The following is a 113,427-nucleotide window of genomic DNA, read 5'->3' as shown; positions in this document are numbered from 1 at the left end:
GCAGACCCTCGGCATCACGCGTGAAGAGATGATGGACCAGCTCATCGAGGGCCGTGCGCGCTACTCGTCGATCTTCAACTACACGACGCCGACGTGGGCCGACATGGGCGCGATCGGATGGCTCGTCGACGGCGCCGCGATCTGCAACCAGGTGCCGCTCTGCCGCGCGTCGTACGGCCCCTACGGCCGGGCGATGGTGCGCATCTGCAAGGAGGAGTCGTTCCACCAGCGGCAGGGCTTCGAGATCCTGCTCGAACTCATGCAGGGCACCGAGGCGCAGCGCGAGATGGCGCAGGACGCCGTGAACCGCTGGTACTGGCCCGCGCTGCAGATGTTCGGTCCGCCCGACGACCAGTCGCCGAACTCCGCCCAGTCGATGGCGTGGAACATCAAGCGCTTCTCGAACGACGAGCTGCGCCAGCGCTTCGTCGGCATGCTCGTGCCGCAGGCCGAGGTCATGGGCGTGACGCTGCCCGACCCGAACCTGCGCTTCAACGAGGAGACCGGCGAGTACGACATGAGCGAGATCGACTGGACCGAGTTCAACGAGGTGCTCGCGGGGCGCGGTCCCGCGAACGCGGAGCGCATCCGCCGACGCCGCGAGGCCCACGAAGACGGCGCCTGGGTGCGCGAGGCGGCCCACGAGTACGCCCGCAAGCAGTCCGAGCGCGCGCTCGCCGCCGCAGGGGCGGTGGCCTGATGTCGACACCCGGCGAGATCGGCACCGAGGCGTGGCCCCTCTGGGAGGTCTTCGTGCGCGCCAACCGCGGCCTCTCGCACGTGCACGTGGGTTCGCTGCACGCGCCCGACGCCGACATGGCCGTGCGCAATGCGCGCGATCTCTACACGCGTCGCAACGAGGGCGTGTCGATCTGGGTGGTGCCCGCCGACGCGATCACCACGAGCGATCCCGACGCGAAGGGCGCCTTCTTCGAGAGCCCCGCAGGCAAGAACTACCGCCACGCCGTCTACTACACGAAGAGCGAAGGGGTGAAGCACCTGTGAGCGGCGCAGACCTCGACCCGCACGGCGACCTCCACGGCGACGTCTCCGTCGATCGGCTCGCACTCGCCGAGGAGCTCGCGGGCACCGCGGCCGACGGCAGCACGGTCGTCGCCTCGGCGGATGCCGCGGAGTACGCGCTGCGGCTCGGCGACGACGCCCTCGTGCTCGCCCAGCAGCTCGGCATGTGGATCGCCCGCGCGCCCGAGCTCGAGGAGGACGTGGCGCTCGGCAACATCGCCCTCGATCTCATCGGTCACGCCCGATCGCTGCTGCACTACGCCGGCACTGCGAGCGGTCGCAGCGAAGACGACCTCGCCTACTGGCGCGGTGAGTCCGAGTTCCGTAACGCCTGGCTCTTCGAGCAGCCGAACGGCGACTTCGCCCACACGATCGCGCGGCAGCTCGCGGCATCCGTCTACCTGTACGAGCTGTACTCGCAGCTGGTCGACTCGACCGATCCGACGCTCGCGGCGATCGCCGCGAAGTCGGTGAAGGAGGTCGACTACCACCGCGACCACGCGACCCAATGGGTACTGCGGCTCGCGGACGGCACCGAGGAGTCGCGCCGGCGCATGCTCGTCGCGATCGCCGACACCTGGCCCTACGCCGACGAGCTCTTCGTCGACGACGCCCTCGTCGAGCGACTCGCCGCGACGGGGGTCGCGGTGCTGCCGTCGACCCTGCGACCGGCATTCGACGCCGTCATCGACGAGGTGTTCGCCGAGGCCGTGCTCGAGCGCCCGGCCGGCCGCACCGCGTTCACCGCTTCGGGCGGCGGCCGCGACGGCCGTCACACCGAGCACCTCGGGCCGCTCCTCGCCGAGATGCAGGTGCTCGCCCGCGCGCACCCCGGAGCATCATGGTGACCGCGGTGGCGCAGCGCGCCGCGGCATCCGTCGCCCGGCCGGTGCCGAGCGATCCGGCGTCCGCGCGCGCGTGGGCGGTCGCCGCGACCGTGACCGACCCCGAGATCCCCGTGCTCACGATCGAAGACCTCGGCGTGCTCCGCTCGGTCCAGGTCGGCGACGACGGCGCCGTGCGCGTGCAGCTGACACCCACCTACAGCGGATGCCCCGCGCTCGACGCCATGCGCGACGACGTGCTGCTCGCCCTCACGCACGCCGGCTACGGCGACGTGCGGGTCGATCTCGTGCTCGCACCGGCGTGGACCACCGACTGGATGAGCGACGCCGGCAAGGAGAAGCTGCGCCGGTACGGCATCCAGGCGCCGAGCGGCACCGCGGCCGCTCGCCCGGCCGGCCCCGTGCGCGTGCAGCTCGCCGTGAAGTGCCCGCGCTGCGACTCCCTGAACACCCGTGAACTCGCCCGCTTCGGCTCGACATCGTGCAAGGCCCTCTACGAGTGCCGCGACTGCCTCGAGCCCTTCGATTACTTCAAGGTGCTCTGATGGCCGCCCGCAACCTGGGGTCGACGGCGACTCCGCCGAGCGACGCTGCGGTCGCCGAGTCGTTCCTCGCCTCGACGGTCGGCGGCGAGTCTCTGTCGAAGAACGAGGCGGCCAAGCGCCATCGCGCGCGCTTCCACTCGCTCGAGGTCGCCGAGGTGCGCCCGCTCACGGCCGACGCCGTCGAGGTCACCTTCGCGGTGCCCGACGACCTCGCCGACGACTACACGTACCTGCCCGGCCAGTACGTGGCGCTCCGCAAGGACTTCGACGGCCACGAGCTGCGCCGCAGCTACTCGATCTGCCGGCCGCCCGTGCGGGGCAGCGTCTCGGTCGCCATCAAGCGCGACCTCGGCGGGCTGTTCTCGACGTGGGCGAACACCGAACTCGTCGCGGGCGACACCCTCGACGTGATGAGCCCGCAGGGCACGTTCACCTCGAGCCTCGACGCCCTCGACGGCAAGCACATCGTCGGCATCGCCGCGGGGTCGGGCATCACCCCGCTCATGGCGCTCGCCCACACGGTGCTGTCGCGCTCGGAGACATCCGAGTTCGAGCTCGTCTACACGAACCGCTCGACGCTCGACGTGATGTTCCTCGAGGAGCTCGCCGAGCTGAAGGACCGCTACCCGTCTCGCCTCGCCCTGCACCACGTGCTCTCGCGCGAGCAGCGCACCGCGCCGCTCCTGTCGGGGCGCATCGACGGCGAGAAGCTCGATCGCATGCTCGACGTGCTGATCCGCCCCGAGACGGTCGACGAGTGGTTCCTCTGCGGGCCGTTCGAGCTCGTGCAGCTCGCCCGCGACACCCTCGAGGCGCGCGGCGTGCCCGTGAAGCACGTGCGCTACGAGCTCTTCACGACCGATGCCGACCGGGTCGAGCCGCGCCATGGCCGCCCCGTCGTGGTCGAGCGCGGCGAGCCGACCGTTGCGATCGAGTTCACGCTCGACGGCCAGTCGACGAGCGTCGACAGCCCGGTGAGCGCGAACGAGTCGATCCTGAACGCGGCGCTTCGGGTACGGCCCGACGTGCCGTTCGCGTGCGCCGGGGGAGTGTGCGGCACCTGCCGTGCACGCCTCATCGAGGGCAGCGTCACGATGACCGAGAACTACGCCCTCGAACCCGACGAGCTCGAACGCGGCTACGTGCTCACGTGCCAGTCCCACCCCAAGTCCGAACGGGTCGTCGTCGACTACGACGTCTGACACCGAGAGCCTGCGAACGGGTCGACGGAGACCCGGGGAACGGAGCATCATGATCGAACTCACCGTGGCCGACGGCGTCGCCGAGGTCGTGCTGAACGCCCCCGAGAAGCTCAACGCGCTCGACGAAGCTGCGATCGGCGAGCTGGCCGCGGCCTACCTCGAGGCCGAACGGCTGGCGCAGACCGGCGACATCCGCGCGCTCGTGCTGCGCGGCGAGGGCCGGGCCTTCTGCGCCGGACGTGACATCTCGGGCGTCGACCCGCGCGAAGACGACGTGCTCGGCTACCTCGGCGGACTCGTCGAGCCGCTCCTGCAGCGCATGGCCGGCATCCCCGTGCCGACGTTCGCGGTCGCGCACGGCGCATGCCTCGGCGTGGGCCTCGGCCTGCTCATCGCCTCCGACATCGTCTACGTCGCCGACACCGCGAAGATCGGCTCCCCGTTCGCGAACCTCGGGGCGACGCTCGACTCGGGCGGACACGCCCTCTTCGTCGAGCGTCTCGGCGCGCACCGCACGATGGACCTCATCGTCACCGGCCGGCTCATGTCGGGTGCCGAAGCCGTCGCCGCGGGTCTGTTCTCCCAGGTCTTCGCCGCCGATGAGGTGACGGATGCCACCCGCGCTGCGGCCCGCGCCGCGGCATCCGGAGCGACCCAGGCGTTCGTCGCCTCGAAGCGGCTCGTCGCGGCCCTTCGCGATGACCGGCTCGGGCTCTGGGCGTCGATGTCCGAGGAGAACCGCGCGCAGGCCGCCCTCTGCGACACCGCCGACTACCGCGAGGGCTTCGCCGCGTTCCAGGAGAAGCGGAAGCCGGAGTTCACCGGCCGCGGCTGAGAGGGCGTGCCCGCCGCGTGCGTTCGGTGGAGTCCTGCTTGTCTCCCCCCGCATCTCCGACCGCCTTCCCGAAGCAGGGCGCCTTCCGTGAAGCGGCATCGCTTCCTTGAGGCGGGCCGCGCTTCCCTGACTCGGGTATGCCAGTTCCGCCTCATCGATGGGGCGGGCCGCTGTCCCGATTCGAGTGTGCCAGTTCCCCCTCATTGGTGAAGTGGGTCCGGCCCGGCTTACGGATGACTTGGCTCGGCCTTCCTGATTCGGGTGTGCCAGTTCCCCCTCATCGATGAGGCGGAACTGGCACACCCTGGATGGAACGGTCAGAGCCGGAGAGACGGCCCGAACTCGTCGATGAGAGTGCCGACGCGAGCTCAGGCCCGACGGGTTGAGAGCTCTGGCCCGACGGGTTCAGCGGAGCGGACGCGGCCCCGCCCAACTGAGCGACGCGAACTCCTGCGCCGCCCTCGATCGTCAGTGCTGGTCGTGCTCGGCGATGTCGCGATCGAGGTCGTCTTCGATGAGCAGATCGCGTCGCACGTGGTCGCTGCGGTAGGCCGACCGGCCGAGCATGTGCGCGGTCATCGGCTGGGTCAGCAGCTGGAACGTCATCACGAGCACGACCGTCGTCAGCACGCCCCACGTCGGCACCTGCACGACGATCGCGACGAGCACGGTCGCAAGCCCCAGCACCTGCGGCTTCGTCGCGGCGTGCAACCGCGTGAGCACGTCGGGGAACCGCACGATGCCGATGCCCGCGGCCATCGACAGGAACGCGCTCACGAGGATGAGGAGTCCGACGGCGATCTCGGCGGCGCTCACGATGCGTCCTGCTTCGCCATGAACCGTGCGATCGAGATGGAGCCCACGACAGCGAACATCGCGAGCACGAGCATGACCACGAGGGTGTCGGTGTGCTTGTTGATCGCCATCTCGGCGCCGAGCGCGCAGATCGCGATGGCGAGCAGCACGTCGGTCGCGAGTGCGCGGTCGAGGATCGACGGACCGCGGATGATGCGGTACACGGCGGCGAGCGCGCCGATGCCGAACATGACGCCTGCGAGCAGACTGACGATCTGGATGAAGGTCATGAGCCGGATCCCTTCGTCTGAGGGCGGAGCGCCCGGCGTTCGCGGCGGGCCTGGCGAACGGAGACCGCCTGGGCGTGCGTGCCGATCGCGAGCACGATGCGCTCTTCGGTGCCGAGCACGGCGCTGCGCACCCGATCGATGTCGGCCGGCGTGCGCGTGCCGAGGGCGTGCAGGTAGAGCAGACCCCGTTCGCGATCGATGTCGACGACGACGGTGCCGGGCACGACCGAGATCGCCTCGGCGGTCAGCGTCGTCACGAGGTCGGAGCGGGTGAGCAGCTGCACGGCGATGATCGAGTTCATCGGCTTCCACCGCGGGTCGATCGCGAGCACCGCGACCTGCAACGAGGCGACCGTGACGTCGAACATCATGCGCAGGCCGAGCAGCAGGCCCCGCCATGGGTTGAACCGGCCGCTGAGCAGCACGGGCGGCAGGTACAGCACGCGGGTCACGCCGATCGCGAGCAGGATGCCGGTCACCACCGTGAGCACGGTGACCTGGTCCCAGAGGAACACCCACAGGAAGACGAGGGCGACGAGCAGCGGCAACTGCCGCCAGACCGAGCGCCAGCGCGAGACATTCGCTGCGGCGTGCGTCATCGGATGCCTCCCGGGAAGACGAGGGACACGTACGCCCCGGCATCGAGGAGGTCCGCGGCGGCGCGCCCGGTGAGCTCGAAGAGGGGCCCGGCGAACACCGTGAGGCAGATCGTCACCATGACCAGTGCGCTCGTCGCGACGACCATGAGCACCGGAGTGGTGCGGGTCGCGGTGACCGTGGCGCCCTCGGGTGCCTCCAGCACCGACCCGAGCAGCACCGACTCGTAGCCCTCGAGTTCGCGCCGGCCGCGCCAGAACGCCATATTCCAGAAGCGCGTGAGCGCATAGAGCGTGATGAGCGAGGTGATGGCACCGGCGGCGATGACGATCCAGACGAGCCAGGCGTTGGCGGGGTCGGCCGCGGCCTCCTCGCCGCCCGCGAGGAAGAGCCCGGTCTTGCCGAGGAATCCCGAGAACGGCGGGATGCCGCCGAGGTTCAGGGCGGGGATGAAGAACAGCACGCCGAGCAGCGGCGATGCCTTCAGGAGGCCCGCGAGCCGATTGATGGAGGTCGCGCCACCGAAGCGCTCGATGAGGCCGGTGGTGAGGAACAGTGTCGTCTGCACGGTGATGTGGTGCACGACGTAGTAGATGGTTGCCGCGTAGCCGAGCTGCGAGCCGAGCGCGATGCCGAAGATCATGTAGCCGATGTGGCTCACGAGCGTGAACGAGAGCAATCGCTTGATGTCGGCCTGGGTCAGGGCGCCGAGGATGCCGATCAGCATGGTGAGCCCGCCGATCACCATGAGCAGCACCGTGACGTCGCTCTCGGTGAAGATCACGGTCTCGGTGCGGATGATCGCGTACACGCCGACCTTCGTCAGCAAGCCCGCGAACACCGCGGTGACCGGTGCCGGCGCCGTCGGATACGAGTCGGGCAGCCAGAACGACAGCGGGAAGACCGCGGCCTTGATACCGAAGGCGATGAGCAGCAGCAGGTGCAGCATGAGCTGCACTTCGCCGGGCAGCTCGGCGAGGCGCACCGAGAGCTGCGCGATGTTCACGGTGCCGGTCGCCCCGTAGATGAGGGCGATGGCGCTCAGGAAGAAGAGCGAGGAGACGAGGCTCACGATGATGTACGTGACGCCCGCGCGGATGCGCTCGCCCGTGCCGCCGAGGGTGAGCAGCACGTAGCTCGCTGACAGCAGGATCTCGAAGCCGACGTAGAGGTTGAACAGGTCGCCGGCGATGAACGCGTTGAAGACGCCCGCCGACAGGATCAGGTAACTCGGGTGGAAGATCGACACCGGCGTCTCGCGATGTTGATCGGCGATGCCCTGCCCGACCGAGTACACGAGCACGACGAGCAGCATGATCGCCGAGATGACGAGCATGATCGCCGACAGCCGGTCGACGACGAGGGTGATGCCCCACGGGGCATCCCACCCGCCGATGTAGACGACGGCCGGGCCGTTCGCGTCGACCGAGACGAGCAGCACCGCGGCGATCACGGTGACCGCGGCGAGCACGCCGAGGCTGACGGCCATCTGGGCGCGGCGGTGACGGCCGAGGATCAGCGCGCTGGCCGCGCCGAGCAGGGGCAGCAGCACGACGAGGGGAACGAGCACGGCGGTCATGGCTTGCCTCCCTCGTCTCGGTCGCGAGCGGATGCCTCGAGCTCGAGTTCCTCGATGAGGTCTTCGTCGGGCTCCTCATCGCTCGCGTCGATGAGGTCTTGGATGGCCTGGTCGTCGGCCGCCGAGCTGCGGATGAGGTCGGCCGCCTCCTCGGCGTCTTCGGCGATGTCCTCCTCGTCGTCGACGAGGTCGCCTTTCGCACCGAGCTGCGCGAGCCACCATGAACGGTAGATCAGGGCGAGCATGAAGGCCGTGATGCCGAGGTTGATGACGATGGCCGTGAGCACGAACGCCTGGGGGAGCGGGTCGGAGATCGCGTCGGAGTCGACGCCCTCGCCGAGGATCGGCGCGAGACCCGGCGCCCCGCTCATGAGGTAGATGAGGATGTTCACGGCGTTGCCCACGAGCAGGAACCCGATGAGCACCCGGGTGAGGCTGCGTTCGAGCATGATCGAGACGCCCGCGCCGAAGAGCACGGCCATGAGCACGACGAGGGTCAGTGAGGCGGTCATGGGCGGGCCTCCTCGGGTTCGGGCAGGCGGGCGCCGCCGCTGTACTCGGCGCCGTCGGCGTGCTCTGCACCTTCGCGGTGCTCTGCCGAGCCCTCGCCGTCACCGGTCGTGAAGTCGCCGTCGCCGTCGTCGGCCGTCTGGCGTTCCTCTTGACGGTCGACCTCGCCGCCGAGCGAACGCAGGATGTCGAGCACGAGGCCGACGACCACGAGGTAGACGCCGATGTCGAAGAGCGTCGAGGTGCCGATCGAGATCGTGCCGAGCAGCGGCACCTCGGTCTCGAACCAGGCGGACTCGAAGACCGGCCCGCCGAAGAGCAGCGAGCCCGCGGCGGTGCCGGCGGCGAGCAGCAGGCCCGTGCCGAGCAGTCGCCCCGCGTCGACGGGCGCCGCCTCGCCGAGTTCGTACCGGCCGCCGGCGAGATAGCGGGCGACGAGGGCGAGCCCCGCGAGCAGGCCGCCGGCGAAGCCGCCGCCTGGCGCGTTGTGCCCGACGAAGAGGAGGAACACCGACACGATGATCGCTGGGTGGAAGAGCAGGCGCACGAGCACCTCGATGAGGATCGAGCGGTTGCGCGGCGAGATCGTGCGGCCGGCGAGGAGCCACGTCTGCCGGGTCTCCGCGGCCTCGCCCGCGGCATCCGTCTCGCCCTCGGTGTCGGCGAGGCTCGTGCGGGGCGCGCGGATCGACCACGCGGGCTCGGGCACCGGTCGCAGCCGGTCGCGGCGGTTCACGAGCCCCTCGACGTGGTCGAGGCGCGGGGCGCCGCCCGTGCGGCCCGAGACGAAGATGAGGCTCGCGACGCCCGTGGCGACCGCGACGAGTACCGAGATCTCGCCGAGTGTGTCCCACGCGCGGATGTCGACGAGCATGACGTTCACGATGTTCTTGCCGTGCGCCTCGAGGGCGAGGGCGGGCAGGCCCTCTGCGATCGTCGGTTCGATGCGAGCGCCGAGCGCGACGAGGCCGAGCACGCCCATGACGATGCCGGCGAGGGCGCCGATGATGCCGCGCGCGAGCTTGTGCACCGGCGGGTTGCGCTGGGCGATCTGCTTCGGCAGGCGCCGCAGCACGAGCACGAAGACGACGAGCACGATCGTCTCGACGAGCGCCTGGGTGAGGGCGAGGTCGGGGGCGCCCGACATGCCGAAGAGCAGCACGAGCCCGTAGCCCGTGACGCTCACGAGCAGCACCGCGGTCATGCGCTGGCGCACCGTCGCGGCGGCGATCGCCGCGACCGCCATGACGAAGGCGAGGAACGGCTGGGCGGGGTAGTCCCACAGCCGGATCTCGCTCGGCCACGAGGTGTTCAGGATCGAGAGCGTGCCGAGGCCGCCGATGAAGACCGCGATGATGATCGCGAGATAGCCGGGCAGGCCCCGCGACTGGATGGTGGTCGTGACCGTCGCGGCGAGCCGGTCGACGACCGACACGATGCCGAGGTACCCCCGGGCCGAGTCGAGCACGGGTGCCACGGCGGCCTGGAGGCGGGCGACCCGCTGGCGGCCCCAGACGAGCAGGGCGCCGAGGGCGAACACGACCGCCGAGATCGCGAGGGCTGGCTCGAGACCGTGCCAGAGGGCGAGGTGGTAGTCGTGGCCGCCTGGCAGCTCGTCGGCGTAGGCCGTGAGGAGCGGCTCGATGAACGGGATCATGAACGCCGCGACGAAGCTGGCGGCGGCGAGGATGCCGGGTGCCACCGCGATCGCTGGGCTCGGGGCGTGAAGGGGGCAGTCCGCGACATCCTGCTTCGAGAAGAAGGCACCCCAGACGAAGCGCACCGAGTACGCGACCGTCAGCACCGAGCCGGCGAACGCCGCGATGAGCGAGAGCCACGCCCACCCGTCGCCCGCCGCGACCGCGTCGAGGAAGGCCGTGAACACCGCCTCCTTCGCGACGAAGCCGAGCAGCGGCGGCACACCGGCCATGGATGCCGCGGCGACGAAGCCGATCGTCGCGATCACGGGCATGCGCCGCCCGACCCCCGAGAGCTTGCGCCAGTCGCGCGTGCCGGCGGCGTGGTCGACGATGCCGACGACGAGGAAGAGGGTCGCCTTGAAGAGCGCGTGGGCGAGCAGTAGCGCGACGCCCGCGAGCGCTGCGTCGCGGGTGCCGAAGCCCGTGACCATGACGAGGAAGCCGAGCTGGCTGACGGTGCCGTAGGCGAGCAGCAGCTTGAGGTCGTACTGGCGCAGGGCGCGCCAGCCGCCGACGAGCATCGTGAGCGCGCCGAGCCCGATGACGATCGGGTGCCACACCTCGAGGTCGGCGTAGCCGGGAGCGAGACGGGCGACGAGGTACACGCCCGCCTTCACCATCGCGGCGGCGTGCAGGTAGGCGCTGACGGGGGTCGGCGCGGCCATCGCGGCCGGGAGCCAGAAGTGGAACGGTACGAGGGCACTCTTCGAGATCGCGCCGAGCAGCACGAGGGCGATCGCCCACTCGCCGGCTGCGCCCGTGACCGGGTGCGCGATGAGCTCGGAGAGCGAGGTGGTGCCGCCGTCGACGGCGAGGATCACGAGCCCGACGAGCATCGCGAGCCCGCCGAAGGTCGTGACGGTCAGCGCCTGCAGTGCGGCACCGCGGCTCTCTTTGCGACCCGTGTAGTGGCCGATGAGGAGGTACGAGAGCACGCTCGTCGCCTCCCAGAACGTGAACAGGATGAACACGTCGTCGGCGGTGACGAGACCGAACATGACGCCCGCGAAGGCGAGGAGGAGTGCCGCGAATCGGCCGAGGGCCGGCTCGTCGTCGGCGAAGTAGTGCATGCAGTAGAGCAGCACGAGGGCGCCGACGCCCGTGACGATGAGGGCGAGGAGCAGCGCGAGCGCGTCGAGGCGGAAGCTCAGGGCGATGTCGAGGGTCGGGATCCACGGGACGATCTCGACGACGGGGGTGCCGGCGAGCACGCCGGGCATCCAGGTGAGGAGCAGTACGAAGACGGCGGCGGGCAGCAACGCGATGACGGCGAACACCCGACGCCCGAGCCACTTCGTGAGCAGCGGCGTGACCAGGGCGAGCGCACCGAACAGGGCGAGGCTGAAGATCATTCACCCTCCTCGCGCTCGCACCGTCCACTCAGTCTATCTGCACGTCAAGTGTCTTTAGTCGATTTTATTGAACCTCGATAAAGTTTGGTAAAGGTTCTAAGATCGCCTGCATGGACAGCATCAGCAACCCCTACACGCCGAACGCCGGTGCTGCTCCCGAGATCGTCGTCGGCAGAGACGACCAACTCGATGCGTTCCGGGTGCTCCTGCGTCGGCTGGAACGCGGACGGACCGAGCAGTCCATGATCATCACGGGTCTGCGCGGCGTCGGCAAGACCGTGCTGCTCGGCCAGTTCATGGACATCGCGAGCGCGGCGCACTGGGAAGTCGTCGAGATCGAGGCCAGCAAGCACGACGACGCCCGGTTCCGGCAGTCGATGTTCTCGCAGCTGAAGGGTGCGCTCCTCCGACTCTCGCCGCGAGCCCGGTGGACTGAGCGGAGCCGGCGCGCCGCCGAGGTGCTGAGCGCGTTCGCGGTCTCGGTCGACCAGCAGGGCGCCTTCAGCGTGTCGTGGGATGTGCCGCCCGCAGAGGGGTCGGGCGACCACGGCGACCTCTCGATGGATCTCACCGACGTCTTCGTGGCGCTCGGCGAGGCCGCCGCCGAGCAGGGGCGCGGCGTCGCGCTGCTCATCGACGAGGTGCAGTTCCTCGGGCGTTCGCAGCTGGAGGCGCTCATCCAGGCCGTGCACAAGACGGTGCAGCGCAAACTCCCGATCACGTTCGTCGGTGCGGGCCTGCCGCAGATCGCCGAGCTCGCGGGCGATGCGAAGTCGTACGCTGAGCGCCTGTTCAAGTTTCCGCGCATCGGGTCGCTCACCGGTGACGATGCACGCAAGGCGCTCATCGAGCCCGCCCTCGTCGAGGGGGTCGTCTTCGACGACGACGCCGTCGATCTCGCCATCGAGATCACGCAGGGCTATCCGTACTTCATCCAGGAACTCGGCTACCAGGTCTGGGGTGTGGCCTCCGACGACCGGGTTCGTCGCGACGACGTGGATATCGCGAGGGAAGCATACGAAGCCAAGCTCGACGGATCCTTCTTCCGTGTGCGGCTCGATCGCACCACGCCGCTGCAGACCGCTTATCTGCGCGCGATGGCCGAGCTGGGTTCGGCTCCGCAGAAGGCATCGGATGTCGCGCGGGTAATGGGGCGCGAATCGACGCAGGTCGGCCCGACCCGCGCGGAGCTGATCGACATGGGGCTGCTCTATACGCCCGAGCACGGCTACGCCGCCTTCACCGTGCCCGACTTCGACCGGTTCATGCTCCGTGCGGTGCCCGAGCTGACCGTGCCCGAGGTGCAGAAGCGCAAGCCCCGTGACGCCTGATGAGTCGAAGCACAACAGCGATCAGCATTGGAAGAGCCGGCGTGGCGTCAGAGGCGTTGGTGCAGCGGATCGGGATACCTGTGCTGGTGGTCGGATGTGCGCTCCTCATCCTCCCGGTCGTCTACCGCCGTTCCCGTGTTCAACGGCGCGTTCTGCGACAGCGCGGCCTCGATGTTCTGTCTGAGGTCCAAGTCACCGCGAATGTGACCCGCACCCTCGCGCTCGTGCGCGATGAAAGCGGAGCTCCAAGCTATGCAGCAGGGCAACTGGCGCTGTGGCGACTTTCATTGGTGCGAACCGTGTCAGGTGTGACCTTGTACGACGGTTCTGCCGACCCGTATCCGGTCCTGGAGATCGATTGGTCGCAGATTGCGGACATCCGAGACTCACTGGTCTCCGACGGCCATGGATCGACTTGGTTCCATGGGTTCGTGATCGAGTTCATCGCTCAGGATCGCGTCTGCGTTCTGGATGTCCTTCCAGTCGGGCGTGGCCCTGGCGGCGCCTTCCCGCGAGGACGGCATCAGTCGCGAGGGCTCGCAGCACTCCTTCGAGACGCTGCGAAGCATCGTTTCGCAGAGGGCGTCGACGGAGTCGGCGACGAGGGGTAGTCGCGACCTTCGTCTATGGTCAGCGGCGGATGATGCGCCGCTCGATCGCGGCGGCGACGGCGCCGGCCCGGGTGTCGACGCCGAGCTTCGTGTAGATGTGCGAGAGGTGCGACTTCACCGTCGCCTCGGAGACGAACAGCTCCTTCGCCATCTCGCGGTTGCCGAGGCCGTGCGCCAGGAGCCCGAGCACGGCGACCTCGCGTTCGGTGACGACGGGGCCGGGCGACGCCGCGCGGCGCACGAGCGTGGCCGCGACGGAGGGCGCGAGCACCGTCTCGCCACGGGCGGTCGCCCGGATCCCGGCGAACAGCTCGGGCGCCGGGGCATCCTTCAGCAGGTAGCCGCTCGCCCCGGCATCGAGGGCGCGCAGGATGTCGGCCTCGGTGGCGTAGGTCGTGAGCACGAGCACGCGTGGCGGTTCGTCGAGCGTTCGCACCTCGGCGGTGACGGCGGCGCCGCCCGGGCCGTCGCCGAGGTCGAGATCCATCAGCACGACGTCGGGCCGGGTCGCAGCGACGACCGAGCGCGCCGTCGCGAGGTCGCGCGCCTCGCCGACGACTTCGAGATCGTCGGTGCCCGAGATGAGGGCGGAGAGTCCCGCGCGGACGACGGGATGGTCGTCGACGAGCACGACGCGCACGCTCATTCGCCCTCCAACGGCAGCTCGACCGACACGGTGGTGCCGTCGCCGGGGGAGCTCTCGATGAAGGCCCGCCCGCCGAGCCCGGCAGCACGGTCGAGGACGCCCTGCAGGCCGCGACCCCGCCCTGCGCGAGCCGGTTGCGGGGAGTTCGACGCCTCGGCGACCGAGTCGGCGTCGAAGCCCCGGCCGTCGTCGCGCACGTCGAGCCGCACTTCGTCGGGGAGGAAGGTCAGCGTGATCGCCACCCGATGGGCTCCGGAGTGCTCGAGTGCGTTCGCGAGCGCACCGCGGGCCGAGCGCAGCAGGGCGCCCGCGACGTCGGCGGCGAGCGGCACGGGGTCGCCGTGCACGTACAGGCCGATGTCGGGCCCCGCGCCCGGCCCTCCGGCCTCGTCGACGAGGCGCCGCAACGCCGTCGGCAGCGCCCCGCTCGAGGCGTCGTCGGCGAGTTCGACGGGCGGGAGCCCGTGCACCACCCGACGCACCTCCGCGAGTCCGTCTCGAGCCGTCGCGGCCGCCACGCCGACATGGGCGCGCGCGAGATCGGGTCGCCGATCCCAGTCCTGCTCGGTCGCCGCGAGCAGCAGCGTGATGCTCGCCAGCCGCTGCCCGACGGAGTCGTGGATCTCGCGCGAGAGCCGCTGGCGTTCCGCGAGCGCGCCGGCTCGGTGCTGCGCCTGCAGCAGCTCGCGCTGCGCATCGGTCAGCTCGTCGAGCAGCGCCTGCCGCGCGGCCGACTCGCGCTGCAGCGCGCGGTAGACGAGCACGGTCACGAGCGCGATGCCGATCGGACCGGCGATCACGGTGGGGTCCACGCCTTCGGCGATGCGCAGTTCTGCGGCGGTGACGAGCGCCGTCATGAGCACGACGACGGTCAGCGCGCCGCGGAACGGCAGCACTTGCAGCACGGCGAACCCGAGCGGCACGGCGCACCAGGCGAACGAGGGGGCCGCGAGCGTCAGGAGCGCCCAGAGCACGGTGACCGTGACGACCCATGCGGTGGGCCACCACGAGCGCGTGGGCAGGAGCGGCCGAAGCGAGTACGCGACCGTGAGCAGCGCCGCGCCCGTGAGCACGAGCACGCCGTCGGCGCCGAGGCCGTGGCGTTCGAGATACCGCACCGCCGAGGTGACGACGAGCACGATGAACACGAGCGCCAGCCAGCGGTCGAGTCGGGCCACGGGCGCGAGGATGCCGCGGACCCCGGTCTGGTCGGAAACGGACATGATCGCCCAGCCTAGGCACGGCTCCACTCGACCGGCATCATCCGATCGGCTATCCGATGGCAGCCGATCTCCCGACGCCGGCCACCATCGTGCCGGCGGAGGCTGAAGGGGCACGCCGAGACACGGCGCACCAGAGATGGGGAGATCCATGAAGCGCATCATCGCAACCGCGCTCGCCGCAGCGAGCCTCGCCGTCGGAATCACGACGGCGACCGTCACCACGGGAGCCGACCAGGCGTCCGCCGCCGAACGCGGCGGCCAGGGCCACGGCCACGGTCAGAGCCAGGGCCGCCCCGACCGGTACGTCCTCCCGGGAGACGCGGCGGGCTCCCGTTTCGAGGGCATCGGCGTCGACGAACGCCGGAGCCTGTTCTACGTGAGCGAGGTCACCGGAGGCGAGATCCACCGCGGGAGTGCGCGCGACGCGCAGGCCGAGGAGTGGCTCGCGGGCGACGGCACCGACGGCAGGTACACCGCCCGCGGCGTCACCGTCGACCCGGCCGGAAACGTCTACATCGCCGGCGGTCCGAACGGCATCGGCAACCCCGACCGCCCCGACCTGTGGGTGTACTCGCACGACGGCGAGCTCCTCGCCGCGCTGCGCGTCCCCGGCACTCCCGACGCCTTCCTCAACGACGTCGCGATCGGGCACGACGGCGCCGCCTACTTCACCAATTCGAACGACCCGCAGATCTTCCGTGTCGCCCCGGCGGGCGACAGCTGGTCGGCAGAACTGTGGGCGGATGCCTCCGGCACGATCGATCGCGTCGCGGGCTTCAACCTCGGCGGCATCGTGCTCTCGGCCGACCGCAGCGCGTTCATCGTCGCGCAGGGCAACACGGGAGCGCTGTGGCGCTTCGCCACGGCCGATGGCTCGGTCTCCGCGATCGACACGCAGGGCGCCGACCTCGTGAACGCCGACGGCCTCGTGCGACAGGGCAACGAACTCACCGTCATCCGCAACTTCTCGAAGATGGTCGCGACGATGCGGGTCTCGGCCGATGGCGACAGCGTGCGCCGGATCACGCAGCGGGCGAGCGACCCCGACCGCGTCTACACGACGGCGAAGATGCTGAACGGTCGCCTGCTCGCGGTCGACAGCAAGTTCGACGAGCAGCCGGCGCCCTCCGGTCCGTACGACGTCGTCGGGTCGCCGTGGGGCTGACCCGTCGTCGACGTGCCGCCGCCGTCACGATCGCGGTCGCGACGGCGCTGCTGGTCGCCGCGTGCACGGCGCAGACCGACGCGCGCACCGGCCCGACGACCCCACCCGCACCGTCACGAGAGGATGTACGGATGACCGAGACCCAGACCCCCCAGTTGCCGGACCCCGACGGCACACTGCTCGCTGCCGCGGCCACCGGCGACACCGCGACGATCGACCTCGCGATCAGCGCGGGCGCCGACCTCGAAGCGCGCGACGAGCGGCAGCGCACGGCGCTGCTGCTCGCCGTCACCGGCGACCACGTCGAGGCCGCGAAGTCGCTCGTCACCGCGGGTGCCGACCCCGACGCGCTCGACGACCGTCACGACACCCCGTGGCTCGTGACGGGTGTCACGGGTAGCGTCGCAATGGCCGAGGTGCTGCTGCCCGCGAGCCCCGACTTCACGATCGTCAACCGCTACGGCGGCATCTCGGTCATCCCCGCGGGCGAGCGCGCCCACGTCGAGTACCTGCAGCGCGTGCTGCAGACCGACATCGACGTGAACCACGTGAACAACCTGGGCTGGACGTCGCTGCTCGAGGCCGTGATCCTCGGCGACGGCGGGCCGCGCCATCAGGAGACCGTGCGGGTGCTGCTCGAGGGCGGCGCGGACCGCACGATCGCCGACCGCGACGGCGTCACCCCGCTCGAGCACGCCCGCGCGAAGGGCTACGACGAGATCGTCGCCCTGCTCGACTGAGAACGCGGAACGGCGGATGCCCCGCGTGTGCGAGGCATCCGCCGTTTCGTCAACCGGCTCGAAGCCGTCAGGCCGCAGCTCCGCCCAGGTAGGCGTTGCGCACCTCGGGCAGCTCGACGAGCTCGGCCGGCGTGCCCTCGAGCACGACCCGGCCGCGCTGCATGACGACCGCGCGATCGGCGATGCCGAACGAGGCGCGCACGTTCTGCTCGACGAGCAGCACCGCCATGCCGCGACCGCGCAGCTCGGTGAGCACCTTCATGATCTCGGCCACGACCTTCGGCGCGAGCCCGATCGAGGGCTCGTCGAGCATGATCGCCTTCGGCGAGGCCATGAGGCCCCGGCCGATCGCGACCATCTGCTGCTCGCCGCCCGAGAGCGTGCCAGCCGCCTGGCCGAGCCTCGGCTGAAGGCGCGGGAACAGCTCGAGCACGGCGGCGAGGTCGCCCTTGCCGCCGCGGCTCCATGCGCCGAGCATGAGGTTGTCGCGCACCGAGAGCGTCGGGAAGCACAGGCGGTTCTCGGGCACATGGGTGAGCCCGAGCGACGCCATCTTCTCGGTCGGCTTGCCGGTGATGTCGACTCCGTCGATCGTGACGGTGCCCGCGGTCGGGCGGATGAGGCCGTTGAGCGCACGCAACAGCGTCGTCTTGCCGGCGCCGTTGGACCCGACGACGGTGACGATCTCGCCCGGCGCCACCGAGAGGCTCACCTCGTGGAGGATCGCGAGCTTGCCGTAGCCCGCATCGAGGCGGTCGACTGCGAGGGTCATGACTCCAGCTCCTTCAGCTCGGCCTCGGCCTCTTCGGCATCGGTGCCGAGGTAGGCCACGATGACCGCCGGATCGTTTCGCACGGACTCGGGGTCGCCGTGCGCGATGAGCACGCCGTCGTCGAGCACCGCGACCGAGTCGGCGAGCGCCATCACCTGGGCGACGTCGTGCTCGACGAGCACGATCGTGAGCCCGGCGTCGCGCAGCGCCCGCAGGAGCTGCGCGAGCAGCTCGCGCTCGCTGCCCGAGAGCCCGGCCATGGGCTCGTCGAGCAGCAGCAGGGCAGGCTCGGCGGCGAGCGCCCGGCACACCTCCATCATGCGCTGACGGCCGAACGGCAGGTCGCCGGCGGCGAGGCCCGCGACGTCGCCGAGGCGCATCGAATCGAGGATGTCGCGGGCGATCTCCTCGTGGGCGTACTGCTCGCGACCCTGGAGTCCGAACATGCCGCGGAGGATGCCGGCCCGGCCCTTGCGGTACCGGCCCATGTACACGTTGCCGACGACGTCGGTCGACGAGAACACCTGCAGGTTCTGGAACGTGCGGGTGAGCCCGGCTTCCGCGCCGACGTGCGGCTTGCGTCCCTGGATCTCCTCGCCGAGGAAGCGCACCGTGCCCGAGGTCGGCGCGATCGCGCCCGTGATCATGTTGAAGCACGTCGTCTTGCCCGCGCCGTTCGGCCCGATGAGGCCCATGATCTGCCCGGCGGGCACCGTGAGCGTCACGTCGTCGACGGCGACCACCCCGCCGTAGCGCTTCGTGAGGCCAGACACCACGAGGATCGGCTCGCCCGCGGCGACCGGCGTCGAGACGGTCGGGATCCGGGCGTCGGATGCCGCGGCATCCGATGACTCGACTGCGGCTGCACCGGCCGGAGCCTCGCCCGGAAGCCCGCCGAAGGCGCGCGTGGGCACGTCGCCCGACCCGCCGTCGGCGGAGGCCGAGGGGGAGGGTTTCGCCGGGGCATCCGCTCGCCGTCTCGTGATCGCAGCCCATGCCGACTTGACCACCTGGTAGAGACCGCCCGGCAGCAGGATGATCACGAGGATCAGCACGAGGCCGTAGCCGATGAGCTGCACCTCGCCCGTCGCGCCCGGGATGATCGCGGGGATCAGGTCGCGGAGGCCCTCGGAGAGCAGCTCCACGAGGAACGCGCCGGCGACCGCGCCCCAGACCGACCCGAGTCCGCCGAGGACGACCATCAGCAGCAGCTCGACCGAGACGTGGAACTCGGCGACCTGCGGCGAGACGATCTGCACCTGGTAGGCGTAGAAGACGCCGCCGAGGCCGGCGAAGCCCGCCGAAAGCGTGAAGACCTTCACGCGGAGGGCGTAGGTGTTCACGCCGAGCGACTCGGCGGCGAGCTCGGAGTCGTTGACCGCCGAGAGTGCTCGGCCCGCCCGCGAGCGGGTGAGGTTCAGCGCGAGCACGAGGCCGATGAGCACGAACGGCGCGACGAACCAGAAGAACAGTCCGTTGTTGTCGATCGGCACGCCGAAGACCTCGGGCCTGCCGTAGCCGTAGATGCCCGTCGTGCGCCCGGTGAACTCCCACTCGCGCACCGCGATCATGACGATGAAGCCGAGCCCGAGCGTCGCGAGCGCGAGGTAGTGACCGCGCAAGCGCAGCATCGGCAGGCCGATGAGGAGCGCCGCGAGCATGGCCGCTGCCACGCCGCCGGCCGCGGCGACGGGGCCGGGCAGCTCGAACTTCTGCAGCAGGATCGCGTGGGTGTACGCGCCGATCGCGAAGAACGCCGCCTGGCCGAGGCTCACTTGGCCGGCGAGGCCCATGAGCAGCGACAGACCGATCGCGGGCAGCGCGAAGATCATCGAGAAGACGGCGATATTCATCATCGACGAGCTCGCCGTGAACGGAATGATCGCGATGACCACCGCGAACGCCGCGACGCCGAGGATCGTGCCGCGATTGTTGGGCCAGAAGCCGGTCTTCGACCGCATCGCGGCCTTGTTCAGGTAGGACATCTCAGACCCTCACGGCGTTCGGGCGCAGCACGAGGCCGGCCGGTCGGATGATCAGCACGATGATGAGGATGAAGAACGCGACCGCATCCTTCCAACCGGATGCCACGTAGCCGGCGACGTACGACTCGATGATGCCGAGCAGCAGCGCGCCGACGATCGCGGCCCGGAACGAGACGAGCCCGCCGAGCACGGCGGCCACGAAGCCCTTGAGCCCGAGCAGCAGGCCGCCCGACCAGATCGAGAGGTAGATCGGCGAGCTGACCACGCCCGCAGTCGCGCCCACGAATCCGGCGATCGCGAAGGCGATGACCGAGGCCACCGCCGGCGAGATGCCGACGATGCGCGCCGCGACCGGCTGCTCGGCGCTCGCGCGCAGCGCCTTGCCCCATCGGGTCTTCTCGTAGAAGAGCAGCACGCCGCCGCCGACGACCACGAGGGCGCCCAGCATCCAGAGCTCCTGCGAGCGGATGCTGACGCCGCCGAGGGTGAGGTCGCTGCCGGGGAAGGCCGGCAGGCGCTTCGCCTCCGCGCCCCAGATGAGGAGCATGATCGCCTGGAGCAGCGTCGAGACGCCGAGGGTCAGGATGATCGAGACGAGCGTCGTGAGGTTCTTCACGCGCGCGATGACGAGGCGCTCGATGAGCACCGAGGCGAGCGTCACCGAGATGAGCGCGATGAGGATGGCGACGGGCAGCGGCAGGCCGGCCGTGACGAGCGAGATGCTGCCGAGGCCGGCCAGCGTCGCGTAGTCGCCCTGGGCGATGTTCACGACGTGGCGCACGGTGTAGGTGGCGATGAGGCCGACGGCGAGCAGGGCGTACACGGACCCCTGTGAGAGCCCTGCCACCGTCAGCTGGAGGAAGTCGATCAACGGATGCCGCTCACTCTTCGTAGAGGGTCCAGCGGCCGCCCTCGGCGAGCGCCATGATGAGCGCGTCCGCGGTGAGGCCCGAGTGGTTCTCCGGGGTCATCGTGAAGATGCCCGAGATGCCGACGAGGTCGGTCGTCGACTCGATCGCGTCGCGGAGTGCCTGCGGCTCGGTGCCTGCGGCCTCGAGCGCCTTGGTGCCGACGAGCCACGCGTCGTAGGCGTGACCCGCGAAGCTCGACGGCGCGCTGCCGAACGCTTCGGTGTAGTCGGCGATGAACTGGTCGATGACCGGCTTCTGGGGGTCGTCGTCGCTGAGCTCGTCGGCGACCAGCAGGCGGCCCATCGGCGCGATGACGCCGTCGGCTGCGGGGCCTGCGGCCTCGAAGAACGCGTCGTTGGCGACGCCGTGCGACTGGTAGACCGGCTTGTTCACGCCGAGCTGCACGTAGGCGGCCTGGGCGAGGCCGGCCGACGGGGTGATGCCCCAGATGATGACGGCGTCGGCGTCGGCGGCGCGGATGTTCGTCATCTGCGCGGTGAAGTCGGTCGCGCTCGGCTCGAAGGCCTCGGTCGCGGTGAGGGTGATGCCGCGCTCCTCGCCGAGCTCGGTGATGATGTCGGCGATGCCCTCGCCGAAGCCCGTGGCGTCGCGCACGAGGGCGACCTTGGTGTAGCCCTTCGATTCGGCGTCGTCGAGGATGCGCTCGAGCACGACGAGGTCGTTCTGCGCGGTCTTGAAGACCCATTCGGAGCCGTCGACGATCGCGGCGTTCGCGGCGACTGAGATCGTCGGCACCTGTGCCGCCTCGACGAGCGGGCGCATCGCGAGCGAGGGGCCGGTGCGCGAGGAGCCGATGATGAGATCGACGTCGTCGTTCTCGATGAGCTGGGTGGTGGCCTTGGCCGCGCCGTCTTCGGTGGACTGGTTGTCCTTGATGATCAGCTCGACCTCGCGGCCGTCGATGCCGCCGTCGGCGTTCAGCTGCTCGGCCAGCATGTTGAGGGTGTTCTGCTCGGGAACGCCGAGGTTCGCGCCGACGCCCGTGATGTCGAGCACGGCGCCGATCTTGATGGGCCCGTCTTCGGAGGCGGCGTCACCGCCGGAATCGCCGCCGAAGTTCGAGGCGCCGCACCCGGTCAGGGCGAGTGCGATGGATGCCGCGACCGCGGCGGGGAGGAGCGGACGGCGCTGTGCACGGTGCATTGGGTGAACTCTCCTTTGAGCCCTCACGGGTTCTCGTCATTGAGTAGGGATTCATGACCGACCATTCGGTCACTATTTCAACTCCCTCGAAGATACGGTGCGTAACCTTGCATCCGCAAGGCGGCGTTCTGCATCGGAGACACGGATGTTGCGCGCAGAACGACCGCACGGGCCGCATTCGTGTCAGACGGGGTGAGCATTTCGCCCGTCAGCGGGCCCGGCCGGGCGAGGCAGGATGGAGGCATGCCGATTCTCATCACCGCCGAAGAGCTCGCCGCCCGCCTCGCCTCGGGGGAGCGCACGGTCGTGCTCGATGTGCGCTGGTCGCTCGCCGAGCCCGACGGCACCGACGCGTACCGCGCGGGCCACATCCCGGGCGCCGTGTACGTCGACCTCGACCACGAGCTCGCCGACCACGGAGTGACCGGGCAGGGGCGGCATCCGCTGCCGACCGAGGCGGCCTTCACCCGGGCGATGCGGCGCTGGGGGCTGCGCGACGGCGATGTCGTCGTCGTGATGGACGACCTCGGCAACCAGTCCTCAGCGCGGGCGTGGTGGTTGCTCCGGCATGCCGGCGTCCCCGACGTGCGCATGCTCGACGGCGGCCTCGCAGCATGGCGGGCGGCGGGGCATCCGCTCGAGACCGGCGACGTCACGCCCGAGACCGGCGACGCGACCGCCCGATTCGGCGGGATGCCCGTGATCGGCATCGACGAGGCCGCCGTGTTCCCGGGCGCCGGCGTGCTGCTCGACGCCCGCGCTGCGCCCCGCTACCGCGGGGAGGTCGAGCCGATCGATCCCCGGGCCGGTCACATCCCCGGAGCGCGGTCCGCGCCGAGCGGCGAGAACCTCGACGCCGACGGCCGCTTCAAGTCGGCCGAGGCGCTGCGCGAGCACTTCGCGAGCGTGGGTGCCGTCGGAGGAGCGTCCGTCGCCGCCTTCTGCGGATCCGGCGTCACCGCCGCGCACGAGGTCGCCGCGCTCGCGATCGCCGGCATCGATGCGGCGCTCTACCCCGGCTCGTGGAGTCAGTGGTCGAACGACGAGACCCGCCCGGTCGCCACTGGGGTCTCGCCGGCCGAGTAGCGGGTCACTCGCGCGGCACTGGCACGCCCGCGGCCCGGAGCCTGGCCTCGGTGAGCGCAGTCAGCCTGGTCGAGATCGGCGCCTGAACCTCGCCGTGGTTGTTGATCAGCGCGTACTTGGTCGACGCGTCGATCCAGGCGCGCATGATGTCGGGATCCCCCATCAGGGCCGGGTTGGCGAGGTAGAGGTCGGCGGTGGCGATCGCGAGTTCCTCGATGCGCGGGTCGTTCTGATCCCATCCCTCCGCCTCCCAGCCGCGCTTCGTCAGTTCGACGTAGTCGGCGTCGTCGAGCCGGAGCTCGAGCTGGGTCAGGAAGCCGTCGAAGCCGCCCGGCAGCAGTGCCCGGGCCAGCACCAGTCCCTCGCGTTGGCCGGCGACGTACTCGGTGTCGAACCCGAGATCGCGCATCCTGTCGAGCACCGCGCAGGCGCGGTCGGGCAGCAACGCGCGGTCGCCGTCGGCGAGCCGATGCAGCGTGTCGCGGCGGGTGATCAGATCCGCGATCCGATCGTTCAACCGTCGCTCGACGTCGGCGATGGCGGCCGCGAACTGCCCGGCGTCCGCGTCGAGCAGTGCACCGATCTCAGCGAGCGGCACACCGGCGGTCGCAAGGGTCCGAACCTGGACCAGCCGCAGCAGTTCCTCCGATCCGTAGCGCCGGTATCCCGAGCTGTCTCGTCGTGGTTCGTCGACCAGCCCGAGCCGGTGGTAGTGCCGCACGGTCTTCACCGTGACCTCGGCGTATGCCGCCGCCTGCCCGATCGCGAGTCCGCCCATCATGCGTTCAGCGACCCTGCCGCTCGAGGGCGGCGACCTCGCGCACGGCCGCCGCGACGGCGGGGGAGTCCTTTCGAAGGATGCTGCCGTGGTTGCTGGAGACCTTCGCGCTCACCTTCAGATTCGGGTTGCTGGCCAGCAGCGGGTCGAGGGCCTTGCGCATCTGCTCCTGCAGGTCATCGCGACTGCCGACCGCCTCGCCCGAGGCGACGACATAGCGTACGGGGACGGTCAGGCCGTCGAGGGTCGGCCCGAGGGCTGCGTGCAGCAGGTGGGACTCGATGGCGAGCTCCGCATGCGTCTCGGCGGAGAATCGCGCCGCCAGACCCAGCGGCCGAGCCAACGGCATCATCGGCTTCATCCGGCGGAACACCGCCCTGATCTCCTCGTGGCCGGCCTCGTCGGTCCAGCCGACGGGGTAGGGGCCGTCCACGCCCACCACGCCCAACGCGCGGTCCGGGTTCCGGCTCGCCCAGTGCACGCCCAGCAGGGCCCCGTAGGACCAGCCCACCAGCAGGGGCCGGTCGACGCCTCTCGCTTCGAGGACGGCGTCGATGTCGCGCACGCACGCCTCGAACGAGTAGTCGGCGGAGCGCTCCGACCCGCCGCGGGCCCGCTCGTCGAAGGTGATGTGGCGCAGGTTCGGACCGAGGTCGGCGATGACGCGTCGCCAGTGCCGCTTCGACGCGTAGGAGCCGTTCAGGTAGACCACGGGGATGCCGGGTCCACCCGTGTCGGTGACCGCCAGGGCGGTGTCGTCGACCGGCACCATGCCGGTCCAGGTCGTGTCGGCCGACTTCTTGGAATCAGTGGAATTCGTCGTGTTCATGTCGTCAGCGTGCACCCTGACCTCGGGTCAAGGTCAACACGCGATTTCGACATGTTCGAGATCGACACGCCTATGCCGGACGCTGACCGATCGCGATGAGCGTCGTCACGTCGATGGAGGGCACGCCGCGCGCTTCGATCGCCGCGAGGAATCGCTTCCGCACCTTCGCGACCGCTGGAGCGCCGAGGCCGCCGAGCATGAAGCGCAGCGCGGTGCCCTCGACGAGCGTCCACGACAGCTCGGGCGTCAGGTCGAGGTGGCGCTGCACCGTGTGCGCCCGCACTCCCGCGAGACCGAGACCTGTAAGCCACTGCGCGAGGCTGCCGGCCGTGTCGATCGATTCGAGGCCGGCTGCGCGCGGCACGGCCTCGTCGAGGGACGCGCCGCCATCGGGCAGCGCCTCGGCGAGCAGTTCGGGCAGCGGCTCGAACGCACCCCGCGCCCACACCGTGATCGCGAACCTCCCGCCGGGACGGGCGCGTTCGATCAGGTGGCGGGTGCCGGCGTCGAGATCGGCGAAGTGGAAGACGCCGAGCACGCACTGCACGAGGTCGTACCCAGTGGGTTCCCACGTCGTGACGTCGGCGACGTGCAGCCGGAGCTGCGGCATCCGCTCGCCCGCTCGCTCTCGCGCCACGTCGACGAGCGGCTCGGCGAAATCGACCGCATCGACGACGCCGCCCGGGCCCACGAGTTCAGCGGTCGGCAGGGCGGATGCCCCGTCGCCGCAGCACGCGTCGAGCACGAGCTCATCGAACCGCGGGTGCGCCCTCGCCACCGCAGCCGTCGAGATCGGATTCCACAATGCGTCGTCGAGCTCGATGGATGCCGCGGCCGCAGCCGCGAATCCTCCAGCGAGATCAGGTTCCCCCAACTTGTCCCCCATCCGCCCATTGTGGCCCTGATCGGCCCCCAAGGCGCGGATCCCGGGCGGCTCGCCCGGGATGTGGCGCTGTGCGGTGAGGCCCCCAAGGCGCGGATCCCGGGCGGCTCGCCCGGGATGTGGCGCTGTGCGGTGAGGCCCCCAAGGCGCGGATCCCGGGCGGCTCGCCCGGAGAAGGGCCACCGCGCAGGCGGCGCAGATCGTGCGGAATCCGTGACCATGGACTCAGGCAATCGAAAGCCGAACGGTGCAGACTGGAGGAATTCCACCCCTGATCGAAACGAGTCGTCCTCCCATGAACCGTGCCATGCGCCGTGCCGCGCCCCTCGCGCTCGCCTCCGCGACCGCCCTGCTCCTCGCCGGTTGCGCCGGCGGCTCGGAGCCCGAAGCGACGAAGACGCCCGAAGCCGCCGCGTGCATGGACGTCAAGGCCGGCGAGCTCAGCGACGGCGTGAAGGTCGAAGGCGAGTTCGCCGGAACGCCGACCGCCACGTTCACCACCCCGCTCGAGGCCGACGAGCTCGAGCGCACGATCGCCATCGAGGGCGACGGCGATGAGACCGCGGCCGGCGACCCCATGAACGTCGTCGTGACGGCGTTCTCGGGCACGAGCGGTGAGACGCTCTTCTCGCAGCCGACCACGATCTCGGTCGGCGACGAGCAGGTCTTCGAGTCGTTCCTGGCCGGCATCGACTGCGTGCCCGTGGGCTCGCGTACCGTGACGATCGCCCCGGCCTCGACGCTCTACGGCGATACCGGCAACGAGACCATCGGCGTCGCGGCGGGTGAGACCGTCGTCATCGTCGTCGACATCGTCGAGGTGCAGGAGCCGTTGACGCCCGGCAAGTGGACTGAGAACGTGCCCGACGTGAAGTTCGGCGCCGAGGGCGAAGCCCCGACCGTCACCCTGCCCGACACCGAGCCGTCGACCGAGCTGCAGATGAAGGTGCTCGAAGAGGGCGACGGCGCCGAGGTGCAGGCCGGCGACAGCGTCACCGTGCAGTACCAGGGCACGAGCTGGACCACCGGCGAGATCTTCGACCAGAGCTACGGCGGCAACGCCGCGACCTTCACGACCGACGGCGTCATCCAGGGCTTCGGCGCCGCGCTCGTCGGCCAGAAGGTCGGCACCAAGCTCATCGTGACCATCCCGCCGGAGTACGCGTACGGCACGGATGCCGCGGCGCACGAGCTCGGCGGGCAGACCCTCGTCTTCCTCGTGGAGATCGAGGGCACCGAAGCCGCGAGCTAGCAGGTGACACGAAGGGCCGGACGGGAGACCGTCCGGCCCTTCGTCGTTCGTCGGAGCGCTCAGCGGCCCCAGGTCAGCACGGCGATGACGATGCTCACCGCGAGGAAGCACGCCACGAACACCGTGTCGCGCACTCGCCACGGCGAGAAGTGCCGCTCGGTGCGCGTGCGGTGCGCGCCGAAGGCACGGGCGTCCATCGCGAGGGCGACGCGTTCGGCGTGCCGGATCGCGGAGGCGAGCAGCGGCACGATGTAGCCGAGCGCCCGTCGCAAGGCGGCGATCGGCCCGCGCCCGACATCCGTGCCTCGCACGCGGTGGGCGGCTCGGATGATCTCGAGTTCGTGGCCGAAGCGCGGCACGAAGCGCAGCGCGGCGAGTGCGGTGTAGCCGAGGCGGTACGGAACGCGCAGGTTCTGCACCATCGAACGCACGAACTCGGTGCCGGTCGAGGTGACGCCCGCGATGAGCGAGAGCAGCAGGATCGCGAGGATCCGGAGTCCGGTCGCGAAGCCCACGATGTAGGCGGCGAGGGTGAAGTCCCAGTCGCCGATCGAGACGAGGGTGACGGATGCCGCGGGGTGATCGGCGACGCTCGACGGATCGATCCACACGCCGAACGTGACGCCGAGCACGAGCGCCGCGATCGGGATGCCGACGAGCAGCGCCGCGATCGCGCGGCCGGGCAGTCGAGCGCCGATGAGCAGCACGGCCGCCGCGAACACGATGAAGGCGAGCGGCAGCGCGATGCCGCGGCTGAACATGACGACGACCATCACCGGCAGGGGCGCGGCGAGCTTCGCGAGCGGGTTCAGGGCGTACAAGAACCGGTTGGGACGCTGCGTACGGTGCTCGGCGAAGGGGTCGAGGGCAGCGGATGCCGCGTGCTCGCGATCTTCCGAAGTCGCCGCACCGAGCTCGGGGGAGAGCGCGCCGCCCTCGTGCGCCGCGCTCACGATGCCGCCGCCTTCGAGGAGACGGGGAGCTGCGACATCCGTGTCACCGCATGCCAGGCGGTGTGCCGCGCGAGACCGCGGGTGGCCCGGGCGAGCGGCGGGTGGCGCAGGCCGGCCTGCTCGACGAGCGGGCCGGAGAGCACCTCGACGGTGGGGCCGACGCCGAGGAGGCGCCCGCTGTCCATGACGGCGATGTGACTCGCGTAGTCGGCGACGAGCTGCAGGTCGTGGGTGACGACGAGCACGGTGGTGCCGTCGTCGTTCAGCGCGCGGAGCATGTCCAGCAGCTCGGAGGCGCGGGCCCGATCCTGCCCGAACGTCGGCTCGTCGAGGGCGAGCACCGGAGCACCGGCGATGAGCGCGGTCCCGACCGAGAGGCGCCGCTTCTGCCCGCCCGAGAGGAGGAACGGGTGCTGATCGCGGAGCGCCTCGAGGCCGAAGCGCGCCAGCATGGCCTCGACGCGCGGCGCAGCGTCGGCCTCGGAGACGCCCTGCAGGTGCAGGCCCTGAGCGAGCTCCTCGGCCACCGTCGGCGCGATGAACTGGTGCTCGGGATTCTGGAAGACGAAGCCGATGCGCCGGGCGCGTTCGCGGGCGGCGCAGCGCGCCGGGTCGACGCCGAGCACGTCGACGGTGCCGCGGGGCGCGGGGATCACGCCGGCGAGCGCCTGCAGCAGCGAGGTCTTGCCCGCGCCGTTCGTGCCGACGATCGCGACGAAGTCGCCCGCCGACACGTCGAGGTCGACGCCCTCGACGACGATCGGCCCGCGGCGACCACCGCGACGCACCGAGAGGTCGCGGGCACGGATCGCGGTCTCGCCGATGACGGCGATCGCGCCGGTCGACCCGGTCGCCGGGCCGATCGAGAGCGTCGGCCGCGGTGACAGGGCGGTCGAGCGCACCGGCGACGACTCGCTGAGCGGTGCGGGGAGCGAGGGCAGCGCATCGAGCGCCGCCGCCAGCTCGGCGGGCGTGAGGGGGAGCGGTTCGAGCACGATGCCCGCGTCGCGCAGCCGCATCGCCGCGAGCGTCGAGACGGGCAGCCAGACCCCGAGGGCGACGAGTTCGTCGGCGCGCTCCCGCAGCACCTCGCGAGCCGGGCCGTCGATCACGAGGCGCCCGCTCGCATCGAGCACGATCACCCGGTCGACGAGGTCGACGGCGGCGTCGAGGTTGTGCTCGACGAGCACGACCGCGTGGTCGCGCTCGCTCGCGAGTTCGCGGAGCACCGCGTAGACCTCGTCGATGCCGGCGGGGTCGAGGTTCGCCGTCGGTTCGTCGAGCACGAGCACCGGGGCGGCCATCGCGAGCGCGCAGGCGATCGCGAGGCGCTGGCGCCCGCCGCCCGAGAGCGTGTCGGGGTTCTCGCTGCGGCGGTCCCAGAGGCCGACGAGCTTCAGCGCGCGCTCGGCGCGTTCGAGCACCTCGGATGCCTCGACGAGCTGGTTCTCGGGCGCGAAGCACACCTCGTCGAGCACCGTGCCGGTGACGATCTGCGCGTCGGGGTCCTGGAAGACCATCGCGACGTGCTCGCTCAGCACGCCGACCGGGTGCTCGCTCGTGTCGAGGCCCGCGACGCGCACCGTGCCCTCGAGGGCGGCCGGCACCGCATGCGGCACGAGCCCGTCGAGCGCGAGGGTCAGCGTCGACTTGCCGCACCCGCTCGGGCCGAGCAGCAGCACGACCTCGCCGCGGGCGACCTCGAACGAGACGTCGACAGGGGTCGCGACCTCGGCGCCCTCGTGGCGGATGCTCACGCGGTCGAGTGCGAGGAGTGGTGCTGGGGGCATGGCTGGGCCTGGGCGAGGTGGAGTGGTCGGACGGCCCGCGACGCGGCATCCGCAGTGCTTAGGAAAGCCTAACCTCGCACCGTGCATGTTCCGGTTCGACGCTCGCGGCGACCTCGACGGCCCGCCGGCCGCCGAGGTCGGGAATTCCCCGGTCAGCGCGGGTGTTGTACCAGTGTTCGGGTGCGGAGTCACCGCACCGGAAGGAGGAGAACGTGGGCATCAGTTACGTCGAGTTCGAGGACGAAGCCGGGATCCTGCGTCGCTACCGCAAGCACGTGAACGGCCGAGGCCTCGTGGCCACGACCGCCAAGGTCGACCCGACCGCGTTCGTCGACCCGACGGCCTATGTCGACTCGGGTGCCGAAGTGCAACGCGGCGCCCAGATCGGCCCGGGCGGCTGGGTCGAGGGCGACGCCATCGTCGCCGAGCGCGCCGTCGTGGGCGTCAATGCGCACGTCGGCCGCCGAGCGGTCGTCGGCCGCAACGCCGTCGTCGGTCCGTATGCGAGCATCGGTCGCGATGCGAAGGTGCAGAACGGAGCGCGCGTGCCGCGCGAACTCACGATCGCCGACGGCGACGAGTATCGCGCCTCCGGCGACGACCTGCGCCGGCTCGGCCTCGCCGCCTGAGCGGCGCGGCAGTCCGAACGCCCGACCGGCGACCCCGGCCGGGCGTCCCGGATCGGTCTACTGGCGCGCCATCGCGATGCGCAGGCGCTCGTCGGGATCCACGAGATGGTCGTGGTCGTCGTCTCCGAGGTCGATCTGCACCCAGTTGATCGTGCCGGTGAACCGGCTCGTCTGCGGGGTGTAGTCGGGACTGACCGCGGTTCCCGACTCGTAGCCGACGTCGGTCGTCTCGTCGGCTGAGAACACCATCGCCTGCGTGGCTCCCACTCGACCCGTTCCGACCGCCTCTCCGTCGTAGTAGAGGGTGACGCCCCCGCCTTTGGCGAGACCCCCGCCGTCGTAGGCGAACTCCATCCGCACCTGGTGCTTCCCTGCAGGGATCGCGGAATCGGCCACCGTCGCGAACTCCTGGATGCCGAGCACGTTGTAGACGAACTTCGCCTTCCCGTCGACGACGTAGACGCTCCAGCCGCCGAAGCGACCGCCCTGTGCGATGATCACGCCGTTCGCGCCGCCATCCGGGATCTCGACCTCGGCGGTCACCGAGAACGACTTGTTCTTGATGCTCACGACGCTGTTCTCCGAGAGTCGGCCCATGCCCGAGAACAACAACTGCGAGTTCCCCTGCACGAGGGTCGGGCGACCGGCCAGATCGGGATTCAGTCGCTCCCCGGTGCGGTCGTCGAGCGGCAGCACGTTGTACTTCACCGCTTCGATCAGCCAGAGCCGTTGCAGCTCGTGCAGCTTGTCGGGATGCTCCTTGGAGAGATCACGGGCCTGGCTGTAGTCGACACTGCCGTCGTAGAGCTCCCAGACGTCGTCGTCGAACGGAATGGTGTCGGCGATGAGCTCCCAGGGGGTGCGGTGCTTCGTGACCGCGCTCCAGCCCTTGAAGTAGACGCCGCGGTTGCCGAACATCTCGAAGTACTGCAGGTCGTGCCGCTCGGGCTCGTCGGGCCCGTTGAACGTGTAGAGCATGCTCGTGCCCTCCATGGGCGACTGCTGCACTCCGTTGACCATCGTCGGCTCGGGCAGGCCGGCCGCTTCGAGGATCGTTGGCGCCACGTCGATGACATGGGTGAACTGGGAGCGCTGCCCACCCTGCTCCGTGATGCCCTTCGGCCACGAGACGATCGTGCCGTTGCGGGTGCCGCCCCAGTGCGAGGCGACCTGCTTCGTCCACTGGAACGGGGCGTCCATCGCCCACGCCCAGCCGACCGCGTAGTGGTTGTAGGAGGTCGGCGAGCCGAACTCGTCCATCTTCGAGAGCATGAACTCGGGCGTCTCGAGTGCGGCCATGCCGTTGAAGTTCGCCATCTCGTTGAAGGCGCCGTTGACGGTGCCCTCCGCCGACGCGCCGTTGTCGCCGATGATGTAGTAGATGAGGGTGTTCTCGAGCACCCCGAGGTCTTCGATCGCGTCGATGACCCGGCCGACGTGGTGGTCGGTGTGCTCGAGGAAGCCCGCGTACACCTCCATCTCGCGTTCCAGCACCGGCTTGAGCTCGGCCGGCATGTCGTCCCACGCGGGGATCTCGTCGTGTCGCACGGTGAGTTCGGCATCGGCGGGGATGATGCCGAGCTCCTTCTGCCTCGCGAACGTCTTCTCGCGCTGGGCGTCCCAGCCGTCGGCGAACTGCCCCTTGTACTTGTCGGCCCACTCCTTCGGCACGTGGTGCGGAGCGTGCGTGGCGCCGGGAGCGAAGTAGACGAAGAACGGCTTGTCGGGCATCAGCGCCTTCTGGGTGCGGATCCAGCTCACGGCGTGGTCGGCCAGGTCTTCCGTGAGGTGATAGCCCTCCTCGGGCGTCGCCGGCGGTTCGACCGGCGTGGTGCCGTCGTACAGGGCTGGGTCCCACTGATTGTTCTCGCCGCCGATGAACCCGTAGAACGTCTCGAATCCGCCGCCGCCCGACGGCCAGGCATCGAACGGTCCCATGGGCGAGGACTGCCACACCGGCACCTCGTGGCATTTGCCGAACTGCGCGGTCGAGTAGCCGTTGAGCTTCAACGTCATCGCCACCGGGGCCTTCGTGTTCGGCTTCAGCGAGCTGTTGCCGGGCGCCGACGTGGCGGTCTCGGTGATGCTGCCCATGCCGACCGAGTGGTGGTTCCGGCCGCTGAGCATCGCGGCGCGGGTCGGCGCGCACAGCGCGGTCGTGTGGAATCGGTTGTACATCAGGCCGCGGGCGGCAAGCTTCTCGGCATTCGGAGTCTGACACGGGCCCCCGAAGGCGCTCGACGCGCCGAAGCCGGTGTCGTCGATCAGCACGATCAACACGTTCGGCGCGCCTTCAGGCGGAAGCAGCGGCTCGATGGGGGGATACGCCGTGTTCGGATCCTTCGCGTCGTAGGTCGTCAATCCCGGCGCGGGCCGGTCGGGAATCGGCAGCATCGTGCGCGCGTGGCGATCTGGCTTCATGGTGTTTCCCCCGTGGTGTGCGGTGCGGCATCCGTCGACATCGCGGCCGCAGTTCGAGGCGGTGACGACCGGGTCACCGTACCGAGACCCGTGCGATGCCGAATCACCCACATCGCGTGATGCGGGCGGCGACACATGCGGTGAACCTGAGGCTGGCGCAAGCGCGACAGCCGGTCGCCGGCCACGGATCGGAGCGCGAACATGACGGATCAGGCACTGGATGAACTCGGACCGGTCGACTACCTGGTCATCGAGTTTCCGGCCGGGCAGGCGGACTTCACGGGCGAGATCGCCGAGGAGCTCGTGCGGCTCGTCGGGGCGGGCACGATCCGGCTCATCGACGCGATCGTGCTGACGAAAGACGTCGACGGCACGGTCGACGCGGTGGAGTTCGAGGACCTCGAAGACCTGGGCCCCCTCGTCGAACTCGAGGCCGAGCTCGCCGAGCTGCTCGCGGCGGAGGACGTCGAGCAGCTCGCGAACGCGATGGAACCGGGCAGCGTCGCCGGCGTGATCGTCTACGAGAACCTCTGGGCAGCCCCCTTCGCCGCAGCTGCTCGCCGAGCCGGCGGCCAGCTGATCGCGAGCGGGCGCATCCCGATCCAGGCGATCATCGCATCGCTCGAGGCCGATGAGGCCGACGAAGAGACAGGAGCATGACATGCCGCTGAGAGCTGCACGAATCGGACGCGTCGGCGTGGTCGGTGCCCCGGTCGCGAGGACGGCGGTGGTCGCCGCTGCCGTGACCCCAGGGCCCTCCCCGATCGCGAAGGCCGCCGTGATCGGCGCCGCGGTGACTCCTGGTCGACGACGGCGCCGCATCTGACGTCGGAGGGACATGAGCTTCCGGGCGGTTCCCGCCGCCGAACCTCGAGAAAGGGAACGGCCATGTCGTTCTGGGACTACCTGACCGTGTTCTTCTGGGTCTATGTCGGAGTCGCGTGCCTGTGCATCTTCGTCTTCCTGATCGTCGACATCTTCCGAGACGAGACGCTGACCGGGTGGGCGAAGGCGGTCTGGATCCTCTTCCTCGTCGTGCTGCCGTTCGTCGGCTCGATCGTCTACCTGATCACGCGCGGCGGCGGCATGTCGTCCCGCCGAGGCGGAGATCAGGCGATGCTCGCCTGAGGGGAACCAGGCGGGTGCGGAGCGGTGCGTTCGCGCCGCTCCGCTCGTCGCGGTTCAGCCAGCGGTGAGCAGTTCGCCGGCGAGCAGCTCGAGCGTCTGCTCGCGGCCGGGGGTCGCGTCGAGCGGTTCGCCCTCGTAGCTGCCGCCGATGGGGGCGAGCATGATCTCGTCGATTCCGTGGCGGGTCGCGAGGGTGCGCAGCTCGGAGGCCGCGGTCGCCGCGTCTCCGATGATCCAGCGCTGCTCCATGGCGGCGACGAGCTCGTCGCCGATCGAGTCGGCGGGGGCGGCGAGCGCCTCCTCGACCGTCTCGAGCGGCCGCATGGGCCGGTTGGTGCGCAACCGCGCCATCGAGTGCATCTGGGGCAGAGCCCGGGCGCGCGCCTCTTCGCGGGTCGGAGCCACCGAGGCGTTCGCGGTGAGGAAGGTCTCGGGCACGGGGTGCGCCTCGCTCGGCTGGTACTCGGTGCGGTAGAGCTCGAGCGCCCGCTCGAGGCCGTCGCCCGAGAAGTGGTTGGCGAAGACGTAGGGCAGGCCGAGCGACGCGGCGAGCTTCGCCGAGTAGTCGCTCGATCCGAGCAGCCAGAGCGTCGGGACATCCGTCGCCGCCGGAGTCGCCGTGATCGCGTACTCGCGGCCGCTCGTCAGCCGGAGCGTCGCTCCGTCGGGGGAGAGCAGCGAGAGGATGTCGGCGATGTGGTCGGGGAACCGGTCGACATCGGCCGTGGGCCCCGAAATGCGCAGCAGCTGCGTGATGACGGGGTCGCTGCCCGGCGCGCGTCCGATGCCGAGGTCGATGCGCCCCGGCGCGAACGCCTCGAGCGCTGCGAACTGCTCGGCGACGACGAGCGGGGCGTGGTTCGGCAGCATGACGCCGCCAGAGCCGACCCTGATGCGCTCGGTCTTCGCCGCGATCGCCGCGATCAGGACCGGCGGCGTCGTCGAGGCGACGGCCGGCATGTTGTGGTGCTCGGCGAACCAGTACCGGGTGAAGTCCAGGCGGTCGGCGAGTTGCGCGAGGCGAACGGATGCCGCGAGCGCACCGGCACTCGTCTGGCCGGTGCGCACCGGGATGAGGTCGAGCACAGAGAGTCGGGGTGAAGGAGTCATCCCTCACGGCAACCGGCCTGCGGCGCGGGGTATTCCGCGGTGTCGGGGACCGGCGACCTGGGTCCATGGGCGGGCGGGGCTGCCACTGAGACGATCGGAGGGAGCTCCCTGACGCGGGGGAGACCGCGCCGACGTTGTATGGGTTCTCGTTGCGAGCGCCGCCTGAGACCAGTGCGGCCGTCGGAGCGCCGCCCCGAGGTGCGCGCACAGGCCCGCGACGATCCCCGAAAGGAAGCATCCGTGAACACCCCCGTGCCGTCGGTCGCAACGACCGACCTCGCCACGCTCTCGCTCCGCGAGGCGCTCGCGCTCCTCGACGACCGCATCGCCGGTCGCGTGCTCATTCCCGGCGACCCCCGATGGGACGCCGCCCGCTCCGCATGGAACCTCGCCGTCGACCAGCACCCCGCCGCGATCGTCGTCGCGACCACCGCCGACGACGTCGCGCACACCGTGCGCGCGGCGAAGGAGCTCGGCCTCGCCGTCGCCCCGCAGGCGACCGGTCACAACGCCGGCCCGCTCGCGGCGGCCGACGGCCTCGCCGACGCGATCCTCCTGCGCACGCACGAGATGCGAGGCGTCGAGATCGACGCCGAGTCGCGCATCGCGCGGGTCGAGGCCGGCGCCCAGTGGGGCGACGTCGTCGCCGCGGCCGCGCCGCTCGGCCTCACCGCGCTCGCCGGCACCGCGCACGACGTCGGCGTCGTCGGCTACACCCTCGGCGGCGGGGTGAGCTGGCTCGCCCGATCGCACGGACTCGCCGCGAACCACGTCGTCGCGATCGAGCTCGTCACGGCCGACGGTGCCGCGCACCGGGTCGACGCCGAGAACGAGCCCGAGCTGTTCTGGGCGCTCCGCGGCGGCGGCGGCGACCTCGGCGTCGTCACCGCGCTCGAGTTCGGCCTCTTCGACGTGCCCGCGCTGAGCGCCGGCATGCTGCTCTGGCCGATCGAGCGCACGGCCGAGGTGTTCACGGCCTGGTCGGAATGGACCGACGGCCTCCCGACCTCGGTCACCTCGGTCGCCCGCGTGCTGCGCCTGCCGCCGATGCCGGAACTGCCGCCCTTCCTCTCGGGCCGTGCGCTCGTCGTCGTCGAGGTCGCGATGCAGGAGGACCCGGCCCGCGTCGACGAACTGCTCGCGCCGCTCCGCGCCCTCGTGCCCGAGATCGACACCGTGCACCCGCAGTCATCGGCCGAACTCCTGCAGCTGCACATGGACCCGCCGCAGCCGGTGCCCGGCCTCGGCGACGGCATGCTGCTCGCCGAACTGACGCCGGCCGCGATCCGCGCCTTCGTCGACGCGGTGGGCCCGGACGCCTCGTCGGCACTGCTCTCGGCCGAGGTCCGCCACCTCGGCGGCATGATGGATCCGGGCGTCGCGCGCGCTGCGGCATCCGTTCAGGGCACGCCGCAGCCCGGCGTCACCGCGGGCTTCGATGCCGGCTTCCTGATGTTCGGGGTCGGCATCGTGATGCCCGACAACGGAGAGGCGCTCGCCGAGTCGCTCGGCCGACTGCTGTCGGCCGTCGAGCCGTGGGGCGCCGGCATCGACTACCTGAACTTCGCTGAGCGCGCCCGCCCCGCCGAGCGGTTCTTCGGCGATGATCTCGAGCGGCTGCGCGCGGTCAAGGCGGCGGTCGACCCGACACGGGTGATCCGTTCGAACCACCCGATCGGCTGAGTTGGGGACTGTCGCTCGCGCCTCGGCCTTCATAGGCTGGGGTGCGAGCGACATCGCCGTCGCCACGACCTTGGGGGAGGAACGATGACCGTACATTACGCATTGCCTACTGCAGCCGACTTCACCGCGCTCGCTGGGCTTCATCATCCGTCGATCACGATCTACACGTCCACCTCGCCCGTCGTGAGCGAGCGCGAGCGCGCCGAGGTGGCCGTGAAGAGCTCCTTCGACGAGGCGATCGAACGGGTGAAGGCGTCGGGCGCCGCGAACGCCGAACTCGAGGCGCTCCGCCGCGAGCGCGATGCCGTCATCGGCGACCAGCAGATCTGGGCGGGACTCGCCCGGTCGATCGCGATCTTCGTCGCACCGGGGTTCAGCGAGGTCTTCGTGCTGCCGAATCGGCTCGACGACGCCGTGCACGTGGGCTCGCACTTCACCCTCGGCCAGCTGCTGCGCGCGCCGAGTCAGGACCAGGAGGCGTTCGCGGTCACGCTGTCGGCCAACGAGTGGTCGCTGTGGCACGCGACCCCGACCGATCGGGCCGTGCGCCTCGACATCGACGAGTCGCATGACAAGAGCCTCGACGACGCCATCAACCGCGACCCCGAGAACGACGACAAGCCGCGCGGGGGCAAGCACGGCGACCGCGGCGTGAGCGGCGACGAGCGCCGCAAGGCCTTCTTCGAGCTCTACGCGAAGCGCGTCGCCGACGCCGCGCGTCAGGAGCTCATGCAGCGCGACCCCGACGACCGCGTGCCGCTCTTCGTCTTCGCCGCAGAGCCCTTGATGAGCCTCTTCGTCGACCGCATCCGCAACGGCCGCCGTGTCGTCGCCGTCCCGGGTGCACCCGACCGGCTCGGCGCAGCCGAGATCGACGAGGCGCTGCGCGTGCAACTCGGGCGGCTGAATGTCGCCGAGGCCGATGGTGCGCTGCGCCAGCTGACCGAGGGCACGGCGGGCCGGGTCGAGCGCGACCTCGCAGCGATCGCGCGTGAGGCGGCGGATGGCGCGGTCGAGGTGTTCTGGTTCGACTTCACGACCTCGGTGAACGGCACGCTCGACCGCGAGTCGGGTGCGATCGAGTTCGCGAGCGGGCACGGGGCCGATGAGCAGCTCAGCGACGGCACCCATGCCGGCGACCTGCTGCCGCAGCTCGCGCTGCTCGTGATGTCGAAGGGCGGCAAGGTCGTCACGGTGCGCAGCGACGACCTCGACGGCACGGTGTGGTCGGGGCCGGCGATGGCCGAGTTGAGGTTCGCGCTGGCCTAGGGATCAGCCGGTGGGGAGCCGTCGGCGTCAGCGCCGCGCGGCGGCGACCCGCTCGCGCAGCGGGAGCACGAATCCCTCGCGCCAGCGGAAGCGGATGACGACCTGCTGCGCGTGCGCGTCCTCGATCATCGCCTCGACGTTCGTCTCGGTGAGCACATGGGGCCGGTCGCCGGTGGGCGGAGTCTCGCGGAGTTCGAGCCAGAGGCTCTCGGGGTGGGGCACGACGCCGGGATTCGCGGCGACGAGTTCGATGGTCCACCCCGGGCTCGAGCACAGCCCGTAGCCGGAGACGAGGATGAGCCGGGTGTCGGTGGTCTCGATGACGGTCGCCTCGAAGTCGGCGGCAGAGTATTCGCAGTGCTGCTGTCCGTTCATTCCGCTGAACCTAACGGTCTGAAACTGAGGCGACCTCAGTGCTGGCGCTGAGATCGAGGAGCGGGGCGGCACCGAGGTTCGCGCGGGCGCGAACGGCCGAGCCCGTCGGCGACCATATGGTGGAACCCATGCGATTCGGAATGTTCGTTCCCCAGGGTTGGCGTCACGACCTCGTCGGCATCGAGCCGGCCGAGCACTGGCAGACGATGCGCTCGCTCGCCGAGTACGCCGATGCCCCCGACTCGGCATGGGAGTCGATCTGGGTCTACGACCACTTCCACACCGTGCCGCGCGCCTCGGAGACCGAGGCGACCCACGAGGCGTGGAGCCTCATGGCCGCCTACGCCGCATCGACCTCGCGCGTGCGGCTCGGCCAGATGTGCACATGCATGAGCTACCGCAACCCCGCCTACCTCGCGAAGGTCGCCTCGACGGTCGACCACGTCTCGGGCGGGCGCCTCGAGATGGGCATCGGCGGCGGCTGGTACGAGCACGAGTGGCGCGCGTACGGGTACGGCTTCCCCGCGATCCCCGAGCGACTCGGCCGCCTTCGCGAGGGTGTCGAGATCATGCACCAGGCGTGGTCGACCGGCAGCGCGACGCTCGACGGAACCTACTACCAGGTCGACGGCGCCGTCGTGCAGCCGCAGCCGGTGCAGCCGGGCGGCATCCCCTTCTGGATCGCCGGCGGCGGCGAGAAGGTGACCCTCCGCATCGCGGCGAAGTACGCCTCATACACGAACTTCACCGGCACGCCCGAGGAGTTCGCGCACAAGAGCGAGGTGCTGCGTGCGCACTGCGAGCGCCTCGGCACCGACTTCGAGGCGATCACCAGGTCGTCGAACTTCAACACGGTCGTCGGTGTCGACGAAGCGGATGTCGCGCGGCGCCTCGCCGTCATCGAAGCGAGGGTCGCTCCGTTCCTCGGACCCGAGAAGACCGCCGCCTACATCGCGGACTTCCATTCCCCGAACGCCGCCGTCGGCACCCCGACCCAGGTGGCGGCGAAGCTCGCCGAGCGGCGCGAACTCGGCCTCGGGTACGCGATCCACTACTTCCCCGAAGCGGCCTACGATCGTTCCGGGCTCGAGCTCTTCACGGCAGAGGTCGTGCCCGCCCTGCGGTAGCCCACGTGACGGTGGAGCCGTCGTCGCTCACGTGCCATCCGCTCGCCGGCCGGGCGACGCCCGCGTCGTCGGTGACCGCTGCGTAGGGCAGCGCCAGCAGGTCGCCGGCCTCGAGGTCGCCCGGCAACGCGATCGGCGCAGGGGCGGAGCATCCGCTCGGTGCCGAACTGAGCGTCGTCGGCACCGCGCGTGCGACCGAGGCGCGCCCGATGAGCCGCGCCTCGGCCCACGCCGGGTCGAGCTCCGAGAGGTCGCCGTCGATCACGACCCTGCGGCCGCCGCGAGCGGATGCCTCGAGCACTCGCACCACGACGACGCCCGTGTGCATCGTGGTCGAGGGGACCCGGCCGCCGGTGCCGGGCTCGACCGCGCGGCCCAGGTGCACGGCGGGAGTGCCGCACAGCTCGGCGAGGCGCAGGAGCGACACCCCGCCCACGGCGACGTCGGTGGTCGAGACGCTGGTCGCCTCCGGCCACCGATCCATCGAGATGGGGTCGGGGATCGAACGCCGAAGCGTCGGCAGTATGCGCGTGAGCGTCATCTGCCGTCCGCCGTCGCGGAAGCGCAGTCTCGGTGTCCGAGACCCGCACTCGGGTCGGTGATCGGAGGCATTCCTCAGTTCTACGCCCGGGGCGGGCATCGAGCCCGTTTGTTACGCGATCCGAACGCAGAACGCCGGTTCGCTCACGCGCTGCTTACGCGGCGACGGCCTCGTCGAGCTTCGCGGAGAGCTCGGCGTCGGTCGGCTCGGTGAAGTGCGTGCCGTCGGGGAAGACGACCACCGGGATCTGCGTGCGGCCGCTGATCGCCTTGGCACGGTCGGCGCCGTCGGCGACGGTCTCGAGGTCGACGTATTCGTAGTCGACGCCACGCGCGTCGAGGAGGCGCTTCGAGCGGCGGCAGTCGCTGCACCACTCGGCGCCGTACATCGTGACGCGGGCGGGGTTCAGGTCGGTGGCAGGGGAAGTCATACCAATAACCTACGTGGGTACCCTGTCAGTTTCTTCCCAGGAGCCGCTGGCGGTGGCAGACTCGGGCGCATGCGATTCGAGACGAGGATGTCCCAGGTCGGCAACAACACGGGCATCGAGGTGCCGCCCGACGTGATCGAGGCGCTCGGGGCGGGTAAGAAGCCGCCGGTCGTCGTGGTCGTGAACGGCTACGAGTACCGCAGCACGGTCGCGGTCATGGGCGGCCGGTTCATGATCTCGTTCAGCTCCGACAAGCGAGCGGCGACGGGCATCGGCGGCGGCGACCCGATCGTCGTCGACGTCGAGGTCGACACGGCCCCGCGCACGGTCGAGCTGCCGACCGACCTGGCGGCAGCGCTCGACGGTGCGGGGGCGCGTGCGGCCTTCGACGCGCTCTCGCCGAGCGCGAGGAAGGCACATGTCACGGCGGTCGAGGGCGCGAAGGCCGCCGAGACCCGGCAGCGCCGCATCGACGGCATCGTGGCGAAGCTCGCCGGGTGACGCGCGTCGTCAGCCGCGCACGGGCGTCAGCGACGGGTCGCCGACGAGCTTCACGAACGCGCTGAGCTGCGCCACGCCATCGGGTGTGTAGGGCAGGGCATCGAGCAGGCCCGGCGAGTAGAGCAGGTACGCAGCCCACTTCGCCCGGGAGATCGCCACGTTCAGTCGGTTCTTCAGGAGGAGGAACTCGACGCCGCGCGGCGCCGCCGCTGCCGAGGACGCGGCGAGCGAGACGATCGCGACGGCGGCCTCTTGACCCTGGAACTTGTCGACCGTGCCGACCGGCACCTCGGTGAGCCCGGCCGCGTCGAGCGCGGCACGCACCTCGGTGAGCTGGGCGTTGTAGGGCGTCACGACGATGAGGTCGCGTTGCGCGAGCGGCCGAGCGGATGCCGCACCCGGCGCCGTGGCGTTCGGCACCCCGTCTTCGACCCAGTCGCGCCCGAGCAGGGAGCGCGCCAGGTCGACGACCGCGAGCGCCTCTTCGGGCGATGAGGTCGTGTTGCCGGAGTGCTCGATGGGCAGGGCCGTGAGGCCGGGGGCGACGCCGTCGAGCGAGCGGTGCGAGGCCACGGGGTGCGAGTGCAGCTCGCCCTCGTATGAGAGGCGCGACACGGGCTCGGCGACAGCGGGGTGCATGCGCCGGCTCTCGGCGAGGAAGTAGCCGAACTCGGCCGGCAGCACGTCGTGGCCGTCGGTGATCCAGCCGAGCGCCGAGGTGTCGATGGGCTCTGGGTGGTTTCCCTGGCTCACCTGCGGCAGCTGCTGCGGGTCGCCGAGCAGCAGCAGGTTGCGGGCGCCGACCGCGGAGGCGATGGTCGAGGCGAGCGAGAACTGGCCGGCCTCGTCGATGACGAGCAGGTCGAGCGAGCGGCGCGGCACGCGGTTGTCGTTCGAGAAGTCCCACGCGGTGCCGCCGATGACGTATCCCGAGGTCTCGTGCGCTGCCGTGTACTCGGCGACGCCGTTCTTCGGGATGAAGGTGTACCCGTGGTCGCCGGGCTCCTTCGGGTCTTTCGGGGCCTTCGCGACGAGCTCGGGATCGAGGCCGGCGCGCACGACGGCATCGAGCACGTTCTCGACCACGGCGTGCGACTGGGCGACGACGCCGATCTTCCACGCGTGGCGCCCCACGAGCTCGGTGATCACATGGGAGGCGAGGTAGGTCTTGCCAGTGCCGGGCGGGCCCTGCACGGCGAGGTACGAGTCGTCGAGGTCGCGGAGGGAGGCCGTGACGGCCGCGACGTAGTCGTGATCGGCGCCGAGGGGCACGAGACCGGAACCGCTGCGCGTGCGCGGCGGGATACGTCGCAGCACGTCGACCGAGGGGTTCGCCGGCCAGTTCGGGAAGGCGCGGTCGAGCTGCTGCGCCCACTCGAGGATCGCGCCCTGCTGGCGGCCGGCCTGCGGGGGCGTTCCGGGCGCGAGGGCGAACGGCAGCTCGTGCCAGAGGACTCCGGCCACCGCGGTCTCCTCGATGAGCACGCCGTCGTCGAACACCTCGAGGACGCGCACCGAGTGCCACGCCCGCGACCCGGGCCGCAGCGAATGGCTCGGGAACGGCGCCGGCGGTTCGTAGAGCGCGATCGGTTCGCCGCCGACGCTGAACTTCGACCCCGGTGCGATGCGGCCGCGCAGGCGTACGTGCCGCCGATCGACGCGATGGTGGTCTTCGCGATACCAGCGCTGCACCACGCCGGAGGTCGCGGGGTCGACGACGAGCACGTCGCGGTGATCCTCCCAGGCCTCGAGCGGCTGCTCGACGCGGAAGTAGTGCGACCACCAGAAGCTCTTCGCCTCGCGGTCGTGGTAGTCGATCGCGGCCGCTGCCAGGGCGAGCGCGGTGTGGTCGGCGTCGCGATCGGGGTCGTCGGGCGGCCCGGCGACGGACTGCAGGTGCACGGCGAGGGGCGTGGGTTCGTAGACCTTGCCCGCGGCCTTGGCCGCCTCGACGATGAGCGATTCGGGCACGGGGTCGACGCCGGCGTCGCGCGCGAGCCCGAGCAGCCAGTCGCGCAGGCGCAACGTCGAGACGCAGTCGTAGCGGTTGTAGTCGGCGAGGTCGTCGAGCACGTACTGGGCGGCCGCAACCCCGGAGAGGCCCGTGATCGGGTCGGTCTCGCCCGTCGCCGCGAGCTCGCGCGCCCGCACGTACTCGAGGATCGAGTCGCCGCCCGACTTCACGTCGGCCTCGCGCAACTCGGTGCCCATGTAGAGCGGCTCGAGCTTCTTGATCGAGTACGAGCGACTGCCCACGCGCACCGCGCGCTTGACGATGGGGTAGAGGTCGACGAAGACGCCGTCGGCGAGCAGCTGGTCGACGGCCGCCTCGCCGACGCCGTGACGAGCGGCCATCGAGAGCAGGTGCGTGCGTTCGTAGCTCGCGTAGTGGTAGATGTGCATGTGCGGGTGGGCGGCCCTGCGGAGCGCCACGAGCTCGAGGAACTGCACGAGCGCGACCCGCTCCTCGGCGAAGGAGTGCGCCCAGAGCGGCGTGAACTGCTCGGCGTTGTCGACCATGCCGAAGAGGTAGTCGAGGCCCCAGTCGTCGGCCGCGCCCTCGGTGTAGAGCGGGTCGCCCTCGAAGTCGAAGAACAGGTCGCCCGCGTCGGGCTCGGGGATCGCGGCGAGCGACGCGGCGTCGCGCACGACGACGGGCGGCGGCAGTGGCGGGTCGTCGGGGGAGCGGAGCCCCGAAGCATCTGCTGCGAGCTCTGCCGACTCGGCCTCGAGCTGCAGGCGCGCCTGTACCCGCAGGTTCTCGATCGTCGCGTCGAGCACGCCGGGCACGGGCCCGAACGATGCCGCGAGCTCGTCGATCGTCGTGATGCCCGCGTCGTGCAGGGCGGCCCGTTGCGTGACCCGGAGGCCGGCGACGAGCAGCACGTCGCGGTGCGCCTGCACTTCGAGATCGCACGTGGCGCAGCGGCCGTCGAGGGCGTACCGCGGGTCGCCCCACTCGACCGGCCCGTCTTCGATGAGTCGGTCGGCGACGATCTGCTCGAGCCGCTCGCGGCGCAGCCGGTAGACGGGGGCGATGTCGTCGAGGCGGTGCACGCTCGTGGTGCCGTCGCCGAGCAGCAGTTCGACGGTGTCGGCGCAAGGAACGCCGGTGCGCTCGAGCTGTTCGGCATAGGCGGCGAGCTGGAGCAGCGCGGTCACCCTGGCCCGGCGGGCGAGCTTGGAGTCCTGCACGAGGTACCGGCCGTCGGGCTGGCGCACGATGAAGTCGGCGAAGCCGATGAAGCCCTCGTCGGCGAACGTCGCCTGGAAGACGACGGGGGCTCCGGCCGCGAACGCCGCCTGCGTGGCCTCGACGGCCGCGGCGACCGCTGCGGGGTCGCGCACATCGGGCCGCTCGATCTCGACGACGCCGTCGCCGAGGGCGGCGCGGTAGTCGTCGAGCACCCGCAGCTCGTGCTGGTCGCCGAGGCGGCCCGAGCGCTCGAGCATCGCGTCTTCGGGGTCGGGCACCTTCTCGATGCGGCCGAGCTTCGCGTCGAGCGCGCGGAGGAACGCGAACTCGCACTCGGAGGCCTTCTTCAGGTCGCTCGCGCTCGTGACGACCGAACCGTCAACCAGGTACATCGGGCTCCTTCGGGTCGTCGTGATCCCACGCTATCCGGGCCCGCCGACATCAACGGGGGGCGAGCGCGCCGGGTCGGAGTCCCAGCAGTCCCTCGACGCTCCGGGTCGTCAGGGCGTCGCGTTCGCCCGCGCCGTCCCACCGCACGAGCGCCTGCGCATTGAGGCCGTCGATCATGCCGAGCAGCTGCCATGCGGCGGCCGCCGCATCGACGGGGCCGAAGTCGCCGGACTCGACGCCGCCGTCGATGACGCCCACGATGACCGACTGCCACGCGTCCATGCGGTGCCGCACGCTCGCGGCGAGCGACTCGTTGCGCCGGCCGAGCGCCCAGGCCTCGACCCAGACCACGGTGACGTCTTCGCGTGACCCGTCGAGCAGGGTGCCGATGAGGGCGGACAGGCGTTCCGGCGGAGTCCGCCGCTCGGCGACGAGCGCGCCGACCTCCTCGATCTCGGCGGCGACGATCGCATCGAACGTCTCGGCGATGAGGGCGTCCATGCTCGGCTGGTAATGCGCCACGAGGGCGGGCGTCACCCCTGCGCGGGCGGCGACGGCGCGCAGCGTCACGGCGGCGAGTCCCTCTTCGAGCGCCAGCGCCCTGGCTGCGACCGCGATCTCGGTGCGTCGCTCGGCCGGGGGCTTGCGCGCGGCTCGCGCGCGGGGCGTGCTTGACATGGTGCGCTCAGTCTATGTACGGTCGGGTCAGTTATTGATCATTTGATCAATATAAATCGACGGATGCCGCTCGGCACGGCCGACGCACCGACGCGACGCACGGAGGAACCGATGAGCTGGCGCATGCCGTCCGAGACCGCACCCCATGAGCGCACCTGGATGGCGTTCCCGGTCGAGGTCAACGTCGCCGACGAGACATCCGGAGGCGCCGAGCGCACCTTCGCCGCCTGGGCCGCGGTCGCGAACGCGATCGTCGGGTTCGAGCCCGTCACGATCCTCGTCGACCCGAGCGAGCTCGACCGTGCCCGAGCCCTGCTCGACCCCGCCGTCGAGATCGTCGAATGCCCCGTCGACGAGTTCTGGATGCGCGACCACGGCCCCACCTTCGTCGTCGACGACGAGCGCCCCGGCGTGCTCGGTGCGGTCGACTGGACCTTCAACGGCTGGGGCGCCCCGGCATGGGCGCGCTGGGAGAAGTCGGCCGAGCACGCCCGCTTCGTCGCCGAGCGCGTCGGCGCCGAGCTCGTCTCGAGCGCACTCGTGAACGAGGGCGGCGGCATCCACGTCGACGGCGAGGGCACGGTGCTGCTCACCGAGACCGTGCAGCTCGACCCGCGCCGCAACCCCTATGCCGACAAGCGCCGCGTCGAGGCCGAGATGGCCCGCACGATCGGGGCGACGACGGCCATCTGGCTGCCGCGCGGCCTCACTCGCGACTACGACGAGTTCGGCACCAACGGCCACGTCGACATCGTCGCGACCCTCACCTCGCCGGGCCAGGTGCTCGTGCACTCGCAGCGCGACCCCGAGCACCCCGACTTCGAGGTCAGCCGCGAGATCGTCGCGTTGCTCGCCGAGTCGACGGATGCCGCGGGCCGAACCCTCGAGGTCACCGAGATCCCCGCGCCCTCGGTCATCCGCGACGACGAGGGCTTCGTCGACTACAGCTATGTCAACCACCTGGTCGTGAACGGCGGCATCATCGCGTGCGGCTTCGGCGACGACGAGGCGGATGCCGCGGCGCGCGCGATCCTCGAGGCCGCCTACCCCGGCCGGCGAGCGGTGACGGTCGACGCACGCGAGATCTTCGCCGGCGGCGGCGGCATCCACTGCATCACCCAGCAGCAGCCGGTGGTCGCCCGATGAGCGGATTCGACGTCGTCGAGGCCTCGATCGCGGAGCTCCGTGCCGCACTCGAGTCGGGTCGCATCACGGCGGTCGAGCTGCTCGAGGCCTACCTCGCCCGCATCGCCGCCTTCGACGGGCCCGAGACGCCGACCGCCCTCAATGCGCTCGTCGTGATGAACTCCGGCGCCCGCGCCGACGCCGAGGCATCCGATGCCCGCCGTACGCGCGGCGAGACCTTCGGGCCGCTCGACGGCATCCCGTACACGGCGAAGGACAGCTACCTCGCCGAGGGCCTGACCGCGGCGGCGGGCTCGCCCGCGTTCGAGCACCTCGTCGCCCAGCGAGATGCCTTCACGATCGAGCGCCTGCGCGGCGCGGGCGCCGTGCTGATCGGCCTCACGAACATGCCGCCGATGGCGAACGGCGGCATGCAGCGCGGCGTCTACGGCCGCGCCGAGAGCCCGTACAACGCCGAGTACCTCACCGCCGCCTTCGGCTCGGGGTCGTCGAACGGCTCGGGCACGGCGACCGCGGCGTGCTTCGCGGCGTTCGGGCTGGGTGAGGAGACATGGTCGTCGGGCCGCGCTCCCGCCTCGAACAACGGCCTCTGCGCGTACACGCCCTCTCGCGGCGTCATCTCGGTGCGCGGCAACTGGCCGCTCGTCCCCACGATGGACGTCGTCGTGCCGCACACCCGCACGATGGCCGACCTCTTCGAGGTGCTCGACGTGATCGTCGCCGACGACGCCGAGACCCGCGGCGACTTCTGGCGGGTGCAGCCGTGGATCGAGATCCCCGCGGCATCCGCGGTTCGGCCCGTCTCGTATCAAGAGCTGGCGACGAACCCTGCACCGGATGCCGCGGCCGCGCGCCCCCTCGCGGGCACCCGCATCGGCGTGCCGCGCATGTACGTGAACGCCGACCCCGAGGCCGGCACCGCCGAGCCCGGCCGCACGCCCGGCATCGGCGGCGCGACGGGGCAGCGAATCGAGACCCGCGCCTCGGTGATCGAGCTCTGGGAGGCGGCCCGCCGTGATCTCGAGGCCGCCGGCGCCGAGGTCGTGCTCGTCGACTTCCCCGTCGTGTCGAACTACGAGGGCGACCGCCCCGGCGCACCCACGATCGCCACCCGCGGGCTCGTGAGTCCCGCGTACCTGCACCGCGAGATCGTCGACCTCTCGGCCTGGTCGTGGAACGACTTCCTCGACGCCAACGGCGACCCAGCGCTGAACTCGCTCGCGCAGGTCGACGGCGAGCGCATCTTCCCGCAGCCCGATGGCGCCCTGCCCGACCGGTACGACGGGTTCGACGACGACATCGTCGAGTACCCCGGGTGGGTGCGTGCGCACCCCGGCGCGACGTTCGCGGACATGCCCGAGCTCGAGGCCGGGCTCCGCGGACTCGAGGAGACGCGGCGCGTCGACCTGGAGCAGTGGATGGACGGGCTCGGCCTCGCTGCCGTGGCGTTCCCGGCGGTCGCCGACGTCGGACCCGCCGACATGGACGTGAACGAGGCATCCGCCGATCTCGGCTGGCGCAACGGCGTGTGGGTCGCGAACGGAAACATCGTGCCGCGCCACCTCGGCATCCCGACCGTCACGGTGCCGATGGGCGTCATGCGCGACATCCGGATGCCGGTGGGCCTCACCTTCGCCGGACGCGCCTACGACGACTCGGCGCTGCTCGCACTCGCCGCGGCGTTCGAGGCGCTGCCGACCCCGAGCGCGCGCCGCGTTGCGCCGCCGCGCACGCCGTCGGTCTGAGCGGGGCGCGGCGGCCGGTCGGCCGGCGCCGCCCGGGCTAGTCTGACGCCATGACGGTCAGTCGGAGCCGTACGGCGGTCTACGCGCGTCGGCGCAAGCGTCGCATGGCGCAGCACACGCACGACCTCAGCGACGAGCAGTGGGCCGCGCTCACAGCGGAGTGGCAGAGCTGCGCGTACTGCGGCGCGAGCGACCGGCCGCTGCAGCGCGACTGCGTGCAGCCCATCTCGCGCGGTGGCCGGTACACGCTCGGCAACGTCGTGCCGGCGTGCGGGTCGTGCAACGCGAGCAAGTCCAACGACGAGGTCACCTCGTGGATGCGGCGCAAGAAGCTCGACGAGCGCGCCTTCCTGCTGCGGCACTACGAGGTCGGCCTGCTGATGGCGGCACGATTCCCGGTTCCGGATGCTTCGCGCGAGTGAGTCGCGCGTTCAGCTCGTGCGAGCGCACGCTCAGCTGCTGAGGATCGGGGCGCGGGTCGGCGTCAGCCGGCGGACGTGGAGCACGATGTCGAACACGAATACCAGCATGATGCCGATGAGGCAGACGCGCGTGACTTCTTCGGCGGCGGGCGAGATGAAGATCGGGCCTGCCGCGAGGCTCCACGTCACGAGGGCGAGGAAGGCGACGTCGTTCGCGATCGAGATCAGGCGGGTCGTGCGGGTGTAGCGGCCGGCGATGAGCAACGCGAACCCGACGGCGAAGGCCACGGCCCAGAGCACCACGAACCAGGGTGCGCGCCACGCGAGGAACTCGGGGTCGAACACGAAGGCCTCGATGACCGGCTGCGGCAACCCGGGTGCAATCACCGCCAGCCAGGGCAGCGCGATCAGCACCGAAGCACCGAGCGCGCCGAACGAGATCGCGAGCACGAGACCCGCACGGTTGACTCGGTCGCGGTCGAGCACCTGGGGTGGGATCTGCGGCGCCACCCGGGGCTCGGCCTGCGGTGCGCTGTCAGTCGCAGCGTCGATGCCATCCCGCCGATGCCTGATGATCGCGGCGATGAGCGTCAGCGTGATCATGAATCCCGGCCACCAGAACGCGCCGAGACCCCCGCTGAGCCACCAGGCCGGCAACGGCGCCCACCAGGCGCCTGCGACGCCCGCCGACTCCGCCCACTCGGCGACTCCCGGGTCGGCGTACGCGATCGGGAGGGTGACCGCCCACTGCAGGGCGACGCCGCCGAGGGCGAACCAGGTGAAACCCGGTGCGTCCGCCGGGCGAATCACGGTGAACCCGGCGGGGCGGTAGCGATCGGCCACGTCCTGCGGCCGGCCGAAGGACGCGAGCATCTCCATGACCATCGGCTCGTCGGCGGGTCGGCCGGCCTCCTCGGCGCGACCCGCGAGCTCCTCACGCAGCAGCGACCGGAGCTCGAAGCCGACGTCGGCTCGTTGTCGCCGAGGAATGCGCCCGACGACGTCGCCGACGTAGCTCTCGATGATGACGTTCGGGTCCATCTCAGCTCTCCTCGTTCAGCAGTCGACCGACGACGGAGGTCAGCGAACCCCATGCCTCGGTCAGATCCCGGTAGCTCTCGGCCCCAGCGGGGCTCAGCGTGTAGTAGCGGCGGGGCGGCCCGTCGTCGATGCGCCACTCGGAGGCGAGCAGCCCTTGCCCCTCGAGCCGGCGCAGCAGCGGATACAGCGTGCCCTCCTCGATCGGCATGCCGCGCTCGGCGAGTGCCTGGCGCAGCGAGTAGCCGTACTGCGCGGTGCGCAACTGCGAGAGCACCGCGAGCACGAGCACGCCCTTGCGCAGATCCTGCTCGAGCTTGCCCGACTGCTCGGGGCGACCCTCTACCATGCGGGCCACACTACATAGAGCCACACAGTACGTCAAGCCCACCGAACGGATGCCTCACAGCGGTCGAGATTCCTCGATCGCGCGGCGAAGACCGTCGGGGCTGAACAGTCGGAGCGCCGTCGAGGACACGACTGTCGCTGGTGCGCCGAGGAGCCGGGCCGCGATCATCTGCAATTCGGGGGCCGACTCGCCCCCGCGCAGCAGATCCGTCTCCGCGAGCAGTTCGAACTCATCGGCGTGCTGCCCGAACGCCAGTGGGCCGAGCACGCGGATATTCGAGGCGCCCTGCTCGGCGAACGCGCGGATGAGTTCGCTGCGCCGGAACGCGAGTCGCTCGATTAGTGGCAGCTGATCGAATCGCTCGTGGCCTGCGCCGTCCGCGTTTTCCGGCCGCGAGCTGCGGCGAAGTCCTCAACAGCTACTCGTACGACGGACTTCTTCGTGCTGCCGAGGAAGTAGGCCAGCTCCGAGACGAGACGGTCGGTCTCCGCATCGACTTTGATCGGCTTCTCGGCGACCATCCGTCTCCTCCTGTTGCCCGCCGTATTCGCCGAAGACGGAAGGTCGCCCGTCGGGAGTCGGTACCGAAGTACCGCAGGTGCACACTCCATCACGATCGCTCGACGGCATCTGGCATTCGGGACCTCGATGAGGGGACTCGCGGCGCTGCCACGGGTGTGCAGGGCGGGTGTCGGCGGGTCAGCGCACCTCGACCGTGACCTCGTCGAGACCCGTGGCGCCGTCGGGCACGACGCCCTGTCGCTTCGCCGTCTGCACCTCGCCGTCGGCGCCGAGGGCGCGCACCCGGACGGCGTGCGAGCCGGGCGAGGCATCCGGCCACTCGTACTTCCACTGCACCCACGTGTCGTCGCTGATCGCCGTCGCGAGCTCGGCGGCCTGCCAGTCGCCGTCGTCGATCTGCACCTCGACCCCGGCGATGCCGACGTGCTGGTGCCAGGCGACGCCGGCGAGCACCGCCGAGTCGGGGGAGACCGACTGGCCCTGGCGCGGCACGTCGATGCGGGAGGAGATCTTGATCGGACCGCGCTCGCCCCAGCCGCGATCGGTCCAGTAGGCGGATGCCGCGTCGAACCGGGTCACCTCGAGGTCGACGACCCACTTCGTCGCCGAGACGTAGCCGTAGAGCCCGGGCACGACCATCCGCACCGGGAAGCCGTGCTCGGTGGGCAGCGGCTCGCCGTTCATGCCGACGGCGAGGATCGCGTTGCGGTCGTCCTGCAGCACCTCGAGCGGGGTCGACGCCGTGAATCCGTCGATGCTGCGCGAGAGCACCATGTCGGCGTCGGCCGACGGGCCGGCTCGCGCGAGCAGCTCGCGGATCGGGTAGCCGAGCCAGACGGCGTTGCCGATGAGGCCGCCGCCGACCTCGTTCGACACGCACGCGAGGGTCGTGATGCTCTCCTCGAGGGGGAGGGCGAGCAGTTCGTCCCAGGTCAGGGTGACCTCGCGATCGACGAGCCCGTGGATGCGCAGGCTCCAGTCGGCGGGGTCGATCGCCGGCACGGCCAGGGCGGTGTCGATGCGGTAGAACTCGGCGTTGGGCGTGACGATCGGGGCGAGTCCGTCGATGCCGAGCTCGGCGCCCGCAGGCACCGTCGCCGTGGTCGCAGGGGCCGGCAGGCGAATGGCGTCGCGCACGGCGGTCACCGCGCGTGCACCCGCCTGCAGGGCGTAGCCGCCGAGAGCGGCGAGCGCCCCGAGTGCGACCGCGCCGCCCGCCCAGCCGAGGAAGCGGCGCCGGTCGACGGATGCAGGGGCCGGCGGGACTTCTGGGGCTTCCGGGGCTCCGGGTGTCGCCGAGTCGGAGGACGAATCGTGCGACGCGCCGGCATCCGCCCCGCGTGTCGCATGGATGCTCCTGCGACTCGGCGAGTCGTCCGGCGACGAGGCCGGCGACGAGGCCGAGGCCGGGGCGAGCTTCTTCAGCAGGAAGGTCAGCGCGAGCATCGCCGTGATCGCGGCCACGGCCGAGGGCACGATCGCGAGCATGGAGGCGTTCGCCCGGCTCGCCGCGGCGACCGCGCCGACGACCCCGACGGCAGCGACGACGACCATGCCCCACGGCGAGCGCCGTGCCTCGAGCACTCCCGCCGCGCCGGCCACGGCGAGCAGCACGAGGCCGATGCCCACGAGCAGCGCGGCCTTGTCACCCGTGCCGAAGAGGGCGATCGCGGTGTCCTTCGCCCAGGGCGGCGCGAGATCGATGAGCAGGGAGCCGACCACCACGACCGGACTCGACGCGGGCGCCACGACGGCTGCGACCAGCTGGCCGACGCCGAGTCCGAGGGCGACGGATGCCACGCCCGCCGCAGCGGGCAGCACCCATCCCCGGGCGGAGCCGCGCGTCTCGGGCATGCGCACAGCGTACGCCCGGCGGGCTCCGGCGAGCTGAGCGGCATCCGCACTGCACCTGATCATCCGCCCTGCCGGATGTCGCCGCCTCGTGTCAGAATCGTGAGTCGCGGGCGGGCGCCCGCACCGAGGGGAGCAGCCGAATGACCGCGACCGACCAGACCATCAGCGAGCGCAGCACCGACCAGCGCGGCACCGAGCGCCACATCGCCGACGCGCACGACGTCATCGAAGTGCGCGGGGCGCACGAGAACAACCTGCAGGGCATCTCGCTCGACATCCCGAAGCGACGGCTCAGCGTCTTCACCGGGGTCTCGGGCTCCGGCAAGTCGAGCCTCGTGTTCGGCACGATCGCCGCTGAGTCGCAGCGGCTCATCAACGAGACGTACTCCACGTTCATCCAGTCGTTCATGACGACGCAGCCCCGGCCCGAGGTCGACAGCCTGCGCAACGTCTCCGCCGCGATCATCGTCGACCAGGAGCGCATGGGCGCGAACTCCCGCTCGACCGTCGGCACCGCGACCGACGCCTATGCGCTGCTCCGCATCCTCTTCTCCCGGCTCGGGCAGCCCTACGTCGGCCCGAGCTTCCACTTCAGCTTCAACGTTCCGGCGGGCATGTGCCCGCGATGCGAGGGCACGGGCGAAGTCAACGACCTCGACCTCGACGAGCTCTTCGACCGCGACAAGTCGCTCGCCGAGGGCGCCCTCACGATCCCCGGCTACACGGCCGACGGCTGGATGGTGCGCATCTTCACCGAGTCGGGATTCCTCGACCCCGACAAGAAGATCCGCGACTACACCGAGGCCGAGCTGCACGACTTCCTCCACAAGGAGTCGACCAAGGTCAAGGTGCAGGGCATCAACATGACCTACGAGGGGCTCGTGCCGAAGCTCCAGAAGAGCCTCCTCTCCAAAGACCGCGACGCCATGCAGCCGCACATCCGCGCCTTCGTCGACCGCGCGGTGACCTTCACGGCCTGTCCCGAGTGCGGCGGAGCGCGCCTCAACCAAGAGGCCCTCTCGTCGAAGATCAAGGGCATCAACATCGCGGATGCCTCGTCGATGCAGATCTCCGACCTCGCGAGCTGGATCGCCGACATCGACGACCCGAGCGTCGGCCCGCTCATCGCGAACCTGCGGCAGAACGTCGACTCCTTCGTCGAGATCGGCCTCGGCTACCTCAGCCTCGACCGTCCGTCGGGCACCCTCTCGGGCGGCGAGGCCCAGCGCGTCAAGATGATCCGCCACATCGGGTCGGCGCTCACCGACGTCACCTACGTCTTCGACGAGCCGACGGTGGGCCTCCACCCGCACGACATCCAGCGAATGAACCGGCTGCTCCTGCAACTGCGCGACAAGGGCAACACCGTGCTCGTCGTCGAGCACAAGCCCGAGGTCATCGAGATCGCCGATCACATCGTCGACCTCGGCCCCGGCGCGGGTTCGCGCGGCGGGCAGATCTGCTTCGAAGGCGATCTGCCGGGGCTGCGCGCCTCCGACACGCTCACCGGCCGCCACCTCGATCACCGGGCGAAGCTCCGCGACGAGGTGCGCACGGCTTCGAGCGCCCTCGAGATCAGGGGCGCCACGCAGCACAACCTCACCGGGGTCGACGTCGACATCCCGCTCGGAGTGCTCACGGTCGTCACGGGCGTCGCCGGTTCTGGCAAGTCCTCGCTCATCCACGGCAACGTGCCGAAGCACGACCAGGTCGTCGTCGTCGACCAGTCGCCGATCCGCGGCTCGATCCGTTCGAACCCGGCCACGTACACGGGGCTCCTCGATACGATCCGCAAGGCGTTCGCCAAGGAGAACGGCGTGAAGCCGGCGCTCTTCAGCGCGAACTCCGCGGGTGCCTGCCCCAACTGCAAGGGCATCGGCCTCGTCTTCGTCGAGCTCGGACCGATGTCGACGGTCTCGAGCGTGTGCGAGGAGTGCGGCGGCAAGCGGTTCACGGCCGAGGTGCTCGAGTACCGCCTCAACGGGCTGAACATCGCCGAGGTGCTCGCCCTCTCGGTCGACGCAGCGCTCGAGTACCTCACCGAGAAGCCGGCCAGGGCGATCCTCCAGCGGCTCTCCGACGTGGGCCTCGGCTACCTCGGCCTCGGCCAGGCGCTCAACACGCTCTCGGGCGGCGAGCGCCAGCGCCTGAAGCTCGCGATCAGCATGGCGAAGACGGGCTCGGTCTACGTGCTCGACGAGCCGACCACCGGCCTCCACCTCGCCGACGTCGACCGGCTGCTGGCGCTCCTCGACCGACTCGTCGACGACGGCAACTCCGTCATCGTGATCGAGCACCACCAGGCCGTCATGGCGCACGCCGACTGGATCATCGACCTCGGCCCCGGCGCCGGGCGCGACGGCGGTCGCATCGTGTTCGAGGGCACGCCCCACGCCCTCGTCGACGCCGCAGCCACCGACGAGGCGACCCTCACGGGCACGCACCTCCGGGAGTACGTCGGCGCCTGAGCACGGGCATCCGCTCGCGGATTCACAGCGCAGAATCAGGTCGATCTGCTCTTCGAGCGGGCCTGCCGCCGACAGGCGTAGCGTCGATGGCATGAGCAGAACCTATGTCATCACCGGAGCAGGATCAGGCATCGGAGCAGCCGCCGCGGCGCTCCTCGCGGAGCGCGGCGACCGCGTCATCGGCGTCGACCTGAAGGGCGCCGACATCACGGCCGACCTCTCGAAGCCCGAGGGTCGAGCGGATGCCGCGGCGGCCGTCGTCGAGGCATCCGGGGGTCGTGTCGACGCCGTGATCGCGGCGGCCGGCATCTCCGCACCGATCCCGCTGACCGTGGCCGTCAACTACTTCGGCGTGACCGAGTTCCTCGACGCCCTCGCACCGACGCTCGCGAAGGCGGATGCCCCGCGCATCGCCGTCGTCAGCTCGATGGCGAGTCTGCAGCCGAACTCACCCGAACTCGTCGAGGCGCTGCTCTCGGGCGACGAGGCGAAGGCACTCGAGATCGGCGGGACGCTCGCCGATCAGGGTCCCGAGGTCGGCTACCTCAACTACCCGTCGTCGAAGCGCGCGCTCAGCCGCTGGGTGCGCCGCGAGTCGATCGCACCCCGCTACGCCGGCGCCGGCATCCCGGTGAACGCCGTCGCGCCCGGCACCGTCGTCACGCCGATGACCGCGCCGCTCCTCGCCACCGAGGAGGGGCGCGCGATGGTCGACGCGGCCGTGCCGATGCCGCTGAACGGCCACTCCGACGCGGTCGTGATCGCGAAGCTGCTGGCATGGCTCACGAGCGAGGAGAACACGCACGTGACCGGCCAGACGATCTACATCGACGGCGGCGCGGATGCGACACTGCGCGGCGACGACATCTGGAGCCGGGCCGACCCGAGCTGAGTGCGTTCTCGGCACCACACGGGATGAGTCTCCCTGCCTGGGCCCGACGACCCGCGATCCTCGCCTCGCTCGTGCAGCGCTAGAGCGAGGGTCGGGTCGTCGGGTCGTCGGGAAGGATCACGGGCTGACGTACGTCTGCCGCTGGATCGTCGGCTGCGGCGGCACCGCAGGGATCCAATCCGGTTCCTCGTCGGGGACCTCGTCGTCGGCTACCGCATGCACCGCCGACTCGGCCACCTCGGCCGCATCGGGCAGTGGCAGCGTTCCCAGGCGATCGACCTGCTCGGTGAGAGCATCGAGCACCGAGCGCAACTGGATCTGGGCGACCTGCGCGTAGGTGCGCACGTACTCGATCTCGGGCATCAACGGCAGCGGGATGCTCGCCGTCGTCGTCGCCGGCTCGGTCGGCGCGGCAGCTGCGGCCGCGGCGGTGCGCTCCTGCGCCTCGCGGTACTGCGTGCGGGCGGAGAGCACGAGATCGCGGGCGTACTCCTCGGCGTCGGCGACCGCCTTGTCGGCGATCACCTGGGCCTGCGAGAGCAGACCGACGGCACCCAGCGTGACCTCGCGCTCGAGTTCGGCGGAGTCGGAGCTGTTGAGCCTCGTGTTCTCGGCGCGGAGTTCGGCGAGTTCGCGGCGGTCCTCGGCGAGTGCCGCCCGGACCTCGCCGATCGTGCGTGCGAGATCTGCCACGTAGGCGTCCACTTCGGCGCGGTCGTACCCGCCGAGCGGGCGTGAGGCGAATTTCACGGTAGCCGACTCGGGCAGACGCGAGACGGCGGCGACGAGGCCGCCTTCGGGTACCGGCGGTTGAGTGATCGGGAGTTCGGCTTCGTCGTCCCAAGTGGTCATCGGGCACTTCCCATCGGTTCTTCCACGAGCGGCGACGGCTGCGGGTCGCGCAGCCCGTCCTCATCGAGCGTGGCGAACAGTTCGAAACGGATGTCGGGCGACGGCACACCGAGCTCGCGCAGCCGGGAGGCGGTGCGGCGCACCATGGACGGCGACCCGCAGACCATCGCGAGGGCCCCGTGGGAGACGTCGGCCTCGACGACCGCGTTGCTCACGAGCCCCGTGCGACCGGGGTAGCTCGGGTCGTCGGACACGACGGGCGTGTAGCTGAACCACGGCCGACCGGCGAGGCTCTGCATCAGGCGGTTCTCGTACAGGTTCCACGGAACCCGAGCGCCGTGGAACAGGTGCACGCGCGGAGCGTCTCCGGTCGCCTGCCACTGCAGGTCGATGCGTTCCAGGTGCGCACGGAGCGGGGCCAGGCCGGTTCCGCCGGCGACCATGACGAGGTCTCGACCGCGGTCGGCATCGCCGAGAGTCAGCTCCTGCCCGACCGCCGAGCCCAGCCGCAGCACGTCACCGGCCTTCAGCCGCCGCACCACGGCGCCCGAGACCTGCCCGCCCGGCACCAGCTGCACGTGGAACTCGATCGTGCCGTCCTGCCGCGGCGCGTTGGCAGCGCTGAAGTAGCGCCACAGACGCGGGGCGTACGGCGTCTCGACGGCGAACGACTGCCCCGGCTCGAACGTGAGCTCGGGTTCGGGGCGCACGTGCACGATCGCGACGTCCATGCTGCGGCGCTCGACCCCGATGACGTGTCCGGCCCACGACGCCGGACTGCTCAGCTCCGACTCCTCGGCGGCCTGGACCATCGCGGTCGCGATGACGCCGTACGCGGCCGCCCAGTCCGCGGCGAGCTCAGGGGTCCAGAGCTCGCCGAGGAAGTGCTTCAACGTGGTGAGCAGCGAGAGCCCGACCGCGTCGTAGTGCTCGGCGATGACCTCGAACCGGCGGTGATCGCGGCCGAGCTGCTGGATGAACGCGGTCACCTCCTCGAGCTGGTCGACATTGGAGACGATGCGCCCGAGCGCGCCGACGAGCCGGTCGCGCTGGGTGGCCATCGAGACCGGGAACATCGCCCGGACCTCGGGGTGCGTGTAGAAGAGGTGCGAGTAGAAGAAGAGCGGCACCTCGTCGCCGAGCGTCTCGGCCAGCGACCAGGTGTGCTTCAGCGCAGCGGTGTCCACGCCGTCAGTCTTGCGTCGCGCTGACCTCGACGATGTCGGGTTGGGTCGCTGCGACGGCGGTCACGGTGCGGTCGACGATCTCGGAGGGAACACCGGCCTCGGTCAGCGCGGCGATCAGGTGCTCGGCGACGGCGCCGAACTCCTCGGCTGTGATGCCCATGTTCGCGTGGGCCGCACGCAGGTCGCGGCCCTCGTAGGCGACGGGCCCGCCCATGACCTGGGAGACGAGCGCGACCTGGTGTCGCTTGAGCCGGGCCATCTCGATGCCCTCGAAATGCTTCAGCAGTCGGTCGTCGCCGAGCACCAGCTCGTAGAACCGGTTGACGACGGCGGTGACGGCGGGTGCACCTCCGACGGCTGCGTAGTCGCTCTGGGCTTCGGGCTGGGTCTGCAGATCGAGGGAGTTCATTCGGGTGTCCGTTCGGTAGGGGGGTGTGAGGACTTCCCTTTCCTAGCAGAACGCACACCCTCAGATCAAAGGTTTCGGGCATGTCGCGTCGGTTCGGAGGGTGCGTTCAGCCCCGTCTGGCACCCTCCGCTCCGCGGCTTCGGCCGCCGCGGATAGGCTGACAGGATGGAACTCGGTCTGGCCTTCGCCCTCGCATGGGCTGTGCTCGCGCTCGTCGCGGGCGCCGTGCTCATCGTCAAGCGCCGCTGGCTCTCCGAGACGATCACGGCGGAGCGTCAGTCGACCGTTGCTCGCGCGGGAGCCCGTGGCCCGAGCTCCAACGTCTTCCTGATCGTGGGCCTGGCCTTCGTCGCGATGGGCCTGTTCATCATCGTCTGGTGGGCCTCGGCCGCCATCTGAACCGCGCCGACCGCGACCTCGCTACTCGACCGCCGGTGCGCGACCGCGCACGAATGCGGCGACCGGTGCGGCGAGCCCCGCCCCGATCTCGGCGGCGGGTCGCTTGGCGCCCTTCACCTCGAACGAGTGGTTGGCGCCCTCGAGCCACTCCAGCACCGCGTTCGACCCGACCCGGGTGACGACATCGTCGAGTTGCCCGTTCGGCGTCGCGAACGGATCGTTCCGCCCCTGCAGGAAGAGCATGGGCACCGTGATGCCGGGCAGGTGTTCGTCACGTGGCTTCTCGGGCTTGCCCGGTGCGTGCAACGGGTAGCCGAGGAAGACGAGGCCGGCCGCCGGCATGCCCTCGGCGACGGCCATCGATGCCATCCGCCCGCCGAACGACTTGCCCGAGGCCCAGATCGGCTCGTCGGGCCGGCCCGCGTCGGCGGCTCGTGCTGCCGCGGCATCCATGACCGCTCGCCAGGTCGCGATCGCGAGCGGCGGTCGATCGGGGAACTTCCGTCCGGCCTCGCGGTACGGGAAGTTGAAGCGCAGGGTCGCGATTCCGTCGTCGTTCAGCGCGCGCGTGAAGCCCGTCATGAACGGATGCTCCATGCCGGCGCCCGCGCCATGGGCGACGACGATCGTGGTCGTCGCGGCCGGGGGGCGCGCGTACACGGCGGAGACCGGCACGCCGTCGATGTCGACCGTGATGAGCTGCTCTTCGGTGGTCATGGGCGACTACAGGTTGAACAGTTCGAAGACGCCGCTGATGGCGTTGCCCGCGCCGTCGGCGAGATCGCCGACGGCCGAGGTGAGCTCGACGACGCTGCCGGCCGCGTCGATGGCCATGGCGATGTCCGCGGTGACGTCGACGAGGTCGCCGAGGGTGTCGAGGTTCGTCCTGCCGAGCTCGGTGTGCTCGAGCTTCAGCTTCGCGATCCACTCGCGTTCGAGTCCGAAGATGACGGCGTAGGGCAGCAGCCGCTCGTGCAGGTGGAACCGGGTGAGCGGGTCGGACTGCTCCGGCGACGGTGACTGGCCGGGAGCCGTGGCCCCCGTCGTCCGCAGCTCCGCGCCACTCGGCGACTGCAGTACCCGCAGCCGGTCGGCCTCTGCGAGCTCGATGTACTGCTTGAGCCCTGCGAGGTGCTCGCGGCGGGCGTCGGCGGCGGGCAGGAACTTGCGCCACGACGACGGCGTGACGAAGATCGTCGCGATCGTCGCGGCGATCGCGATGAGCGTCGCGATGAGGGCGCCCCACTCGCCGCTCACGATCGTGAAGACGAGGAACAGTGCCTCGACGAGCATGCCGAGGTAGGCGAAGACGGTCAGGGTGACGCCGGGCCACGTCACGCGGCGTTCGGCCACCAGGCCGTCGCGTGCGAGGGCGTGCTCGGTGTTCAGCAGCAGGCTCTTCAACCGCCCGGCGAGTGCCCGGCGATCGGCCGAGAAGCGGCGCACGCGCGTGCTCGTGTGCTCGGGGCCGAAGAGCGCCTCGAGCAGGGCCGTCTCCTCTGTGGTGAGCACGGCGCCCGAGACGAGCTCGACGCCGATGGGCTCGCGTTTGCCCGTGCCGGCGACCAGGCGGACCTTGCGCTTCACCGCGAGGTCGATGAGGGCAGCGGATGCCGCGCGCCGATCGGCATCGACGAGCAGCGCGTCGCGCAGCACCGTCGAATCGCGTTCGGGGGAGTACTGCACCACGCGCGGCTTCAGGCGCTGGGCGGCCACCGCGCGCGCGACCAGACCGAGCCCCAGGAGGAGGAACGCGGGCAGGATCGCGAAGACGAGAACGGCGGTCAGCACGCGCTCAGTCTAGGGATTCGGGGAGCCGGGACGCGGGAAGTGCGGAACGCGTGGTCGCCCGACGACGCGCACGCGGGGCTCACGCGACGCGCGTGCGCGCTGCCGCGGATGTCGGAGGCCGGGCGTACCGTGACAGCCATGACGAAGCAGATGCAGCACTCAGCACCCCACCTGGTGATCGATGAGCCGTGTCCCCGCTGCGATTCCCTCGCGGTGCGCGCGATCGTCTACGGACCCCTCGACTTCGAGGTCGAGGCCGGTGACGCGTCCGGCGCGGTCGCGCTCGACGATGCACCCATCTTCGACTGCCGCGAGTGCGGGTTCCAGTGGGGTGCGGCGGTGCGCGACCGACTCAGCTGACGGCCGGGTCACTCCTCCTCGACGAGTTCGGCGCGGATGCGCCGAAGGTCTTCCATGAGCGAGCCGATGAGGATCCAGTGTCCGGATTTCGGCGGGGTGATCACGAGCGGCGACGTCAGGGCCGGGATCGCCGAGGTGAGCGGCTCGGGGTCGACGTCGGCCAGGTGCACGGCGAGCCGAACGTCGTGTGCGGCTCGCCGCAGCTGCTCGGCGATCGCCTGCACGGTGGGCTCGTCGGCGAGCGCCGCGTCGTAGTGGTCGAAGAAGGCGCGGGTCATGCCGATCACCTGCGTGACGATCGGGCTCAAACGCTCGAGCAGCGTGCGCATCTCGATGAGCTCGGTGCGATGCGCGGAGCGACGGGGGTTCAGCGTCAGCGATTCCTCACCCGTGGCGATCGAGGCATCCGCTGCATCGCGCATCGGCCGCATGAGGCGGGCCTCGACCATGAGCCGCTGCAGGTCGGCCGGCGTCTGCGTGCTCTCGAGCGCGCTCGCGAGACGGTCGAGGGACGCCGCGAGCTCGCCGCCGAGCAATGACAGGTCGCGGCGTGCGGGCGAGACGGCGACCGGCGGCACGATGAGCGCGTTGACGATGATGCCGATCGCCGCGCCGATGAGGGTCTCGAGGATGCGGTCGACGGCGTACGCGGGTGACGACGAGCCCAGGGCGAGCACGAGCATCGCGCTGATCGCGACCTGGTTCGAGGTGCCGGGCGTCATCTTGAGCGCCCATGCGACGAGCATGGCGATCACGATCGTGACGAGGATGATCCAGCTGTCGGTTCCGAAGACGAGCGACGCCGCGGTGGCGACGATCACCCCGAGGATCACGCCGATCGATCGCTCGATGGCCTTGCCGAACGACTGGTTCACGCTCGGCTGCACCACGAGCAGCGCCGCGATCGCGGCGAACACGGGCAGCGGCCCCGGGATCAGCCAGCCCGCGACGAGCCACGCGGCGATCGTCGCGGCCGACGCCTTCGCGATCTGCAGGATGGGCACCCGCCTCGAGGCGCGCAACGTGTCGGTCATGCCCATGGGTCCAACGCTACTGCGGGCGGCCCGCCCCGGGCCGCGCTATTGCGGGATGCCGCGGGGCTCGTCTTCGCCGTGCTCGGGGATGTCGGGGTCGTCGGTGTCGGCGAGCGGGTCGTGGTCGACGATCGCGTCGACGTCGGCGGTCGGCACCGAGTCGGGCAGGGCGTTCTCCTCGGCGAGCGTCGCGGGGGAGGCACGGCGCGGCGGCGCGGCATCCGTGCCCAGGCGTAGCCGCCTGCGCAGCCCGCGCACCCAGTTCGGCTGCCCGGCGACGAGGCCGCGCTCGAGCGGCTCCTCGACCTCGAGTCCGTAGTGCTCGCCGATGTGGTCGATGAACTGCGCGCGTTCGGCCTTCGCGTAGGCGCGTCGCTCACGCGTGAACGCGATGATCGTCGACCAGCAGATCATGAGCATCACGATGCTGAACGGCAGCGCGATGATGATCGCGGCGGTCTGCAGCGCCTTGAGGCCGCCGCTGAGTAGGAGCGCGATCGCGAGCAGCGCCGTGATCCCCGTGAAGAAGGTGCGGATCCAGCGCTTCGGGTTCAGCTGCCCGCCGGTGGCGATCATGCCCATCACCAGGGCGCCCGAGTCGGCCGACGTGACGAAGAAGATCGTGATGAGCAGGATCACGCCGATCGTCAGCACCGGCGTGCCGGGGATGTAGGTGAGCAGCTCGAACAGCGCGGCCTCGACGTTGACGCTGCCGTCGGGCTGGGTGAGCGCGCCGGGATCGGCGAGCTCGATCGCGAGCGCCGACCCGCCGAGCACGGCGAACCAGAGGATGCCGATGAGGGTGGGCACGAGGATGACGCCGGTGACGAACTGGCGCACGGTGCGCCCCTTCGACACCCGTGCGATGAAGATGCCGACGAACGGCGCCCACGAGATCCACCAGCCCCAGTAGAAGGAGGTCCACGAGGCCTGCCACTCCTCGCCCTCGGTGCCCTGGAAGGCGCTCACGTTGAAGGAGAGGCCGACGAAGTTCTGGATGTAGTTGCCGATCGACTGCACGAACTCGCGCAGCAGGAACTCGGTCGGCCCCATCGCGAGCACGTACAGCACGAGGATGCCGGCGAACACGAGGTTCGCGGTCGAGAGCCACTTCATGCCCTTCGTGACGCCCGAGAGCACCGACCACAGCACGAAGACCGAGATCACGAGGATGATGATCACCTCGCTGATCGCGCTCGGCTCCAGGATGCCGGCGTAGTCGAGGCCCGCGCTGATCTGCAGCACGCCGAGGCCGAGCGACGTCGCGACGCCGAAGAGCGTGCCGACGAGCGCGATGACGTCGATCGTGTGACCCCAGCCGCCCTCGACGCGCTTGCCGAGCAGCGGCTCGAGGGTCCAGCGGATCGAGATCGGGCGGCGACGCCGGTGGATCGCGTAGGCGAGCCCGAGGCCGACGACGACGTAGATCGACCACGCCTGCACGCCCCAGTGCAGGTAGGTCTGGCTGAGGGCCTGTTGCGCGAGCGCCTCGGGCGTGCCGGTGACACCCGGTCGCGGTGAGACGAAGTGGCTGAGCGGCTCGCTCACCCCGTAGAAGACGAGGCCGATGCCCATGCCCGCCGCGAAGAGCAGCGAGAACCACGAGAGCAGCGAGAACTCGGGCTCGTCGTCGTCGCGCCCGAGCTTGATGTCGCCGAACCGGCTGAACCCGACGAATAGGCAGAACGCCACGAAGAACGCGGCGATGAGCACGTAGTACCAGTTGAAGGTGTTGACGATGCCCGCCTGGATCGCGCCGAACATCGACTCGGCCGCCTTCGGGGCGATGAGCGCGAACGCCACGAAGAGGGCCACGACGCCGGCGGCCGGCCAGAACACCCACCGCTGCACGGGCGGGAGCGACCGGTGCGGCGTCGTGCCCGCGGCATCCGCTGCCCGTGCCGGGGGGCTGCCCGGATCGGAGTGCTCGGTCGGCTCGTTCGGCGTACCGCTCATGCGCTCCACGCTAGCGAGGCCCGCGCTGCGCCGCACCGCCCCGCGCCGGGGCCGCCGGTGCCTGCGCACGCGATCGCGGTGTCGGCGCACGGGACTAACGTGGCCGGCATGGCTCAGATCGATGCAGACCTCGCACGCCTCGGCACCGAGTTCTGGCAGTGGCGCGCCGCGAACTCGTTCCGCACCTCCGACGACATCCCGCGCATCGAGCGCCCGGCCGGCTGGGTGCCGCGGTTCGACCCAGCAGCGATCGAACTGCAGCGAGGCGAGCTCGCCGGGTTCGTCGAGCGATGGCGGGCGACGGATGCCGCGGCGCTGCCGGTGCCCGACCAGGTCGACCACCGCCTGCTGGGGTCGGCGCTCGCGCGCGTGCGCTGGGAGCTCGACGTGCTCCGCAACTGGGAGCGCGACGCCGTCTTCCTCACGAGCCAGGTCATCGGTCCGTGGTTCGACCTGCTGCTCGCGCCGCCGCCCTTCGATGCGGCGCGGCAGGCTGATCTCGTGGCCGTGCTCGAGTCCGTTCCGCAGGCCGTCGTGCAGGCGATCGCGAACCTCGAGCGAGCCGGAGTCGCCGCGCTCGCGCGGGTGGCGGCGGCCGAGCTCGCCGATGTCGGCCCGCGTCTCGCCGCCTCGGTGGCGGCGCTCACCGCGCACGTCGATGCCGCGACGGCTGCCGCGCTCGCCGGGGCGCAGCCCGCAGCGAGCACGGCGCTCACCGGCTACGCGCAGTGGCTCGAGGCATCCGCCGACCGTCTCGGACCCGAGGTCGTCGTGGGCCGCGCCGCCTTCGTCTGGTACCTGCGGCACGTCGCGCTCGTCGCGGCGGAGCCCGAAGAGCTCGTGCGCGGTGCCCTGCAGGAGTACCGGCGCGCGGTCGCGGCCGAGACGATCTCGCGCAACCGGCACCGCGACGTGGCCGAGGCGCCGCTCGCGGTGGACGTCGCGGCCGAGGTCGCCGCCCAGGCCGAGGCGGAGGTCGAGGTTCGGAGCCTGTACGAGCGCGAGGGCCTGCTGAGCCAGCCCGAGTCGCTGCGCGCCTATCGCTTCTCGGAGTACCCCGGCTACCTCGAACCCGTCGCCTTCCTCGGCGTCACCGACGATCTCACGAACGAGCGGTCGCGCGAGCGCGATGCCGTCTCCTACGTGCCGGCACCGGCGGCCGAGCTCCCGTACTTCGACGCCGCGAACGTACGCGACCCGAGACTCGGCATCATCCACGAGGGGGCGCACAGCCAGCAGCTCGCGCTCTCGTGGGGGCACCCGCGAGCCATGCGGCGGCACTACGTCGACTCGGTCGCCAACGAGGGCATCGCCCACTACAACGAAGAGCTCATGCTCGACGCCGGGCTCTTCGACGATGCGCCGCACTCGCAGACGATCGTGCACAACTTCATGCGGCTGCGCGCGCTGCGCGTGGTCGTCGACGTGAATCTCGCGACCGGCGCCTTCGGCCTCGACGAGGCGATCGACCACTTCGTCCGCCTCGTGCCGATGGATGCCCCGACGGCCACTGAAGAGACCTCCTACTACGTGGCGACGCCGGGGCTCGCGATGGCGTACCTCGTCGGAAAGCTCGAGGTGCAGCGACTGCTCGCCGACGCCGTCGTCGCGCAGGGCGACGACTTCTCGCTCCGGGAGTTCCACGACTCCCTGTGGCTGAACGGCAACGTGCCGGTGTCGCTGCAGCGGTGGGAGCTGCTCGGCGACCGCGGCGACGTCGACGTGCTCGACGCCGCAGGCGACTGGGCCGAGACGTTCCCGGGGTAGGAGCGCGGGCGAGGCCGTGCCATGATCGGCCTGTGGCCGACCGACTGATGCTCCTCGACACCGCTTCGCTCTACTTCCGCGCGTTCTACGGCGTGCCCGACTCGATCACGGCGCCCGACGGCACCCCCGTGAACGCCGTGCGCGGGCTGCTCGACATGATCGCGCGCCTCGTCACCGACTTCGAGGCGACGCACCTCGTGGCCTGCTGGGACGACGACTGGCGCCCGGCGTGGCGGGTCGACCTCATCCCCAGCTACAAGGCGCATCGCGTCGAACGCGCCGTGCCCGACGGCGTCGACGTCGAGGAGACCCCGGCGGGGCTCATCGTGCAGATCCCGCGCATCCGCGAGGTGCTCGGCCTCCTCGGCATCGCCGTCGTGGGCGCCCCCGAGCACGAGGCCGACGACGTCATCGGCACGCTCGCGACCGGTGCCGACCTGCCCGTCGACGTCGTGACGGGCGACCGCGACCTCTTCCAGCTCGTCGACGACGAGGCATCCGTTCGCGTGATCTACACGGCGCGCGGCATGAGCAGGCTCGAGGTGCTGACCGACGCCTCGGTGGTCGGCAAGTACGGGGTGCTGCCGCAGCAGTACGTGGACTTCTCGGTCATGCGCGGCGACACGTCCGACGGACTGCCCGGAGTCGCCGGCGTCGGCGAGAAGACCGCCGCGTCGCTGCTGCAGCAGTTCGTCGACCTCGACGGCATCCGAGCTGCTGCAGCGGATGCCTCGGTGCCGATGTCGGCGAGCGTGCGCGCGAAGTTCGCGGCCGCCGCCGACTACCTCGACGTCGCCCCGACCGTCGTCGAGGTCGTGCGCGACCTCGATCTCGGCGAGTTCGACTCGCGACTGCGGCCCGTCACCGGTGCTCGCCGCGAGGCGTTCGAGGCGCTCGCGACGGAGTGGAACCTCGGCGGCGCCGTGGGCCGGGTGCTCGCCGCGCTCGACGCGCTGCCACCGGTCGAGTGACCCCCCGCCGCCGTGTCGGGCGCCGTCGCCGTGGCCGTGTCGGGCGCCGTCGGTGGCGGGATGTCGCGGTGATTCGGCAGCGGATGCGTCGCGGGTCTCCGGCCTGAGGATCAGAATGAGCCGGTGACTCGTCGAGGGCTGATCCTGTTCGCCGCGCTCGGCATCGCCTGGGGCATCCCGTACCTGTTCATCAAGGTGGCGGTGAGCGAGCTCGACCCCGCGATGGTGGTGCTGGGCCGTGCCGGGCTGGCGGCGATCCTGCTGCTGCCGCTCGCATTCTTCCGCCGCGAGGTGGCGCCGGTGGTGCGTCGCTGGAAGCCGATGCTCGCCTACACGATCGTCGAGATCATCCTCCCGTGGTACTTCCTGAGTTCGGCGGAGCAGCGCCTGCCCAGCTCGACCGCGGGCCTCCTGCTCGCCACCGTTCCCCTCGCCGGCGTGGCGATCGCGTTCGTGATGGGTCGCCCCGAGCGGCTCTCGGGCCTGAACTGGCTCGGCCTCTCGCTCGGCATGCTCGGCGTCGCGGCGCTCGTCGGCCTCGACATCGCGGGCTCGGACCTGATCGCGGTCGCGCAGATGCTGGTCGTGGTGGTGGGCTACGCGCTCGGCCCGGCGATCCTCGCTCGGTGGATGTCGGACCTGCCCGGTGTCGGCGTCGTCGCCGTGTCGCTCGCGGCGACCGCCGTCGTCTACGTGCCGTTCGTGCTCGTCACGGGCGGTTGGCCGACGGCGTGGCCGTCGCAGGCGGTCATCGTGTCGATCGTCGTGCTCGCCGTCGTCTGCAGCGCGCTCGCGTTCCTCTTGATGGTGGGCCTGGTCGCCGAGATCGGCCCGGTGAAGGCCACCGCGATCACGTACGTCAACCCCGCGGTGGCGATCATCGCCGGTGCGCTCGTGCTCGGCGAGCGGGTGACGGTGTGGACGGTCGTCGGGTTCGCGCTCGTGCTCGCCGGCTCGTATCTCGTGACACGTCGACGGCAGGCGCTCCTCCCGGCCGAGGGGCCGGAGGAGGCGGCCGCCGAGCAACGGCGCGCCTGAGCCGCGACTGGCCGATTCCTTTCGGCCCATGAGTTGTGGCAGCTCTGGTGGCCGAATTCTTTCGGCACGTGAGTTGTGGCAGCTCTGGTGGCCGAATTCTTTCGGCACATGGCATTCTGGCCGGATGACCCGTCGCAACCATCGCGTCGCCGTGCTCGTGCTGCCGGGCGCGAAGCCGCTCGACGTCGGCATCCCCGCCCAGGTGTTCTCGACCCGCGCGAGCATGCCCTACGAGGTGCGGGTGTGCGGCGCGGCACCCGGGCTCGTGACGGGCGGCGACGGGCTCTCGTACCACGTGGCCGACGGGCTCGACGCGCTCGAGTGGGCCGAGACCGTGTTCATCCCGGGCTATCGGCACCCCGATCGGGACGAGCCGCCCGCAGCGGTCGTCGATGCGCTCCTGGCCGCGCACGCGCGCGGGGCGAGGCTCGCCGCGATCTCGACCGGTGCCTTCGCGCTCGCGGCGACGGGCCTGCTCGACGGTCGCCGTGCCACGACGCACTGGCACTACACGCGAGCGCTCGCCACGAGGCATCCGCTCATCAGGGTCGACACCAACGTGCTGTTCGTCGACGAGGGCGCAGTGCTGACCTCGGCCGGGGCCGCTTCGGGCATCGATCTCTGCCTGCACCTCGTGCGCCGGGATCACGGCGTGGCCGTCGCGAACCACGCCGCGCGGCGCCTCGTGGCCGCCCCGTACCGCAGCGGCGGGCAGGCGCAGTACATTCCGCGGAGCCTGCCGCCCGAGCTCGGTCCCGTGTTCGCGGCGACGCGGGAGTGGGCGCTGCGCCGGCTCGACGAACCCCTCACACTCGACGCGCTCGCGCGCAACGCCAACGTCTCGCCGCGCACCTTCTCGCGCCGCTTCGTGGAGGACACCGGGTACACGCCGATGCAGTGGGTGCTGCGGGCGCGGGTCGACATGGCGCGCGAACTGCTCGAGCGCAGCGACCTCGGGGTCGAGCAGATCGCCGCGCGCGCCGGCCTCGGCACCGGGGCGAACCTGCGGCTGCACTTCCAGCGCATCCTCGGGGTCTCGCCGAGCGACTACCGGCACACCTTCGCCGCGGGGGAGTAGGAGATCTGGCGGGATCCTTGCGGATGCTGACCTGCACGCCACTGCCGCCCGGCAGTCGAACGGACGAGAGTAGGAGGCGTCCGCATCGAAAGGAATCACCCCGCCATGACCACCCGCATCGCCATCAACGGCTTCGGACGCATCGGCCGCAACGTCGTGCGCGCACTCGTCGAGCGCGGCGCCGACCTCGAACTCGTCGCCGTCAACGACCTCACCGACCCCGCCGGCCTCGCCCGCCTGCTGAAGTACGACAGCACTGCCGGCCGCTTCGGATACTCCGTCGAGGTCGACGGCGATGTGCTCGTCATCGACGGCCGCCGCGTCAAGGTGCTCGCCGAGCGCGACCCCGCACAGCTGCCCTGGGGCGAGCTCGGCGTCGACGTCGTGCTCGAGTCGACCGGTCGCTTCACCGACGCCGAGGCCGCCAAGGCCCACCTCGCCGCCGGCGCCAGGAAGGTGCTCGTCTCGGCTCCGTCGAAGGGCGCCGACGTCACCCTCGCCTACGGCGTGAACACCGAGGCCTACGACGCCGCTTCGCACGTCATCGTCTCGAACGCGTCGTGCACCACGAACGCGCTCGCCCCGCTCGCGAAGGTGCTCGACGACCTCGCCGGCATCGAGCACGGCTTCATGACGACGATCCACGCCTACACGCAGGACCAGAACCTGCAGGACGCGCCCCACTCCGACCCGCGTCGCGCCCGCGCCGCCGCCGTCAACATCGTGCCGTCGTCGACCGGTGCCGCGAAGGCCATCGGCCTCGTGCTGCCGAAGCTCGACGGCAAGCTCAACGGCGACTCGATGCGCGTGCCCGTGCCGGTCGGCTCGATCGTCGAGCTCAACACGACGGTCTCGAAGGACGTCACCCTCGACGAGGTGCTCGCCGCCTACAAGGCCGCTGCAGAGGGCCCGCTCGAGGGTGTGCTCGAGTACTCCGACGAGGCGCTCGTCTCGAGCGACATCGTCGGCAACCCGCACTCGTCGATCTTCGACGCCGAGCTCACGCGTGTCGACGGCCGCCACATCAAGGTCGTCGCCTGGTACGACAACGAGTGGGGCTTCTCGAACCGCGTCATCGACTCGCTGACGCTGCTCGGCGCGTAGTCCTCGCCGCAGTACACCGAACGGGCCCGCCTCCGATCGAGGCGGGCCCGTTCGCGTCTCGGGGCGTCGGCCGTGCCGCCGTGCCCGCGCCTACCCGCGCTCGCGCGGCGCGATCGCCGTGCCGACGAGTCCGACGATCGCGGCGATGGCCATCATCGCTGCGATCGGCCACCAGTGCCCGAACTGGGCGAGCAGCGCGGTCGCCGCGAGCGGGGCGAGTCCGCCGCCGACGATCGCTCCCGCCTCGCGTCCGATCGAGATGCCCGAGTACCGCACGCGCGTGTCGAACATCGCGGTGAAGTACGCGGGCTGCACCCCGTCGGAGGCCGAGTTCACGATGCCGATCGCAGCGACCACGACGCCGATGACGAGCGCCGCAGACCCCGTGTCGAGCACGAGGAAGAGGGGCGCGGCGAGCACGGCGAACGCGGCGAGGCTCCACACCACGAGGCGACGCGGCCCGATGCGATCGCCGAGCGCACCCCAGAACGGGCACAGCACCGCGGCGACCGCGGCCCCGATGAGCAGCGCGGCGAGGGTGACCTCTCGGGGCATGCCGACGACGGTCGACGCGTAGCTCAGGCAGAACACCGAGACGACGTAGAAGGTCGTGTTGACGCCGACGCGCACGAGGAACACGGCGAGCACGCCTCGGGGCCTGCGGAGCACCTCGGAGACGGGCCGACGCGCCTCCCGACGGGCCTCGAGCATCGCGACGAATTCGGGTGACTCGTCCACCCGGCGTCGCAGTCGCCATCCGACCGCGACGAGCACGAGGCTTGCGAGGAACGGCACGCGCCAGCCCCAGGCGTAGAGCGCCTCGTCGTCGAGGAGAGCGATGAGCAGCATGAAGGCGAGGTTGCCGAGGATGAGTCCGACGTACACCGCGCTCGAGATGAACGCCCCGCGGAACCCGCGCCGCAGGGGCGACTGCTCGAGGGCGAGCAGCACGGCGCCGCTCCACTCGCCACCCGTCGCGAGCCCCTGCACGAGCCGCAGCACGACGAGCAGCACGGGCGCGAGCGCACCGACCTGCGCGTGCGTCGGCAGCAGGCCGATGAGGGCGGTGGCGACGCCCATCGTGAGCAGTGTCGCCACGAGCACGCGGCGGCGGCCGAAGCGATCGCCGAGGTACCCGGAGACGAGGCCTCCGAGCGGCCGCGCCACGAAGCCCGTCGCGAACACGGCGAACGAGAGCAGCAGGCTCGTGAGCGGGTCGTCGGCGGGGAAGAACAGCGTCGGGAAGACGAGCGCCGCGGCCGTGCCGTAGAGGAAGAAGTCGTACCACTCGAGCACGGTGCCGAAGGCCGCCGCGGTGACGGCACGGCGGCTTCGGGTCACGTCGGGTGCGCCTTCGGCGGGCGCAGTCGCGAGTGCGCCCGCTCCGCCGCTCACGCGGTCACCGCGCCTGCCGACGTCGCAGACGCAGACGCTGCCGCGGCCGCGAGCGGCGCCGCGAAGAACGCCGACTCGTGCCGCGCCGAGGCGACGAATGCGCGGTGCATCCGCTCGCGATGCTCGGGCGTCGCGCCCGAGGCCGCCCGCGTCACGAAGCCGATCGCCTCGCGCGTCGCGACGGCGAAGCCGGGATCGGCGTAGGTCGCGAGCCACGAGGCGTACGGATGCCCCGGATCGAGTGCGGTCTCGCCGAACTCGCCCGCGGCGAGGCGTTCGCCGAGGTCGGTGTAGATCCAGAAGCACGGCAGCAGGGCCGCGATGAGCACGGCGTGATCGCCGCGCTGCGCGGTCGCGAGCAGGTGGTCGAGGTACGCGGTGGTCGTCGGGTCGGGCGATGCGGATGCCGCGGTGCCCGCCTCCGAACCGAGCCAGCTCTCGTGCAGCTCGAGCTCGCCGACGATCGATCCGTGGGCGGAGTTCGCCCAGAACGCCTGCGCCGGGGCATCCGGTGCGAGTCTCGCGGCCTCCGAGAGCACGCGAGCGTAGTCGCGCAGGTAGAGCGCGTCCTGCGCGAGGTAGGCGAGGAACGGTTCGCGCGAGAGGGAACCGTCGGCGAGGCTGCGGATGAACGGCAGTTCGTCGATCTCCCGCCGCACGTCGGCGATGTCGGCCCACCACTCGGCCTCGACCTCTGCCGGCGTCGGCGCAGTGCGAGTGCCGCCGCGCGACCAGAGGCCGGCGAAGTGGTTGACGGGGCCGTGCCCGTCGCCGACCCCGAGGGCCTCGCCGTGACGCAGCGATTCCCGCAGCCAGCGGCGGGCCTCCGCGATCGCGGCCGGCCAGTCTCCGTGCTCGGCGGCGAGGGTCGCGATCGCCGACGAGAGCGAGCAACCGGTGCCGTGCGTCGCCGTCGTGGCGATGCGTTCGCCGCCGAAGTCGACGATCGTCGCGGTGGCGGCGTCGACGAGCGCGTCGGGCGCGGTGTCGCCGGCGAGGTGGCCGCCCTTCGCGAGCACTCGCACTCCGTAGCGCGCCGAGACGCTCTCGGCCTGCGCGATCGCCTCGGCCCACGTCGACGCGACGACCGGCGGCCCCTCGCCGGAGCCCGCGAGCACCGCGAGTTCGGCGAGGTTCGGGGTGACGAGGTCGGCGAGCGGCAACAGCTCGCGCATCGCCGATTCGGCGTCTGCGTCGAGCAGGCGGTCGCCGCTCGTGGCGACCATGACGGGGTCGAGCACGACGATCGGCGGACGGGTGCGTGCGAGCCAGTCGGCGACGGTGCGGATGACCTCGGCGTTCGCGAGCATGCCGAGCTTCACGGCGTCGATCGTGATGTCGTCGGAGATCGCCTCCAGCTGTGCCGCGAGGAAGCTCGCCGGTGGCACGTGAACGTCACGCACCCCGCGCGTGTTCTGGGCGGTCAGTGCGGTGATCGCGGCCATGCCGTAGCCGCCCACGGCGGCGATCGACTTCAGGTCGGCCTGGATGCCGGCACCTCCGGAGGGGTCGCTGCCGGCGATGCTCAGCACTCGTGCCGTCATCGCGCAGCCTCCCACCGGGCGGCGAGATCGCGGGCGGCTGCCCGCGGGTCGTCGGCCGAGCAGATCGCCGAGACGAGTGCGACGCCGGCGGCCCCGGCCTCGCGGAGCGGTGCGACATCGGCCGGCACGATGCCGCCGATCGCGACGCACGGCAGTTCCGCCTCCGCAGCGAAGCGCGCGAAGCCGTCGATGCCGAGGGCGGGCGGGTGATCGGGCTTCGTCGCCGTCGGCCTGATCACGCCGACACCGAGGTAGTCGACTGTGCCACGGGGCATCCGGCGCAGCGCCTCGAGGTGGGCGGGCGTGTTCGCGGTGAGTCCGATCACGGCGTCGGGTCCGAGCCGGTCGCGCGCGATGGCAGCCGCAGCGTCGTCCTGGCCGAGGTGCACGCCGTCGACGGGCACGCCGCTCGCCCGCGCCGCGATCGCGAGGTCGAGACGGTCGTTCACGAGCAGGGCCGCCCTCCCGCCGATCACCTCGGCGAAGGCCTCGAGCTGGGCGAGCAGCGCGGATGCCGCGGCGCCCTTGTCGCGTACCTGCACCACCCGCACGCCGCCCGCGACGGCCTCGGCCACGACGGAGACGACACCGCGCTCGCCGCAGAGGGCCGAGTCGGTGACGAGGTAGAGCGAGAGGTCGAGGGCCGTGCGCGCGTTCACGCGTCGGCCCCGGTCGCGACGCCGAACGCCGCGGTGGCGGATGCCACTGCAACGTCCCCGACTGTGTCGGAGACACGTGCGCGCTCCCGCACCTCTGCCGGGCCGACCGCCGCGAGCGCGTCGAGGAACCTGGGCGCGAACGTGCCGGGACCCTCGGCGCCGGCCGCGGCGAGCTCCGCGGCCACCGTGTAGACGAGCGCCGCGGCGACCGCGCCGGTGAAGGCGTCGTCGGCGATCGCGACGAATGCGGCCATCACCGCCCCGAGGGCGCATCCGCCGCCCGTGACGCGAGTGAGCAGGGCGTCGCCGTTCGAGATGCGCACCGTGCTGCGTCCGTCGGTGATGAGGTCGACCGGACCCGAGACGGCGACGACCGAGCCGAACCGGGCGGCGAGCAGCGCCGCGGCTTCGGCTGCTGCCTCGGTCGAGTCGGCGGCGTCGACGCCGCGCCCGCCCGCTCCGACGCCCGCGAGGGCGAGGATCTCGCTCGCGTTGCCGCGGATGACGGAGGGTCGCAGCTCGACGAGCTCATGCGCGAGTGCCGTGCGGATGGGCAGGGCACCGATGGCGACCGGGTCGAGGACCCACGGCGTGCCCGCTTCGTGGGCGGCGCCGACGGCCTCGCGAGCAGCAGCACGCTGTTCGGGCGACGGCGTGCCGAGATTCACGAGGAGGCCGCTCGCGATTCGCGCGAAGGCAGCCGACTCGCCGACGATGTCGACCATGGCGGGTGCGGCGCCGATCGCGAGCAGCGAGTTCGCGGTGAAGCCCGAGACCACGGTGTTCGTGATGCACTGCACGAGTGGCACGCGGTCGCGGAGACGGTCGAGCAGTTGTGCGCTCGAGTGGGCAGGGTCGATGGACAGACGATCGCTCAACGCGACATCCCTTCGCTAGTTCGAACTAGATCAGGTTCGACGGGTGTGTTCTCAGCCATGCCCGCTTCGGGTGAAGCGGCGCACGGCACCCCGTGTCACTGCGTCGAGCCTAGCGGCCGGAACGACGAGAGGCCCCGTGGCGTGCGCCACGGGGCCTCGGTCGTTCGGGTGCGTCAGGCGCGCGAGCGTGCGGCGCGCGTGATGCCGAAGGCGGCGCCGCCCGCGAGGAGCATCGCCAGGGCGAGCAGCATGATGCCGTTCGCGTCGACGCCGGTCTCGGCGAGGCCGGCGGCCGGCTTCGCGCCGGCGGTCGAGGCTGCCGCTGCCGGAGCCGTGCTCGAGCCCGTCGCACCGGGCGTGTTCGTCGCAGCGACCACGATGCCGGTGCTCGTGATCTCGTCGCCGTCGAGGAACACGACCACGTCGTGGTCGCCGGCCGGGGTGGCGGTGCCGATCGTGGCGAGGAGGATGAAGTCGCCGTTGCCGTCGGTCGTCGCAGTGCCGAGCGCCTGGGGCGTCGAGTGGAGCTCGACGTCGTACTGCGTGTTCGGCGCGAAGCCGGTGCCGGTGACGGTGATGGCGCCGCCTGGGACGAGGCTGCCCGTGACCGAGAGCTCGCCGACGATCGGCTCGACGGGGCCGGCGTTCTCCTCGCAGTCGGTCGGCACGGTCGCCGACGCGAGCACGACGTCGCCGTGCGCGGGTCCGGTGCGGACGACGACCTTGTGATCGCCGGAGTCCTCGGTGAACGAGATCGTGCGCTGCTCGGTGCCGTTCTCGGCGATCGCGAGGAAGTGCTGCGCCTCACCGTCGACGTAGACCACTGCCGACGTGGTCGCGTTGATCGCGTCGTCGGCGAGGGCGGGGTTGGTGACGGTGATGTCGACGGCGCCGCAGCTCGAGGCCGCGATGACGGCGGCGGCGTTCGCAGCCCCGAGTGCGCACGCCGAGGAGGTGCCCTGCCAGGTGCCGGCGCCTTCGCCGTCGAACGAGGTGACGGTCACCGTGTACGGCTGCTCGGTGAACTTGTCGAGTGCGAACGACTGGTCGAAGGACTCGCCGAAGGCGGCTCCGTCGAGGACGACGTCGCCGTCGATCTCGACGGTGACCGTGTTCGGGGTGAGGTTCGCCGGCACCGCGGGGGTGACGACGACGGTCTCGGTGATGGCGGGCTTCGCCTCGATGTCGATGTGCTTCTGGGTCGCGCCCGTGAACTTGTAGAAGCCCCAGTCGTAGATGTCGTACTCGCCGACATCCTTGTGGGCCCAGCGGAACTCGCCCGTCGCATACGGGATCAGCCACTTGCCGAGCTTCCACTGCTCGTACTGGTAGTCGGTGTGACTCACCTCGGCGACGGCGGGCGTCACGACGACCTCTTCGGTCACCTCGGGGGTGCCGGGGTCGGTCGAGTAGTCGGCGAGGTTCACGTCGAGCGAGATGCAGCTCGCAGTGACCGAGGGCGTCGATGCCGATGCCGGCGCGGCGGTGCCGACGACGGCGATGCCGGCGCCGAGCACGGCGATCATGAGCGCGGAGAGCGTGCGTTTCATGGGGTCCTTCGGGTACGCCGAATCGATTCGGCACGGAGAGCCCACGGCGGAATTTCGGGTTGCGCAGCGCGGACTCGTTGGGGTTGAAGGGAGTCTAGATACGCGATGCTCGAAAACGGACGGATTTCCCCGAATCACCCCCGGACTGGGGGACGTTCCGGTCGGCGGTACGGCCCGCGCCGGGCGGACGCAACGAGAACGGGGGCGGATGCCGCGTGGCATCCACCCCCGTTCGGTTCGCGCTGTCGTCAGCTCACGCGTCGCGTCCGGACTCGCACGATCGCATACGCCGCGCCGCCAGCGGCGATGAGGGCGAACGCGAGCCATCCGAGCACGTCGACGAACGCGGTGCCGGTCGAGGCCAGACCAGCGCTCGCCGAGCCCGCGCCGGAGCCTGCCGCGACCGTGATCGAGGCGCTTGCCACCTCGACGCCGTCGATCGTGACGACGATCGAGTGGGCGCCGGCGGGCGTCGCGGCCGGGATGGTGCCCGTGAAGGTGAATCCGCCGTCGCCGTTCGTCGTCGCGGAGCCGAGCGTCTGCGGCGTCGAGTGGAGCTCGACCGCGAAGCCGCCGGTGCCGGGCGCGAGGCTCGTGCCGACGACCGTGATGCGGCCGCCGGGCACGAGGTCGCCGGTCACCGCGACCGAACCCTTCACGGTCGTCGGGTCGACGGCGGGCGCCGCCGTCACGGTCACGGCGGCAGACGCAGCGGATGCCGCGGAGGTGCCGACCGTGTTCCGGGCGGCGACCGTCGCGGTGTACTCGCCGGCCGCGAGCCCCGTGAAGGTGCGCGTCGTCGTGCCAGCGGGCACCGAGACCGGGGCGCCGCCGTTCAGCGAGACGAGGTACTCCGTGATCGGCGAGCCGCCGTCGGCGGGTGCCGTCCACGACACGGTCACCCCGGTGCCGGCGACCGTCGAGACGGGGGCAGCAGGCGCGTCGGGTGCGGTGGCGACGACCTCGGGGTCGTACGGCAGCGCGTCGAAGAAGGTGCCGAGTGCGGCGATCGCCTCATCGGCGAACGCGAGCTGGGCGGCGAGCCCGGCGGGGTCGGGCCGGTCGGCGTAACGGCCGGGCAGGTCGTTCACGTACCACCACTCGGTCATGTACTCCTTGTACGTGCCGTCGCCGTTCGAGTGGATCCACTGCTGCGCGATCGGCGCGGGCTGGCCGCCCAGGGTGCGCGAGCGGTCGTACTCGAGCAGGTACGGCACCTGCAGCTTCTTCGCGGTCGCGAGCGCCGTCGAGGTGTCGCCGCCGGGGAAGTAGTCGACCTGGCCGGAGACGCCCGGCACGTACTGCGTCACGAGGTTCGGCAGGTACGTCGCGACGAGGTCGCCGTAGAAGTCCGCGAACTCCGAGCCGGTGTCGCGGATGTGCAGGTCGTTGCCCGAGTTGCCGTCGAGGCGCAGGTCGAAGAAGTAGACCTTCGCGACGTCGTTCGCGACCGCCTGCCGGTTGACCTCCTTCAGCACGGCGCGGGTGTTGTGGCACCAGGTGCCGCCGAAGAGCAGCACGTAGTCGCCGTCGCTCTCGAGCAGGTTCACGAGCTCGGGGTAGGTGACCGTCTGGACGCGCCAGTCGGCATCGGCGTCGTCGAGCACCGTGGCGCCGCCGTAGACGTCGCGGCCGCCGTAGGCCGAGGCGTGCTTGGCGTTCACGACCTGCTCGGTGAACGTGAACTGGTCGCTCGTGTCGAGGTCCGCTGCCGTGCCGAGCACCGCGGCGACCTCCGCCTTGTAGGCGGTGAGCGCGGCGGGGTCGGCGAGCTGCTCAGCGGTCACCGGGGTGGTGATCGCCGAGACGATGCGGTCCTCAGTACCGCCTTCGACGTGGGCCGAGTCGTAGACGAAGAGCGTCGGGTCGTCGGTGCCGTCGAACGGCGTCTGCGTGTCCTTGCCGAGCGCGTTCGCCACGAGCCGGGCCCAGAGCGGTGCGACGTCGGCGTTCGTCGTCGTGCGGATGTCGAGTCGGTCGCCGTCGAGGCGCGGGTCGAAGTTGTAGATACGCTCGACTCCTGCCGCCTTCGCGACGTCGTTGATCGGGCCGGCGGTCGCCGCCGTCTGCGCGTCCTCGGGTCCGCCGATGAGGAACGCGAAGCGTCCCTCCTGGCCGAGCAGGTACTCGAACCGTTCGAACGTGACGGTCTCGTAGACGCTGTCGGGGCCGAGGCCCTCATAGGCGTCGTCGAAGTAGTCGACGGTGTCGGTCGGGCTCGAAGGTGCTGCGGTGGCCGGGGCCGCCGCGACACCGCCGAGCACGACGGTGCCGGCGATGGCGAGGGCAGTCAGCATCGCCGCCCGCCTCTGGGTGGGGCGCTGGTGGTCGGGCACGGTGCTTCCTTTCTGTTGGGGGTGGGTCGGGCCGGTCATTCGGGCACGGATGTCTCGTCGGGCTGCTCACCGGCTGCCGCCGCGCTCGCGCGGCGGCGGGCGAACAGCCGCTGGCCGAGCAGTGCGAGCGCTCCGACGGCGACGAGAGCGACGAGGATGCCGGCGCCGGCGAGCCATTCGGGTGCCCCGCCGCTCGAGGCGGCGGCGGTCTCGACGGCCTGCGCGGTGGGCTCGGCAGTCGATGCGGTGATGGTCACCGACTTCGACACGCTCGACACGGGCGACTCGCCGACGGCGTTCGTGGCGATCAGGGTCGCCGTGTAGGCGCCGGCGCCGAGCACCTTGAACGTGTGCGAGGTGGCGCTCGCCGCCAGGGGGATCGCGGTGCCCTTGTTGAGCGAGAGCTTGTAGCCCGTCACCGGGGAACCGCCGTCGGCCGGCGCGGCCCACGTGACGGTGAGCGAGCTGCCCTTGGCCGTGAGGCGCGGCGCCGCCGGGGCGATGGGTGCCGTGGCCGCGACGGCCGCAGGTGCCGCCGCGCCGGCCGGTTTCTGGGCGGCGTCGGACGAGTCGCCGGACGACCCCGACGAGCTGCCACCCGTCGAGCCCGTGGTACCCCCGGAGGTGCCGGTGTTCGGAGCGGGAGCAGGTGCGGGAGCCGGCGCGGGTGCCGGAGCAGGCGCGGGAGCGGGTGCCGGAGCGCTGCCGCCGCCGAGGGCGGGCGGCGGGTCCTCCTGCGTGCTGTCGTACGGGTACCCGCCGGCGTTCTCGCAGGCGCCGAGGTCGAAGTTGATGGAGCAGAGGTCGCAGACGTCGCCCGCGGCGGAAGCGGGGCTGCTGCTGATGAGCACGAGCGTCGGCACGGTGATCGCGAGCACGAGGGTCGCCGCGAAGCCGCGGAGGCCGCGGGCGCGGCGAGCGGTGCTGAGACGGGAGGTCATGAGGGTCTTCCTTCTGGTCGGCCGCATCAGCGGCGGGCGGCGAGTTCGGTCGTGGCGGAGGCGGGCGCGGCAGCATCCGCCACGACGCCGTGTTCGGCTGTCTCGGCGAGCGCGTCCTCGTCGAGGTCGTCGCGGTGCACGGCGCGGCCGGCGAAGATCTCGTCGTCGAGCGCACCAGCGCGGCGCGCGACGATCGCGGCGCTCGTGGCGGCTGCGGTGACGTTCGCCATGGTGCTCGCGGTGCCGGCGATGGCGCTGATCGGAATGAGCAGCACGAGCACCTCGACGGGCAGTCCGACCGCGGTCAGCACCGCCGTCGCCGTCACGATCGCGGTGCCGGGCACGCCGGCGGTGCCGAGCGAGACGAGCAGGCCGAGCACGACGAGCACGACATAGTCGAGCGGCGTGTACTCGATGCCGAGGGCGTTCACCGTGAAGACGGCGACGAGCGTGGGCCAGATGCCGGCGCAGCCGGGCATGCCGATGGTCGTGCCGATCGGGGCGGTGAACCCCGCCACCTCGTCGGAGACGCCGATCTTGCGCGTCAGCGTCGAGATCGTGAGCGGCAGCGTGCCGATGCTCGACTGCGTCGTGAACGCCGTGTACTGCGCCGGGGTCAGCAGGCGGAAGAACCGCAGCGGGTTCAGGTCGGCGAAGACGCGCAGCAGCACGCCGTTGACGAGGTAGGCGTCGACGAAGCAGGCGACGAGTGCGACGACGAGCACACCGACGAGCGCGAGCGCCGTCTCGATGCGGGCCACCGCAGTCGAGGTCGTGACGGCGACGAGCGCCAGCACCGCATACGGGGTCAGGGCGATGATGAACCCGACGGCTTTGAAGAGCACCCGCCGCGTGGCATCCACGAACTCCTTGAACGGCCGCACCTTCTCGGCGTTCCGGTCGGCGACGATGAGGTACGAGACGGCGATCAGAAGCGTGAAGAGGATGATCGCGATGATGTTGTTCGACGAGATGTCGCCGACGACGTTGTGCGGGAAGAGGCCGACGATGACCTCGTCGAGCGGGGCGAGCAGTCCGGTCAGCGCCGAGCCGTCGACGCCCGCGAGCTCGAGGTTCGCCCCCTTGCCGATGCCCGTCGCGAGCGCGAGTCCGAGGGTCAGCAGGATCGCGATGAGGTTCGTCGCGAGCAGCCAGAAGACCGAGCTCAGGCCGATCGTGCGCAGCTTCGCGAGGCTGCCGAGCGAGGTAACGCTCGAGAGCACCGAGACGATGATGAGCGGCGCGACGACCGCCGTGATGATGTTGACGTAGATCGTGCCGATGACGTCGACGTAGTCGAGGTGTCCCTGGAAGGCGAGGCCGACGCCGATGCCGACGACGAGCGCGATGACCGTGAGCAGCGTGAACTTCGCGCCGGCACGGCGCAGCAGGAAGAGCCCGACGAAGAGCACGGCGATGAGGGCGAGCGCGGCGATCGAGAGCCAGTCGAGGTCAGCCACGACGGCCTCCGAGCGCCACGGAGGAGGTACGGATTCGGTGCATGAGCACGACCGTATTGAGGGCAGGATGCCGCGGTGCGACGCGTGTCGCACTGTGAATGCCTATGACGGCATACGTCGCTCGGGGCGCCGGTTCGATGTCGTCGGGTGGCGCACCGTGTCGTCGGATGACGCCGGGTCACGGTCTCCGTGTGACCTTCTGCGACGTCGAGTTGCGCGCGATTGGGTCAGACGTCCACGCCGCTCGGCGCGGTCGCCTCGCCGAACCAGTGCGCGGGAGCGGGAAGCTCGACCCCCATCGAGGCGAGCGCGATCGCGGCGAAGGCGTAGACCATGATCGCGATCGTCAGCCCGCCGAGCGCCATCGTGATCGGCACCGCGGCCGAGACCCGCGCACCCTCCCTGCGGTACCGGGGGGCTGCTATGAACGCGATCCACATCGACGTCGCCGCGAAGCCCGTGATCCACACCGTGCGGAGCGCCTCGCCCTCGAGCGGTGCCACCACGGCGAAGACGAGCGAGGCGATCGCCATGAGCAGGCCCGTGTACGCGAAGAACCGTGCGAACCCGATGCCGCCGACCTCGTCCTCACCCGTCCACCACGGTCCGTCGGGTCGGCCGGACTCCTCGGATCCGTCCGGGTCCGGCGCTTCGTCCGGCTTCCTCGCTTCGTCCATGCTGCGATCGTACGTGGCGGCGACGCCGTCACGGCCTGACGAGCCCGAGCCGCACGAGGCTCTCGGCCGAGGCCACGATCGCGTCGTCGGTCGAGCGAGGAGTCCACCCGAGCATCCGCTCCGCCTTCTCGTGCGAGGCCCCCTGCGAACGCCGCAGCTGCGGCGCGACCGCACGCAGCTCGGCGTTGACGAGTGCGCCGGCGCGCACGAGCCACCAAGGGAGCACGCGCGTCGGCACGTGCTTCGCGTCGGCTCCGAGGCGGTCGTGCAGCATCACGGCGAGGTCGTGGAAGGTGATGGGATCGCCGGCCACTGCGAGGAATCGCTCACCCGCGGCATCCGGATGCGTCATCGCGCGCACGTGGAGGTCGGCGACGTCGCGCACGTCGACACCGGTCGTCGTGCCGGGCGGAACCGCAGGCACTCGGCCGTTCAGCAGGCCGAGCAGGATCTCGATGGAGCTCGAGAAGTCGCGACCGAGCGCGGGGCCGAAGATCGCGACCGGATTCACGACCGCGAGTTCGAGGTCGCCGCCTGCGTGTTCGACGAAGTCCCAGGCCGCTCGCTCGGCGATCGTCTTCGACTTCACGTAGGGCGTCACGTGCGGGCCGTCGGGGTTCGTCCAGTCCTCCTCGGTGAACGGCCGCCCCGGGTCGACCGGGTGCCCGTATCCGATCGCCGCGAACGACGAGGTCTGCACGACCCGGCGGACTCCGGCGGCGCGCGCGGCCCGGAGCACTCGCAGCGCGCCGTCGCGGGCCGGCACGATCAGCTCGTTCTCGTCCTTCGGCTGGCGCACCGGAAAGGGCGATGCCACGTGCAGCACGAAATCGGCTCCTGCGACGGCCTCGGGCCAGCCCTCGTCGTGCATGAGATCGGCGGGCACGACCTCGACGTCGTCGACGCGGGCGGGCCCGGCAACGCCCGCCGCGGCGAGCCCGGCCCGCACGAGGTCCCTGACATCCCCGGCACGCGAGCGGGAGCGCACGGTCGTGCGGACGCGATGCCCGGCTTCGAGGAGCTGCACGATGCAGTGCGCTCCGACGAACCCCGTGCCGCCGGTCACCACGACGAGCTCGCCGCTCATGTGCGCCTCCTGCGTCGGACTCTACGCCGAGACCGTCGGCGCGGCGACAGGAGCTCGATGCAGTGCGTCCACGACGAAGCGCGCGTCGCGGTCCATGCCCATGAGCGTCGAGGATGCCACGGAGTACTGGAACGGCATGCCGGCGAACGCGAGTCCGGGGCATCCGCTCGCCAGGCCGCGCTCCTCGAGGGGGCGGCCGTCGGGGCCGACGACGCCGTCGATGTCGATCCAGCCGAGGTCGGGGCGTGAGCCCGTGCACCAGACGACGGTCGTCGCCTCGACGACCGTGCCGTCGGCGGTGACCGGGCCGTCGGCCCCGACGCCCGTGATCCGGCCGAGCTGCACGACGCCCGCCCGGTCGAGGGCTGCCGGCTTGTTGCGCACGAGCATCACGCCGTGGGCGAGCACGGCGCCCTTCATCGCCCGACCCTTCGGGGTGTCGATGGTCATCCGGCGCAGGCGCGTGATGAAGACGCCGGCCAGGAGGTTGCCGATCGGGGTGTCGATGTCGACCGGCACATGACCCGGATGCCGGCCCGCGAGCGTGACGGCGTGGCCGCTGCGTGCGGCTTCGAGTGCGATGTCCGTGCCGGAGTTGGCCGCGCCGACGACGAGCACGGGGCCGTCGGCGAGGTGCTCGGGCCCGCGGTAGTCGAGCGAGTGGAGCTGGCGGATCGACGGATCGAGCTCGCTCGCGAACTGCGGCACGACGGGGATGCGATGCGCACCCGTCGTGACGACCACTCGCTCGGCCGTCACCTCGTCGCCGTTCCCGAGTTCGAGGCGGAAGCGGCCGTCGCGGGAGCGAGTCAGCGACACGACCCTCGTCGAGCCGCGCACGGGCAGGGCGAAATGCCGTGCGTAGCGTTCGAGGTAGTCGCCCATCTGCGCGCCGGTGGGGTACGCGAAGCGGCCCTCGTCGATGCGCAGGCCGGGCAGGCTGAGGAACGGGCGCGGGGTGAACAGTCGCAGCGAGCGGTAGCGCTCGCGCCAGGAGTCGCCGACGCGCGAGTGCTCGTCGAACAGCTCGAAGCGTGCGCCCCGGTCGGAGAGCTGCTTGCCGACGATCAGGCCTGCGGCGCCGGCGCCGATCACCGCGGTGTCGATGGTGGTGGACATGAGGGCCTCCTTTTCACGCGACGCTACGGATGCCGCAGGGTGGCCGCGTCGGCAGAAATGACCAAATCGGGAGTGCCCGATTCGACCGGGCGCTCAGCTCGGCGTGTTCAGCCCGTGCTCGAACGCGAAGGCCGTGGCGGCGGACCGGCTGCCGAGCCCGAGCTTGCCGAGGATGTTGCTGACGTGCCGCGCCACGGTGCGCTCGCTCAGGAACAGCTCGGCCGCGATCCGCCGGTTCGAGCGGCCGCTCGAGACGAGGCGCAGCACCTCGAGCTCGCGCCTCGTCAGGCCCGCGGATGCCGCGGCGCCCCCGCTCTCGGCGGCCAGGCGTTCGAGCCGGTCGAGGTCGGCGACGGCACCGAGGCCGGCGAGCACCGTGCGTGCGGCGTCGAACTCGAGTTGCGCCGCCTCCTCGTCACCGCAGGCTCGGTTCGCCCGCGCCATGAGCACGCGGGTGACCGCCGCCTCATAGGGGGCTTCGAGTCGGCGCCAGACGGCCCACGACCGGCGCAGCAGAGGCAGCGCCTGCTCCGGGGCATCCGTGCCGATCAGGAGTCGGGCCTCGGCGCGGTCGGCCTGCGCCTCGAGGAAGACGGTGCCGAGCAGGTCGGCCATCGCGCGGAGCGCGGTCGCGGCCCGGCCGGCGACCTCGCGGTCGCCGTGCTCGACCTCGAGTTCGACCTGCGCGGCGAGCAGTTCGGCCCGGGGCCCCGGAGCCGGATTCGTCTCGAGCGCACGGGCGACACCGCTGCGCGCTGCCGCGAATCGTCGGGCGTCGCGCGCGAGCAGTGCGAACCCGGGCTGCACCTCGCGCCCGAGCTCGGCGGCCCGCCGGTACGCGGCCTCGGCGTCGCGTCGGCGGCCGACGAGCCGGCAGAGCTCGCCGAGCCCGTAGTAGGCGTCTTCGAGCGTCTCGGCGCGGCGTTCGCGTTCGCAGACGGCCTCGAGGGTGAGCACGGCCTCGGGCCACTCGCCCAGCAGTCGCAGCACACCCGCCCGGTGCACGGAGCACTCGCCGCGGAACGGCTCGAGCCCGCGTTGCGCGTCGCACCAGTCGCCGAGGCTGCGGGTCCAGACGCGAGCCCGATCGACGTCCCAGCGATCGAGGCAGCTCGCGATGACGGCGCAGTAGGCGGGGCCGGCCACCCGATCGCTCACCCGGCCCGACGAGATGGCGAGCATGACGCGGTCCATGCACGCGAAGCCCTCGCCGATGCGGCCGGCGTGAACGAGCGCACGCCCGAGGCCCATGGTCGCCAGCACCTCGGTGTCGACGTCTCGGGCGAGATGGGCGAGGTCGACCGCGCGCTCGCCGAGGTCGACGGATGCCTCGAACCGGCCGCTCGCGAACGCCCCGACCGCCCGGCAGAGCGCCGCCGTCGCGGCGTTGTCCGGCGTCTCCTCGACGGAGCCGGTCAGCTCGAACAGCCGCGACATCCACGCGCCCGCCCGCACGGCCTCGCCGTGGTCGGCCAGCGTGAAGCCGAGCCAGAACACGCACCGGATCGCGGCGTCCGCGTCACCGGCGTCGAGGTAGGCGAGATGCGCGTCATCCCATGCGCGTTCGCTCTCGGCCTCACGGCCGAGGAACCACGCCGCGAGGCCCAAGGCGTCGAGTTCACCGGCTGTGAGCACGGCTCGACGTGCCGCGAGCTCGTCGTAGCGCGCGACCCAGTCGATGACCTGCAGCGAGTCGGCCGGAGCCATGGCGTCAGTATCTGCCCCCCGGGGTGAGCCTCACAAGGTGCAGGTGGCCGCCGAGGCATTGACCTCGCGGCATCCGCGCCACTAGTGTTCGAAAGCTGCGCACTCGGCGCAGCATCCCCGGAATCTGGAAGGACGGCCATGAACGTGTCTCTGCAGCGCACGAGCAAGCCCTCCTTCATCGTGTTCGCAGATGAGCGATACCTGCTCAATCGCGAACTCGACCAGATTCTCGACCCGGCACACTGACGCCGACGCGGCTAGCCCGCTCTCTCGTCACCCCGTGCCGGTCGAGGCCCGGGGTGTTTCTCTGTCTGCGCGCGACGGGGAGCCTCGGGCCCCCGGATCAACGCATTGCACACGCAAGACAGGAAAGGAACATGGAGAACATCACGAAGCGGCTCGTCTCGTGGGCGAGCCTGATCGACGAGAAGACCGTCGAGCAGGCCCGCACCTCGTCGACGATGCCGTTCATCTACCCGCACCTCGCGCTCATGCCCGACGCGCACCTCGGGCTCGGTGCCACGGTCGGCTCGGTCATCCCGACGCTCGGGGCGATCATCCCGGCGGCGGTCGGGGTCGACATCGGCTGCGGCATGATCGCGGTCAAGACGCAGTTCGGGGCGACCGACCTGCCCGCAGACCGGCGGGCGGTGCGGGAGCAGATCGAGCGCGCCGTCCCGCTCTCGGCCGGGCGGTACAACCGCAAGATCGTCGCGACGGCCGAGCCGCGCATCGCCGAGCTCGAGGCCCTCGCAGAGGCGAAGGGCTTCGACCCGGGCACGTACGCGGGCAACTGGCGGGAGCAGCTCGGCACGCTCGGCAGCGGCAACCACTTCATCGAGGTCTCGGTCGACGAGAACGACGACGTGTGGCTGTTCCTGCACTCCGGGAGCCGGGGCGTGGGCAACAAGATCGCGCAGCATCACATCGCCGTCGCACGGCGACTCGCGAAGCAGTGGTGGATCGACCTGCCCGACCCCGACCTCGCCTACCTCGTCGAGGGCACGCCCGAGTTCACGAAGTACATCCGCGAGCTGCGGTGGGCGCAGCACTTCGCGCTCCTCAACCGCGAGGAGATGATGGACCGCGTCATCCGGCAGGTGTCGGAGTGGGTCGGCGAGCCCGTCGAGGAGCGGGCGCGCATCAACTGCCACCACAACTTCACCGAGAGCGAGGAGCACTTCGGCAAGCGGGTGTGGGTGTCGCGCAAGGGCGCCATCCAGGCGGATGTCGGCCGGCTCGGCCTCGTGCCGGGCTCGATGGGCACCGCGTCGTACGTCGTCGAGGGCCTCGGCAACCCGATGTCGCTGAACTCGTCGCCGCACGGCGCCGGACGTTCGTTCTCGCGCACGAAGGCGCGGCAGACCTTCACGCACGAGCAGCTGCGGGAGGCGATGGTCGGCATCGAGTTCCGCGACACCGACGCGTTCCTCGACGAGATCCCGCAGGCCTACAAGCCGATCGACCGGGTCATGGCCGACGCCGCGTCGCTCGTGAAGGTGCGGCACACGCTGCGCCAGATCGTGAACGTGAAGGGCGACTGACCGATCGGATGTCCCGGCTCATGTCGAGCCGGGACATCCGCTTCTCGCTCGATGTCGATCCGGCGCATTCCCGTTCGACGTCCAGAATGAGAGCGGAGATACCGACTCGGAAGGAATCACCATCATGCGCACCCTCATCGTCACCGAGTTCATCAGCCTCGACGGGGTCATCGACTCGCCCGGTGGCGGATCGCACCCGCGGGCCGGCTGGACGTTCAAGGACGTCCCCTTCGTCGAAGCGGCCTACGAGCTCAAGGGCCGGGAGCAGCTCGAAGCGGGCGCGATGCTCATCGGACGGGTCAGCTACGACGAGTTCGCCCCGGTCTGGCCGGGTATGGTCGACGACTTCGCGGAGTACAACGCCATGCCGAAGTACGTCGTGTCGAGCACGCTGACCGACCCCGAGTGGAACAACACCCACGTGCTGCGCTCGCTCGACGACGTCGCGAAGCTCAAGGAGGGCGACGGTGCGCCCATCATCGTGCACGGCAGCGCGACCCTCGCGAAGGGCCTCGCCGCGGCGGGTCTCGTCGACCGGTACCACCTGCTCGTCTTCCCGGTGCTGCTCGGCGACGGCAAGCGCCTCTTCGGCGACGGCGACCCGCACACGCAGCTCGACCTCGTCGAGTGCGAGGCCTACTCGAACGGCATCGTCAAGCAGGTCTACGACGTCAAGCGCTGAGCGGATGCCGCGGCATCCGTCACTCGCTCGCTCTCGTGCGGTCGGTTCGTGCTCGACCTCGAACGGCCTTCGGCCGCGAAGCAGATCTCGGCAATGCGCATGCCAGTTCCCCCTCACCGATGAGGGGGAACTGGCACAGCTCTGATGGCAACGCTCGGCGGCTTCTTCGACTGCGTCGCTCCGACGGCGCCGCACCCACAGCACCGCACCAGCAACGCGCTCCGACCCCGGATCGACGCCCGGCTACGAGGCCGAGCCGGGCGCCGTCACCCGCTTCTTCTCGCGCACGTAGACCTCGCGCCGCACCCGGGCGACGACGTCGCCGTCGCCGTCGGTGATCTCGGTCTCGAACCACTCGAGCACCTTCGCGCCGCCGCGGGCGCGCTCGCGGAGCTCGGCCGTCTTCTCGGGCGACACCGCGAAGTGCGCGGTCAGCACCCCGCGGCCGGGCTTGACGAACTCGATCTCGCCACGGGTGTCCCAGACGATGTAGTCGCGGCCGATCTGGTGCATCACGAGCATGAAGAAATACGGGTCGGTCATGGCCGACATCGATCCGCCGAACGCGGTCTTCACGTAGTTGCGGGTGAAGACGTTGACGTGCAACTCGACCGTCGCGCTCGTCCAGTCGGGCGCGAATCGCTTCACGCGGATGCCGCTGAACAGGTTCGGAATCCACAGGCTCATGCCGAGGGCCAGGCGTCGAGGTGTCACGGGCATGCTGTCGAGTCTTGCGTGCCCGGTCGGATGCCGCGAACGGATTGTGGAGCATCGACAAGCGGGCGAATGCGTCTGGCGGCGGGAGTGAGCGGGGCCCGTGCCGCTCGCGTACGGCGGAGATGAACCTCTCTGCATGCTCGGGAATCCGCGAGCATCTTGCGATCCGTCAAGCGAACATGTAGCGTCACGTGCTGTCGCTTGAATCGATTCATTAACGAGAAGCGGCCAGAGAGATCGCCTTCGGGCACCGGAATCCATCAACGATGATCGGACGGCTCCGTGACGGACACGACGACCCCCACCACCACTCGCTTCCGACCCGGGCGGCGCGCGCTGCGACGCGCCCTCGTCGGCGTCGTGGTCTCGGCACTCGCACTGACGGGTGCCGTCGCCGTGACGAGCCCGGCTGCTGCCGCGGCGACGGTCGAGCTCAGCACGCTGCAGGTCGAGAAGAAGACGGAGCCCGTCGGCATCGATGTCGAGCGACCGCGTTTCTCGTGGGTCATCGAGACGAGCGAGCGGGCGGTCACGCAGGAGTCGTATCGGTTGAAGATCGCGACGTCGGAGGCATCGCTCGAGCGCGGGGAGTTCACCTGGGACAGCGGGGTCGTGGCATCCGACGCATCGTCGAGCGTCGAGTACTCGGGGCCCGACCTCGCACCCGCGACCGAGTACTTCTGGAGCGTCGACGCCCTGACCTCGGCGGGATCGGCGACGGCGGCATCCTCGTTCCGCACCGGTCTCTACGGCGAAGCCGACTGGGCCGGAAGCGCGTGGGTCGGCAACGACCGCGAGCAGGAGTCGGGGCCGATCGAGATGACGCTCGCGGGCGCGAGCTGGATCCATCCGCCGTACGAGGGGGGCAATACGCCGTCCGGCTACTTCCGCAAGCAGTTCGAGCTGGACTCGTCGAAGACGATCGCCGGTGCCCAGTTCGCGATGACCGGTGATCGGGGCTTCTCCGCGTTCCTGAACGGTGTCCAGGTCGCTTCCGGCGCGTCGGTCGATGACGCATGGAAGACGGCCGCCCGCGTGGACGTCGCCCCTGAAGCCGGCGCCAACCTGTTGGCCGTGCGACTCGACAACACGGCGAAGGCCTACGGCGCGTTCGTCGGCAAGCTCACCGTGCTCTACACCGACGGCACCACGCAGGACATCGTCACCGACGCGAGCTGGCTCTCGTCGCGCACGGCGACCAGCGGGTGGCACACGCAGGGGTACGCGGCTGACGATTGGATCCCCGCGGCGGCGCGAACCGTCTACGGCGGCTCGCCCTGGGGCACGGTCACGATTCCGGTCGCGACGACCCCCGACACCCGGATGAACTTCGACACGGCGTCGTGGGTCCTTCCCGCGATCGGCGAACCGTCCGCGGCGAACCCGATCCCTTCGACGCTCTTCCGTCGCACGGTCGATGTCTCATCGTCGAAGACGGTGGCGTGGGCCCAGCTCGCGGTGACGGGCGACCAGGTGTTCACCGCCTACTGGAACGGCGAGAAGGTCGCGTTCAACACCGGCGCGAACAACGAATGGCAGCAGGCGCGCACGGTGGTGCTCGACGCGAAGCCGGGCGCCAATGCGCTCGCGATCGCGCTCGCGACGCCGGGCAACAGCCAGTACGGCGGGGTCATCGCACGAGTGCGCATCGGATACACCGACGGCACCACGACCGAGGTGGTCACCGACCAGGGTGTGAAGGCGCTGGTCAGCTCCGAGGCATCCGCCCCCGATGGTTGGAAGACCGTCGACTTCGACGACTCGGACTGGCCGAAGGCCAGAGCGCAGGCGCTCTACCGCGGCTGGGTCTACGGCGGTCAGGTGAGGATCCCCGAGGTCAACGTCGGCGCCGACAAGCTGTGGCTGACCGGTGCATCGTGGATCTGGACCCCGGAAGCCGGCGCGCCGGTCGCCCCCGGTGAACCTCGTGCGTTCCGCCGCGTGCTCGAAACCCCTGACGGCAAGATCGCATCGCGCGCCGAGATCGTCATCACCGCCGACGACTCGTTCCGCCTGTTCGCGAATGGAGCGCCCGTCGGATCGACCGAGGGGGCCACGAACGAGTGGCAGCAGTCCCATCGCTTCGTCGTCGACCTCGAGGAGCGGCGCAACGTCATCGCGGTCCAGACCACGAATGGCGCAGGCTCGCCCGCCGGACTCGTCGCAGCGATCCGCGTCACGTACACCGACGGTTCGACGGAGACGATTCGAACGGACACGGCATGGAAGGCGAGCAAGACCGTCGACGCAGGGTTCGAGGCGCCCGGCTTCGACGACTCGGGCTGGCAGCAGGCCGCGGTGCACGCCGCGTTCGGCAGCGGCCCTTGGGGCGGCGGAGTGCGCGAACCTGCGGTCGCACCCAACCCGGCTCCGCTCCTGCGCAAGGAATTCACCGTCGACAGCGGCGTGCGTTCGGCCACCCTCTTCGTCGCCGCGGGCGGATACGCCAACGTCTCCCTCAACGGCGAGCGTGTCAGCGACGACGTGCTCTCGCCCGGATTCACCGACTACGACGACACGGTGCAGTACGTGGCCGACGACGTCACCGAGCTCGTGAAGTCCGGTGCCAACGCGATCGGCATGGAACTCGGCCGCGGCTTCTACGGCATGACCGGAGGCAACGTCTGGAACTGGCAGAAGCCGTCGTGGCACGACGAGCCCGTCGCGCGCGCCGTGCTGCGACTCGAACTCGCCGACGGCACCGTGCAGAACATCGTCACCGACGACAGCTGGAGCATTCACGACGGACCGACGGTCTTCGACGACCTCTACGGCGGCGAGCGATTCGACGCGAGCCGCGTCCAGCCCGGCTTCGACACCGTCGGCTTCGACGACGGTGCCTGGTCTGCAGCGTTCGAGGCCCAGGGCCCGAGCGGCGTGCTCGTGAATCAGCGGCAGCAGCCGATCCGCATCACCGAGGAGCTGCCTGCGGTCGAGATCACCGAGCCCGTCGCCGACACCTACGTCGTGAAGTTCCCGCGGGTCATCGCCGGATGGGTCGAGTACACAGCGCAGGGACCGGCCGGCACCACCATCCGTGCGCAGGCGGCCGAGAAGCTGCTGCCGAGCGGACTGCCGAACTTCTCGAACAACGGCGGGTTCTCCGCCGGGTTCCAGACCGATCGGTTCGTGCTCGCGGGCACCGGCGCTCCTGAGACCTGGGAGCCGCAGTTCTCGTACAAGGGCTTCCAGTACATCCAGGTCACGGGATGGCCCGGTGATCGGCCGCCCGCCCTGGAGGACTTCACGGCGAAGGTCGTGCACACGGATGCAGAGGAGTGGGGCTCGTTCGAGAGCTCCGAGCCGATCATGAACCAGGTGCACCGCGCAGTGGTCGACACGTTGAAGAACAACATCCACGGCATTCCGACCGACACCCCGATGTTCGAGAAGAACGGATGGACCGGCGACGCCGCGGTCGGCGCCGAGATGTTCATGACGAACCTCGACACGCACGAGCTCTTCGCGAAGTGGATGCGCGATGTGCACGAGACCCGGGGTGCCGACGGCGCACCCGAGGTCATCGCGCCGTCGTCGAACAACTGGGGCGACACCGCCGGGTGGGGCATCAATCCGCCGTGGCACTCGGCCTACGTCATGATCCCGTGGTGGCTGTACCAGTACGGCAACGACGATCGGGTGCTCGCCGAGCAGTACGACGGCATGAAGGGCTATCTCGACCTGGAGTTCGGCCGATCGGAGGGCGGTCTCGTCGCCAACCCGCGTCTCGGCGATTGGGTGAGCCCCGAAGCGAGCCCTGCCGGCAGCAACGCACCGGAGGACACGCGGGTGTCGGCAACCGCCTACCTCTACGCGATGCTCACCTCGATGCAGAAGTCCGCCGACCATCTCGGCAAGACCGCTGATGCGGCGATGTTCGCCGAGCGTGCTGCGATCGTGAAGGACGCCTTCAACGCGACGTTCCTCGACGAGGCCCGCGGGCTCTACCGGGGCAACGGCGCCGACCGCGGCTACCGGCAGACGCACAACGTGCTCGCGCTCGCGTTCGGCCTGGCGCCCGACGCGGTGACCGAGGAGCGTGTGGCGGCGAGCATCGTGGCCGACATCACGGCCAAGGGGGGCGCCCTGAACACGGGCGTGCTCGGCACGAAGTACCTGCTTCCCGTGCTCTCGAAGTACGGCTACGAGAAGGTCGCGTTCGACCTCGCCGTCTCGACCGCGTACCCGAGTTGGGGCTACATGGTCGCCAACGGCGGCACCACGATGTGGGAGCACTGGTCGCTCGAGGCGAGGTCGCTCGGCCACTACTTCCTCGGCACCGTCGACGACTGGTTCTACAAGGGCGTCGCCGGCATCGCGGCATCCGAGACCGAAGGCTACAAGCGCATCGAGATCTCGCCCGAGGTCACCGCGCAGATGGACTGGGCGAAGGCGGAGACGCAGACGCCGTTCGGACCGGTCAGCGTCGACTGGCGCCACGACGACGGCAAGCTGCGGCTCGACGCACACGTGCCCGTCGGATCGACGGCGACCGTACGGCTGCCCGCGCCCAACGCGTGGGCGGTCAGCGAGGGCGGCAAGCCGCTCAACGGCATGCAGGGCGTGCTCGACGTGCAGGTCGACGGCGACGAGGTCGTCGTGACCGTGGCATCCGGCGACTACGCGTTCGCCGTCGACGCCGAGGCGGGAGCCGTCGGCGACATCCTCGACCGTCTCGCCGAGTTCGACGCCGAGGTCGACGCCCGTCGCACCGCCGGCGAGCTCGACGACGCCCAACAAACCGCGCTGCGCAACGGCAGCGACGAGGTGCGCACCGAGGTGCTCGCCGCGCTCGACCTCGTCGGCGACCGCCCGGCATCCGCCGAGCGTCTCGCGAGCGCACTCGTCGCGCTCGACCGACTCGACGGGGTCGTGGGCGGCCTCGACATCGGGGAGGGGACCAAGGCCGCGCTGGCGGCCAAGTCCGACGCGATTCGCACGGCACTCGGACGCACCATCTCCGAGTTCCTCGGGGTCGAGGTGACCGCGGCACCGCCCGCGGGCATCAAACCGGGCGAACCGGGCGTCGTCGGCGTCCGCGTCGACAATGCCGGCGACCGCGACATCTCCAAGGTCACGGCGCGGCTCACCGGTCTCGGAACCGAGTGGGGAGCGGCCGCCGAGCCGTCTGCCGTCGCCGAGCTCATCGAGGGTGGGAGCGACGCCTCCGTCGACCTCGCCTTCACCACGCCGCTCGCCGCGACCCCCGGCACGGTCGCGACCGGCGCACAGGTCGAGTACGCGTTCGGCGGAGCCACCGTACGGCTCGCCGTCGATTCGCAGATCGTGGTCGACACCCCGGTGCAGATCACGGCGGTCGCGCTCGACCCCGCGGTCGTGTCGCCGGGCGGAACGACGACGCTCACGGCCGAGATCGCCAACGTGGGCGGCCAGCCCACGAGCGGGCACCTCACCGTGACCGTCCCGGCCGGCTGGCAGACTCCGTTGCCGACGGGCGACGTCGTCGTCCCGCCGGGTGAAACGGTGTCGATCGCGGTGCCGGTTGCTGCGCCACTCGACGCACCGGCCGCCTCGACCCCGGTGACCCTGACCGCGGGGTTCGTTCGCGACGGTGTCGAGTTCGCGAAGCGAGACACCACGCTGACGGTCGAACTCGAAACGATCGGCGAACCGGCGCCGGGCTACGACCACGTCGACCTCGGCAACGGCGAGTCAGAGGCCGCGCACTCGCTGACCGCCTCCGCATCGTCGGGCACGAACACTGAAGCTGGGCTGACCAGGCGGTACGCCGGCCACCTCGTGGACTTCTCGCAGTTCGAGTTCGACATGAAGGTGGTGCCGGGGGAGCCGTTCATGATCCGCGCCATCGAGACCTACGATCGGGCGCAGACCAAGCTGTACAAGGTCTACGTCGACGGCGTCGAGGTGTTCACCCGGCAGTTCCAGCACGCCGGAGGGGTCGGAACCGAGACATACGAGTTCGCTGTTCCGGCCGAGCGTGCCACCGACGACCTCGTTCGGGTGCGCTTCGAGACGCAGAAGGACCACTCCTTCTTCGACCCCTCCATCGCGGATGTCTGGACGAAGCCCGTACCGGAAGACACGACCGCCCCGCAGCTCGTCGGTCACACGACGCCCGCGTCGCCCGACGCCCGCACGGGATGGTTCACCACCGCTCCGGTCGGCGTCGAACTCCAGGCCCAAGACGATCGAGACGGCGACCCCGCGATCGAGTACCGGCTGGATGGCGGCGATGCTGCAACCTACGAATCGCCGATCTCCATCGAAGACGACGGCGAGCACGCCGTGACCGCCACTGCCGCCGACGGTGCCGGCAACAGCTCGCAGCCGCTCGAGGTCGCGGTGCGGCTCGACACGACGGCGCCGACGACGACCGCGACACTCGGTGAGGAGTTCGACGAGCACGGTGTCGCGAACGACCGCGGCACGATCGAGTTGGCCTCGACGGATGCCACGTCGGGTGTCGGGGCGACCCGCTACCGGGTGGACGGCGGCGATTGGGTCGACGGACGCCTCGTCGAGCTCGCCGCGAAGGGCGTGCACACGGTCGAGTACCGGTCCGTCGATGTGGCGGGGAACGCCGAGGCCGTGCAGACGGTGACGGTGGAGATCGTGATCCCCGACCGGGTCGCTCCGACCGTTGAGGTCGCGGTGTCGAACCCGGGGGCGAACGGATGGCATCTCGCGGGTGCCGCCGCGACGGTGACGGCCGCCGATGACGACAGCGGCGTCGACTCCATCGAGTACCGCATCGACGAGGGCGCCTGGCGACCGTACACGGAACCCGTCGTGCTCTCCGACGGCGAGACGACGTTCGACTACCGGGCGACGGATGTCGCGGGCAACCAGAGTGGGGTGCAGTCGACACGCGTCCGTGTCGACGGTGCCGAGCCCGATGTCTGGGGCTGGCTGTCGATGCCGCGACGCGTCAGTGCAGTCGGCGCCGACACCGGATCGGGCATGCAACGGCTCGAGTACTCCCTCGACGGAACGACGTGGACCGGGCTCTCGCAGCTCATCGCCGCCGAACCGAAGCCGGGGAACCTCTCGGTTCGAGCGATCGACCGCGCCGGCAACACGAGCGAGGTCCTCGATCTCGTGCGCACGCCCAGGCCGCCTCAGCTGGACATCACCGCCGGTTCGTCGATCCTGGTCGAAGGCAGCGGGTTCAAGCCGCACAGCCGCGTGAGTGTCGAACTGCACTCCGATCCGCTCCGGATCGCGATCGCGACCGCCGATCAGTTCGGTGTGATCGCCGCACTCGCCGTCGTGCCGAGCGACTTCCCGAGCGGTGCGCACTCGCTCGTGCTCGACGAGCAGGGCGGCGGCGCCGTCACCATCCCGACCCAGATCGCATCGACCGGATTCGCCGGCGGAGGCTGGGCGCTCGGGGCGGGCGTGCTGATCCTCATCGGAGGCGCCTGGGTGCTGATCGCTCGTCGCCGGAGGAGGGAGTCGCTCCCCGAGTAGGCGAGAGGCGCCCGCCGCATTCTCGCGGCGGGCGCGTGCGCTCGGCTTGTCGACCCGCGACTCGGTCGCACGTCGCTCGAGAACGTGATCTGCCGCAGCCTCAGCCGATGAGGCGCACGACCTGCGAGCTCCAGGACACGAAGAACGCGATCGGTATGCCGACGAGCATCGCCACGACCCATGCACGGCGCCGGAGGCTCGATGCACGGACCTCGACTCGCAGTGCGAGGAATCGTGACCCGTCGCGCGCCCACGACGACGATGAGTGGCGCCACATCGACGAGGGCGTGCATCGCCGCCGACATCCTCTGCGAGGCGCGCTTCGCTTCGAAGCGGGCGTTGCGCAGGTGATCGGTGCGCTGCCCGTTCACGAGGAGTCGCTTGGGGGAGACCCAGATGTCCTTGCCCGCGTGGTGCTTCGTGTTGATCGTGAACACTCCGGGCGGCCCGATGACGACGTGGTCGATGTCGCTCGAACCCGTGCCGACCGGCACCGCATGGAATACGTGCCAGCCCGGACCGAGTGCATCGAGCCGGCGCGCGATGTCCAACTCACCGAGTGCGCCGACATACCAGGGCTCGGCCTCAGGAGTGAGGGGTGAGCGTCCGAAGAACCGCGCGGTCGCGGATCGCGGCGCCGCTGATGCCTGTGCTCGCAGGCACTCGGCGATGACGGATGCCGCGGGCGGCCTCCCTCTGAGGCTCAGCGCGGGGGTGGGGGCGGTCTGCTCGCTCAGCGCGGCCTCGTTCCTCGGGTGGTGCGGCGTCGCCGACTCGGGCACCGGCGCTCGCGTTCGAGAGTACGAAGCAGCGCGACGGGGCGACACCACCACTTGGAGTGGGAGCGCGCCCCGCCGCTTCGATCAGGCCGCTGCGTCGTCCGCCACGGCGACAACCGCACTCAGCCCGTCGACGAGTGACGTCGTCGGGCGGCCGAGCAGGCGGGAGAGCGTGCCATCCGTCTCGGCGAGGTCGCCCTCGCGGATGCCGGTGTTGATCGCTGCGACGAAACCGGCCGTGTCGGCGTCGAGTCCTGCCGACTGCAGTGCGGCGACCTGCTCCTCGGGGGTGAGCCGGGTGAACACGACCTCGCGGCCGAGCACGTCGCCGGCCGCGGAGGCGAGGTCGTCGAAGCTCCAGGCGACGTCGCCGCCGAACTCGTAGACCTCGCCGAGGTGACCGTCTTCGAGGAGCACCACGGCGGCGCCCTCGGCGAGGTCGGCGCGGGTTGCGCTCGCGACGCGCCCGTCGCCCACGGACGACGCGATCACGCCGGTCGACGCGGCGTGCGCGACATCCGCCGCGTAGTTCTCGGTGTACCAGTTGTTGCGCACGATCACGGCGGGGATGCCGGAGGCGGCGATGGCCTCCTCGGTGGCCTTGTGGTCGGGCGCGAGCACGAGGCTCGTCGTGGTGGCGCGGGGTGCGCTCGTGTAGACGAGCTTCTCGACGCCGGCGGCCTTCGCAGCGTCGATCACGTTCTGGTGGAGCGCGACGCGCCCGCCGGGCACCGAAGCCGAGATGAGCAGCACGGTGTCGACGCCGTCGAGCGCCGGCGCGATGGTCTCGGGGCGCGCATAGTCGAGCTCGGCGGTGCGGATGCCGCGGGCGGCGAACTGCTCGAGCTTCGAGGTGTCGCGGGCGGTCGCGACGATGTCGGTGGGGGCGGCGCCGCGCGCGAGCAGCGCGTCGACGACGAGACGGCCGAGCTGGCCCGAGGCGGCGGTGATGAGGATGGTCATGGTGGAGCGGTCCTTCCGGTTGCGGTCACCACCTGCCAACCGGATGCCTCGCGCAAACCTTCCCCATCGGAGGTACCCACTTTCAAGTAAGGTACGCACGATTTCGTCAGTTTTGTGAATTCAGGCCGATGCCTTGTGGGGTGCCTGTCGACTCTCGCTGAACGAGCGTGTACGGAACCGAATCGGTCTTCGGTGCGGCATCCGGATGATCGAGTCGCCGCAGCAGGGCATGCACGGCGAGGCGGGCGATCTCGCCCAGGTCGGGTGCGATCGTGGTGAGCGAGGGGGCCGCGTACGCCGCCTCTGCCGTGTTGTCCCAGCCGACGACTGCGACCTGGTCGGGAACGCTGATGCGGGCCTCCCGGAACGCTCGGAGCGCTCCGATGGCGAGCAGGTCGTTCGCGCAGACGAGGCCGTCGACCTCCGAGATGTGGGGGATGAGCTCCTTCGTGCGTTCGTAGCCCTCCTCGCGGGAGTAGTCGCCGTCGGGGTGGAGCTGGTCCCATCGCGACACCTCGATGATGTGGGCAGGGTCGGCACTCAGGCTGTGCGCCTCGAGCGCCTGCAGGAAGCCGCGCATGCGCAGGTCGGCGGGCGCTGCGCCGATCGTTCCCGCCTGCACCTTGCCGAGGAACGCGAGGCGTCGACGACCTCCCTCGATGAGGCAGGTCGTCGCGTCGTAGCTCGACTGCACGTTGTCGACGACGACGCTGTCGATCTTCGCGCTGCGGAAGCGTTCGCCGAGGAGCACGAGCGGGGTCTCGCCGCGTTCGGCTTCGAATCTCGCCAGATCGATCGAGAGCGGGCTGAAGAGGATGCCGTCGGTGAGGATCGTGCGGAACCCGGCGGCCACGCGGAGCTCGCGTTCGAGCAGGCCGCGCGTCTCATCGATCACGACGTCGTAGTCGAACTTCTCCGCCTCGGTCACGACCGCGTGCGCGAGCTGCGCGAAGTACGGGTGCGAGATGAACGGCACCGAGAACGTCAGCAGCTTGCTCCGACCGCTTCGGAGCTGCCGGCCCGCGTGCTGCGGTCGGTACCCGAGTTCGCGGATGGCGGCCTCGACACTGGTTCGCGTGGCGTCGCTGATGTACTTGTGGCCGTTCACCACGTTCGAGACGGTGCGATAGGAGACACCGGCGACGGCGGCGACGTCTTTCAGCGTCGGCAGCCCGTTCTTCTTCGGCGGGGGGAGGTCGTCAGTCGGTTCCACGCTCACATCGTAGTGAAGCGTGTTGCAACGTTGACACAAATAAGTATTTCCACGTTGCAATATGTGGAATGTTCTGATTGAGTGTCTCTGCGGCCGCCGCCCGGACGACCCGGACGTCAGCGGGATCCAGGAGCACGGCGCAGTTCGCGGCGCTCCGACCGGAAGCTCTGCACCGAGCAGCCGCGCGCATCCATTCAACGACGAGGAGATGAACAGCATGACTCAGACAGGTCAGAGGCGTCCGCGATATCGCGTGGCGCTCCTCGCAGGAGCAAGCCTCATGTCGATGCTCGCCCTTTCGGCATGCAGCGGTTCGAACGAGGCACCCGCCGCGGACGGCGGCGGTGTCGGAACCGCCGACCAGCACGTCGAGATCACGATGATGTCGAATGACGCCTTCGCCCAGCAGTGGCAGGAGCAGCTCGTTCCCGAGTTCAACAAGGAGTACCCGTACATCGACGTCACCATCGACTCGATCCCGTACACCGAGCTCCTCGCCAAGGGCATGCTCAACGGCACCGACGTCGACCCCGAGTACGACCTCATCACGCTCGACGACCCCTGGACGCCGCAGCTCGCCGACGCGGGCGTGCTCTACGAGCTGAAGGACGACGCCGACCAGTGGACCGATCCCGAGTACGACTGGGACGACTTCAACACGGCGCCGCTCGCATCGAGCGAGTGGGACGGCGGACAGTACGGCGTTCCGCTGCGCTCCAACATGCTCCTGATGTTCTACAACAAGGACCTCTACGCGAAGGCAGGCCTCGATGCCCCCACGCCCGAGCTCACGTGGGACCAGTACATGGACGAGGCTCCGAAGCTCGTGCAGGACACCGACGGCGACGGCAAGGTCGATTCGTGGGCGGTCGGTCTCACCTGGATGCGCGGCGTGCTGTCGCCGCCGTTCTGGCAGGCCGTGCTGAACTCCAACGGCGGCGCGCTGTTCGACGACTCGCTCGACCCGGCCTTCGACACGGATGAGGGCGAGGCGGCACTGCAGACGCAGGTCGACCTGCTCGAGTACGCGCCGCCGGGCGCCGGCACCTACAACTACACCGAACCGCTCGACGCGTTCCGTCAGGGCAAGATCGCCACGATCTTCACGTGGGGCAGCGCGTACAAGAGCGCCGCGGTCGACCCGGCCGTCACCACGCTCACGCCCGACCAGGTCGGCATCCAGACCATGCCCGCCGGCGACGTCAGCGCGAGCACCCACCGAGGCATCTGGAGCGGCTCGGTCTTCAAGAACTCGAAGAACCCCGAGGCGGCCTGGACCTTCCTCCAGTGGATGAGCTCGAAGGAGGGCGAGGTCTGGACCACCAACACGCTCGGTTCCTTCCCGGCCCGCAAGTCGACGCTCGCGACCACCCCGGCCGAGGAATGGCTGGTGCCGGTCATGGGCACCCTCCAGGAGGCGTACGACGTCGCGGCCGAGGGGGAGATGTGGCGCCCGCGCACGCCGGAGTCGAACGCGATCCAGGAGATCCTCGCCGACCAGACGAGCGCGGCGGTGCAGGGCCAGGTCTCCTCGGCTGAAGCACTCGAGAAGGCCGCCACGCAGATCGACGAACTGTTGAAGAAGTAGAAGAAGCAGACGCATGAGCATCGAACTCTCGAGAAGCAGCAACAGGGCACGACAGCGATCGCGACTGCGCGACATCATCAGCCGGTGGACGTTCATGCTCCCCGCGACGCTGCTGCTGGTCGCCGTGCTGGCGTACCCGCTGATGTACACCCTCCAGATCAGCTTCTCGGAGTTCGATCTCGCGTCGTTCGCACCGTCGGGCCCCGCCGGCTTTGACAACTACACAGCGGCGTTCGAGAACGAGACGTTCCAGAACTCGCTCGTCGTCACCGCGATCTACCTCGTGATGGCCCTGCCGCTCCAGATCATCCTGGGCTTCGCCATCGCATACCTGTTGAACGCGGAGTGGAGGGGGCGCGGAGCGATCCGCGCACTCTTCCTCATCCCGATGGTCGTGGCGCCGGTCGTCTCCGGCGGCATCTGGAAGATGATCCTCGATCCGCTCTGGGGCGGGGTCAGCTGGTTCCTCGGGCTCTTCGGCATCCCGCCGGTCGACTGGTTCGGAGACGCCACGATGTCGATGGTCAGCATCGTGCTGATCGACACGTGGCGCTCCGTTCCCTTCGTCGCACTCATCGCCTCGGCCGCGCTGCTCGCGCTGCCGAAGGACATCTTCGAGGCGGCGAAGGTCGACGGGGCGAACTGGTGGCAGACCCTGCGCTCCGTCAGCCTGCCGCTGCTCGCACCGATCATCGCGGCGACGTTCATCGTGCGCTGGCTCGGCGCCGTGAAGATGTTCGACGTCGTGCTCGCGACGACCAACGGCGGGCCGGGTGAAGCGACCAACGTCGTGAACCTCTACATCTACCAACAGGCCTTCCGCCTGTTGAAGTTCAGCGAATCGTCGGCGATGGCCGTGATCGTGCTCGTCATCACGATGGCGCTGACGTTCGTCTTTCTCTACGGCAGCAAGAAGTTGGAGGACCGACTGTGAGCACCCTCACCGATCGGAGGCGCACCGAATCCCGCACGCGCACCGGGGACGGGCAGCTGCCCTCCGCCGAGCGGACGCCTGCCCCGGTGGCTCCCCGAACCCGTGGCGAACGCGCCCGAATCTGGTCGGGCGTCATCATCTGCATCCTCTTCCTGCTGCCCCTGCTCTGGATGCTGCTGACGTCGTTCAAGGAGCAGCGCGACATCTTCACGGTTCCGCCGACGATCTTCTTCGAGCCGACGCTGAACCAGTACTTCTCGGCCTTCGAACGCGGCGACCTCGGGCCGAAGCTGATCAACACGATCATCGTGGCGCTCGGTGCCGGCATCGTCTCGCTCGTGGCCGGCGCGATGGCCGGCTACGCGCTCTCGCGCCTGAAGATCCGCGGCGCTGCGACCATCGGCGTGCTGATCCTCGTGTCGCGCGGGGTGCCGCCCATCGCACTCGCGGTGCCGATGTTCCTCGTGGCGCGCACGCTCGGCATCACCGACACCCACATCACGCTGATCCTCGCCTACTGCTCGTTCGTCATCCCGTACGTCATGTGGCTCATGCGCGGGTTCTTCCTCGCGCTGCCGAAGGAGCTCGAGGAGTCGGCGATGCTCGACGGCTGTTCGAGGATGGGCGCCTTCTTCCGCATCATCGTGCCGATCTCGGCGCCCGGCCTGATCTCGACCTTCATCTTCAGCATCATCCTCGCCTGGGAGGAACTGCTCTTCGCCCTCGTGCTGACGAACCGCAACGCCACGACGATCCCCGTCGCCATCGCGGGCATGGCCGGCGACACCGAGACCGGGGCGAACTGGGGCGCGCTCTCCGCCGCCGGCATGGTGACGGTCGTGCCGGTCGTCATCCTCGCCCTCATCGTGCAGAAGTGGCTCATCCGCGGCCTCGCCGACGGCGCCACGAAGGGATGACGCGGCTCGACCGCGCCCGAACACCCCTGCTTGCAGTCACACATCGAATGAACCGAATGAATGGAGAACGTCAGTGAGACTCCCCGTCAAGGAAGTCATGCCGGGCGGCGAACGCATCACCGAGCGCGAGATCACCGCTCCGGTCGACCTCTGCCTCGACAACGGGCAGCTCAACCCGGCGGCCGTGGGGTGGACGCGCACCGCGCTGCACCGTACGCAGCTGCGCGGGTGGGGGCGCAACAAGCGCTTCGAGTACTGGTCGATCGTGACGCCGACGCTGATCTTCACCATGAACATCTCGCACCACGACTACCGCGCCAACGTCTCGGTCACCCACCTCGACCGATCCACCTACGAGGAGATCCGACAGGGCGGCAACACCTGGTTCCCGAAGCGGGGCGGTCTCAAGGACCGCCGAGTCGGCGAGCCCATGGAGGCGTCCCGCAAGGACGTCGTCGTCCGCATGACCCCGGCCGGTGACGACACCGTGCTGCATGCCAGGTCTCCTCGCATCGAGGTCGACGTCCGGGTGCTCGCCGAAGACGGTCACGAGTCGATGGGCGTCGTTGTTCCCTGGAGCGACCGCAAGTTCCAGTACACGAAGAAGGACAACTGCCTCCGCGCCGAGGGCGTGATCGTCGTCGACGGCGTGACGCACGAGATCGAGGCGGCGACCTCGTACGCCGTGCACGACCGGGGGCGCGGTCGCTGGCCGTACTTCACGTTCTGGAACTGGGGTGCCGGCAACGGTCGCACCGCGAACGGCGAGGAGCTCGGCCTGCAGTTCGGCGGCAAGTGGACGGACGGCACGCCGTCGACCGAGAACTGGGTGCGCATCGACGGTCGCCTCACGAAGATCAGCTCGCACCTCGACTGGCGCTACGACCCGAGCGATTGGCTCGCACCGTGGACGCTGCGGGGCCCGGGGGTCTCGGTCGAGTTCACGCCGCAGCGCCACCTGAAGCACGCGTTCGATCGGTGGATCATCCTGAGCCGCAGCGACACGTGCTTCGGCCACTACTCGGGTGTGATCCAGCTCGACGGCGGCGACGTCGTGGAGTTCAGCGACGTCTTCGGCCACGTCGAAGAGGTCGAGCGCCGCTGGTGACGTCGCGAGCAACCTCGCGAGCAACGTCGCGGGCCGTCGAGAGCCCGTGACCTCGAAGCCGCCCTGGGGTCTTGCGATCGGTCCACGGTCGTTCCCAGGGCCGAGCGGGGTGCCGCCCCGAGATGCGGCATCCCGCTCACCCTTCCCCGATTGGAGTCCCATGTACGCAACATCCGATACCGTCGCGTCGTTCTCGGTGCTTCGGCTCGCGGCATCCGAGCTCGACGACGTCGACCCGGCGGTCGCCGTCGCCGATGGCGTCGACGGCTACCTCGCGCTGCTGGCCGCTCCGTCCGGTGCCGTCGCGGCCCGAGGCATCCGAATCGCGGATGCCTCGGCGCCGTACGACTTCATCGTGGTCGAGCACGTCGGCGCCGGCGGACCGTACACCCGTGCCTGGGTGCGCCATCACGACGTGGACGGCGCCGTCTCGTACTCGTTCTTCACCGAGACCCCCGCGCCGTTCCCGCTTCGCTCCTACCCGCTCGACGCACTGCAGCCGAGGGAGGGTGCCGCGCTCACTGCCGCCCGGTAGGGTACGGGCATGGTGGTAAGTCTTGCGGAGATCCGCGAAACATCGGGCGAGGTCTTCTCCGAAGGGTGCTCGACGCGCGTCGTGCTCGATCACATCATGAGCAAGTGGGGTGTGCTCGTGCTGCTCGCGCTCACCGACGGCACCCACCGGTGGGGCGAGCTGCGACGTGAGGTGCAGGGCATCAGCGAGAAGATGCTCGCCTCGACGCTGCGCACGCTCGAGGCCGACGGCATCGTCGAGCGCACGTCCTATCCAGAAGTGCCGCCGCGGGTCGAGTACGCGCTGACCGACCTCGGCCGGGAGCTCATGGAGCACATGCTGCCGCTCGTGCAATGGGTGGCGGTGCGGGCCGACGGCATCGTGCGCGAGCGCTGACGCCGGCTCAGCTGACGGTGGGGAGCACCCCGCCGTCGGCTCGAAGGGCGGCGCCGTTCGTCGCCGACGAGAGCGGGCTGGCCAGATACGCGACCAGGCTGGCGATCTCCGCGGGTTCGATGAACCGCTGGATGAGCGACGAGCTGCGCACGAGGCTCGACTTCAACTCGCCGGGCTCCATCGAGTTGGCGGACGCGATCTGCTCGACCGTCGCAGCGACCCCGTCTGAGTAGGTCGGTCCGCCGAGAACAGTGTTCACGGTGACCCCGGTACCCCGTGTGAGCTTGGCGAGTCCGTTGCTCAGCGCGAGGGATGCGGCCTTCGTTGCGCCGTAGTGGATCATGTCGCCGGGCACGTCGATCGCCGACTCCGTCCCGATGAAGATGATCCGCCCCCAGCCCTGCTCGAGCATCGGCTCGAGGAGCCGCCGCGACAGGCGGACGCTGCTCATCACGTTGATCTCGAAGTAGCGCGACCACTCCGCGTCGTCGACGTCGGCGAAGCGTGCGACGTCGAAGAGCCCGGCGTTGTTGATCAGCACATCGACCTCCCCGAGCGCGTCGAGGAGGGACTGCGTCTGCACGGGGTCGGCGAGGTCGGCCGCGATGCCCGACACGTCGCCGCCCGGGGCCGTCGCGCGCAGTCGTTCGACGGCGTCGGCAACGCGACGCTCGCCGCGCCCGTTGATGACGACCGACGCGCCTTCGGCCAGGCATGCCTCGGCCACGGCGTACCCGATCCCCTGAGTGGATCCACTGACGAACACTCTCTTGTCTGCGAGCTCGAGGTCCATGTCGTATGTCGTCCTTCCCGGCTGCCATTCGCAGCAATTTACTTTCCTGAGAAAGTGAACGCTACGTCAATTCACTTTCCTGAGCAAGTTTTCGCTAGGCTGGGCGCATGGTTGCACCGGACTCCGCCGACGAACTGGATCGCGTTGAGCTCGCGACGTGGTCGGCCTTCGCGACACTTCTCGAGTGGGTGCCGGCGGCGCTCGACGCGCAACTGAAGCGCGATTCCGGGATCAGCCATTTCGACTTCGGGATCCTCTTCGCCCTCTCCCGCGCCGAGGATCGCACCCTCCGCATGAGCGATCTCGCGGGGTTCGCCAACAGCACGCTGTCGCGGCTCTCGCGCGCGGTGGATCGGCACGAGCGCGAGGGCTGGGTGCGCCGCGCGCCCGACCCGGCCGATGGACGGATCACGCTCGCGACGCTGACGAGTCAGGGCCTCGAGTTCGTTCGCGCGGCGACACCGGGTCACGTCCAGCTCGTGCGGCGGCTCGTGTTCGACTCCCTCACCAAGGCGCAGTCCCAGCAGCTGAGCGTCATCAGCCGGCGGATCACGGGCGCCGTCCGCTCCGAGGGCGGGTGGCAGCCGCCGAGCTGAGCCGATACCGCGCCACACCCCGAAAAGCATGCGCTGCGCGCCGAACCGCCCTAGCATCGGAGGAGCGCACCGGCACCCCCACCCGACGTCGCCCCGAGTCGAACCCCCGCCCTGTCGGTGCTGCAGCCCAGGAGCCCGAGTGACGACCCACCCCGACGACCAGCCCGTGTACGGGCTCGGCGCGTCCGACGGCGAGCTCGCCCCACGGCCGGGTCGCCGCAGCGCAGACGCCGGCGGCACCCTGCGCCCGCGACGCCTTCCGGCGCCGGAGTGGGGGAGGCATCCGTCGCCGCGCGACGTGCAGCGCTACTACCTCTGCAGCGAGGAGCCGAGCGGGGAGTTCGTCGAGGTCATCATTCCGGTGACCGATGCCGGGCGCATCCGCTACTTCACGACGAGCGACGGCGACAAGCTGACCGAGGTCGACGAGGACTACTTCGTGCGTCGCCGCGAGGGCAACGCCCGGTCCCTTCTCGAACTCGACGCGCGCGAGATGGCCGAGCTGCAGGCCGAGCTCGACTTCGTGCGCCCGGTGCTCGGGCGCGACCCGCTCGCCGAGGCGGCCGCGGAGGCCGCAATGACGGATGTCGCGGCGCCGGTGAGCGTCGCGGAGCCGGCGGATGTCGCTGAGTCGACGGATGTCGCGGCGCCGACGGATGTCGCAGAGCCGGTCGATCCCGCAGCGCCGGCGGATCTCGAGCCCGCAGCCGACGACCTCGCGCTCGCCGAGGGCGAGCCGACCGAGGTGATCGAGCTGCAGTACCCGGTGCCGGTGCACGTGCCGTTCGCCCAGTTCGTCGACTCGACGCCCGAGCCGACGCCCGAGCCGATGCCCGAGTCGACGCCCGAGCTGCCTGCGACCACCGACCCCCAAGACCACGATGACGATGACGACCAGATGATCGAGGAGTACCACCCAGTGATCGGTTCCAACAGGTTCGAGCAGGTCGAGCCCGCGGCATCCGCGATGCCCGCCAATGTCACCCAGATGCCGATCTCGGTGACGGGCCCCGTCGCGCCGCTCGCGCCCGGATTCGCACCCCGCCCCGGGCAGGACGTCGACGCGGCGGCTCAGGTCGCGCTCGCCAAGGGCATCGCGTTCGCCGCCCACCGCGGCCAGCTCGACCAGATCGGCGCCGAGTACATCGACCACCCGGGCCGCGTGGCCGAGCGCTTCGACCCGGTGAATGAGCCGGTGCTCGTCGCGGCCGCCTGGCTGCACGACGTGCTCGAAGACACGGCGGTCACCGCACAGAACCTGCTCGAGGCGGGCGTTCAGCCCGAGGTCGTCGAGATCGTGCAGCTGCTGACCCGAACTCCGGATGTCGCCGATGACGCGTACTACGCCCGCATCAGCCGACACCCCGTGGCCCGCCGCGTGAAGCTCGCCGACCTCGACGACAACACGGCCCCGTGGCGCGTGCGTCGCCTCGAGTTCGACGCGCAGGTGCGCCTGGCCGAGAAGTACCGGCACGCACGCGAGGCGCTCAGCGCGGGCTGACTCGCGCTCGCGGTCTGCCGCGACGCGGCGTTGCGGACGCGAGCAGTTCCAACGGCCCGCGCTCGACTCGGAGTTCGAACCCGCACTCGCGCCCGATTCGTGAGATTCTCGAGCCGCGCCAATCTTCGTCCGAATACGTATGCCAGTTCCGCCTCAACGCTGAGGCGGAACTGGCATACGCATTTCGCGAAACGATCGGATGCGGCTTCGCCTGTCCTGAGGCACCCTCGGGCGTCCCGGTCAGCGCCAGCGCAGTGGACTCAGCGTCACGGCAGCGACGTGTTGACCATTCCGGTCGTCGACTCATACGCTGCGATCGCGCCAAGCGGGCCGACGAGGGTGAGGCTGAACTCGCGAAGGTCGGAGGAGGTGGAGTACAGCACCTGGGCGCCCGCCGGTAGTGGACCCAACGAGCGCCCATCCGGAGCGATCAGGGCCGAGGAGTCGGTGGTAACGGCAAGCGAGGCGGGCCACGTGCCATCCGTCGATGCCGTCTGCTCGAGCACGAACGCCGCGGTACCGACGGCCTGACCGAGGGCGAGTCGCTCCGCCTCGAGGGGCGTTGAGGGCTCGCCTGCGTCGACGATGGGCGGGGAGTCCGTCGGTGCCGCCTCGGCCGACGACCCGCCGGCGCCCGCATCGTTCAACCACTGCGACGGAGCCGGAAGTCGAGTTCCCGAGCTCGCCAGGGCGATGACGACGAACGCGTAGGCGCCCACGGCGAACGCGGCGATTCCGATCACGATCCCGGCCTTCGAGACGACACCGCCTCGCCCCCGGCTCGACCGGTACCGCGGCTCGGCCATGAACCCGCACCAGATCGCGAAACTCGCGAAGCACGCGATTCCGAGCGTCCATACCGCCTCGCCGGCCATGGGCCCGAGGCAGGCGAGCGCGAGTGTTGCGAGCCCGACTGCGAGTCCGATCCCGGCGAGGACCCGCGCCCAGATGATGCCCTCGACATGGCCGCCGCCGCGGATCGGCCGGTGCCCCGGGCGAGCACGCGCAACGGTACGCGTATCGATATCGGGTGGGGACCAATCGCGAGGTCCACCGGGCGGTGGGGACACAAGGCACCTTCGGGTCGGGCGGAGTCGACCGATCATCGCAGCGTGACTGTCGGCGGCGGAACCCCCAAGGGTGGGGCTTGATAGTGCTCCGCGAGACGCGTGCGCGCGAAATTCGTAGCTGCGCAGATCCCCTGCCTCCCGATACGTTGGACCCAGAGATCGGCCTCCCTGGGGCCGCGTGCGGCACGACGTTGTGCCGCCCGCCCGTCGGAGGGCATCGATCGCAGTGAAGCGAGAGAGGGGAACTACCGATGAGAACCGCACCCCGCAACATCCGATGGCGCCGACGCGCGCTCGCACTTGCCGGAGCTCTGCTGCTCGGCTCGTCCCTTGCGACGGCCGGCGCGGCCGCCGCGGAAGACGACCCGCGCATCGACCTGCCGCCGGGCTATCTCGATGCCCAGACGGCGGCGAGCAACATCGAGCTGCTCTCGAGCACGCCGCGCGTCGCGCCGTTCGACGCGAATCCCGGCAACTTCGGCTTCGTGAACTCCGACGTGGCGTTCTCGGGCGACAACGCGATCGTCGGCAACTTCAACGGCTTCCAGGTCTACGACGTGTCGGATGCCGCGGCGCCGACGCTGCGCGGATCCTTCGTGTGTCCCGGCGGTCAGGGTGACGTGTCGGTCTACGGCGACCTGCTCTTCATGTCGGTCGAGGAGACCCGCGGCCGCATCGACTGCGGCACGCAGGGCGCACCCGGTGCGGTGAACGCCGAGCGGTTCCGCGGCGTGCGCATCTTCGATATCAGTGACATCGACAACCCCGTGCAGCTGCCCGGCGTGCAGACCTGCCGTGGTTCGCACACGCACACGCTCGTCGCCGACCCCGACGACACCGAGAACGTGTACATCTACAACTCGGGCACGTCGGGAGTGCGTTCGCCCCTCGAGCTCCCGGGCTGCGAGAACGCTCCAGCGAGCACGACGCCGGTCACGACGGGCAACCCGACGCAGTGGCGCATCGACGTCATCAAGGTACCGCTCGCCGACCCGGCCTCGGCCGCCGTCGTGAGCCAGCCGCGCATCTTCAGCGACCCCGTGACGGGAGCGTTCAACGGATTGCAGAACGGTCCGACGCAGCCGCTGCACCCGTCGGGCACGCCGTACTCGCCGAACCCGAACACCAACACGTGCCACGACATCACGGCGTTCCCCGAGATCGGGCTCGCCGCCGGTGCGTGCCAGGGCAACGGAATCCTGCTCGACATCTCCGACCCCGTGAATCCGGTGCGGCTCGACGCGGTCTCCGACGTGAACTACTCGTACTGGCACTCGGCGACGTTCAACAACGACGGCACCAAGGTCGTCTTCACCGATGAGTGGGGCGGCGGCACCGCCGCTCGCTGCCGCGTGACCGACCAGCCCGAGTGGGGCGCGAACGCGCTCTTCGACATCGTCGACGGCAAGCTCGAGTTCAGGAGCTACTACAAGCTGCCGGTGCCGCAGACGGCGCAGGAGAACTGCGTGGCGCACAACGGCTCGATCATCCCTGTGCCCGGTCGCGACATCATGGTGCAGGCCTGGTACCAGGGCGGTCTCTCGATCATCGACTTCACCGACACGTCGAACCCGACCGAGATCGCCTACCTCGACCGCGGCCCGGTGAACACGCCGAACCCGGCCGGGCTGAACCTCGCCGGGTACTGGTCGACCTACTGGTACAACGGCAACGTGCTCGGCAGTGAGATCGCGCGCGGCTTCGACAGCCTCGCGCTCACCGCGAGCGACCAGCTGTCCGAGAACGAGATCGCCGCAGCCGGTGAGATCGAACTCTCGCAGTTCAACGCCCAGCTGCAGACTCGCCTCGTGCACGAGCCGAGCTTCGCCGTGGCACGGTCGTACATCGACCAGGCCGAGCGCGACGGCAGCCTGAGCGGCAAGGCGCTGCGCGAGGTGCTCAAGCACGTCGACAAGGCCGAGAAGCTCGCGGACGGCCCCGCGAGCGGCAACGCCGTCGCAGCCCAGCTCGACAACGCCGCGAAGAAGTCGGGCGCTGCCGCCGACTCCGCGTTGGTGCAGGCGCTGAACGCGCTCGCGGCGACCTTCTGATGAGGGAGCCCGGGGGCCGCTCAGCGGCCTCCGGGCACCACCTCACGAAGGGCGAGCGCCCTCAGGAGGAGCGAGCCGCGAGCAACTGCTGCATCTTCGCGATCTCGACGCCCTGGTCGGACTCGACGTGGCGGGCGAACTGGTCGATCTCCGACTCGTGCCCGCCGCCGGCCGTGTAGAGCTCGTTCACCATCTGCACGGCACCCTGATGGTGCTGGATCATGTACTCGAGGAACAGCCGCTCGAACTCCGCCCCGTCGGCCGCCTCGAGCTCGGCGAGCTGCTCCTCGGTGAGCATGCCGGGCATCTCGTGTCCGTCGGCGTCGTGTCCGTCGTGCCCGCCTGCGCGTGCGTCGTTCAGCGGTACCACCCGGTCTTGCAGCCACCGGGTGATGAGGTCGATCTCGTCTTGCTGGCTGACCTGCATGCGTTCGGCCAGCAGTCGGATGTCGCGGTCATCCGTTCGCTCGTCGACGAACCCCGTCATCGTGATGGCCTGGTCGTGGTGCGCGATCATGTCGAGCATGAACTGCTCGTCGGCCTCGGTGTGCTTCGGCGACTCCAGATTCAGCGACTCATCGGGGGCGAGGGTGTGATTCTCTTCGCCGGGGGCGCCGAGCTGAACGACGGGGCTCGTGGGCCCGACCTCGCCGGCCGTGCACGCGGCCAGCCCGAACACGAGGGCGAGTGCCATGCAAACCGGGCCGGAGCGTTCCACAACCGTCATGCACGTACCTCGTCTTCATCGAAGGGTCACCGTCCATCTAACTCGATGCGGATGTGCAGGGCTACCATTGGCGGAGGGGGAAACCGATGCCGTCACCCGACGCCCGAGACTCGGATCCGACTCTGATCGGCTCGGTGCAACGCGCCCTTCGACTGGTCGACATCGTCGCCAACGAACCGCGGCCGATGCCCGTGAAGGCCCTCGTCGCGGCGAGCGGCCTCACGCCCGGCACGACCTACAACCTCGTGCGCACGCTCGTGCACGAGGGCTACCTCGCCCGCGAACCCGACGGCCTGCTGCTCGGCACTCGCTTTCCGGCGTTCGTCACGGCCGACGCCGCCCACGGCGTGTTCCTCTCGCGAGTGCGCACGGCGCTGCGCGGCGTGACCGAGGAGCTCGGCGCCACCGCCTACCTCTCGCGATACCAGGACGGCGAGGTGCACCTCGTCGACATCGTCGATGCCGTGCACAATCCGCGTGTCGAGCTCTGGGTCGGGCTGCACAGCAGCGCGCACGCGACGGCGCTCGGCAAGCAGATCCTCGCCGTGCTGTCCGAGGAGGAACGGCTCGACTACGTGTCGAGGCACCAGCTCGCCGAACTCACGCCGCACACCATCAGCGACCGGCGCGTGCTGCTCGACCAGCTCGAGCGCTCGCGCGAGCGGGCTGTCGACCGCGAGGAGTACGCGATCGGCTACACGTGCATCGCGGTGCCGGTGACGGCCGCGGGCATCATCGCGTCGCTCGCCGTGTCGCTGCCGAGCGAGGTCGCCGCCCACGCCGATCCGTCGCTCGTGCAGCGCCTGCAAGACGCGGCGTCGCGCCTCTCGCTGCAGATCGGCACCGATCGATTGGGACAGTCGGGCGGCTGAACGGCGACGAGGGATGCGGCGCCTCGCGTGAGACGGCACGCTGTTCATCATCTGAAAACTTCGTGTTGCCGGGCGGTGCCCGGTGCCCCTAGCGTGACGAACACGCGACATAGGGCGCGTGACTCCATCACCACCTGATCACGCAAATGAGATCGACCATCGGGGGACGGTTCGGGTTCGTACGCCGAGGTGGCGATGGTGATCGCGCGGGGGGAAGGTTCGGGTCTTTCTCCCCGCGCAGCCTCCGTTCACGGGCGCTCGAGTTCGGATTGCTTCCGCATCAGCTCGTGCAGCAGCGCGAGCGCCTCGGTGGCCGCTTCGATGCTCGCGCGCTCCCGCTCGGGAAGCGCTGCGACGGCGTCGATGACATCGGCGCTCCACGCGTCGGCGATCGCCTCGTGCTCGCGAACGCCGTCGAGTGTCGCCCAGACGCGCACGACACGGCGGTCGGCCTCGCTGCTGCCGCGGGTGATGAGTCCGCGCCCCTCGAGCGAGCGGAGGGCGGCGGAGGTGTTCGACTGACGCAGTCCGAGCGTGCGGGCGAGCTCGCCCACGGTGGCGCCGGGGCCGTCGACGACCTGCTTCAGCAGGGCGACCTCGGTCGTCGGGATGGGCCCGACGTGCGCGCGCTCGGGAGCCCGCCGGTGGATGGTCCAGGCGAGCTCCCTGAGCGTGATCGCGACGCGCTGCAGTGACGCATCCTGCTCGAGCAGGCGAGGTGCGCGCGTGTCACGGTCGGTCGATCCCATTGGGCATCAGTGTAGGTCGGCGAGCGGGCTGGTCACCGCTCAGTACTGCTGCGCGAGCGTGTCGAGCACGAGGTTCGTGGCGGCGATGTTGTCGAAGCCCGGCTTCTGGCCCTTCTCCCACTCCGCGATCGCGAGGCACGTGTCGACGACGAGCTTGCAGCGCTCGTAGCGGCGCGCCGTGTAGGCGTCGAACGCGGGTTCGTGGTCGTCGTCATGCCGTCGCAGTTCCTCGGCGAGCACGATGCCGTCTTCGATCGCCTGCGCCGCGCCCTGCCCGAGGTGGGGCGTGACGGTGTGCACGGCGTCGCCGATCAGCACCACGCGCCCGCGGTGCCACGGCGCCGGGGCGATCAATGATTCCTCGGGCCGCAGCACGATGTCGGCGTCGGGCTGCAGGAACTCGTCGCGCAGCTGCCCGGTCAGCCAGCCGAAGCCCTCGAGGTGCCGCTTCAGCGCCGGGTAGATCTCGTCGCCCTTCGGCCGCTGGTCGCGCTCGTACTCGGCGTTGAAGAAGAAGTAGGCCAGGTCCTTGCCGATCGGGACGAAGCCCGCCATGCCGGTCGGCCCGGGCTGCAGGATGATGCGATCGATCTCGGGCAGTCGGGGCATGTTCAGGCGGAAGGCGCTCTGGCCGATGTAGTACGGCCGGAGTTGTTCGTCGAGCACGTGCTCGCGCACCTTCGAACGCACGCCGTCGGCGCCGACGACGAGGTCGTATCGCTCGGAGCCGCCGTCTTCGAAGCGCACGGTCACGCCGTCGTCGTGCTGTTCGAGCGTGTCGAACGCCGTCGAGTAGCGGATCACGACGCCGACCTCGAGCGCCCTCGCGGTGAGGATCTCGTGCAGTCGGGGCCTCGTGATGCCGTTCATCGCCGGGTACTCGCCGCCGTCGATGCGCGTCGCCGTCATGTCGCGGAGCTTGCCGCCGTCGAGGTCGTGCATCGACCCCCACTCGGTGGCGCCGTAGCCGTCGGCCATGCACGCCTCGGCGCAGCCGATCGCGTCGAGCGCGCGCATCGCGTTCGCGGGCTGGATGATGCCGACGCCGAAGACTGACGAGTGCACGTCGGCCTGCTTCTCGATGACGGTGACGTCGAGTCCCGCGTTGGCGCGGAGGGCGATGGCGGTGGCGAGTCCGCCGATGCCGCCACCGACGACGAGGATGCTGCGATCGCTCATATGGAGTTCCTCACATAGGCCCGCCGGCGCACCCTTGCGCCGGTCCGAGGGCTGTCGATGTTCCAATCGACATATATATCGTCACATATGTAAACGTCCGGAGTGATGCGGTCCGTTCAACATCACGTTGCGCCATCCGGAGCGTCGATCTCAGTCGCCGAGGACCGCGCCGAGGTCGCAATGCACCAGGGCGCCGCCGGACAACCGCGCCGCGACGACCTGCCGCGCGGGCCGGTCGTCGGGGTCGGGGAACATGGCGAGCCATTCGCGGTTCAGTGCCTCGCGGTCGTCGGGATCGACGAGCTGCACCGTGAGCTTGATGATGTCGTCGGGGGAGCCGCCGGCCGCCGCCATCACGGCACGGATCTGCCGGAAGACGTTGGCGCACTGCGCGTCGATGCCCGGCGGCATCGCACCGGTCTCGGGGTCGCGGCCCGTCAGCGCCCCCGACTGGACGTGCGCCCCGATACGGCTCGC

Annotated in this window: 100 protein-coding genes, 1 pseudogene and 1 riboswitch (2 of these 102 running past the window's edge); of the genes and pseudogenes, 43 read left to right on the top strand and 58 right to left on the bottom strand. The window is 70.5% G+C overall.

The features are described 5' to 3' along the window. The 6 genes in view from paaA to ACFCVM_RS08385 are tightly spaced (at most 49 nt apart) and all read left to right on the top strand, a layout consistent with a single transcriptional unit that may run on beyond the window. Window positions 1-700, top strand: the 3' portion of a protein-coding gene (paaA, locus tag ACFCVM_RS08410; protein WP_375835669.1) for a 1,2-phenylacetyl-CoA epoxidase subunit PaaA. Its footprint begins 299 nt before the window's first position; only the last 700 of its 999 coding nucleotides appear in the window; the start codon falls outside the window, past its left edge; its stop codon occupies window positions 698-700. Further along, window positions 700-1,005 (top strand): 1,2-phenylacetyl-CoA epoxidase subunit PaaB, encoded by a 306-nt coding sequence (paaB, locus tag ACFCVM_RS08405; protein ID WP_375835668.1) that lies wholly within the window; start codon window positions 700-702, stop codon window positions 1,003-1,005. The genes paaA and paaB overlap by 1 nt, the downstream gene beginning before the upstream one ends. Continuing rightward, window positions 1,002-1,871: a 1,2-phenylacetyl-CoA epoxidase subunit PaaC gene (paaC, locus tag ACFCVM_RS08400; RefSeq protein ID WP_375835667.1), complete on the top strand. Its 870-nt coding sequence runs from the start codon at window positions 1,002-1,004 to the stop codon at window positions 1,869-1,871. Before paaB ends, paaC begins: the two co-directional genes overlap by 4 nt. Next, window positions 1,865-2,413: a 1,2-phenylacetyl-CoA epoxidase subunit PaaD gene (gene paaD / locus ACFCVM_RS08395; protein WP_375835666.1), complete on the top strand. Its 549-nt coding sequence runs from the start codon at window positions 1,865-1,867 to the stop codon at window positions 2,411-2,413. Before paaC ends, paaD begins: the two co-directional genes overlap by 7 nt. Beyond that, on the top strand, window positions 2,413-3,615 hold the full coding sequence (paaE, locus tag ACFCVM_RS08390) for a 1,2-phenylacetyl-CoA epoxidase subunit PaaE (protein ID WP_375835665.1): 1,203 nt from the start codon (window positions 2,413-2,415) through the stop codon (window positions 3,613-3,615). The genes paaD and paaE overlap by 1 nt, the downstream gene beginning before the upstream one ends. 49 nt (window positions 3,616-3,664) lie before the next feature. Beyond that, complete coding sequence (locus ACFCVM_RS08385) at window positions 3,665-4,450, top strand: enoyl-CoA hydratase/isomerase family protein (RefSeq protein WP_375835664.1); 786 nt, start codon at window positions 3,665-3,667, stop codon at window positions 4,448-4,450. Between the two features lie 468 nt (window positions 4,451-4,918). On the opposite strand, the gene mnhG is transcribed toward ACFCVM_RS08385, so the two are convergent. Genes mnhG through ACFCVM_RS08355 form a run of 6 tightly spaced genes read right to left on the bottom strand, consistent with a single transcriptional unit; the run spans window position 4,919 to window position 11,273 of the window. After that, window positions 4,919-5,266 (bottom strand): monovalent cation/H(+) antiporter subunit G, encoded by a 348-nt coding sequence (gene mnhG / locus ACFCVM_RS08380; RefSeq protein WP_375835663.1) that lies wholly within the window; start codon window positions 5,264-5,266, stop codon window positions 4,919-4,921. Continuing rightward, a complete protein-coding gene (locus tag ACFCVM_RS08375) occupies window positions 5,263-5,535 on the bottom strand; it encodes a monovalent cation/H+ antiporter complex subunit F (RefSeq protein ID WP_375835662.1) in 273 nt (90 codons plus the stop codon). Before ACFCVM_RS08375 ends, mnhG begins: the two co-directional genes overlap by 4 nt. Next, entirely contained in the window at window positions 5,532-6,134 is a 603-nt protein-coding gene (locus ACFCVM_RS08370; protein WP_375835661.1) for a Na+/H+ antiporter subunit E, read from the bottom strand. Before ACFCVM_RS08370 ends, ACFCVM_RS08375 begins: the two co-directional genes overlap by 4 nt. Then, a complete protein-coding gene (locus tag ACFCVM_RS08365; RefSeq protein ID WP_375835660.1) occupies window positions 6,131-7,711 on the bottom strand; it encodes a Na+/H+ antiporter subunit D in 1,581 nt (526 codons plus the stop codon). The genes ACFCVM_RS08370 and ACFCVM_RS08365 overlap by 4 nt, the downstream gene beginning before the upstream one ends. Beyond that, window positions 7,708-8,223 (bottom strand): Na(+)/H(+) antiporter subunit C, encoded by a 516-nt coding sequence (locus ACFCVM_RS08360; protein WP_375835659.1) that lies wholly within the window; start codon window positions 8,221-8,223, stop codon window positions 7,708-7,710. The genes ACFCVM_RS08365 and ACFCVM_RS08360 overlap by 4 nt, the downstream gene beginning before the upstream one ends. Then, entirely contained in the window at window positions 8,220-11,273 is a 3,054-nt protein-coding gene (locus tag ACFCVM_RS08355; protein ID WP_375835658.1) for a Na+/H+ antiporter subunit A, read from the bottom strand. The genes ACFCVM_RS08360 and ACFCVM_RS08355 overlap by 4 nt, the downstream gene beginning before the upstream one ends. A 110-nt stretch (window positions 11,274-11,383) precedes the next feature. Here ACFCVM_RS08355 and ACFCVM_RS08350 point away from each other — a divergent pair, with 110 nt between their 5' ends. Beyond that, window positions 11,384-12,604, top strand: a complete 1,221-nt coding sequence (locus ACFCVM_RS08350; protein WP_375835657.1) for an AAA family ATPase — start codon at window positions 11,384-11,386, stop codon at window positions 12,602-12,604. 630 nt (window positions 12,605-13,234) lie between these two features. Here the strand turns inward: ACFCVM_RS08350 and ACFCVM_RS08345 are convergent. Next, a complete protein-coding gene (locus tag ACFCVM_RS08345) occupies window positions 13,235-13,861 on the bottom strand; it encodes a response regulator (RefSeq protein WP_375835656.1) in 627 nt (208 codons plus the stop codon). Beyond that, window positions 13,858-15,084, bottom strand: a complete 1,227-nt coding sequence (locus ACFCVM_RS08340; protein ID WP_375835655.1) for a sensor histidine kinase — start codon at window positions 15,082-15,084, stop codon at window positions 13,858-13,860. Before ACFCVM_RS08340 ends, ACFCVM_RS08345 begins: the two co-directional genes overlap by 4 nt. A 148-nt stretch (window positions 15,085-15,232) precedes the next feature. Between ACFCVM_RS08340 and ACFCVM_RS08335 the strand changes: the two genes are divergently transcribed. Then, window positions 15,233-16,249 carry an SMP-30/gluconolactonase/LRE family protein gene (locus tag ACFCVM_RS08335; RefSeq protein WP_375835654.1) on the top strand — a complete coding sequence of 339 codons (1,017 nt, stop codon included), beginning with the start codon at window positions 15,233-15,235 and terminating at the stop codon, window positions 16,247-16,249. 131 nt (window positions 16,250-16,380) lie between these two features. Continuing rightward, window positions 16,381-16,989, top strand: coding sequence for an ankyrin repeat domain-containing protein (locus tag ACFCVM_RS08330; RefSeq protein WP_375835653.1), 609 nt, complete (start codon window positions 16,381-16,383; stop codon window positions 16,987-16,989). A 67-nt stretch (window positions 16,990-17,056) separates the two neighbouring features. On the opposite strand, the gene ACFCVM_RS08325 is transcribed toward ACFCVM_RS08330, so the two are convergent. Genes ACFCVM_RS08325 through ACFCVM_RS08310 form a run of 4 tightly spaced genes read right to left on the bottom strand, consistent with a single transcriptional unit; the run spans window position 17,057 to window position 21,821 of the window. Next, window positions 17,057-17,761 (bottom strand): ABC transporter ATP-binding protein, encoded by a 705-nt coding sequence (locus ACFCVM_RS08325; RefSeq protein WP_056011741.1) that lies wholly within the window; start codon window positions 17,759-17,761, stop codon window positions 17,057-17,059. Beyond that, window positions 17,758-19,746, bottom strand: a complete 1,989-nt coding sequence (locus ACFCVM_RS08320; protein WP_375835652.1) for an ATP-binding cassette domain-containing protein — start codon at window positions 19,744-19,746, stop codon at window positions 17,758-17,760. The genes ACFCVM_RS08325 and ACFCVM_RS08320 overlap by 4 nt, the downstream gene beginning before the upstream one ends. 1 nt (window position 19,747) lies before the next feature. Continuing rightward, on the bottom strand, window positions 19,748-20,617 hold the full coding sequence (locus ACFCVM_RS08315) for a branched-chain amino acid ABC transporter permease (protein ID WP_074259791.1): 870 nt from the start codon (window positions 20,615-20,617) through the stop codon (window positions 19,748-19,750). Between the two features lie 10 nt (window positions 20,618-20,627). Beyond that, window positions 20,628-21,821 (bottom strand): ABC transporter substrate-binding protein, encoded by a 1,194-nt coding sequence (locus ACFCVM_RS08310; protein WP_375835651.1) that lies wholly within the window; start codon window positions 21,819-21,821, stop codon window positions 20,628-20,630. A 243-nt stretch (window positions 21,822-22,064) separates the two neighbouring features. Here ACFCVM_RS08310 and ACFCVM_RS08305 point away from each other — a divergent pair, with 243 nt between their 5' ends. Continuing rightward, window positions 22,065-22,907: a sulfurtransferase gene (locus ACFCVM_RS08305; RefSeq protein ID WP_375835650.1), complete on the top strand. Its 843-nt coding sequence runs from the start codon at window positions 22,065-22,067 to the stop codon at window positions 22,905-22,907. A 4-nt stretch (window positions 22,908-22,911) separates the two neighbouring features. Here ACFCVM_RS08305 and ACFCVM_RS08300 read toward each other — a convergent pair whose 3' ends face one another. The 3 genes from ACFCVM_RS08300 to ACFCVM_RS08290 all read right to left on the bottom strand — a co-directional run bounded on the left by ACFCVM_RS08300 (window position 22,912) and on the right by ACFCVM_RS08290 (window position 25,400). Further along, entirely contained in the window at window positions 22,912-23,688 is a 777-nt protein-coding gene (locus tag ACFCVM_RS08300) for a MerR family transcriptional regulator (RefSeq protein ID WP_375835649.1), read from the bottom strand. Window positions 23,689-23,692: 4 nt separating this feature from the next. Further along, window positions 23,693-24,514: an alpha/beta fold hydrolase gene (locus tag ACFCVM_RS08295; protein WP_375835648.1), complete on the bottom strand. Its 822-nt coding sequence runs from the start codon at window positions 24,512-24,514 to the stop codon at window positions 23,693-23,695. A 70-nt stretch (window positions 24,515-24,584) separates the two neighbouring features. Beyond that, entirely contained in the window at window positions 24,585-25,400 is an 816-nt protein-coding gene (locus ACFCVM_RS08290) for a class I SAM-dependent methyltransferase (RefSeq protein ID WP_375835647.1), read from the bottom strand. A 292-nt stretch (window positions 25,401-25,692) separates the two neighbouring features. On the opposite strand from ACFCVM_RS08290, the gene ACFCVM_RS08285 reads away from it, so the two are divergent. After that, on the top strand, window positions 25,693-26,649 hold the full coding sequence (locus ACFCVM_RS08285; RefSeq protein ID WP_375835646.1) for an FKBP-type peptidyl-prolyl cis-trans isomerase: 957 nt from the start codon (window positions 25,693-25,695) through the stop codon (window positions 26,647-26,649). 59 nt (window positions 26,650-26,708) lie between these two features. Here ACFCVM_RS08285 and ACFCVM_RS08280 read toward each other — a convergent pair whose 3' ends face one another. Continuing rightward, on the bottom strand, window positions 26,709-27,602 hold the full coding sequence (locus tag ACFCVM_RS08280) for an energy-coupling factor transporter transmembrane component T family protein (RefSeq protein ID WP_375835645.1): 894 nt from the start codon (window positions 27,600-27,602) through the stop codon (window positions 26,709-26,711). Next, complete coding sequence (locus ACFCVM_RS08275; RefSeq protein WP_375835644.1) at window positions 27,599-29,392, bottom strand: ABC transporter ATP-binding protein; 1,794 nt, start codon at window positions 29,390-29,392, stop codon at window positions 27,599-27,601. Before ACFCVM_RS08275 ends, ACFCVM_RS08280 begins: the two co-directional genes overlap by 4 nt. Window positions 29,393-29,604: 212 nt before the next feature. On the opposite strand from ACFCVM_RS08275, the gene ACFCVM_RS08270 reads away from it, so the two are divergent. Beyond that, window positions 29,605-30,021, top strand: a complete 417-nt coding sequence (locus ACFCVM_RS08270) for a transferase (protein ID WP_375835643.1) — start codon at window positions 29,605-29,607, stop codon at window positions 30,019-30,021. Between the two features lie 57 nt (window positions 30,022-30,078). On the opposite strand, the gene ACFCVM_RS08265 is transcribed toward ACFCVM_RS08270, so the two are convergent. Beyond that, complete coding sequence (locus tag ACFCVM_RS08265; protein WP_375835642.1) at window positions 30,079-32,442, bottom strand: arylsulfatase; 2,364 nt, start codon at window positions 32,440-32,442, stop codon at window positions 30,079-30,081. 201 nt (window positions 32,443-32,643) lie between these two features. On the opposite strand from ACFCVM_RS08265, the gene ACFCVM_RS08260 reads away from it, so the two are divergent. Then, a complete protein-coding gene (locus ACFCVM_RS08260; protein WP_375835641.1) occupies window positions 32,644-33,102 on the top strand; it encodes a DUF6325 family protein in 459 nt (152 codons plus the stop codon). Between the two features lie 228 nt (window positions 33,103-33,330). Beyond that, window positions 33,331-33,570 (top strand): PLDc N-terminal domain-containing protein, encoded by a 240-nt coding sequence (locus tag ACFCVM_RS08255; RefSeq protein WP_375835640.1) that lies wholly within the window; start codon window positions 33,331-33,333, stop codon window positions 33,568-33,570. A gap of 54 nt (window positions 33,571-33,624) precedes the next feature. Here the strand turns inward: ACFCVM_RS08255 and ACFCVM_RS08250 are convergent, their stop codons facing one another. Next, a complete protein-coding gene (locus ACFCVM_RS08250) occupies window positions 33,625-34,680 on the bottom strand; it encodes an LLM class flavin-dependent oxidoreductase (RefSeq protein ID WP_375835639.1) in 1,056 nt (351 codons plus the stop codon). 240 nt (window positions 34,681-34,920) lie between these two features. On the opposite strand from ACFCVM_RS08250, the gene ACFCVM_RS08245 reads away from it, so the two are divergent. Continuing rightward, entirely contained in the window at window positions 34,921-36,363 is a 1,443-nt protein-coding gene (locus ACFCVM_RS08245) for an FAD-binding oxidoreductase (protein WP_375835638.1), read from the top strand. A gap of 84 nt (window positions 36,364-36,447) precedes the next feature. Continuing rightward, window positions 36,448-37,632, top strand: coding sequence for a hypothetical protein (locus tag ACFCVM_RS08240; protein ID WP_375835637.1), 1,185 nt, complete (start codon window positions 36,448-36,450; stop codon window positions 37,630-37,632). Window positions 37,633-37,659: 27 nt separating this feature from the next. Here the strand turns inward: ACFCVM_RS08240 and ACFCVM_RS08235 are convergent, their stop codons facing one another. Continuing rightward, window positions 37,660-38,007: a hypothetical protein gene (locus ACFCVM_RS08235; RefSeq protein WP_375835636.1), complete on the bottom strand. Its 348-nt coding sequence runs from the start codon at window positions 38,005-38,007 to the stop codon at window positions 37,660-37,662. Between the two features lie 128 nt (window positions 38,008-38,135). Here ACFCVM_RS08235 and ACFCVM_RS08230 point away from each other — a divergent pair, with 128 nt between their 5' ends. Then, complete coding sequence (locus ACFCVM_RS08230) at window positions 38,136-39,134, top strand: LLM class F420-dependent oxidoreductase (protein ID WP_375835635.1); 999 nt, start codon at window positions 38,136-38,138, stop codon at window positions 39,132-39,134. On the opposite strand, the gene ACFCVM_RS08225 is transcribed toward ACFCVM_RS08230, so the two are convergent. Together ACFCVM_RS08225 and ACFCVM_RS08220 are read right to left on the bottom strand one after the other, a co-directional pair. Continuing rightward, a complete protein-coding gene (locus tag ACFCVM_RS08225; protein WP_375835634.1) occupies window positions 39,103-39,675 on the bottom strand; it encodes a hypothetical protein in 573 nt (190 codons plus the stop codon). The genes ACFCVM_RS08230 and ACFCVM_RS08225 overlap by 32 nt on opposite strands. A 154-nt stretch (window positions 39,676-39,829) precedes the next feature. Continuing rightward, window positions 39,830-40,105, bottom strand: coding sequence for a glutaredoxin family protein (locus tag ACFCVM_RS08220; protein WP_375835633.1), 276 nt, complete (start codon window positions 40,103-40,105; stop codon window positions 39,830-39,832). Between the two features lie 69 nt (window positions 40,106-40,174). Between ACFCVM_RS08220 and ACFCVM_RS08215 the strand changes: the two genes are divergently transcribed. Continuing rightward, the gene (locus ACFCVM_RS08215; protein WP_375835632.1) at window positions 40,175-40,606 is read left to right on the top strand and encodes a YdeI/OmpD-associated family protein; all 432 of its coding nucleotides are present in this window, start codon (window positions 40,175-40,177) and stop codon (window positions 40,604-40,606) included. Between the two features lie 9 nt (window positions 40,607-40,615). On the opposite strand, the gene ACFCVM_RS08210 is transcribed toward ACFCVM_RS08215, so the two are convergent. After that, window positions 40,616-44,194: a TM0106 family RecB-like putative nuclease gene (locus ACFCVM_RS08210; protein ID WP_375835631.1), complete on the bottom strand. Its 3,579-nt coding sequence runs from the start codon at window positions 44,192-44,194 to the stop codon at window positions 40,616-40,618. 49 nt (window positions 44,195-44,243) lie between these two features. Beyond that, the gene (locus ACFCVM_RS08205) at window positions 44,244-44,870 is read right to left on the bottom strand and encodes a TetR/AcrR family transcriptional regulator (protein ID WP_375835630.1); all 627 of its coding nucleotides are present in this window, start codon (window positions 44,868-44,870) and stop codon (window positions 44,244-44,246) included. A gap of 111 nt (window positions 44,871-44,981) precedes the next feature. On the opposite strand from ACFCVM_RS08205, the gene ACFCVM_RS08200 reads away from it, so the two are divergent. From ACFCVM_RS08200 to ACFCVM_RS08190, 3 genes are read left to right on the top strand one after another with little or no spacing between them, the layout of a single operon-like run. Continuing rightward, a complete protein-coding gene (locus ACFCVM_RS08200) occupies window positions 44,982-46,016 on the top strand; it encodes an agmatine/peptidylarginine deiminase (RefSeq protein ID WP_375835629.1) in 1,035 nt (344 codons plus the stop codon). Then, entirely contained in the window at window positions 46,013-47,761 is a 1,749-nt protein-coding gene (locus tag ACFCVM_RS08195) for an amidase (protein WP_375835628.1), read from the top strand. The genes ACFCVM_RS08200 and ACFCVM_RS08195 overlap by 4 nt, the downstream gene beginning before the upstream one ends. Before the next feature lie 50 nt (window positions 47,762-47,811). Further along, window positions 47,812-48,183: an HNH endonuclease gene (locus ACFCVM_RS08190; protein ID WP_375835627.1), complete on the top strand. Its 372-nt coding sequence runs from the start codon at window positions 47,812-47,814 to the stop codon at window positions 48,181-48,183. 30 nt (window positions 48,184-48,213) lie between these two features. Here ACFCVM_RS08190 and ACFCVM_RS08185 read toward each other — a convergent pair whose 3' ends face one another. The 5 genes from ACFCVM_RS08185 to ACFCVM_RS08165 all read right to left on the bottom strand — a co-directional run bounded on the left by ACFCVM_RS08185 (window position 48,214) and on the right by ACFCVM_RS08165 (window position 51,946). Further along, on the bottom strand, window positions 48,214-49,224 hold the full coding sequence (locus tag ACFCVM_RS08185) for a hypothetical protein (protein ID WP_375835626.1): 1,011 nt from the start codon (window positions 49,222-49,224) through the stop codon (window positions 48,214-48,216). A gap of 1 nt (window position 49,225) precedes the next feature. Continuing rightward, window positions 49,226-49,570: a PadR family transcriptional regulator gene (locus ACFCVM_RS08180; protein WP_375835625.1), complete on the bottom strand. Its 345-nt coding sequence runs from the start codon at window positions 49,568-49,570 to the stop codon at window positions 49,226-49,228. Window positions 49,571-49,624: 54 nt separating this feature from the next. After that, window positions 49,625-49,837, bottom strand: coding sequence for a hypothetical protein (locus ACFCVM_RS08175; protein ID WP_375835624.1), 213 nt, complete (start codon window positions 49,835-49,837; stop codon window positions 49,625-49,627). Window positions 49,838-49,908: 71 nt separating this feature from the next. Further along, window positions 49,909-50,091, bottom strand: a complete 183-nt coding sequence (locus ACFCVM_RS08170; RefSeq protein ID WP_375835623.1) for a hypothetical protein — start codon at window positions 50,089-50,091, stop codon at window positions 49,909-49,911. 178 nt (window positions 50,092-50,269) lie between these two features. Further along, window positions 50,270-51,946: a molybdopterin-dependent oxidoreductase gene (locus ACFCVM_RS08165; RefSeq protein ID WP_375835622.1), complete on the bottom strand. Its 1,677-nt coding sequence runs from the start codon at window positions 51,944-51,946 to the stop codon at window positions 50,270-50,272. 140 nt (window positions 51,947-52,086) lie between these two features. On the opposite strand from ACFCVM_RS08165, the gene ACFCVM_RS08160 reads away from it, so the two are divergent. Both ACFCVM_RS08160 and ACFCVM_RS08155 read left to right on the top strand, forming a co-directional pair. Further along, entirely contained in the window at window positions 52,087-54,414 is a 2,328-nt protein-coding gene (locus ACFCVM_RS08160) for an ATP-binding cassette domain-containing protein (RefSeq protein WP_375835621.1), read from the top strand. Window positions 54,415-54,505: 91 nt separating this feature from the next. After that, entirely contained in the window at window positions 54,506-55,306 is an 801-nt protein-coding gene (locus tag ACFCVM_RS08155) for an SDR family oxidoreductase (protein ID WP_375835620.1), read from the top strand. 117 nt (window positions 55,307-55,423) lie between these two features. On the opposite strand, the gene ACFCVM_RS08150 is transcribed toward ACFCVM_RS08155, so the two are convergent. From ACFCVM_RS08150 to ACFCVM_RS08140, 3 genes are read right to left on the bottom strand one after another with little or no spacing between them, the layout of a single operon-like run. Then, the gene (locus tag ACFCVM_RS08150; RefSeq protein ID WP_375835619.1) at window positions 55,424-56,158 is read right to left on the bottom strand and encodes a DivIVA domain-containing protein; all 735 of its coding nucleotides are present in this window, start codon (window positions 56,156-56,158) and stop codon (window positions 55,424-55,426) included. Further along, window positions 56,155-57,345 (bottom strand): globin domain-containing protein, encoded by a 1,191-nt coding sequence (locus tag ACFCVM_RS08145; RefSeq protein ID WP_375835618.1) that lies wholly within the window; start codon window positions 57,343-57,345, stop codon window positions 56,155-56,157. The genes ACFCVM_RS08150 and ACFCVM_RS08145 overlap by 4 nt, the downstream gene beginning before the upstream one ends. 4 nt (window positions 57,346-57,349) lie before the next feature. Beyond that, window positions 57,350-57,754, bottom strand: coding sequence for a group 1 truncated hemoglobin (locus tag ACFCVM_RS08140; RefSeq protein ID WP_375835617.1), 405 nt, complete (start codon window positions 57,752-57,754; stop codon window positions 57,350-57,352). Between the two features lie 165 nt (window positions 57,755-57,919). Between ACFCVM_RS08140 and ACFCVM_RS08135 the strand changes: the two genes are divergently transcribed. Beyond that, a complete protein-coding gene (locus tag ACFCVM_RS08135; protein ID WP_375835616.1) occupies window positions 57,920-58,153 on the top strand; it encodes a hypothetical protein in 234 nt (77 codons plus the stop codon). A gap of 21 nt (window positions 58,154-58,174) precedes the next feature. On the opposite strand, the gene ACFCVM_RS08130 is transcribed toward ACFCVM_RS08135, so the two are convergent. After that, a complete protein-coding gene (locus tag ACFCVM_RS08130) occupies window positions 58,175-58,870 on the bottom strand; it encodes an alpha/beta family hydrolase (protein ID WP_375835615.1) in 696 nt (231 codons plus the stop codon). A 6-nt stretch (window positions 58,871-58,876) separates the two neighbouring features. After that, window positions 58,877-59,944 (bottom strand): DUF2207 family protein, encoded by a 1,068-nt coding sequence (locus tag ACFCVM_RS08125; protein WP_375835614.1) that lies wholly within the window; start codon window positions 59,942-59,944, stop codon window positions 58,877-58,879. 138 nt (window positions 59,945-60,082) lie between these two features. On the opposite strand from ACFCVM_RS08125, the gene ACFCVM_RS08120 reads away from it, so the two are divergent. Continuing rightward, a complete protein-coding gene (locus ACFCVM_RS08120; protein ID WP_375835613.1) occupies window positions 60,083-60,304 on the top strand; it encodes a hypothetical protein in 222 nt (73 codons plus the stop codon). An 8-nt stretch (window positions 60,305-60,312) separates the two neighbouring features. Here ACFCVM_RS08120 and ACFCVM_RS08115 read toward each other — a convergent pair whose 3' ends face one another. Both ACFCVM_RS08115 and ACFCVM_RS08110 read right to left on the bottom strand, forming a co-directional pair. Continuing rightward, entirely contained in the window at window positions 60,313-61,344 is a 1,032-nt protein-coding gene (locus ACFCVM_RS08115) for an aromatic acid exporter family protein (protein WP_375835612.1), read from the bottom strand. A 39-nt stretch (window positions 61,345-61,383) separates the two neighbouring features. Then, a complete protein-coding gene (locus ACFCVM_RS08110; RefSeq protein WP_375835611.1) occupies window positions 61,384-63,294 on the bottom strand; it encodes a BCCT family transporter in 1,911 nt (636 codons plus the stop codon). Between the two features lie 108 nt (window positions 63,295-63,402). Here ACFCVM_RS08110 and ACFCVM_RS08105 point away from each other — a divergent pair, with 108 nt between their 5' ends. The 5 genes from ACFCVM_RS08105 (at window position 63,403) to gap (ending at window position 69,252) form a co-directional block, all read left to right on the top strand. Next, window positions 63,403-65,061 carry a DUF885 family protein gene (locus ACFCVM_RS08105; RefSeq protein ID WP_375835610.1) on the top strand — a complete coding sequence of 553 codons (1,659 nt, stop codon included), beginning with the start codon at window positions 63,403-63,405 and terminating at the stop codon, window positions 65,059-65,061. A gap of 32 nt (window positions 65,062-65,093) precedes the next feature. Beyond that, window positions 65,094-66,032, top strand: a complete 939-nt coding sequence (locus tag ACFCVM_RS08100; protein ID WP_375835609.1) for a 5'-3' exonuclease H3TH domain-containing protein — start codon at window positions 65,094-65,096, stop codon at window positions 66,030-66,032. Between the two features lie 123 nt (window positions 66,033-66,155). After that, window positions 66,156-67,070 (top strand): DMT family transporter, encoded by a 915-nt coding sequence (locus ACFCVM_RS08095; RefSeq protein WP_375835608.1) that lies wholly within the window; start codon window positions 66,156-66,158, stop codon window positions 67,068-67,070. 124 nt (window positions 67,071-67,194) lie between these two features. Next, window positions 67,195-68,148: a GlxA family transcriptional regulator gene (locus tag ACFCVM_RS08090; RefSeq protein WP_375835607.1), complete on the top strand. Its 954-nt coding sequence runs from the start codon at window positions 67,195-67,197 to the stop codon at window positions 68,146-68,148. Between the two features lie 105 nt (window positions 68,149-68,253). Then, the gene (gap, locus tag ACFCVM_RS08085; RefSeq protein WP_375835606.1) at window positions 68,254-69,252 is read left to right on the top strand and encodes a type I glyceraldehyde-3-phosphate dehydrogenase; all 999 of its coding nucleotides are present in this window, start codon (window positions 68,254-68,256) and stop codon (window positions 69,250-69,252) included. Between the two features lie 90 nt (window positions 69,253-69,342). On the opposite strand, the gene ACFCVM_RS08080 is transcribed toward gap, so the two are convergent. From ACFCVM_RS08080 to ACFCVM_RS08025, 12 genes are all read right to left on the bottom strand, one after another. Continuing rightward, on the bottom strand, window positions 69,343-70,593 hold the full coding sequence (locus ACFCVM_RS08080) for an MFS transporter (RefSeq protein WP_375835605.1): 1,251 nt from the start codon (window positions 70,591-70,593) through the stop codon (window positions 69,343-69,345). Between the two features lie 50 nt (window positions 70,594-70,643). After that, a complete protein-coding gene (locus tag ACFCVM_RS08075; RefSeq protein ID WP_375835604.1) occupies window positions 70,644-72,191 on the bottom strand; it encodes a bifunctional hydroxymethylpyrimidine kinase/phosphomethylpyrimidine kinase in 1,548 nt (515 codons plus the stop codon). Then, on the bottom strand, window positions 72,188-72,850 hold the full coding sequence (gene thiE / locus ACFCVM_RS08070; RefSeq protein ID WP_375835603.1) for a thiamine phosphate synthase: 663 nt from the start codon (window positions 72,848-72,850) through the stop codon (window positions 72,188-72,190). The genes ACFCVM_RS08075 and thiE overlap by 4 nt, the downstream gene beginning before the upstream one ends. After that, window positions 72,847-73,728, bottom strand: a complete 882-nt coding sequence (gene thiM / locus ACFCVM_RS08065; protein WP_375835602.1) for a hydroxyethylthiazole kinase — start codon at window positions 73,726-73,728, stop codon at window positions 72,847-72,849. The genes thiE and thiM overlap by 4 nt, the downstream gene beginning before the upstream one ends. After that, window positions 73,719-73,831: riboswitch (TPP riboswitch) on the bottom strand. Its footprint overlaps the gene before it by 10 nt. 70 nt (window positions 73,832-73,901) lie before the next feature. Next, window positions 73,902-75,278 carry a hypothetical protein gene (locus ACFCVM_RS08060; RefSeq protein WP_375835601.1) on the bottom strand — a complete coding sequence of 459 codons (1,377 nt, stop codon included), beginning with the start codon at window positions 75,276-75,278 and terminating at the stop codon, window positions 73,902-73,904. 248 nt (window positions 75,279-75,526) lie between these two features. After that, entirely contained in the window at window positions 75,527-77,575 is a 2,049-nt protein-coding gene (locus ACFCVM_RS08055) for a fibronectin type III domain-containing protein (RefSeq protein WP_375835600.1), read from the bottom strand. A gap of 74 nt (window positions 77,576-77,649) precedes the next feature. Beyond that, the gene (locus ACFCVM_RS08050) at window positions 77,650-78,555 is read right to left on the bottom strand and encodes a fibronectin type III domain-containing protein (protein ID WP_375835599.1); all 906 of its coding nucleotides are present in this window, start codon (window positions 78,553-78,555) and stop codon (window positions 77,650-77,652) included. Between the two features lie 26 nt (window positions 78,556-78,581). Next, window positions 78,582-80,015, bottom strand: coding sequence for a dicarboxylate/amino acid:cation symporter (locus ACFCVM_RS08045; RefSeq protein WP_375835598.1), 1,434 nt, complete (start codon window positions 80,013-80,015; stop codon window positions 78,582-78,584). A 227-nt stretch (window positions 80,016-80,242) separates the two neighbouring features. Beyond that, window positions 80,243-80,692: a hypothetical protein gene (locus ACFCVM_RS08040; RefSeq protein ID WP_375835597.1), complete on the bottom strand. Its 450-nt coding sequence runs from the start codon at window positions 80,690-80,692 to the stop codon at window positions 80,243-80,245. Between the two features lie 28 nt (window positions 80,693-80,720). After that, window positions 80,721-81,779, bottom strand: a complete 1,059-nt coding sequence (locus ACFCVM_RS08035; protein WP_375835596.1) for an NAD-dependent epimerase/dehydratase family protein — start codon at window positions 81,777-81,779, stop codon at window positions 80,721-80,723. A 21-nt stretch (window positions 81,780-81,800) separates the two neighbouring features. Further along, complete coding sequence (locus ACFCVM_RS08030; protein ID WP_375835595.1) at window positions 81,801-82,898, bottom strand: flavin-containing monooxygenase; 1,098 nt, start codon at window positions 82,896-82,898, stop codon at window positions 81,801-81,803. Between the two features lie 93 nt (window positions 82,899-82,991). After that, window positions 82,992-84,605, bottom strand: coding sequence for a LuxR C-terminal-related transcriptional regulator (locus ACFCVM_RS08025; RefSeq protein ID WP_375835594.1), 1,614 nt, complete (start codon window positions 84,603-84,605; stop codon window positions 82,992-82,994). Window positions 84,606-84,982: 377 nt separating this feature from the next. On the opposite strand from ACFCVM_RS08025, the gene ACFCVM_RS08020 reads away from it, so the two are divergent. Both ACFCVM_RS08020 and ACFCVM_RS08015 read left to right on the top strand, forming a co-directional pair. Next, the gene (locus ACFCVM_RS08020) at window positions 84,983-86,149 is read left to right on the top strand and encodes an RtcB family protein (RefSeq protein ID WP_375835593.1); all 1,167 of its coding nucleotides are present in this window, start codon (window positions 84,983-84,985) and stop codon (window positions 86,147-86,149) included. Between the two features lie 124 nt (window positions 86,150-86,273). After that, window positions 86,274-86,831 (top strand): dihydrofolate reductase family protein, encoded by a 558-nt coding sequence (locus tag ACFCVM_RS08015; RefSeq protein WP_375835592.1) that lies wholly within the window; start codon window positions 86,274-86,276, stop codon window positions 86,829-86,831. 243 nt (window positions 86,832-87,074) lie between these two features. Here the strand turns inward: ACFCVM_RS08015 and ACFCVM_RS08010 are convergent, their stop codons facing one another. Beyond that, window positions 87,075-87,551, bottom strand: coding sequence for a DUF4442 domain-containing protein (locus ACFCVM_RS08010; protein ID WP_375835591.1), 477 nt, complete (start codon window positions 87,549-87,551; stop codon window positions 87,075-87,077). 279 nt (window positions 87,552-87,830) lie between these two features. Between ACFCVM_RS08010 and ACFCVM_RS08005 the strand changes: the two genes are divergently transcribed. Next, entirely contained in the window at window positions 87,831-95,000 is a 7,170-nt protein-coding gene (locus ACFCVM_RS08005; protein ID WP_375835590.1) for a family 78 glycoside hydrolase catalytic domain, read from the top strand. Between the two features lie 317 nt (window positions 95,001-95,317). Here ACFCVM_RS08005 and ACFCVM_RS08000 read toward each other — a convergent pair. From ACFCVM_RS08000 to ACFCVM_RS07990, 3 genes and pseudogenes are all read right to left on the bottom strand, one after another. Further along, window positions 95,318-95,782, bottom strand: a pseudogene (locus ACFCVM_RS08000) (nuclease-related domain-containing protein); the annotation flags it as partial. An 81-nt stretch (window positions 95,783-95,863) separates the two neighbouring features. Beyond that, window positions 95,864-96,742, bottom strand: coding sequence for an SDR family oxidoreductase (locus ACFCVM_RS07995; protein ID WP_375835589.1), 879 nt, complete (start codon window positions 96,740-96,742; stop codon window positions 95,864-95,866). Window positions 96,743-96,848: 106 nt separating this feature from the next. After that, window positions 96,849-97,955 carry a LacI family DNA-binding transcriptional regulator gene (locus ACFCVM_RS07990; RefSeq protein ID WP_375835588.1) on the bottom strand — a complete coding sequence of 369 codons (1,107 nt, stop codon included), beginning with the start codon at window positions 97,953-97,955 and terminating at the stop codon, window positions 96,849-96,851. A 280-nt stretch (window positions 97,956-98,235) separates the two neighbouring features. Here ACFCVM_RS07990 and ACFCVM_RS07985 point away from each other — a divergent pair, with 280 nt between their 5' ends. The 6 genes from ACFCVM_RS07985 to ACFCVM_RS07960 all read left to right on the top strand — a co-directional run bounded on the left by ACFCVM_RS07985 (window position 98,236) and on the right by ACFCVM_RS07960 (window position 103,412). After that, window positions 98,236-99,543, top strand: coding sequence for an ABC transporter substrate-binding protein (locus ACFCVM_RS07985; RefSeq protein WP_375835587.1), 1,308 nt, complete (start codon window positions 98,236-98,238; stop codon window positions 99,541-99,543). A 13-nt stretch (window positions 99,544-99,556) separates the two neighbouring features. Beyond that, window positions 99,557-100,477 carry a carbohydrate ABC transporter permease gene (locus ACFCVM_RS07980; protein WP_375835586.1) on the top strand — a complete coding sequence of 307 codons (921 nt, stop codon included), beginning with the start codon at window positions 99,557-99,559 and terminating at the stop codon, window positions 100,475-100,477. Further along, window positions 100,474-101,394 carry a carbohydrate ABC transporter permease gene (locus tag ACFCVM_RS07975; RefSeq protein WP_375835585.1) on the top strand — a complete coding sequence of 307 codons (921 nt, stop codon included), beginning with the start codon at window positions 100,474-100,476 and terminating at the stop codon, window positions 101,392-101,394. The genes ACFCVM_RS07980 and ACFCVM_RS07975 overlap by 4 nt, the downstream gene beginning before the upstream one ends. A 73-nt stretch (window positions 101,395-101,467) precedes the next feature. After that, a complete protein-coding gene (locus tag ACFCVM_RS07970) occupies window positions 101,468-102,502 on the top strand; it encodes a DUF2804 domain-containing protein (RefSeq protein ID WP_375835584.1) in 1,035 nt (344 codons plus the stop codon). A 160-nt stretch (window positions 102,503-102,662) separates the two neighbouring features. Continuing rightward, window positions 102,663-103,037, top strand: a complete 375-nt coding sequence (locus ACFCVM_RS07965) for a hypothetical protein (protein ID WP_375835583.1) — start codon at window positions 102,663-102,665, stop codon at window positions 103,035-103,037. A gap of 9 nt (window positions 103,038-103,046) precedes the next feature. After that, a complete protein-coding gene (locus tag ACFCVM_RS07960; RefSeq protein ID WP_375835582.1) occupies window positions 103,047-103,412 on the top strand; it encodes a winged helix-turn-helix transcriptional regulator in 366 nt (121 codons plus the stop codon). A gap of 7 nt (window positions 103,413-103,419) precedes the next feature. Here ACFCVM_RS07960 and ACFCVM_RS07955 read toward each other — a convergent pair whose 3' ends face one another. Continuing rightward, window positions 103,420-104,205: an SDR family NAD(P)-dependent oxidoreductase gene (locus tag ACFCVM_RS07955; protein WP_375835581.1), complete on the bottom strand. Its 786-nt coding sequence runs from the start codon at window positions 104,203-104,205 to the stop codon at window positions 103,420-103,422. A 107-nt stretch (window positions 104,206-104,312) separates the two neighbouring features. Between ACFCVM_RS07955 and ACFCVM_RS07950 the strand changes: the two genes are divergently transcribed. Next, window positions 104,313-104,801, top strand: a complete 489-nt coding sequence (locus ACFCVM_RS07950) for a MarR family winged helix-turn-helix transcriptional regulator (RefSeq protein ID WP_375835580.1) — start codon at window positions 104,313-104,315, stop codon at window positions 104,799-104,801. A 139-nt stretch (window positions 104,802-104,940) separates the two neighbouring features. Then, window positions 104,941-106,302 (top strand): hypothetical protein, encoded by a 1,362-nt coding sequence (locus tag ACFCVM_RS07945; RefSeq protein WP_375835579.1) that lies wholly within the window; start codon window positions 104,941-104,943, stop codon window positions 106,300-106,302. Between the two features lie 266 nt (window positions 106,303-106,568). On the opposite strand, the gene ACFCVM_RS07940 is transcribed toward ACFCVM_RS07945, so the two are convergent. Beyond that, window positions 106,569-107,177, bottom strand: coding sequence for a hypothetical protein (locus tag ACFCVM_RS07940; RefSeq protein WP_375835578.1), 609 nt, complete (start codon window positions 107,175-107,177; stop codon window positions 106,569-106,571). Window positions 107,178-107,623: 446 nt separating this feature from the next. Here ACFCVM_RS07940 and ACFCVM_RS07935 point away from each other — a divergent pair, with 446 nt between their 5' ends. Continuing rightward, entirely contained in the window at window positions 107,624-109,423 is a 1,800-nt protein-coding gene (locus ACFCVM_RS07935; RefSeq protein ID WP_375835577.1) for an LVIVD repeat-containing protein, read from the top strand. 61 nt (window positions 109,424-109,484) lie between these two features. On the opposite strand, the gene ACFCVM_RS07930 is transcribed toward ACFCVM_RS07935, so the two are convergent. Beyond that, on the bottom strand, window positions 109,485-110,117 hold the full coding sequence (locus ACFCVM_RS07930) for a DUF305 domain-containing protein (RefSeq protein ID WP_375835576.1): 633 nt from the start codon (window positions 110,115-110,117) through the stop codon (window positions 109,485-109,487). Between the two features lie 167 nt (window positions 110,118-110,284). Between ACFCVM_RS07930 and ACFCVM_RS07925 the strand changes: the two genes are divergently transcribed. Further along, the gene (locus ACFCVM_RS07925; RefSeq protein ID WP_375835575.1) at window positions 110,285-111,022 is read left to right on the top strand and encodes an IclR family transcriptional regulator; all 738 of its coding nucleotides are present in this window, start codon (window positions 110,285-110,287) and stop codon (window positions 111,020-111,022) included. A gap of 248 nt (window positions 111,023-111,270) precedes the next feature. Here ACFCVM_RS07925 and ACFCVM_RS07920 read toward each other — a convergent pair whose 3' ends face one another. The 3 genes from ACFCVM_RS07920 to ACFCVM_RS07910 form a co-directional block, all read right to left on the bottom strand. Next, on the bottom strand, window positions 111,271-111,771 hold the full coding sequence (locus tag ACFCVM_RS07920) for a MarR family winged helix-turn-helix transcriptional regulator (protein ID WP_375835574.1): 501 nt from the start codon (window positions 111,769-111,771) through the stop codon (window positions 111,271-111,273). A gap of 39 nt (window positions 111,772-111,810) precedes the next feature. Further along, window positions 111,811-112,950: an FAD-dependent oxidoreductase gene (locus ACFCVM_RS07915; RefSeq protein ID WP_375835573.1), complete on the bottom strand. Its 1,140-nt coding sequence runs from the start codon at window positions 112,948-112,950 to the stop codon at window positions 111,811-111,813. Between the two features lie 150 nt (window positions 112,951-113,100). Then, window positions 113,101-113,427: the 3' portion of a RidA family protein gene (locus tag ACFCVM_RS07910; RefSeq protein WP_375835572.1), read on the bottom strand. 60 nt of this gene lie beyond the right edge of the window; only the last 327 of its 387 coding nucleotides appear in the window; its start codon lies off the right edge, out of view; the stop codon is at window positions 113,101-113,103.

This window comes from Agromyces sp. NPDC056389 (assembly GCF_042262385.1).
Taxonomy (GTDB): Bacteria; Actinomycetota; Actinomycetes; order Actinomycetales; family Microbacteriaceae; genus Agromyces.
This window is presented reverse-complemented; position numbering and strand designations above follow the sequence as displayed.

Excerpts from the sequence above, each read along its gene's own strand:
- ACFCVM_RS08210 (WP_375835631.1), bottom strand. The coding sequence starts at position 44,194 with ATGTACCTGGTTGACGGTTCGGTCGTCACGAGCGCGAGCGACCTGAAG.
- ACFCVM_RS08345 (WP_375835656.1), bottom strand. The coding sequence starts at position 13,861 with ATGAGCGTGCGCGTCGTGCTCGTCGACGACCATCCCGTCGTCCGCGCG.
- ACFCVM_RS08330 (WP_375835653.1), top strand. The coding sequence starts at position 16,381 with ATGACCGAGACCCAGACCCCCCAGTTGCCGGACCCCGACGGCACACTG.
- ACFCVM_RS08155 (WP_375835620.1), top strand. The coding sequence starts at position 54,506 with ATGAGCAGAACCTATGTCATCACCGGAGCAGGATCAGGCATCGGAGCA.
- ACFCVM_RS08360 (WP_375835659.1), bottom strand. The coding sequence starts at position 8,223 with ATGACCGCCTCACTGACCCTCGTCGTGCTCATGGCCGTGCTCTTCGGC.
- ACFCVM_RS08180 (WP_375835625.1), bottom strand. The coding sequence starts at position 49,570 with ATGGTAGAGGGTCGCCCCGAGCAGTCGGGCAAGCTCGAGCAGGATCTG.
- ACFCVM_RS08340 (WP_375835655.1), bottom strand. The coding sequence starts at position 15,084 with ATGTCCGTTTCCGACCAGACCGGGGTCCGCGGCATCCTCGCGCCCGTG.
- ACFCVM_RS08120 (WP_375835613.1), top strand. The coding sequence starts at position 60,083 with ATGACGAAGCAGATGCAGCACTCAGCACCCCACCTGGTGATCGATGAG.
- ACFCVM_RS08285 (WP_375835646.1), top strand. The coding sequence starts at position 25,693 with ATGAACCGTGCCATGCGCCGTGCCGCGCCCCTCGCGCTCGCCTCCGCG.
- ACFCVM_RS08305 (WP_375835650.1), top strand. The coding sequence starts at position 22,065 with ATGCCGATTCTCATCACCGCCGAAGAGCTCGCCGCCCGCCTCGCCTCG.
- ACFCVM_RS08310 (WP_375835651.1), bottom strand. The coding sequence starts at position 21,821 with ATGCACCGTGCACAGCGCCGTCCGCTCCTCCCCGCCGCGGTCGCGGCA.
- ACFCVM_RS07995 (WP_375835589.1), bottom strand. The coding sequence starts at position 96,742 with ATGACCATCCTCATCACCGCCGCCTCGGGCCAGCTCGGCCGTCTCGTC.
- paaB (WP_375835668.1), top strand. The coding sequence starts at position 700 with ATGTCGACACCCGGCGAGATCGGCACCGAGGCGTGGCCCCTCTGGGAG.
- ACFCVM_RS08135 (WP_375835616.1), top strand. The coding sequence starts at position 57,920 with ATGGAACTCGGTCTGGCCTTCGCCCTCGCATGGGCTGTGCTCGCGCTC.
- ACFCVM_RS08040 (WP_375835597.1), bottom strand. The coding sequence starts at position 80,692 with ATGGACGAAGCGAGGAAGCCGGACGAAGCGCCGGACCCGGACGGATCC.
- ACFCVM_RS08060 (WP_375835601.1), bottom strand. The coding sequence starts at position 75,278 with ATGAAACGCACGCTCTCCGCGCTCATGATCGCCGTGCTCGGCGCCGGC.
- ACFCVM_RS08010 (WP_375835591.1), bottom strand. The coding sequence starts at position 87,551 with ATGCCCGTGACACCTCGACGCCTGGCCCTCGGCATGAGCCTGTGGATT.
- ACFCVM_RS07960 (WP_375835582.1), top strand. The coding sequence starts at position 103,047 with ATGGTGGTAAGTCTTGCGGAGATCCGCGAAACATCGGGCGAGGTCTTC.
- paaE (WP_375835665.1), top strand. The coding sequence starts at position 2,413 with ATGGCCGCCCGCAACCTGGGGTCGACGGCGACTCCGCCGAGCGACGCT.
- ACFCVM_RS08235 (WP_375835636.1), bottom strand. The coding sequence starts at position 38,007 with ATGAACGGACAGCAGCACTGCGAATACTCTGCCGCCGACTTCGAGGCG.
- ACFCVM_RS08075 (WP_375835604.1), bottom strand. The coding sequence starts at position 72,191 with ATGACGGCACGAGTGCTGAGCATCGCCGGCAGCGACCCCTCCGGAGGT.
- ACFCVM_RS08090 (WP_375835607.1), top strand. The coding sequence starts at position 67,195 with ATGACCCGTCGCAACCATCGCGTCGCCGTGCTCGTGCTGCCGGGCGCG.
- ACFCVM_RS08195 (WP_375835628.1), top strand. The coding sequence starts at position 46,013 with ATGAGCGGATTCGACGTCGTCGAGGCCTCGATCGCGGAGCTCCGTGCC.
- ACFCVM_RS08220 (WP_375835633.1), bottom strand. The coding sequence starts at position 40,105 with ATGACTTCCCCTGCCACCGACCTGAACCCCGCCCGCGTCACGATGTAC.
- ACFCVM_RS08130 (WP_375835615.1), bottom strand. The coding sequence starts at position 58,870 with ATGACCACCGAAGAGCAGCTCATCACGGTCGACATCGACGGCGTGCCG.
- ACFCVM_RS08170 (WP_375835623.1), bottom strand. The coding sequence starts at position 50,091 with ATGGTCGCCGAGAAGCCGATCAAAGTCGATGCGGAGACCGACCGTCTC.
- ACFCVM_RS08265 (WP_375835642.1), bottom strand. The coding sequence starts at position 32,442 with ATGAAGCCAGATCGCCACGCGCGCACGATGCTGCCGATTCCCGACCGG.
- ACFCVM_RS07935 (WP_375835577.1), top strand. The coding sequence starts at position 107,624 with ATGAGAACCGCACCCCGCAACATCCGATGGCGCCGACGCGCGCTCGCA.
- ACFCVM_RS08385 (WP_375835664.1), top strand. The coding sequence starts at position 3,665 with ATGATCGAACTCACCGTGGCCGACGGCGTCGCCGAGGTCGTGCTGAAC.
- ACFCVM_RS07985 (WP_375835587.1), top strand. The coding sequence starts at position 98,236 with ATGTCGATGCTCGCCCTTTCGGCATGCAGCGGTTCGAACGAGGCACCC.
- ACFCVM_RS08295 (WP_375835648.1), bottom strand. The coding sequence starts at position 24,514 with ATGAACACGACGAATTCCACTGATTCCAAGAAGTCGGCCGACACGACC.
- ACFCVM_RS08190 (WP_375835627.1), top strand. The coding sequence starts at position 47,812 with ATGACGGTCAGTCGGAGCCGTACGGCGGTCTACGCGCGTCGGCGCAAG.
- ACFCVM_RS08200 (WP_375835629.1), top strand. The coding sequence starts at position 44,982 with ATGAGCTGGCGCATGCCGTCCGAGACCGCACCCCATGAGCGCACCTGG.
- ACFCVM_RS08255 (WP_375835640.1), top strand. The coding sequence starts at position 33,331 with ATGTCGTTCTGGGACTACCTGACCGTGTTCTTCTGGGTCTATGTCGGA.
- ACFCVM_RS08055 (WP_375835600.1), bottom strand. The coding sequence starts at position 77,575 with ATGCTGACTGCCCTCGCCATCGCCGGCACCGTCGTGCTCGGCGGTGTC.
- ACFCVM_RS08250 (WP_375835639.1), bottom strand. The coding sequence starts at position 34,680 with ATGACTCCTTCACCCCGACTCTCTGTGCTCGACCTCATCCCGGTGCGC.
- ACFCVM_RS08035 (WP_375835596.1), bottom strand. The coding sequence starts at position 81,779 with ATGAGCGGCGAGCTCGTCGTGGTGACCGGCGGCACGGGGTTCGTCGGA.
- ACFCVM_RS08320 (WP_375835652.1), bottom strand. The coding sequence starts at position 19,746 with ATGTCCTACCTGAACAAGGCCGCGATGCGGTCGAAGACCGGCTTCTGG.
- ACFCVM_RS08115 (WP_375835612.1), bottom strand. The coding sequence starts at position 61,344 with ATGGGCATGACCGACACGTTGCGCGCCTCGAGGCGGGTGCCCATCCTG.
- ACFCVM_RS08335 (WP_375835654.1), top strand. The coding sequence starts at position 15,233 with ATGAAGCGCATCATCGCAACCGCGCTCGCCGCAGCGAGCCTCGCCGTC.
- ACFCVM_RS08325 (WP_056011741.1), bottom strand. The coding sequence starts at position 17,761 with ATGACCCTCGCAGTCGACCGCCTCGATGCGGGCTACGGCAAGCTCGCG.
- ACFCVM_RS08225 (WP_375835634.1), bottom strand. The coding sequence starts at position 39,675 with ATGACGCTCACGCGCATACTGCCGACGCTTCGGCGTTCGATCCCCGAC.
- ACFCVM_RS07920 (WP_375835574.1), bottom strand. The coding sequence starts at position 111,771 with ATGGGATCGACCGACCGTGACACGCGCGCACCTCGCCTGCTCGAGCAG.
- ACFCVM_RS08215 (WP_375835632.1), top strand. The coding sequence starts at position 40,175 with ATGCGATTCGAGACGAGGATGTCCCAGGTCGGCAACAACACGGGCATC.
- ACFCVM_RS08275 (WP_375835644.1), bottom strand. The coding sequence starts at position 29,392 with ATGCCCCCAGCACCACTCCTCGCACTCGACCGCGTGAGCATCCGCCAC.
- ACFCVM_RS08185 (WP_375835626.1), bottom strand. The coding sequence starts at position 49,224 with ATGGACCCGAACGTCATCATCGAGAGCTACGTCGGCGACGTCGTCGGG.
- ACFCVM_RS08355 (WP_375835658.1), bottom strand. The coding sequence starts at position 11,273 with ATGATCTTCAGCCTCGCCCTGTTCGGTGCGCTCGCCCTGGTCACGCCG.
- ACFCVM_RS08025 (WP_375835594.1), bottom strand. The coding sequence starts at position 84,605 with ATGGCTCCGGCCGACTCGCTGCAGGTCATCGACTGGGTCGCGCGCTAC.
- ACFCVM_RS07930 (WP_375835576.1), bottom strand. The coding sequence starts at position 110,117 with ATGGCACTCGCCCTCGTGTTCGGGCTGGCCGCGTGCACGGCCGGCGAG.
- ACFCVM_RS07915 (WP_375835573.1), bottom strand. The coding sequence starts at position 112,950 with ATGAGCGATCGCAGCATCCTCGTCGTCGGTGGCGGCATCGGCGGACTC.
- ACFCVM_RS08370 (WP_375835661.1), bottom strand. The coding sequence starts at position 6,134 with ATGACGCACGCCGCAGCGAATGTCTCGCGCTGGCGCTCGGTCTGGCGG.
- ACFCVM_RS08260 (WP_375835641.1), top strand. The coding sequence starts at position 32,644 with ATGACGGATCAGGCACTGGATGAACTCGGACCGGTCGACTACCTGGTC.
- ACFCVM_RS08165 (WP_375835622.1), bottom strand. The coding sequence starts at position 51,946 with ATGCCCGAGACGCGCGGCTCCGCCCGGGGATGGGTGCTGCCCGCTGCG.
- ACFCVM_RS07965 (WP_375835583.1), top strand. The coding sequence starts at position 102,663 with ATGTACGCAACATCCGATACCGTCGCGTCGTTCTCGGTGCTTCGGCTC.
- ACFCVM_RS07955 (WP_375835581.1), bottom strand. The coding sequence starts at position 104,205 with ATGGACCTCGAGCTCGCAGACAAGAGAGTGTTCGTCAGTGGATCCACT.
- ACFCVM_RS08050 (WP_375835599.1), bottom strand. The coding sequence starts at position 78,555 with ATGACCTCCCGTCTCAGCACCGCTCGCCGCGCCCGCGGCCTCCGCGGC.
- ACFCVM_RS07980 (WP_375835586.1), top strand. The coding sequence starts at position 99,557 with ATGAGCATCGAACTCTCGAGAAGCAGCAACAGGGCACGACAGCGATCG.
- gap (WP_375835606.1), top strand. The coding sequence starts at position 68,254 with ATGACCACCCGCATCGCCATCAACGGCTTCGGACGCATCGGCCGCAAC.
- ACFCVM_RS08020 (WP_375835593.1), top strand. The coding sequence starts at position 84,983 with ATGGAGAACATCACGAAGCGGCTCGTCTCGTGGGCGAGCCTGATCGAC.
- ACFCVM_RS08110 (WP_375835611.1), bottom strand. The coding sequence starts at position 63,294 with ATGAGCGGTACGCCGAACGAGCCGACCGAGCACTCCGATCCGGGCAGC.
- ACFCVM_RS08300 (WP_375835649.1), bottom strand. The coding sequence starts at position 23,688 with ATGATGGGCGGACTCGCGATCGGGCAGGCGGCGGCATACGCCGAGGTC.
- ACFCVM_RS08105 (WP_375835610.1), top strand. The coding sequence starts at position 63,403 with ATGGCTCAGATCGATGCAGACCTCGCACGCCTCGGCACCGAGTTCTGG.
- ACFCVM_RS08160 (WP_375835621.1), top strand. The coding sequence starts at position 52,087 with ATGACCGCGACCGACCAGACCATCAGCGAGCGCAGCACCGACCAGCGC.
- ACFCVM_RS07940 (WP_375835578.1), bottom strand. The coding sequence starts at position 107,177 with ATGGCCGGCGAGGCGGTATGGACGCTCGGAATCGCGTGCTTCGCGAGT.
- ACFCVM_RS08350 (WP_375835657.1), top strand. The coding sequence starts at position 11,384 with ATGGACAGCATCAGCAACCCCTACACGCCGAACGCCGGTGCTGCTCCC.
- ACFCVM_RS08290 (WP_375835647.1), bottom strand. The coding sequence starts at position 25,400 with ATGGGGGACAAGTTGGGGGAACCTGATCTCGCTGGAGGATTCGCGGCT.
- ACFCVM_RS08205 (WP_375835630.1), bottom strand. The coding sequence starts at position 44,870 with ATGTCAAGCACGCCCCGCGCGCGAGCCGCGCGCAAGCCCCCGGCCGAG.
- ACFCVM_RS08030 (WP_375835595.1), bottom strand. The coding sequence starts at position 82,898 with ATGTCCACCACCATCGACACCGCGGTGATCGGCGCCGGCGCCGCAGGC.
- ACFCVM_RS08240 (WP_375835637.1), top strand. The coding sequence starts at position 36,448 with ATGACCGTACATTACGCATTGCCTACTGCAGCCGACTTCACCGCGCTC.
- ACFCVM_RS08150 (WP_375835619.1), bottom strand. The coding sequence starts at position 56,158 with ATGACCACTTGGGACGACGAAGCCGAACTCCCGATCACTCAACCGCCG.
- ACFCVM_RS08375 (WP_375835662.1), bottom strand. The coding sequence starts at position 5,535 with ATGACCTTCATCCAGATCGTCAGTCTGCTCGCAGGCGTCATGTTCGGC.
- paaD (WP_375835666.1), top strand. The coding sequence starts at position 1,865 with ATGGTGACCGCGGTGGCGCAGCGCGCCGCGGCATCCGTCGCCCGGCCG.
- ACFCVM_RS08365 (WP_375835660.1), bottom strand. The coding sequence starts at position 7,711 with ATGACCGCCGTGCTCGTTCCCCTCGTCGTGCTGCTGCCCCTGCTCGGC.
- ACFCVM_RS07950 (WP_375835580.1), top strand. The coding sequence starts at position 104,313 with ATGGTTGCACCGGACTCCGCCGACGAACTGGATCGCGTTGAGCTCGCG.
- ACFCVM_RS08140 (WP_375835617.1), bottom strand. The coding sequence starts at position 57,754 with ATGAACTCCCTCGATCTGCAGACCCAGCCCGAAGCCCAGAGCGACTAC.
- ACFCVM_RS08230 (WP_375835635.1), top strand. The coding sequence starts at position 38,136 with ATGCGATTCGGAATGTTCGTTCCCCAGGGTTGGCGTCACGACCTCGTC.
- ACFCVM_RS08015 (WP_375835592.1), top strand. The coding sequence starts at position 86,274 with ATGCGCACCCTCATCGTCACCGAGTTCATCAGCCTCGACGGGGTCATC.